The sequence below is a fragment of the Prevotella sp. tf2-5 genome (genome assembly GCF_900115435.1).
GTDB lineage: Bacteria > Bacteroidota > Bacteroidia > Bacteroidales > Bacteroidaceae > Prevotella.
The window spans coordinates 115,343-230,685 of sequence record NZ_FOWK01000003.1 but is presented as its reverse complement, the minus strand read 5'-3'; the positions used below and the strand labels follow the sequence as shown (position 1 = coordinate 230,685).

Annotated in this window: 87 protein-coding genes and 1 tRNA gene (2 of these 88 running past the window's edge); 60 read left to right on the top strand and 28 right to left on the bottom strand. The window is 46.9% G+C overall.

Annotated features, from left to right (window positions below):
- A protein-coding gene (locus tag BM257_RS04685; protein WP_092068934.1) for a 5-formyltetrahydrofolate cyclo-ligase crosses the window boundary here: on the top strand, positions 1–35 show its 3' end. Its footprint begins 502 nt before the window's first position; 35 of the gene's 537 nt are visible here — the last part of the coding sequence; its start codon lies off the left edge, out of view; its stop codon occupies positions 33–35.
- Positions 36–38: 3 nt separating this feature from the next.
- Here the strand turns inward: BM257_RS04685 and BM257_RS04680 are convergent, their stop codons facing one another.
- Both BM257_RS04680 and BM257_RS04675 read right to left on the bottom strand, forming a co-directional pair.
- Positions 39–329, bottom strand: a complete 291-nt coding sequence (locus BM257_RS04680; RefSeq protein WP_092068931.1) for a DciA family protein — start codon at positions 327–329, stop codon at positions 39–41.
- Positions 322–1,440 (bottom strand): DNA replication/repair protein RecF, encoded by a 1,119-nt coding sequence (locus BM257_RS04675; protein WP_092068928.1) that lies wholly within the window; start codon positions 1,438–1,440, stop codon positions 322–324. The genes BM257_RS04680 and BM257_RS04675 overlap by 8 nt, the downstream gene beginning before the upstream one ends.
- A 182-nt stretch (positions 1,441–1,622) precedes the next feature.
- On the opposite strand from BM257_RS04675, the gene BM257_RS04670 reads away from it, so the two are divergent.
- Genes BM257_RS04670 through BM257_RS04655 form a run of 4 tightly spaced genes read left to right on the top strand, consistent with a single transcriptional unit; the run spans position 1,623 to position 3,971 of the window.
- Entirely contained in the window at positions 1,623–2,276 is a 654-nt protein-coding gene (locus BM257_RS04670; protein ID WP_092068926.1) for a YfgM family protein, read from the top strand.
- Complete coding sequence (ribH, locus tag BM257_RS04665) at positions 2,276–2,746, top strand: 6,7-dimethyl-8-ribityllumazine synthase (RefSeq protein ID WP_092068924.1); 471 nt, start codon at positions 2,276–2,278, stop codon at positions 2,744–2,746. Before BM257_RS04670 ends, ribH begins: the two co-directional genes overlap by 1 nt.
- A gap of 26 nt (positions 2,747–2,772) precedes the next feature.
- Positions 2,773–3,189 carry a YARHG domain-containing protein gene (locus BM257_RS04660; RefSeq protein WP_255405540.1) on the top strand — a complete coding sequence of 139 codons (417 nt, stop codon included), beginning with the start codon at positions 2,773–2,775 and terminating at the stop codon, positions 3,187–3,189.
- On the top strand, positions 3,189–3,971 hold the full coding sequence (locus BM257_RS04655) for a M15 family metallopeptidase (protein ID WP_092068921.1): 783 nt from the start codon (positions 3,189–3,191) through the stop codon (positions 3,969–3,971). Before BM257_RS04660 ends, BM257_RS04655 begins: the two co-directional genes overlap by 1 nt.
- Before the next feature lie 108 nt (positions 3,972–4,079).
- On the opposite strand, the gene BM257_RS04650 is transcribed toward BM257_RS04655, so the two are convergent.
- From BM257_RS04650 to BM257_RS04640, 3 genes are all read right to left on the bottom strand, one after another.
- Entirely contained in the window at positions 4,080–8,759 is a 4,680-nt protein-coding gene (locus tag BM257_RS04650; protein ID WP_092068918.1) for a leucine-rich repeat protein, read from the bottom strand.
- Between the two features lie 216 nt (positions 8,760–8,975).
- Entirely contained in the window at positions 8,976–9,614 is a 639-nt protein-coding gene (locus BM257_RS04645) for a T9SS type A sorting domain-containing protein (protein WP_143096748.1), read from the bottom strand.
- A gap of 212 nt (positions 9,615–9,826) precedes the next feature.
- Positions 9,827–13,597 (bottom strand): C10 family peptidase, encoded by a 3,771-nt coding sequence (locus BM257_RS04640; protein WP_092068912.1) that lies wholly within the window; start codon positions 13,595–13,597, stop codon positions 9,827–9,829.
- 404 nt (positions 13,598–14,001) lie between these two features.
- Here BM257_RS04640 and BM257_RS04635 point away from each other — a divergent pair, with 404 nt between their 5' ends.
- The 8 genes from BM257_RS04635 to BM257_RS04600 all read left to right on the top strand — a co-directional run bounded on the left by BM257_RS04635 (position 14,002) and on the right by BM257_RS04600 (position 23,142).
- Positions 14,002–14,751, top strand: a complete 750-nt coding sequence (locus tag BM257_RS04635) for an exodeoxyribonuclease III (protein ID WP_092068909.1) — start codon at positions 14,002–14,004, stop codon at positions 14,749–14,751.
- 117 nt (positions 14,752–14,868) lie between these two features.
- Complete coding sequence (locus BM257_RS04630) at positions 14,869–15,450, top strand: hypothetical protein (RefSeq protein WP_143096747.1); 582 nt, start codon at positions 14,869–14,871, stop codon at positions 15,448–15,450.
- Positions 15,451–15,615: 165 nt separating this feature from the next.
- Positions 15,616–17,460 (top strand): carbohydrate-binding domain-containing protein, encoded by a 1,845-nt coding sequence (locus tag BM257_RS04625; RefSeq protein WP_177216016.1) that lies wholly within the window; start codon positions 15,616–15,618, stop codon positions 17,458–17,460.
- Positions 17,461–17,499: 39 nt separating this feature from the next.
- The gene (locus BM257_RS04620; protein WP_092068901.1) at positions 17,500–18,633 is read left to right on the top strand and encodes a sensor histidine kinase; all 1,134 of its coding nucleotides are present in this window, start codon (positions 17,500–17,502) and stop codon (positions 18,631–18,633) included.
- A complete protein-coding gene (locus BM257_RS04615) occupies positions 18,630–19,334 on the top strand; it encodes a LytR/AlgR family response regulator transcription factor (RefSeq protein WP_092068899.1) in 705 nt (234 codons plus the stop codon). The genes BM257_RS04620 and BM257_RS04615 overlap by 4 nt, the downstream gene beginning before the upstream one ends.
- 28 nt (positions 19,335–19,362) lie before the next feature.
- Positions 19,363–21,348, top strand: a complete 1,986-nt coding sequence (locus BM257_RS04610) for a protein-disulfide reductase DsbD family protein (protein ID WP_092068897.1) — start codon at positions 19,363–19,365, stop codon at positions 21,346–21,348.
- A gap of 8 nt (positions 21,349–21,356) precedes the next feature.
- Positions 21,357–21,995, top strand: a complete 639-nt coding sequence (locus BM257_RS04605) for a porin family protein (protein ID WP_092068894.1) — start codon at positions 21,357–21,359, stop codon at positions 21,993–21,995.
- Between the two features lie 28 nt (positions 21,996–22,023).
- Complete coding sequence (locus tag BM257_RS04600) at positions 22,024–23,142, top strand: Mrp/NBP35 family ATP-binding protein (protein WP_092068891.1); 1,119 nt, start codon at positions 22,024–22,026, stop codon at positions 23,140–23,142.
- A 205-nt stretch (positions 23,143–23,347) separates the two neighbouring features.
- Here BM257_RS04600 and BM257_RS04595 read toward each other — a convergent pair whose 3' ends face one another.
- From BM257_RS04595 to BM257_RS04575, 5 genes are read right to left on the bottom strand one after another with little or no spacing between them, the layout of a single operon-like run.
- Positions 23,348–24,595, bottom strand: a complete 1,248-nt coding sequence (locus BM257_RS04595) for an ABC transporter permease (RefSeq protein WP_092068888.1) — start codon at positions 24,593–24,595, stop codon at positions 23,348–23,350.
- Entirely contained in the window at positions 24,579–25,748 is a 1,170-nt protein-coding gene (locus tag BM257_RS04590) for an ABC transporter permease (RefSeq protein ID WP_255405537.1), read from the bottom strand. The genes BM257_RS04595 and BM257_RS04590 overlap by 17 nt, the downstream gene beginning before the upstream one ends.
- Positions 25,749–25,760: 12 nt before the next feature.
- Positions 25,761–26,744: an HlyD family secretion protein gene (locus tag BM257_RS04585; RefSeq protein ID WP_092068885.1), complete on the bottom strand. Its 984-nt coding sequence runs from the start codon at positions 26,742–26,744 to the stop codon at positions 25,761–25,763.
- A gap of 44 nt (positions 26,745–26,788) precedes the next feature.
- The gene (locus BM257_RS04580; RefSeq protein WP_092068883.1) at positions 26,789–28,288 is read right to left on the bottom strand and encodes a TolC family protein; all 1,500 of its coding nucleotides are present in this window, start codon (positions 28,286–28,288) and stop codon (positions 26,789–26,791) included.
- Between the two features lie 3 nt (positions 28,289–28,291).
- Positions 28,292–29,197 (bottom strand): hypothetical protein, encoded by a 906-nt coding sequence (locus BM257_RS04575; RefSeq protein WP_092068880.1) that lies wholly within the window; start codon positions 29,195–29,197, stop codon positions 28,292–28,294.
- 133 nt (positions 29,198–29,330) lie between these two features.
- Here BM257_RS04575 and BM257_RS04570 point away from each other — a divergent pair, with 133 nt between their 5' ends.
- Genes BM257_RS04570 through BM257_RS04550 form a run of 5 tightly spaced genes read left to right on the top strand, consistent with a single transcriptional unit; the run spans position 29,331 to position 34,897 of the window.
- The gene (locus BM257_RS04570) at positions 29,331–29,555 is read left to right on the top strand and encodes a DUF4492 domain-containing protein (RefSeq protein WP_092068877.1); all 225 of its coding nucleotides are present in this window, start codon (positions 29,331–29,333) and stop codon (positions 29,553–29,555) included.
- Between the two features lie 17 nt (positions 29,556–29,572).
- Complete coding sequence (locus BM257_RS04565) at positions 29,573–31,165, top strand: cytochrome ubiquinol oxidase subunit I (RefSeq protein ID WP_092068874.1); 1,593 nt, start codon at positions 29,573–29,575, stop codon at positions 31,163–31,165.
- Positions 31,166–31,197: 32 nt separating this feature from the next.
- Positions 31,198–32,346, top strand: coding sequence for a cytochrome d ubiquinol oxidase subunit II (locus BM257_RS04560; RefSeq protein ID WP_092068871.1), 1,149 nt, complete (start codon positions 31,198–31,200; stop codon positions 32,344–32,346).
- Between the two features lie 12 nt (positions 32,347–32,358).
- Complete coding sequence (locus tag BM257_RS04555) at positions 32,359–32,997, top strand: lactate utilization protein (protein ID WP_092068868.1); 639 nt, start codon at positions 32,359–32,361, stop codon at positions 32,995–32,997.
- 28 nt (positions 32,998–33,025) lie between these two features.
- Positions 33,026–34,897: a DNA topoisomerase 3 gene (locus tag BM257_RS04550; RefSeq protein WP_092068865.1), complete on the top strand. Its 1,872-nt coding sequence runs from the start codon at positions 33,026–33,028 to the stop codon at positions 34,895–34,897.
- Positions 34,898–34,924: 27 nt separating this feature from the next.
- Here the strand turns inward: BM257_RS04550 and cmk are convergent, their stop codons facing one another.
- Both cmk and porQ read right to left on the bottom strand, forming a co-directional pair.
- Positions 34,925–35,617, bottom strand: a complete 693-nt coding sequence (cmk, locus tag BM257_RS04545) for a (d)CMP kinase (protein ID WP_092068862.1) — start codon at positions 35,615–35,617, stop codon at positions 34,925–34,927.
- Positions 35,618–35,634: 17 nt separating this feature from the next.
- Positions 35,635–36,579 carry a type IX secretion system protein PorQ gene (gene porQ, locus BM257_RS04540; RefSeq protein WP_092068859.1) on the bottom strand — a complete coding sequence of 315 codons (945 nt, stop codon included), beginning with the start codon at positions 36,577–36,579 and terminating at the stop codon, positions 35,635–35,637.
- A 102-nt stretch (positions 36,580–36,681) separates the two neighbouring features.
- Here porQ and BM257_RS04535 point away from each other — a divergent pair, with 102 nt between their 5' ends.
- The 4 genes from BM257_RS04535 (at position 36,682) to BM257_RS04520 (ending at position 39,316) form a co-directional block, all read left to right on the top strand.
- Complete coding sequence (locus BM257_RS04535; protein WP_092068857.1) at positions 36,682–37,401, top strand: energy transducer TonB; 720 nt, start codon at positions 36,682–36,684, stop codon at positions 37,399–37,401.
- A 4-nt stretch (positions 37,402–37,405) separates the two neighbouring features.
- Positions 37,406–38,383 carry a polyprenyl synthetase family protein gene (locus tag BM257_RS04530; RefSeq protein WP_092068854.1) on the top strand — a complete coding sequence of 326 codons (978 nt, stop codon included), beginning with the start codon at positions 37,406–37,408 and terminating at the stop codon, positions 38,381–38,383.
- Positions 38,384–38,395: 12 nt separating this feature from the next.
- Complete coding sequence (locus BM257_RS04525) at positions 38,396–39,178, top strand: TatD family hydrolase (protein ID WP_092068851.1); 783 nt, start codon at positions 38,396–38,398, stop codon at positions 39,176–39,178.
- 50 nt (positions 39,179–39,228) lie between these two features.
- Positions 39,229–39,316: transfer RNA gene (locus BM257_RS04520), tRNA-Ser, on the top strand.
- Between the two features lie 102 nt (positions 39,317–39,418).
- Here the strand turns inward: BM257_RS04520 and BM257_RS14735 are convergent.
- Together BM257_RS14735 and BM257_RS04510 are read right to left on the bottom strand one after the other, a co-directional pair.
- Positions 39,419–39,595 carry a hypothetical protein gene (locus BM257_RS14735; RefSeq protein ID WP_177216015.1) on the bottom strand — a complete coding sequence of 59 codons (177 nt, stop codon included), beginning with the start codon at positions 39,593–39,595 and terminating at the stop codon, positions 39,419–39,421.
- Between the two features lie 14 nt (positions 39,596–39,609).
- On the bottom strand, positions 39,610–42,462 hold the full coding sequence (locus BM257_RS04510; RefSeq protein ID WP_092068845.1) for a C10 family peptidase: 2,853 nt from the start codon (positions 42,460–42,462) through the stop codon (positions 39,610–39,612).
- Positions 42,463–42,577: 115 nt separating this feature from the next.
- Between BM257_RS04510 and BM257_RS04505 the strand changes: the two genes are divergently transcribed.
- The 4 genes from BM257_RS04505 to BM257_RS04490 are packed head-to-tail and all read left to right on the top strand — an operon-like array spanning position 42,578 to position 44,840.
- A complete protein-coding gene (locus BM257_RS04505; RefSeq protein ID WP_092068842.1) occupies positions 42,578–43,408 on the top strand; it encodes a MotA/TolQ/ExbB proton channel family protein in 831 nt (276 codons plus the stop codon).
- A 1-nt stretch (position 43,409) separates the two neighbouring features.
- Complete coding sequence (locus tag BM257_RS04500; protein ID WP_092068839.1) at positions 43,410–43,784, top strand: hypothetical protein; 375 nt, start codon at positions 43,410–43,412, stop codon at positions 43,782–43,784.
- A 49-nt stretch (positions 43,785–43,833) separates the two neighbouring features.
- Complete coding sequence (locus tag BM257_RS04495; protein WP_092068836.1) at positions 43,834–44,349, top strand: biopolymer transporter ExbD; 516 nt, start codon at positions 43,834–43,836, stop codon at positions 44,347–44,349.
- 20 nt (positions 44,350–44,369) lie between these two features.
- Positions 44,370–44,840 carry an ExbD/TolR family protein gene (locus BM257_RS04490; protein WP_092068833.1) on the top strand — a complete coding sequence of 157 codons (471 nt, stop codon included), beginning with the start codon at positions 44,370–44,372 and terminating at the stop codon, positions 44,838–44,840.
- Between the two features lie 2 nt (positions 44,841–44,842).
- Here BM257_RS04490 and BM257_RS04485 read toward each other — a convergent pair whose 3' ends face one another.
- From BM257_RS04485 to BM257_RS04475, 3 genes are read right to left on the bottom strand one after another with little or no spacing between them, the layout of a single operon-like run.
- Positions 44,843–45,319, bottom strand: a complete 477-nt coding sequence (locus BM257_RS04485) for a dihydrofolate reductase (protein ID WP_092068830.1) — start codon at positions 45,317–45,319, stop codon at positions 44,843–44,845.
- Between the two features lie 30 nt (positions 45,320–45,349).
- On the bottom strand, positions 45,350–46,144 hold the full coding sequence (locus BM257_RS04480) for a thymidylate synthase (RefSeq protein WP_092068827.1): 795 nt from the start codon (positions 46,142–46,144) through the stop codon (positions 45,350–45,352).
- Positions 46,141–47,373, bottom strand: coding sequence for a methyltransferase RsmF C-terminal domain-like protein (locus tag BM257_RS04475; RefSeq protein WP_092068824.1), 1,233 nt, complete (start codon positions 47,371–47,373; stop codon positions 46,141–46,143). Before BM257_RS04475 ends, BM257_RS04480 begins: the two co-directional genes overlap by 4 nt.
- Before the next feature lie 174 nt (positions 47,374–47,547).
- Here BM257_RS04475 and BM257_RS04470 point away from each other — a divergent pair, with 174 nt between their 5' ends.
- Genes BM257_RS04470 through BM257_RS04455 form a run of 4 tightly spaced genes read left to right on the top strand, consistent with a single transcriptional unit; the run spans position 47,548 to position 49,318 of the window.
- Positions 47,548–48,213 carry a DUF6249 domain-containing protein gene (locus BM257_RS04470; protein WP_143096746.1) on the top strand — a complete coding sequence of 222 codons (666 nt, stop codon included), beginning with the start codon at positions 47,548–47,550 and terminating at the stop codon, positions 48,211–48,213.
- Positions 48,214–48,217: 4 nt separating this feature from the next.
- Positions 48,218–48,412: a PspC domain-containing protein gene (locus BM257_RS04465; protein ID WP_092068818.1), complete on the top strand. Its 195-nt coding sequence runs from the start codon at positions 48,218–48,220 to the stop codon at positions 48,410–48,412.
- Positions 48,413–48,459: 47 nt separating this feature from the next.
- Positions 48,460–48,984, top strand: coding sequence for an RNA polymerase sigma factor (locus BM257_RS04460; protein ID WP_092068816.1), 525 nt, complete (start codon positions 48,460–48,462; stop codon positions 48,982–48,984).
- The gene (locus tag BM257_RS04455; protein WP_092068813.1) at positions 48,977–49,318 is read left to right on the top strand and encodes a DUF5056 domain-containing protein; all 342 of its coding nucleotides are present in this window, start codon (positions 48,977–48,979) and stop codon (positions 49,316–49,318) included. Before BM257_RS04460 ends, BM257_RS04455 begins: the two co-directional genes overlap by 8 nt.
- Here the strand turns inward: BM257_RS04455 and BM257_RS04450 are convergent.
- From BM257_RS04450 to BM257_RS04425, 6 genes are all read right to left on the bottom strand, one after another.
- The gene (locus BM257_RS04450; RefSeq protein WP_092068810.1) at positions 49,293–51,317 is read right to left on the bottom strand and encodes a PorE family type IX secretion system protein; all 2,025 of its coding nucleotides are present in this window, start codon (positions 51,315–51,317) and stop codon (positions 49,293–49,295) included. The two genes, BM257_RS04455 and BM257_RS04450, sit on opposite strands and share 26 nt — an antisense overlap.
- Positions 51,318–51,396: 79 nt before the next feature.
- Positions 51,397–52,251, bottom strand: coding sequence for a 4-hydroxy-3-methylbut-2-enyl diphosphate reductase (locus tag BM257_RS04445; protein WP_092068807.1), 855 nt, complete (start codon positions 52,249–52,251; stop codon positions 51,397–51,399).
- A 22-nt stretch (positions 52,252–52,273) separates the two neighbouring features.
- A complete protein-coding gene (gene meaB, locus BM257_RS04440) occupies positions 52,274–53,368 on the bottom strand; it encodes a methylmalonyl Co-A mutase-associated GTPase MeaB (RefSeq protein ID WP_092068804.1) in 1,095 nt (364 codons plus the stop codon).
- A gap of 5 nt (positions 53,369–53,373) precedes the next feature.
- Positions 53,374–54,435, bottom strand: a complete 1,062-nt coding sequence (locus tag BM257_RS04435; RefSeq protein WP_177216014.1) for a DUF1573 domain-containing protein — start codon at positions 54,433–54,435, stop codon at positions 53,374–53,376.
- 2 nt (positions 54,436–54,437) lie between these two features.
- Entirely contained in the window at positions 54,438–59,963 is a 5,526-nt protein-coding gene (locus tag BM257_RS04430) for an alpha-2-macroglobulin family protein (protein ID WP_092068801.1), read from the bottom strand.
- Positions 59,964–60,110: 147 nt separating this feature from the next.
- Entirely contained in the window at positions 60,111–61,409 is a 1,299-nt protein-coding gene (locus BM257_RS04425) for an MATE family efflux transporter (RefSeq protein ID WP_092068798.1), read from the bottom strand.
- 77 nt (positions 61,410–61,486) lie between these two features.
- On the opposite strand from BM257_RS04425, the gene BM257_RS04420 reads away from it, so the two are divergent.
- Positions 61,487–62,086 carry a hypothetical protein gene (locus BM257_RS04420; RefSeq protein ID WP_143096745.1) on the top strand — a complete coding sequence of 200 codons (600 nt, stop codon included), beginning with the start codon at positions 61,487–61,489 and terminating at the stop codon, positions 62,084–62,086.
- Positions 62,083–64,143, top strand: a complete 2,061-nt coding sequence (locus BM257_RS04415; protein WP_092068792.1) for an acetate--CoA ligase family protein — start codon at positions 62,083–62,085, stop codon at positions 64,141–64,143. Before BM257_RS04420 ends, BM257_RS04415 begins: the two co-directional genes overlap by 4 nt.
- A 38-nt stretch (positions 64,144–64,181) precedes the next feature.
- On the opposite strand, the gene BM257_RS04410 is transcribed toward BM257_RS04415, so the two are convergent.
- Positions 64,182–64,454, bottom strand: coding sequence for a TIGR03905 family TSCPD domain-containing protein (locus BM257_RS04410; RefSeq protein WP_092068789.1), 273 nt, complete (start codon positions 64,452–64,454; stop codon positions 64,182–64,184).
- A 133-nt stretch (positions 64,455–64,587) separates the two neighbouring features.
- On the opposite strand from BM257_RS04410, the gene BM257_RS04405 reads away from it, so the two are divergent.
- The 3 genes from BM257_RS04405 (at position 64,588) to BM257_RS04395 (ending at position 68,895) form a co-directional block, all read left to right on the top strand.
- A complete protein-coding gene (locus tag BM257_RS04405) occupies positions 64,588–67,062 on the top strand; it encodes a TonB-dependent receptor domain-containing protein (RefSeq protein WP_092068786.1) in 2,475 nt (824 codons plus the stop codon).
- Between the two features lie 64 nt (positions 67,063–67,126).
- On the top strand, positions 67,127–68,179 hold the full coding sequence (locus tag BM257_RS04400; protein WP_092068783.1) for a sensor histidine kinase: 1,053 nt from the start codon (positions 67,127–67,129) through the stop codon (positions 68,177–68,179).
- The gene (locus BM257_RS04395) at positions 68,176–68,895 is read left to right on the top strand and encodes a LytR/AlgR family response regulator transcription factor (protein ID WP_092068780.1); all 720 of its coding nucleotides are present in this window, start codon (positions 68,176–68,178) and stop codon (positions 68,893–68,895) included. The genes BM257_RS04400 and BM257_RS04395 overlap by 4 nt, the downstream gene beginning before the upstream one ends.
- Here the strand turns inward: BM257_RS04395 and BM257_RS04390 are convergent.
- Both BM257_RS04390 and dacB read right to left on the bottom strand, forming a co-directional pair.
- Positions 68,874–69,983: a mechanosensitive ion channel family protein gene (locus BM257_RS04390; RefSeq protein ID WP_369821299.1), complete on the bottom strand. Its 1,110-nt coding sequence runs from the start codon at positions 69,981–69,983 to the stop codon at positions 68,874–68,876. The genes BM257_RS04395 and BM257_RS04390 overlap by 22 nt on opposite strands.
- 1 nt (position 69,984) lies before the next feature.
- Positions 69,985–71,202 carry a D-alanyl-D-alanine carboxypeptidase/D-alanyl-D-alanine endopeptidase gene (gene dacB, locus BM257_RS04385; RefSeq protein WP_092068777.1) on the bottom strand — a complete coding sequence of 406 codons (1,218 nt, stop codon included), beginning with the start codon at positions 71,200–71,202 and terminating at the stop codon, positions 69,985–69,987.
- A 90-nt stretch (positions 71,203–71,292) separates the two neighbouring features.
- Here dacB and nadB point away from each other — a divergent pair, with 90 nt between their 5' ends.
- The 7 genes from nadB to BM257_RS04350 all read left to right on the top strand — a co-directional run bounded on the left by nadB (position 71,293) and on the right by BM257_RS04350 (position 79,607).
- Positions 71,293–72,882 (top strand): L-aspartate oxidase, encoded by a 1,590-nt coding sequence (gene nadB / locus BM257_RS04380; protein ID WP_092068774.1) that lies wholly within the window; start codon positions 71,293–71,295, stop codon positions 72,880–72,882.
- 492 nt (positions 72,883–73,374) lie between these two features.
- Positions 73,375–74,082 carry a lipoate--protein ligase family protein gene (locus BM257_RS04375; RefSeq protein ID WP_092068771.1) on the top strand — a complete coding sequence of 236 codons (708 nt, stop codon included), beginning with the start codon at positions 73,375–73,377 and terminating at the stop codon, positions 74,080–74,082.
- Entirely contained in the window at positions 74,054–75,130 is a 1,077-nt protein-coding gene (gene gcvT, locus BM257_RS04370) for a glycine cleavage system aminomethyltransferase GcvT (protein WP_092069355.1), read from the top strand. Before BM257_RS04375 ends, gcvT begins: the two co-directional genes overlap by 29 nt.
- A gap of 24 nt (positions 75,131–75,154) precedes the next feature.
- Positions 75,155–75,535 (top strand): glycine cleavage system protein GcvH, encoded by a 381-nt coding sequence (gene gcvH / locus BM257_RS04365; RefSeq protein WP_092068768.1) that lies wholly within the window; start codon positions 75,155–75,157, stop codon positions 75,533–75,535.
- Positions 75,536–75,605: 70 nt separating this feature from the next.
- A complete protein-coding gene (gene gcvPA, locus BM257_RS04360; RefSeq protein ID WP_092068766.1) occupies positions 75,606–76,946 on the top strand; it encodes an aminomethyl-transferring glycine dehydrogenase subunit GcvPA in 1,341 nt (446 codons plus the stop codon).
- A complete protein-coding gene (gene gcvPB / locus BM257_RS04355; protein WP_092068764.1) occupies positions 76,943–78,355 on the top strand; it encodes an aminomethyl-transferring glycine dehydrogenase subunit GcvPB in 1,413 nt (470 codons plus the stop codon). The genes gcvPA and gcvPB overlap by 4 nt, the downstream gene beginning before the upstream one ends.
- Positions 78,342–79,607: a dihydrolipoyl dehydrogenase family protein gene (locus BM257_RS04350; protein ID WP_092068761.1), complete on the top strand. Its 1,266-nt coding sequence runs from the start codon at positions 78,342–78,344 to the stop codon at positions 79,605–79,607. The genes gcvPB and BM257_RS04350 overlap by 14 nt, the downstream gene beginning before the upstream one ends.
- 3 nt (positions 79,608–79,610) lie before the next feature.
- Here the strand turns inward: BM257_RS04350 and BM257_RS04345 are convergent, their stop codons facing one another.
- Together BM257_RS04345 and BM257_RS04340 are read right to left on the bottom strand one after the other, a co-directional pair.
- The gene (locus BM257_RS04345; protein WP_092068758.1) at positions 79,611–81,038 is read right to left on the bottom strand and encodes a glycoside hydrolase family 28 protein; all 1,428 of its coding nucleotides are present in this window, start codon (positions 81,036–81,038) and stop codon (positions 79,611–79,613) included.
- Positions 81,039–81,084: 46 nt separating this feature from the next.
- Positions 81,085–81,513: a transcriptional repressor gene (locus BM257_RS04340; RefSeq protein WP_092068755.1), complete on the bottom strand. Its 429-nt coding sequence runs from the start codon at positions 81,511–81,513 to the stop codon at positions 81,085–81,087.
- A gap of 222 nt (positions 81,514–81,735) precedes the next feature.
- Between BM257_RS04340 and BM257_RS04335 the strand changes: the two genes are divergently transcribed.
- The 18 genes from BM257_RS04335 to BM257_RS04260 all read left to right on the top strand — a co-directional run.
- A complete protein-coding gene (locus BM257_RS04335; RefSeq protein WP_092068752.1) occupies positions 81,736–82,413 on the top strand; it encodes an MIP family channel protein in 678 nt (225 codons plus the stop codon).
- Between the two features lie 263 nt (positions 82,414–82,676).
- Entirely contained in the window at positions 82,677–83,633 is a 957-nt protein-coding gene (locus BM257_RS04330) for a hypothetical protein (RefSeq protein WP_143096744.1), read from the top strand.
- Between the two features lie 11 nt (positions 83,634–83,644).
- Positions 83,645–86,866 (top strand): glycoside hydrolase family 16 protein, encoded by a 3,222-nt coding sequence (locus BM257_RS04325; protein ID WP_092068746.1) that lies wholly within the window; start codon positions 83,645–83,647, stop codon positions 86,864–86,866.
- A 20-nt stretch (positions 86,867–86,886) separates the two neighbouring features.
- A complete protein-coding gene (locus BM257_RS04320) occupies positions 86,887–88,422 on the top strand; it encodes a glycosyl hydrolase (protein WP_177216013.1) in 1,536 nt (511 codons plus the stop codon).
- 40 nt (positions 88,423–88,462) lie between these two features.
- Positions 88,463–91,051, top strand: coding sequence for a discoidin domain-containing protein (locus BM257_RS04315; protein WP_092068740.1), 2,589 nt, complete (start codon positions 88,463–88,465; stop codon positions 91,049–91,051).
- A 20-nt stretch (positions 91,052–91,071) separates the two neighbouring features.
- Positions 91,072–91,200: a hypothetical protein gene (locus tag BM257_RS15095; protein WP_255405528.1), complete on the top strand. Its 129-nt coding sequence runs from the start codon at positions 91,072–91,074 to the stop codon at positions 91,198–91,200.
- 952 nt (positions 91,201–92,152) lie between these two features.
- Positions 92,153–95,668, top strand: a complete 3,516-nt coding sequence (locus BM257_RS14520; RefSeq protein ID WP_143096743.1) for an Ig-like domain-containing protein — start codon at positions 92,153–92,155, stop codon at positions 95,666–95,668.
- Between the two features lie 71 nt (positions 95,669–95,739).
- Complete coding sequence (locus BM257_RS04305; RefSeq protein WP_092068737.1) at positions 95,740–95,928, top strand: hypothetical protein; 189 nt, start codon at positions 95,740–95,742, stop codon at positions 95,926–95,928.
- Between the two features lie 93 nt (positions 95,929–96,021).
- Positions 96,022–100,884 (top strand): glycosyl hydrolase, encoded by a 4,863-nt coding sequence (locus BM257_RS04300; protein ID WP_092068734.1) that lies wholly within the window; start codon positions 96,022–96,024, stop codon positions 100,882–100,884.
- A gap of 29 nt (positions 100,885–100,913) precedes the next feature.
- Positions 100,914–101,081, top strand: coding sequence for a hypothetical protein (locus tag BM257_RS14730; protein WP_177216012.1), 168 nt, complete (start codon positions 100,914–100,916; stop codon positions 101,079–101,081).
- Between the two features lie 313 nt (positions 101,082–101,394).
- Complete coding sequence (locus BM257_RS04295; protein ID WP_092068731.1) at positions 101,395–104,619, top strand: SusC/RagA family TonB-linked outer membrane protein; 3,225 nt, start codon at positions 101,395–101,397, stop codon at positions 104,617–104,619.
- A gap of 20 nt (positions 104,620–104,639) precedes the next feature.
- On the top strand, positions 104,640–106,181 hold the full coding sequence (locus BM257_RS04290) for a RagB/SusD family nutrient uptake outer membrane protein (protein WP_092068728.1): 1,542 nt from the start codon (positions 104,640–104,642) through the stop codon (positions 106,179–106,181).
- Positions 106,182–106,407: 226 nt separating this feature from the next.
- Positions 106,408–107,595 (top strand): hypothetical protein, encoded by a 1,188-nt coding sequence (locus tag BM257_RS04285; RefSeq protein WP_143096742.1) that lies wholly within the window; start codon positions 106,408–106,410, stop codon positions 107,593–107,595.
- A gap of 373 nt (positions 107,596–107,968) precedes the next feature.
- Complete coding sequence (locus BM257_RS04280) at positions 107,969–109,348, top strand: family 16 glycosylhydrolase (RefSeq protein WP_255405524.1); 1,380 nt, start codon at positions 107,969–107,971, stop codon at positions 109,346–109,348.
- Between the two features lie 8 nt (positions 109,349–109,356).
- Positions 109,357–110,589, top strand: a complete 1,233-nt coding sequence (locus BM257_RS04275; protein ID WP_092068723.1) for a glycoside hydrolase family 5 protein — start codon at positions 109,357–109,359, stop codon at positions 110,587–110,589.
- A gap of 29 nt (positions 110,590–110,618) precedes the next feature.
- Complete coding sequence (locus tag BM257_RS04270; protein ID WP_092069347.1) at positions 110,619–112,841, top strand: beta-glucosidase; 2,223 nt, start codon at positions 110,619–110,621, stop codon at positions 112,839–112,841.
- Between the two features lie 7 nt (positions 112,842–112,848).
- Complete coding sequence (locus BM257_RS04265; RefSeq protein WP_143096741.1) at positions 112,849–114,096, top strand: glycoside hydrolase family 2 TIM barrel-domain containing protein; 1,248 nt, start codon at positions 112,849–112,851, stop codon at positions 114,094–114,096.
- A 15-nt stretch (positions 114,097–114,111) separates the two neighbouring features.
- Positions 114,112–115,343 carry the 5' end (the start) of a hypothetical protein gene (locus BM257_RS04260; protein ID WP_092068720.1) on the top strand. The gene runs 1,831 nt beyond the window's last position, so only the first 1,232 of its 3,063 coding nucleotides appear in the window; it begins with the start codon at positions 114,112–114,114; its stop codon lies off the right edge, out of view.

The following is a 115,343-nucleotide window of genomic DNA, read 5'->3' as shown; positions in this document are numbered from 1 at the left end:
TCATGGATGAGATCATTACGGCGAATGCCCAATGAACATCAACTGAAACGGATATCGGTAATCACCTGCTCCCCAACTACCGCATTCAACTTCTTGACCAGTTCCCCTCGCATCATCGACAAATCAGAACGAAGGGCAGGATTTGACAGACGGACATACAACGTCTGGTTGTAGATATAGGTATTAAGCGTATAACGGGCAATCACTGGACCTACCACCCCCGGCCACGCCTCCACCAGCCGTTTCTGTTTCAACGGTGTCTCCAACCCTTGTTCACGAAGGTTACGCAACAGGATATCCTTGAGTGTTTCTGTATTCCGCTTAAACATCTTTCTTCGTGATTTCTCCGTTATCCACCTCGAATATCTGATAGTCCAAGGCACTGTTCTTGAGTATCTGGTCCAGATGATCCCTATTGGTGTCTGTGATGAAAATCTGTCCAAAGGCATCACCGGACACCAGGTGTACGATCTGCTCCACCCTTTCCGCATCCAACTTGTCAAAGATGTCATCCAACAGTAGCAAGGGAGTCGTCTGGGAGGCTGTTCGCTTGAGGAAGTCAAACTGTGCCAGTTTCAAGGCAATGGCATACGTCTTGTTCTGTCCCTGGGAACCTTCCCGCTTCATAGGATGCCCGCCTAAGGTAAATACCAAGTCGTCCCGATGGATACCATGAAGGGAGAAACCCACGGCAAGGTCTTTATGCCTGTCTCGTTGGATGACCTCCAGTAATGGACCGCGCTGACAATGAGAAATATAGTCAAGTCCCACCATCTCCCGTCCTGAGGATATCTTGTCATAGAACTGCTGGAACAAAGGTACCAGCTCCTGTACAAAGGCATCACGCCGATGGTAGATGAGCTCCCCTGACTCAGCCATCTGCTCCTCCCATATTTGAAGAAGCATCGGGTCGGGAGCCGGATCTTCCTGTTTGAGCAGGGTGTTCCGCTGCTGGAGGGCATTATTATAACGTGACAGGGCATCGATATATGACCGGTCGTATTGCGAGATGACCATATCCATCAATCGCCTGCGTTCCTCACCACCTCCTTCTATCAATAAGGTATCAGATGGGGAGACGACCACCAGAGGAATCTGTCCGATATGTTCCGACAACCGCTTATACTCTTTCTTGTTGCGTTTGAAATGCTTCTTCTGTCCCCGTTTCATACCAACGGAGATTAACTCGGAGTTCTCAGAGTTCTCAGAGTTCTCGGAGTACTCACCTTCTATCATACAGAAAGGCTCGTCATGACGGATGACCTGTGAGTCTATGGGATTAGACGCAGAGCGACAGAACGACAGATAATACACGGCATCCAGGACATTGGTCTTTCCCACTCCGTTATGTCCGATGAAACAATTCATCTTCGGCGACAACTCAAGAGTAGCCTCACGAATGTTCTTATAATTGAGTATGGAGAGTTTCCTAAGTATCATTATGGTGCAAAGGTACGATTTTTTTCGCAATCAGTTATTGATAATTCATAATTATTTTGTAACTCTGAATAAATTCAAAGGTACTCACGTTCGAAAAAACTCAAATAAATTTGGTTTTTTACTCACTTATTTGTACCTTTGCAGCCGATTTATGTACGAACATTAAAAAGAATACAATAATAATGGCAAACAAGAACCAACAAGCTGCTCCTGAGATGGAGCAGGTAAGCAAAGCAGAAGCTTTCTTCGAGAAATACAAGAAAGCTATCATGATTGGCGTATGCGCAGTGATTATCATCGTTGTAGGCGCTATCCTTTTCAATAATTACTACCTCACCCCACGTGAGAACGAGGCAAGTACAGAACTCGCTAAGAGCCAGGAGCTTTTCGATCAGGAGCAATATGACAAGGCACTCGCTGGATTCCAGAAAATTGCCAATGAGTATGGCTCTACTGATGCCGGCAACCTGGCACAGCTGTACATGGGTCTCTGTCAGGCTAATCTGGGTAAGTGGCAGGAGGCTGTCAATGCCTTGGAGAACTTCAGTGGCAAAGGTGACGCAATGATCTCTCCCGCCGCTGAAGGTGCACTGGGTAACGCTTATGCTAACCTCAACCAGCTCGACAAGGCTGTGGAGCACTTGAAGAAAGCTGCTTCTATGGCTGACAACAACTCTCTGTCTCCAACATTCCTCATCCAAGCTGGTGAGATCCTGGAGAGCCAGGGTAAGAAAGACGAGGCACTGAAACTGTATCAGGAGGTGAAGGATAAGTACTTCAACTCTATGCAGTATCAGACGATCGACGAGTATATCGAACGCGCATCTGCTAAGTAATGGCTACCAAGAACCTCTCAGAATATAATATTGAGAATGTGCCCGATGCCTCGAATATGATTTTCGGCATTGTGGTATCAGAGTGGAACCCTGAGATAACAGGTGCCTTGCTAGAAGGCTGCCGCTCTACCTTGGAGAAGCATGGCGCACTGCCTGAGAATATCCACGTAAAGACTGTACCCGGCTCTTTCGAGCTCATCTATGGTGCACGTCAGATGACACTCAACGACGGTTATGACGCCGTCATCATCTTAGGATGTGTCATCCGTGGTGAGACTCCCCATTTCGACTATATCTGTCAGGGAGTCACGCAAGGCATCGCCCGCCTGAATGCTACCAATAACATCCCTGTCGTCTATGGATTGTTGACTACTAACGACATGCAACAGGCAAAAGACCGTGCAGGTGGCAGACTCGGAAATAAAGGTGACGAATGTGCCGTGGTAGCTATCAAGATGGCAAAGTTCTAATGTCTCACTAAATAACACCAAAGACTATGAAACTAAACACAAGGAAAATGATGACTGTCATCGGACTGATGGCTGCCATGTTGTTTGCTCCTGTATTGGAGGCAAGTGCACAGGACATCCCTTCTATTCCTCGCAAGACAACCACAAAGGCTGTGAAGACGAAGAAGGTGAAAAAGAATGCTAACGTAGTATGGGGAACAGAGTACGACTATCTCTCCACCCGCTACATCAACTATGATGACATCAGCGGTTACGACCGTGGACAGATTCGTGTGTTGAAGAATTCCATCTACGCTCGTCATGGACGCATCTTCAAGGATGCCGCTCTGCGTGAGTATTTCGAGCAGCAGAGTTGGTATCGTGGAACACGAAACGAGATTCCTGCAGGAGAGTTTAATAAATATGAGAATGCAAACATTGCATTCCTATTAAAATACGAATAATGAAGAGATTCTTTAAAACAACAGCTGCACTGGCAGGTATGCTCAGTGTGGCTGTTATCTTTTTTACTGCCGTCCCCGCGTCAGCACAACCATCGATTCCCCAAGGGGCAAAGATCCTGATGAAAGCCTATCCTAATTTCATCAAGGGTTATGAGAATGGCTATTTACTGATGTCTGACGGTACGAAGATGCAGTATGACGACGGACGGAAGAAGTCGTTCGAACAGAAACTGGACGATGCCGACCCAGAGGATATGTTCGCCTTCAAATACGACAGGAAATCATGGACACCAGAGTATTTGCAAGACGCAGGACGCAGTCGTTGTGAGCAACTCTTCAAGAAGATGTATGGATCCTCGGCTGCGGAAGTCAGGAAACATCTCGTCACCGTCTCCTGGTTTGGGGAAAAAGTTCTTTTTACCCCTATCAACGGAGCTGCTGACAGTCTCCGGGCTGTCGCCAGAGAACTGGAGAAACACCCAGAGCTGCGTTCCTATCTGAAGTCCTCGGGCTCTTTCTACTGGCGTAAGGTCAGGGGTGCCAACCGTCAGAGTGCCCACAGCTATGGCATGACTATTGACATCGCCGTCGCTAAGAGCGACTACTGGTTGTGGAAAAATCCTGGCAAGAAAGAAACAGAAAAGATTGTCTATGCCAACCGGTTCCCCAAGGAACTGATACTGATCTTCGAGAAGCACGGCTTTATCTGGGGCGGTCGCTGGTATCACTATGATACCATGCACTTCGAGTTCCGACCAGAAATATTGATGGCAAATCCATAAGATTACAGCCGCGAGAATTATTATCGTGACTATAAGAAAAGTGTAAGACCATCGCATTGGGCAGGTTTCCTACCCCTTTGCGATGGTCTTACACTTTTTAAAAGATTGTTAGTTATTGCCTTTCATGATGATGTTCACCATCATCACGATATCGGTCACATTAATTTCGTCATCACCATTCAAGTCCGCTGCCTCCTTGACGAATTTCGCAGATGGCTTGTCCATGATAAAGTTGACCGTTTCAACAATATCGGTCACATTAACCGCTTTATCCCCATTGGCATCACCTTGGATAAGATCATTTGAACCAGAGGAATTATCCTTCTCGAACTTGAATTTGGCAGCATTGACGATCTTACCAGTTGTCTTGTCGATGAGGAGAGCGACAACGCTCAGCTTTTGCTTTTTCTGGATTCGGGTGTTATCTTTGATATCAAGCGTATAAGTGTGCTCCATAGCAACGTCCTTCGTGATGGTCGTGGGAACACTCCCCTCAATGCCGTTAAACGGTTCCCATACAGCCACAGGTACATTGTTATAAACGGCATCCTTAATCTTTGAAGGCTTGTTGGTTAGTTCTTCCAGATTTTCATCCTTGACAGTACTGCCAGAATAATAGTTCGACTGTTCCCATTCTGGTGTATCACCGGTCAGTTCATCTGCTAGCAACATATAACCAATTCGATAGTTAGCATTTTTGACATCATCGACAAAGGTCGTCGTGGTCTTGACTTTGATGGAATTTTGGCTTTCGTCAGCCCATTCCGCCTCAACCTCGATACCAGCAGGGACATAACTACGCTGTACAGCCTCTACCTCACGACTGATACCGAAGGACTGATCGCTACTGCCATAGTAGGGGTCCATGACTTCTCCACGGTTGATCATACAACTTGGATAACCCGACACATTCAATTGATAGTTATCCAAAATCATAGGATCGCCTGAACCTCCGCCATGAGCGGCAATAGTAATGACGTCGTTGCCATAGATCTTATTCAATAGGTTCAATGCAGGAATGCCTCGAGCACACCATCCGCACCAAGTACCTGTTGCTTCCTCCAAAACAGGAACCACCTTTGGTTTCTTCACCACGGTGACCAGTTTACCAGAGGCTTTCATATTCTCTGTAGTACTTTCATTGGCAACCTCATTGACCTTCGTCAGTGTGAACACCTTATCGCTCTCGCCCGTAGCATCATCAGCTTTGATAGGAACAAGTACCTCGACACTCTTCATGAAGGTAATCGGGTCTTGCAACTCCAGATGATAAGCCGTTGAATGACCACCTGTTGTGATGGAATAGTCGATGCTGGTGATGGGCTCAATACCTTCTCCCAACATTGTGATGGGAACAGAAACCTCTCCGTTCAGTGCAGCATAAGCCTTACCGAAGTCGGTAGAAGTCACGCTGGCAGCATGCTGTGGGTATTCACCTGCTGTAGGATCCATCTCAATGATATATGTGAAGTTATCCCATCCTGGGGTATTTGCATAAGCTTCTTTCGTTCCATAGGGTACATAGAGTTTGGCTAGCTTCATGTTGCAACCACTGAACACCATCGATGAAACAGCAAAAGGCTTCTTGATATGGCTTACCACCTTCGTCATCTGGTTACAATAGAGGAAAGCCTCGGGTTCTATCTTCTCTACACTGGCAGGAATATCAATCTCCATAAGTGTAGACAAACTGCGGAAAGCGGCAGGAGCTATCGTCTTAACACCTTCAGGTATCTTCGTAGTGGAGAAACCTTGAATAAGGGTGTTGGTAGCTGTCTCAATGATAGCATTGCAGTTGTCGCGTGAGTCATATTTAGGATTGGCCTTATCTATAACGATTGAAGTGATTCTGTCACATGCACCAAAGGGCGAATCGCCCAAATTAGTAATTCCTGCTGACATTTTCACTTCCGTCAGTTCCGTATCAGCCCAGAAGGCAGCCCATCCGATAGATGTAACAGAATTAGGAATCTCAATCTCCTTCAGACCAGGCTTACCGCTAAAGGCCATATCACCCAGAGCTGTTACAGTAGTAGGGATGACAGTATTAACACAACCTATACGAAGGGTGTTATTAGCTGTCTCAATAATCGCATTGCAATTATTTCGTGAATCGAATACAGAATTGCCTGCTTCCACACTTAATGCCTTGAGGTTACGGGCATAGTAGAAGATATCACGTCCCAGTTCTTTAACAGTTTTCGGTAGTACCAGCTCTTCCACACCACTATCCTGGAAAGCGTAAGAACCAATAGCCGTCAGGTTCTTTGGCAGCACGATATGCTCAAGGGCTGTTGTGGTCTGGAAAGCTCCTTCGGGTAGCACATTGGCAACGGTACCTTCACCAGCTACGATGGTTGCGTCCGAAAGATCGATAGCTGACAGCATACCATACTGTCCGCACATACCCTGCAAAGTCTTAATATCATCACCATTGATATTACCTGTGACTTTCAGTTCCTCGGTAACTCCCTTCTTATCAGCAACCTTCGATTCCAACGTTCCCGCTGTTTCAACATTGATTGTCAGCGCACGTTGTGTCTCATACTCTGAGACCTCAAGGATTTTCCTGTCGTAATGAGTAAATACGCTACCCCATTTATCATCGGCTAAATATTTCTCTTTCGTTCCATTTGGCACAATGAGACGAGCATACTCTTTGATATAGTTTAAATCTCCAGGACCTAATATCCAATCATCTTCAAGGGCTGGAGGCTCTGAGAATGGCAATTTATAGGTTGTTGCATCACAATATACAAAAAGACCTGATCCGAAACTATTAACACTTTGTGGAATATCGACCACTTTGGTTCTCACATAAGAGAAAGAGGAACGTCCCAATGCTGTCACACTGTTCGGAATGACAGTAGCATCTGAGGCCTGAATCAGCGTGTTGGTAGCAGTCTCAATAATTGCATTACAGTTGTCGCGTGAATCATAATATTTGTTTTTTGCATCAACGGTAATTGACACCATTCTGCATCTAAGGAAAGCCTCACGATCTATCTGCTCAATGCCCTCAGGAATATAGATGTCCTTTACCTCATTATCCATAAAGGCACGTTCGCCAATCTTCTTCAAACTCTTAGGAAGCACGATGCTCTCAAGACCAGCATCCTGAAAGGCCATATCACCAATCTCTATGACTCCCTCAGGAATACCAGATGCCTGACAACCTCTTATTAACTTGCCTGTGGCTTTCTCATAGATAACATTATTTTGTGAATAAAACTTCTTGTTTCCTTCGTCAACTATAAGTGTCTTTATTCCATGCAATGCGAACGCATTACCATATATGAAATCTACATCTCTAGGAATCGTCATCTCAGTCAAGCTAGTACCGGAAAAGGCATATTGCCCGATATAGGTTATCGTTGGAGGCAATAGAATAGAAGTAAGCGTATGGCAGTTTGAGAAAGTGTCGTCGGCTATTTTATTGTCTTCTACAGTACGAATACCTTCCATAAACGTTTCACCGCCTACAATACGGGCTTCGGACAGGTCGAGTTTCGCCAGACGTCCTTGGTTTCCTTGACCATATTTGTCCTTCGACATATCGCGGATGACATCAAAATCCTTACCGCCAATCTCACCTGTAATCTTCAAACGACTGATAAGATAGCGTTCGCTCTCAGGGAGCAGCGAAGCCAACTGTCCTTGTTTTTCCAGATGTACCTCTCGGAAGCCAATCTCAGGTTTCTCATCGTAGTTAATATCGTTGTTAGAGGCTGGCTGTACACCAACCACGGCATTCTGCTCCTCTGTAAAGTCCATGCTTCCAGGGGTCAGGGCTGTCAAAGCGAAGTAACCGTCCAGATTGCCGCCCCATCCCCAGTTAATATAGAACTTACCGTCCTTATAGCCATGCAACACGAAGGTGTGACCCGATTTATTTTTATAACCGCTATAGATCACCGGTCGTCCCTGTTCTATCTCATGATAGAGGGCCTGCTCCCACTCTTCATCAGTAAACTCATTACGATTCACTATGTCGGCACCTTTACTGAAGTTGAAAACAGAGATCAAAGCTCCTGGAATACTAGTTGCATAAGCAGACGATTCGTCTGTGTTATAATTCATCAAGACCGACTGACCGCAATAACGCATCAGCCAGGCGATATCATCATCAGACATATTGAACCAGTTGAACTTACGGGCAGGCAATGTCTCAAGTTCCAACTGAGGTTTGCTCTTGTCATCTTTGTTGGATTTGTAACCCACTGCGGAGCGCACGCTATTCAGCGGCCACTGGTAGAAATTGACTACCTGTGCCATCGCAGTAGCCACACAACCTGTAAGTGCCTTGTTTCCACCAATTTCAGGACAATGTTGTTGGTAGACACCAGTCTGATCCCATTCAGTCTTCATCAGAGGTATGAGTTCCGACAACTGAGCACTGGCTCTGCGTCTGGATGCTACACGTTCGTAGACGATTTTGTCCATTGGACTTTTTTTCATTGACTGGGCAATTCTGGCATAGTAGTCAAGGAGCCATTTCACATTGTCAGGCACCTTGGACAAGTTGAGATTACCTTGTTCGGCATATCCCAACACCTCTGGCATGAGGTCATTACCAGCAACAATGACGAAACCTCCATTGTTCTCTACATTAAATACAAAGTAGGCTTTATCGCCGGTAGAGGATGCACGACGCAGGTTTGTCTGCTTGAACTGTTTGCCTTTCATAAACTGTTGGGCTTTCTGAAAGGCTTGCTCTTCTGTCACTTCTCCTGCAAATGACATTAAAGAGAAGAAAAGACTAATCAGAACAATGTATACTTTTCTCATTTTATTATGGGTTTTTGGTTATTATTTATTTTGATTGCAAAGATACAAATAAATAAGCATATAACAAAATAACACCATCATTTTTGTTGTTCCATAGGATGGAATATCTTGTTCCATAGGATGGTAGAATACTTAGTAAGGACGGACTATACCTATTAGAAAAGGCATCTCCATTTGGTTGGAAATGCCTTTTTGTTTATGTAAATCTTTAAAAAATTACTTCACAATCACCTTTTTGCTGTTGATGATATAGACACCTGCAGCAAGACCATTTGTTGACGTTGCATTCTTGCGAACAACATTGCCCTTCAGATCGTAGATTGTAGCAGGATTCTCATTGGATAGCTCAATCTCGTTAATACCTGTTGTTGCAGTTACACTGAAAGTAACGTTACCAGGTTTGTGTTGTGTTGCATTCGGTTCAACCAAAAGTATATCCTTCATTGTACCAGTCAGCGAACCTGCAGCAAGGTCAGAGGCAGCTACTAAATTAATCGTGATAAGTGTTCCGCTAGTACCAACAATTGGCATGTTGGTGTCTGACTTATAAAGAAAACGATAGGCGCCACTTTCCAACTTACTTGAAGTAAGGGTGTGATCATCGTCCTCTTCTTCTTGACGATTTTTATTCACTTTCACATCCAGCTTACCATTGCTTTTTACAACAATGCTGATACCCGTAGGCAATTCGAGGTCAAACTGAACAGCACAAATTTCGTCTGAATTGGTCAGTTCGACATTAATAGCCTTTTTTTCACCAGCTTCAATACCGAAGTCGCTAATTGAAAGCTGATCCTGTGCCATCATGTTCATGGCGGAAAGCAGAAATACTGCAAAAAACAATAACTTTTTCATATTCTTTAATCTATAAGTAAAATTATTCCATATAATTACGTTTAAATTGTTTTCTTATGAGCTAGAGATACATACTCCGTTGCAAAGATAATAAAAAGGTATTAAACTAACAAATTTTTGATGTTTTTTTCTTAGATGCCTTAGTTTATCTTGTTATTAAATAAGGTATAGGGGAGACTTTGTCCCCCTACACCTTATTATATTTTAATAAATTACTTCACCATACCTTCTTGGTGGATGTCTGTCGCTTTTCCAATCTCAGCATTATTGCTGATTTTTTCATTATTGAGGGTGTCGAACAAAACCTTGCCATCTATTCCGAGATTCTTCAGCATGATACTCTTTCCGCTGAATGCCTGCTTGTTAACATCGGCATCCCTTCTGGAGGCAGTTTCCATGATGATATTTACCATACCCACGATGTCTGTCACGTTTACATAACCGTCCTGGTTGACATCGGCAGCCTCTTCATTGAAGTCTGCTGACGGCTTCTCCATGATGTAGTTGACCGTTGCCACGATGTCCGTCACGTTGACACTGCCGTCACCGTTGGCATCGCCAAGTATAACACTGGAGGCACGGAACTCGAAGTCAGGCGTTCCCAACAAATATTCAAAGTCTGACTCATTAGGTCCTTGATAGTATACCCAGAGACCATACAGATCGACATCATCCTGATCGAGTTTCTCCATATCAATATATACTCGTTTGGTTTCGCCAGCTGCTATGTTAATGTCCTGAGTCTCCTTAGCGGAGTACCAGCCGTTGGCATTATGGTACCACTTAGTGAGTAGTAACTGTCCTGAGAAGGTTTCAACGCCAATATTCTTGATGTCACCAAAGAAAGTGGTCTTATTGCCTTCTATATAATATACATCATTCTTATACTTCATTTCAGGATTACAGCCATAATCTCCGGCTTCAATGATGTAGGTTGTTGCAGTGCGGAACTCGAAGTCAGAATTTCGGCGTACGAAGACCTCTGTATCCGTTGCCGGGTCAATATAGAAACAGTTAATAGTGTACTGGTCATAGCCTTCGGTCTTTTCAATAGTGCCACTGGTAGCAGATGCTGTTGACTTTCCAGCCACATAGAAGTCCTCTGTGGTCGCGTCTTTAATCTGCACCCAGTTGCCTGAGGAGTTACGTCCAAAGTATTTGAATCGTATCTTTCCGTTAAAGGCACCACCGCCAATATTGGAAATGTAGACCTTTATGCTGAGTTTATCGCCATATACATAATTGATGCTTTTATCATTATCCCACTTCAATGCCGGGTCGTTTTCCAGACTCTTGAATACCAGATTAGGTGTGTTAGCATCAATAAATACGAAATTGGGCGTATATTTCAGTGTCTCATAGTCACTTTCATTGCCTCCCTTATATTTTATGCGAAGGAAATAGCCGTCAACATCTGTCTCATCACTCTTAGTAATAGTTTCGGTGATTCTTAGAGTAGCACCTGGTTCCAAGTTAACACTTTGGTATTTAGGATAGGTTGGATAGTTAATATAATTCCATGAATTTCCTTTACCAGCATAGTGCTTACACGGTTCTATCTTCAACTCACCAGAGAAGGCATCGCTACCTGTATTCGTAATGTCAGTATAGAAGGTCACCTGATTGCCTTCTATATAATAGGTATAAGCATCTGTGTTGTACTGAAGAGAGGGCATACCGACAAAATCAGTAGCCACCAGCTTATAGTCACCGCCTGATGCTCCTCCCCTAAACTCAAAGTCTGGCGTAGTGGCTAAGAAAGTTTCTTCATCATTGACCAACCAATTCATCTCAACACAATACAGCAAATAATCGCTATCGTCGACTTTGTTAATCTCCACATTAAAGTTCTTAGAGGCTCCTGCTGCAATCGATACAGAAGCGACAGCCTCTTGATAGTATTTCCATTTGTCTGCACTTTTCGAATAATACCAATAATTAAATACGATATTGTCATTATAATCCCCATCACCTGTATTTGTAACAGTAAAGCTGGCCGTTGTACTGGTTCCATTTACGTAATATACATCGGAGCTGCTGTCATATTGGATAGCAGGAGTTGCTCCATTGTATGTTCCCGTCAAATTGGGTGCACCACTTCCTCCTCCAATGACCATATTGAACTGATAACCCAGCGGATCAATATTGAAGGAATAGGTACCTGAGGACTTTGGAGTATATTGGAACTCAACAGTACTGGTAGTATTGGGCTCTGCATCGATGAATCCACCACGATACCAACTTCCACTATTAATCTGATAATAAAGGTCGCTGCGTAAAGCCTTCATACCCGTATTCTTGATGTTAATCTTGATGGTCTGTGCTGAGTTTACCGAGAGGTCTCCCACGATTTCATGACTCACTTCCAACTTGGGAACCGCCATCTCCAACGTGTTACCACTGATAGTGAAGTCAACACACATGGTTTCACTGCCAGTAAGGGCATACCATTCCGTTTCACCCTCGTTTTGAGCTATAAATATTAGTTTATATTTGCCATCCGCATAGTTCGCGCCAAAATCTGGAATGATGGACGACCATGAATAATAGTTTACGTTCAAGGATTTATTCGTCCATAGCGTCAGATCCTCTATCGTTTGTCCACTATTGTTTAAGATACGTGCAGACAAATTAAAAGTCTGTGGACCGTTTGTAGAGTTTATAACATAATAAGTAAGACAATTACTCAGGCTGAAATTATCTGTTGAAGAAGTACGCGTGACTGTTGTCTGTGAATATGTCAGGTTGTACATCGACATCTTTTCATAATAGCCAGATGATGTTCCGTCATTCTTCTGAATACCGATACCAGCACCTTGTCCCATGCCATAACCGTCACTGGTAGAGCTGCCGCCGATTCCTTGGTCGTCAGGATTCAATATACGCAGGCGGAAGAAACCATCAGACATACCGCCCCATCCCCAGTTGATATGAAAGAAGTCATCGGAGCCATAGCCGTCACAGACAAAGGCATGTCCGCCACCTGCCGACTGACCACTATAGAGTACCGGGCGGTTGGCTGCTAACTCTGCATAGATAATGTCCTGCCAGTCACTATAACTGTAGTTGACACGATCCAGCCATTTACAGGTTTCTTCTTCGTAGTCGAAATATTTCACGAGAGCAGCAATACAATTGGCTGTTACGGCACCTGATGATCCGTAATCGTCGCAATAATAGTCCATCTGTACCGCCCGACCACAAAGCTTCATCAGGTTGGCGACAGCCTGAGCTTCTGCATCGGTATAGGTGTATTGATTCCAATTGCCATTCTCATTGACCCAGCCATACTTGTCCTTGATGTTGTTCCAATCAATCGCCGTACCTGCGGGGACGGCATCAAGATTGAAACCTCTGGTACCTGAGGTATAAGCAGGAATCTCCGTAGTAGTATTGCTAGGCCACTTATGGTGGTTCATGATTTGTGCATAGGCTGTAGCCACACAACCAGTGGCAGCGTGCTCATCGTTGTAAACCGGACAGTATTGGTCAAAAGGCTCGCCCTGATTCCACCTAGCTTTGATTAACGGTTCAATGCTCGCTTTGGGCGCTCTTCTTGTGGCGCCTTTTACCTTTTCCTGAGGGGTCTTTACCTTAGGGCTTTGCATATGATGGTCATCCAGATACTGGATGCCATCCACATATTCCTGCAGGAAAGCACGCATATTGTCAGGCATCTTGTTGGCATCGTAGGTTCCTGTGGTCGAATAACCCAAGATTTCCTCGGTACGGTCGTCGCCACTAACAATGACATAGCCGCCACCGTCGATATTGAAGATATGCAAATAGTCACGTGCAGCCGAACGGTTGCTAGCCTTCTGAACGCCACTACTCGTGACCTTCATGTTTCTCCGGGCTGTTGTCTGCCCCATCTTGTTAGCGACAAAGTTCATCGCTTTCTGCTTCGCGGTCTCTTGGTCCACTGGACCTGCTATCATCATTGTGCTGATGAAGAGGCTGATAAGAAGTAGGAAGTGTTTCATAAAACTACGTTTTTAGTTATTGATTTTTACACGATTGGTAATTCACAATTACAAAGGTAAGAAAAAAATATGAATAACTAAAGACATTGGGAGATTTTTTTCTTTTTCAAAGAGAATTGTTTTTTCTGAGCGTGACTGAGATACATTCTCCGTTGCAAAGATACAAAAGAATAAACTAAACAAATTCTGTGAGAGATCTTTTCTCAACACCATTAATAACTGTCTTTTATTCAATGCAGCAGAGGAATTTATAAAAAAACACCATATCCGTTGGGTATTTCCCCGGTTTGCATTATCTTTGCAACACAAATGGCATTCATCTGACAATAACTATAATAGTTATACTATGATACATGCCAATAAAGAAAAAGAAAAAAAATGAAACAATACAAGGCTTTATAAATATGAGATTTATTTCATGGAACGTAAATGGGCTGAGGGCTTGCGAGGGCAAGGGCTTCAGTGATATTTTCAGAGAGTTGGATGCAGACTTCTTCTGTCTGCAGGAGACCAAGATGCAGGAAGGACAGCTGGACTTACAGTTTGAGGGTTACACCTCCTATTGGAACTATGCCGAGAAGAAAGGCTACTCAGGTACTGCTATCTTTACTAAGCATCAACCCCTGAATGTAGAATATGGTATCGGCATTGACCTGCACGACCATGAGGGACGTGTCATCACTCTAGAGATGCAAGATTTCTTCCTCGTCTGCTGCTATACCCCCAACTCGCAGGACGGACTGAAACGACTTGAATATCGTATGTCATGGGAAGATGCGTTCCGTACATACCTGAAGCGACTCGATGCCAAGAAGCCTGTTATCCTGTGTGGTGACCTGAATGTCGCCCATGAGAAGATAGACCTGAAGAATCCCAAAACAAACCGGATGAATGCTGGCTTTACAGACGAGGAACGAGAGAAGTTCAGTGATCTGCTTGCCTGTGGTTTCATTGATTCCTTCCGAACCCTCTATCCTGAGCAGGTCACTTACTCATGGTGGTCCTATCGCTTTCAGGCTCGTCAGAAGAATGCCGGATGGCGTATCGACTATTTCGTAACCTCTGAACGCCTGCTTCCACAAATAGCTGACGCAAAGATACACACGGAGATCTATGGCTCAGACCATTGCCCTGTGGAACTGGATTTGAGATAATCGTTGAAAAGTTTAGAGTTAAAAGAGTTAAAAGAAAAGAACCACTAAACAAAATAGTTTGTATCTTTGTCGCGGTTTTCAGAACCACTAAACATGTTTTACTAAAAAGAGAAAGTTATGAAAAAGATTTTATTTGCAGTGATGGCTATGGTTGCCATCGGATTCGCATCATGTGGTAACAAAGCCCAACAAGGTGAGGCTGTAGACAGCACTGCCGCTGCCATTAACACTGCTGACGAAGAGGCTGATGCCGCTATCGCCATGTTGTCAGCAAACCTTGAAGCCAATGATGCCAGCAAGTTCCAGCAGGCTCTTGACGCTGTCAAGGAAAAGATTGCTGAGTTCATTAAGTCTGACCCAGAGGCTGCCAAGCAGTATGTGGCAAAAGTTCAGGGATTCCTGAAGGAGAATGCCGACAAGATCAAGAGCGTTGTTGGTGAGAATGCTACTGTTGCCGCTGCTGTTGCCGCTATTACAGAGGTAGAACCAGATGCTGTGGTAAGTGGACTGCTCGAGAAAGTTGGTGACGCTGCTACAGATGCTAAGGACGCTGCTGTAGATGCTGCCAACGAGAAGATTGACGAGGCAAAGAAAGCTACAGAGGATAAGGCTAACGAAGTGAAGGATGCTGCCAAGAAAAAGGCTAATGATGCTATTGACAATGCCGCTTCTGATGTCAAAAAAGGTTTAGGACTGTAAAGTAATCGTCACAAGACATTTATACAAAGCAAAACGACAAAAAGAATTGGAGTTTTAGACTTTTCACTGAATAAAAGAGCCGGTTCGTTGAATTTATTTCACGAGCCGGCTTTCTCTTTCTATTTTTGCATCATCTAATCTAAGTAATAAATAATGAATAAGAAGATGAAAAAGAAGATGATGCCCGTCATGCTCCTGGCAGTCATGACGATGATGACAATGACAACAGCTTGCTCTTCGGATGATCCGTTGAGCAACGACAGTATTATCTATGGTGATGATAACGACAGCAGTGAAGGAAGTTCTTCTGGCAGCAGTTCCACTGGTACCTACAGTGAGATGAAAACCTTCACTGTCGCTATTGACAAGACAACGGCAGAGCCTGCTTCTGCTGCCACCGCCCAGTATCCAGAGGATGGTGACGCACTTAATACCAACAACTTTGGGACAATAGTGAATATCGACATATCGAATCCTGTAGACCCAGCCGTTGACGGTGTCTCCGTTACGATTGACGGTCATAACGTCACTGTCAATCATGGCAGTACGGAGGGAGTATGCTATGTCGTCACTGGTACCACGACAGACGGTTCACTCATCGTGAAAGGTGATGCATCCTTCGAATTAAACCTCAGTAATGCCAATATCACCAGTGCCACTACCACAGCCCTCGACTTGGAAAGCAAAGGTAATGCCTATCTTGTCGTCAGTGGTACCAACAAGTTGACAGACGGAGCTACGGAAGACCATAAAGGCACTCTTTACAGCAAAGGAAAGCTCCTGATCAGTGGTGATGGTTCTCTGGACGTTTACGGAACATATAAGAACGGAATCCATGGTAAGAGCAACATCGTCATTGACAAAGGTGTCAACCTCTATGTCAACTCCACAAAGAATAACGGTATCAAAGCAGGTGATGACATGTTCATCAATGGCGGTATCATCAATGTAGAAGTTTCCGCAGACGGTGGTAAAGCTATCAATGGAGATGCAGACATCACCATCAATGGCGGACGTACGACCGTGATTGCTACAGGTAATGGTACATGGGAAGCGGACGAGACCCTCACCTACGGCGGAGACACCAAGGCTGCCGCAGGCATTGGCAGTGACGGCATCTTTTACATGAATGGTGGAGAGCTGTATGCCAAGGCTACCGGAAGTGGAGGCAAAGGTGTCAAGGCTGACTTGGAAGGATACATCACAGGAGGTAAGATCCGTATCATCACAGAGGGTGGACTTTATTACAGCAATGGCTCTACCGAGAGTCACAACTATATGGGAAATACCGACAACCTGCCAGCAGCCTACACATCCTCACCAAAGGGTATGAAGATTGGAACAAAAGAGGAGGACGGTACCACGACAACGACCTATGGTGTCTTACAAATCTCAGGTGGTGATATCATGATACGAACCAGCGGCAATAACGCGGAAGGTATAGAGAGCAAGGGTACATTTGACGTGAATGGTGGCACGGTCATGGTTTACGCCCATGACGATGCCCTCAACTCCACAGGAGACATGACCTTCACAGGCGGCACAGTTGTTGCCGTTGGAACGAACAACGATGCCATTGATGCCAATGGGAATATGAATATCAAGGGAGGTACCATTATCGCTTGTGGAGCGAATGGCGCAGAAGCCGGTATCGACATCAATGAGCAAAAGAAACTCTATATCACCGGTGGTTACCTCTTCGCTATCGGAGGACGTGTTGACGGCAACTTAGGAAGTACCACACAGGGTATCATCACCACCACAGGTTCTGTCTCTGCCAATAGCACAGTCAGCATTAGTAATAGCAGCAAGACACTCTATACCTTCACGATGCCGCCAGTCACCTATAGCAGCAACAACACCATCATCATCAGTACCCCAGACCTGACCAGTGGTAGCAGCTACACAGTGAAAACGAGCAGCACCTCAACAACGGCGACAGCCTCCAACACCATCAGCAGCGGCGGCATGGGAGGAGGTATGCCGGGTGGTGGTCCTCGTGGCTGGTAACAAACAATAATCTTGCTATCACTACGTTATATGAGATGGATGGAAGAAAAGAAAAGACATGAGAATCTGACCTATCTGGCACTGTGGGGAATGCTCTTTGCAGTGCCAGTACTCAGTCTCTATCTGCGTTCTGTCAATAATCCCGCTTTTGATTTCGAGTGGAAAGAGGTTTTTATGATCTGGAAGCAGTTTGGTATCTACCTCGGCATCTTCCTGATCCATCATCTCTTCCTCGCTCCGCTGCTGGTTTACAAACAACGCCGTGCCCTGTATTTCAGTATCGTTGCTGTCATTATCGGAGGATTCATCGTCTACCAATGCTCTAACCGTCCCTCTGAACGGAGAGCATTTAACCATGAGCCCCCTCCCCATGAACAACGGGAACCGTCACACAGACAGCATCCTCCCCATCCTCACGACTTCAAGGAACACAGACGGCACAGACCTCCTGTGATGGTGGGGCAACATGATATCATCGCCCTCATCATCCTCATCCTGATGCTGGGTATGAATATCGGCATCAAACTCTATTTCAAGTCACGCTATGATACCAAGCAGCTGATGGCATTGGAGAAGAAGAATCTGGAGCAACAACTGGAATATCTCAAATACCAGATTAATCCGCATTTCTTCATGAACACGCTGAATAACATCCATGCTTTGGTGGATATCGACCCTGAGAAGGCGAAAGACACTATTTTGGAACTGTCGAAGATGATGCGTTTCGTTCTCTATGAGGGCGACAAGAAGGGGGTACCCCTGAGCCGCGAGTTTGATTTCATCCGCAACTATGTCACCTTGATGCGACTTCGCTATACAGACAAGGTCGATGTACAGGTCAACTTGCCTGCAGAGGTTCCCGACTACCAGTTGCCCCCTCTCATGCTCATCACGTTTATTGAGAATGCCTTCAAACATGGAATCAGTTATCAACACGACTCATTTGTACATGTCAAGATTGAGGTGAGAGATGAGAGGAAAGAGGTTAGAGGAATATGGCTATGCTTCCATTGTCGTAACTCAAAGGCAGAAAAGCCGAACGAAGAGCAAGGCGGTGTGGGACTTGCGAATGTCAGACAACGATTAAATTTACTATATGGAGAAAACTATACACTGAATATACAGGATGAACCTGACACCTATAATGTTGAACTTCAAATACCTCTCACATGATCAGATGTCTCGCCATTGACGATGAGCCGCTTGCCCTACAACAATTGGTGGCATATATCAAAAAGATACCCTTCCTCGAACTAGCTGCCCAGTGTCAGAGTGCGTTGGAAGCCAAGAAATACTTAGAGCAGGAGACGGTGGATGCCATCTTCTGCGATATCAACATGCCCGACCTCAATGGGATGGACTTCGTGAAGTCGTTGCAATACCCTCCTATGATAGTCTTCACCACCGCCTATAGCGAGTATGCCGTCGAGGGTTTTAAGGTGAATGCTGTTGATTACCTCTTGAAACCCTTCGGCTTGCAGGATTTCCAAAGGGCGGCGAATCGGATAAAAGAACGTTTGGAGCCTTCTGTTGCCAACAATCAGGACGACGGCACTATCTTCGTCAAGACCGACTACCGCATTGTGAAAGTCACTGTTGCCGACATCCGTTATATTGAGGGGATGAGCGAGTATCTGAAAATCCATATCGAAGGAGAGAAGCCCATCATCACCCTTCTCTCGATGAAGAAGATGGAAGAAAGGCTGCCAGACACTTTCATGCGTATTCACCGTTCGTATATCGTTAACCTCGACAAGATTCAGGAGGTCAATAAGAACCGTATCATCATGGATGCAGACACCTACCTGCCTATCGGGGATTTGTACAAAGAAGCCTTCCAACGTTATCTTGACACGAAATTTCTTGGTAAATAGAAAGAAAGTGTGTACCTTTGTACCTTGGATGAGAAGAATATATTCCTTATTTATATTATGGTTGTCTGTGCTGACGATAAGTGCACAGATGGCAGATCCTGTACATTTCACATCGCAACTGAAGGAACTCGGCAGTGATGAGGCAGAGATCATCTTCTCAGCGAAGATTGATGCCGGCTGGCATGTCTACTCTACCGATCTGAGCGGAGGACCGATTCCTGCCACCTTCAACAAGGTGAAGATGGAGGGAGTGGAGACCGTTGGGAAGTTGAAACCCAGAGGTAACGAGCAGAAAACCTTCGACAAGCTCTTCGGGATGGATGTACGCTATTTCGAGCATACGGCAACCTTCGTACAGAAAGTCAAGTTCACGAAGGAGAAATACGTCATCGACTGCTATTTAGAATATGGAGTCTGCAATGACGAGATGTGTATGCCTCCTTCCGAGGTAGCATTTAAAAAAGAAGGAAAGAGACCCACCCCTGACCCCTCCCTGTTAATGGAGGGGAAAGAGGATAACGTCAAGACAGATACTGTTGCTCGTGTAGTTCTTGCTGAGAACACAGACAGCATCAACAATACAGCATGTACTGACAGTACCCTTTGGGTGCCAACGCCCCTTCCTCAACAGGGAGCAGAGGAGGGAGGCTCTTTGCTTGCTATCTTCATCGCAGGACTGTTAGGTGGCTTCATCGCCTTACTCACCCCCTGTGTATGGCCGATCATCCCTATGACAGTATCATTCTTCCTAAAAAGGAACAAGGGAAGGGCAAAAGCCATTCGGGAGGCACTGACCTACGGACTGAGTATCATCATCATCTATGTGGCATTAGGACTGTTAATTACTCTACTCTTTGGAGCCAATGCCCTTAATGCCATGAGCACCAACGCCTGGTTTAATATCTTCTTCGCCCTGTTGCTTATCATCTTCGCTGCTTCCTTCTTCGGAGCCTTCGAGTTGACGCTGCCATCCTCCTGGTCGAATAAGATAGACCAGAAGAGTGACCGGACGACAGGAATACTTTCCATCTTCCTCATGGCATTCACCTTGGTACTGGTATCATTCTCCTGCACAGGTCCTATCATCGGCTTCCTCTTGGTTGCCATTTCCACCCAAGGAAACATCCTCGGACCCACTTTCGGTATGCTGGGGTTCAGCATCGGCCTGGCAATTCCCTTTGCCTTGTTTGCTCTCTTCCCCTCCCTATTGAAGTCAACACCTAAGTCGGGAAGCTGGATGAACACCATCAAGGTGGTACTTGGATTCATCGAACTCGCCTTTGCCCTGAAGTTCCTGAGTGTCGCAGACCTTGCCTATGGCTGGCGACTCCTCGACCGTGAGGTGTTCCTCGCGATATGGATAGCCCTTTTCGGACTGTTAGGAGCCTACCTGATGGGATGGCTTCGCTTCCCTCATGACGAACCAGAGCATCGCACCAACGTGCCCCAGTTCTTCCTCGGGCTCCTCTCCTTTGCTTTCACCATCTATATGATACCAGGACTATGGGGTGCACCTTTGAAGGCAATCAGTGCTTTCACACCTCCGATGTACACCCAAGACTACAAGATCATACAGACGACTGTCGTCGAGGCACCTTTCAAAGACTACGAACAAGGGATGGCTTTTGCCAAAGAGCAACACAAGCCAGTCATCATCGACTTCACAGGTTTTGGCTGTGTGAACTGTCGGAAGATGGAGGCTGCCGTATGGACGGATGAAGAGGTGGCGCGTCGTCTCACACAGGACTACGTACTTATCTCGTTGTATGTCGACGACAAGACACCTCTTGCCCAACCCGTCGAGGTGGAGATAAACGGTCAGAAGCGCACACTGCGTACTGTTGGCGACAAATGGAGCTATCTGCAGGCGACGAAGTTTGGTGCCAACACACAACCGTTCTATGTGCTGCTCGACCCACAGGGCACCCCCCTTGCTCCCTCGCGCTCTTACGACGAGGATATCCAAGAATACATCAACTGGCTGGATGCCGGATTGACAAAATACAAACCATAAAACCAAAAATGATGAGAAGAATTATCACATTTATCATGGTCATAGCATTCGCTATACCATCCTTCGCACAGTTTGAGACCAATAAAAGCAGGAGCCGCTATAACCGCGATGATACGGAACGTTATTACGGACTGCGTCTGGGTATGAATATCGCCAGTACCAGTAGCGAGTCCAACGCCTTCGACACCAATCCGCGCAGTGGTCTGGTCATCGGTTTTGCCTATGGTATGCAGCTCTCCAGGAACTATCCCCTTTGGCTGGAGACGAGCCTTTTGTATTCTGAGAAGGGAGGAAAGACCCATCTCAACGACGAGAAGGTGACTTACCGTTTAGGTTATCTGCAACTTCCCATTGTAGCGAAATATAGTATCAATCTCGACGACGACCTCTACCTGCTGCCTTTCTTTGGAGGTTATCTCTCTGTAGGTGTCACTGGTAAGGCGAAGAACTATGCCACCAGGGAGTCGGAGAGTGTCTTTGACACGATGAAGCGCTTCGATGGCGGACTGCGTGGCGGATGTGGACTCGAGTATAAGATGATGTATGTTGAGGCTGGTTATGACCTTGGACTTGCCAATATCGCCAAGGACGACTTCGACGCTGTTCATACCCGTTGTCTGTTCATTAACCTCGGCATCAATTTTTAATGTTTAATCTCATTTTTTATCTTCACAGATGACCCTTTATCCCCAAATGATCATAGAAGCCCTGCAGACTGTGACGTATGCAGGCACCAAGAAAAACATCGTGGAAAGTGGTATGGTCGCAGACCAACCTGTCGTTGCCGCACCTCAGAAAGAGGGCGAGCCTTGGCGTGTCAGCGTCATACTGGAGTTCCCTCGTGACACGGATCCCTTCCTGAAATCGACTGTCAAGGCTGCTGAGGCAGCCATCAAATACCACTGTGGCAAGGATGTTGAAGTCAATATCCAGACAGAGTTCAAGTCAAAGCCCCGTCCAGAGGTGGGTAAGATGCTGCCTGGTGTGAAGAATATCGTAGCTGTCAGCAGTGGTAAAGGTGGTGTGGGTAAGAGCACCGTCTCTGCCAACCTCGCCATCGCCTTGGCACGACTGGGTTATCAGGTGGGACTACTTGACGCCGATATCTTCGGACCATCGATGCCGAAGATGTTCAAGGTGGAGGACGCACGCCCCTATGCTGTCAATGTGGAGGGTCGTGACTTGATAGAACCCATCGAGGCTTATGGGGTAAAACTGCTCTCCATTGGTTTCTTCGTCTCTCCCGAGACAGCAACGCTATGGCGTGGCGGTATGGCATCGAATGCCCTTAAACAACTCATCGCAGATGCCGACTGGGGAGAGCTCGACTATCTCATCCTCGACACCCCTCCCGGTACCTCAGACATCCACCTCACCCTTTTGCAGACCCTAGCCATCACGGGAGCCATTATCGTCTCGACTCCTCAGCAGGTGGCCCTTGCCGATGCCCGCAAAGGAATCGATATGTATCGCAATGAGAAGGTCAACGTACCCATCCTCGGACTGGTGGAGAACATGGCGTGGTTCACACCTGCCGAACTACCCGAGAACCGTTATTACATCTTCGGGAAAGAGGGTTGTAAGCAACTGGCGGAAGAGATGAAAGTCCCCTTACTCGCACAAATTCCACTGGTACAGGGCATCTGCGACAGTGGCGACCAAGGTACGCCTGCTGCTCTTAATAGCGATACAGCTACCGGCATCGCCTTCATCAACCTCGCCCAGTCGGTCGTCACCGTTGTCAACAAGCGCAACCGTGAACTGCCAAAGACACAGATAGTAGGGGTAAAATAAGTTGTTGTGATTGTTTCATTTACCTGTTGACTGGAGTCGGCAAACCTGTTGACTGGAGTCGACAGACCTGTTGACTGGAGTCAGCAAGTCGATTGACTGGAGTCGGCAACCGATTAGGATGCTTCTAACAACTGCAAAGGCAGCCTCTTCAACATGCGAGCAACGGCTCTTCAACACACATACAACGGCACTTATCAAGCGATGCCTATTCTGTTATCTTCGACGCACGCTTATGTTTCAGGAACTTCAGACGCTCCATAGCGAATTGGCGAGCCATATAGAACTGGAAGCGATAGACACAGAGAGTCACTGCGAAATAACACAGAGCCTGTATCCATAGGATGCGCAACTCCGGCATCACATCACTGAGGTCGGCACCCATCGAGTTCAGTCGGATATATGCACGAGCCCCGAAGGTAGAGGGGAAGAGCCATGATACCCCTTGCCAATAGCCTGGGATATTCGACTGTGGCCATGAGACACCTATGAGGAACAACAATGGTACGGATACAAAGACGACGATCAGCATCACATTCTCACGATACTTCACCATACACGACACCATCATACCAAAGAAGATACAGGCAAGGATATAAGGTAACATCAGGCACCACAAAGAATACCAGGTGGCAAGTTGTGGGAAATGGAACAGTCGCGGCACCGCCATAGACAGCCAGGCAGCCATCACGAGAAAGATCATGAAATAACACATCGCCTTTCCCATCACGATAGGTACGGTGTTCTCATAACGGGAGTCACCGACAGGAATCAGGTTACGATAAGGATTCTCATCACGCGCCGTACCTGCAGAGAGTCCGATACCCAACACCAGTGTCTGTTGCAGGATGAGCATCAGAACGGCAGGAAGGACAGAGGAGCCATAACCACCCGAAGGACTGAAGATCGGCACATCGTCATAGTCGAGCGGACGTGACGCTATCGCTTCCTCACGAGCCGTATAATGTCCACCCAGCTTCGTCTTCAGCTCCGTACCCATCTCCATCGTCACCGTCTGTGCCGTCTGGAAGATCGCCTTGTAGGTAAGCATCAGACTCATATCACAATAAACACTTACAGTACCTTGTCTCAAGCCATAGACATCATCCTCAAAACCACTGGGAATCAGATAGATGCCCTTGACAAGCTGACGACTGACGAGTGACTTCGCCTCATCAAGATCCTGCGCATAGTATTTCACATGGACATCAGGGGAGGCGTCACACATACGGATGAACTGCCGTGATAACTGACTATGTGACTGGTCGACGACACAGACTGGTACTTCACGCACCACCTCATTATTATATATCCATGAGTAAAGCAGCGGATAGACCAATGGCACGACGATGAAGAAAATGAGAACACCCTCGTCCTTCACCACCTGCGTCATCTCCTTGCGCCAGATATAGCAGGCATCCTGTATACCTTTATATATATTATGGAATATAGACATAGGTCAGCATCGCGTTCTTAATCTTCTTAACAACAAGCCAAGGCAACAAGAGGAATGCAGCCAAAGCGGCAAAATGGAACCAAGACTCAATGAGTGGGAAACCGTTGAACACACAGGTCTGGTACATCATCCAGTAATGACGCAGGGGGAACAGCCATGAGAGAGACTGCAGGGCACCGTCCATTCCCATGACAGGGAAGGCGGATCCAGCCATAGAGATACTAAGTACTGCCCACAGGGAACAGATACTCATCGACATACGCAGCGAGGGCATCAAGCCGAAGGCGAAGATACCGAACCCTTGCGAGGCAAGTACCTGCATGAGTCCCAAGAGCACCAGCATCCATGGACTACCCAGATGTGGGAATCCAAGATGGTAGAACACATACCACTCATAGCCGTAAACGATAGCAAGCCAGATGATCGTCTGAGGCAGAAACTTACCCAGCAAAGCCACTGTCACATTATTATCAGCAAGCTCCATCCATCTCTTTCCTGTGGCAAACTTCAACTCCGTACCTATGGAATAAGCAGAGATCAGCAAGATAAACAGCATGATGATACCTGGTACCATCATCGTACTCAAGTAAGCATTATAACTACTCCATGGGTTGGCTATCTGGTGTAAGTCGACCTTGATAGGTTGCAGGAGCGTCTGTATCTGCGCGTCAGTAAGTCCTTTGGCTCGCATCGTCGCCTGTCCTAATCCTGCAGAGCCAAGGGACGAGACCGTTTTCAGGTCCTTCATCAGCATCGAGCCTGCTGTCATCGCGGTATAGGTATAGTAATAGGAAATCTTAGGCTGACGACTGGAGATCAGCTTCTCTGTAGTCCCTTTGGGGATATAGAGGAAGCCATAGATCTCATTACGCTGAATAGCACGACGCGCCTCCGTCACACTGGGATAGCGGGCGACAACTCTCGACATCTGGAAACCATCCAACTTACGAGTCAGCGAACGAGAGGTGGTGGTATTATCCAAGTCGACAACACCAACAGGCATGTCAGTAGGAAGCCCGTCGTCCATCAAAGAGGTAAAGAAGAAGATGACCAGTATGGGGAAAAACACCATACAGAAGCGGTAGATATGATTCTGACGCAGAATCAACAGCTCCCGCAGCATAATCTCATATATCTGCCTGAGATACTTCACCTCAACTGCAAACTACTTAATAATCAGCGACATACCAGGACGCAAACCCTCCATCGGTGCTACTGGACGAGCCTTGACCTCAAAAGTCTTCAGGTCATACTGACCATTCGTCTTTGTAGCCTTCCAGACTGCATAAGAGCCTTGATCCTTCATATAATAGACCTTCATCTGTATCGTCTTGTTGAAAGCAGGGACAAAAGCGTCAAACGTCTTTCCGACAGCGAGTCCGTTCAACTGGTCCTCACGGACGTTAAACGTGCCCCACATATCTTTCATCACAGAGATATTCATAATCGGAGAACCGGTACCTACCAGCTCACCCACCTTCGGGAACACATCACTGACCTCACCTTCCATCTGGGCTATCTGAACAGTCTCATGGATATAGGAGTTCACTTCGTTTACGGCACCCTTGGCACGACCTACCTGAGCGGCAGCAGCCAGCTTGTCCTCACGACGTGCACCATTACGAGCCATATCATACTGACTCTCAGCAGCTTTTGCCTGAGCCTCCATCGCTTTGTAGTTGGCGTAAGCCTCATCCCTCTTCTGGGCACTCATCACACCCTCGTCAAAGAGGCGCTGGACACGATGGTACGACTTCTCGGCGATCTCCAAGCCAGCCTTTGCCTGTTGCATCAGGTTATAGGCTCCACGTATCTGTTCCTCACGGGCACCATTCTGTGCCTTCAACTCCAATGCGGCAGCAGCATTCTCCGCACTGCGTGCCTGTTCCATCTTCGCCCGGACCTCCGGGGCATCGAGAATGGCGAGGGTATCACCCACTTTCACGAAGTCACCTTCTTTCACACGGATCTCCAAGATACGACCAGGTACCTTGCTAGATACACGATACTCACTCACCTCTACTTGTCCTTGTATCAGTTCCGGATCACGCCCTAAGGCAAAAAAACCGATCAGAGCTACAATGGCAACTGCTGCCGAGAATCCTAAAATGGCAAGCAGGATGTTGTTATGTTGCGTTTTTGCTGACATATATTGTATTTTTTTCGAGATTACGATATTTCTATATTACGATGTTATTGCAATGTTCCCATTGCTTTCTGCAGGTTCACCTGACTGAGTTTGACATCTATCTCTGCGTCTATTTTCTGTGACTGTGCCTGAAGCCATGCTGTCTGAGCCTCCATCACAGTGGTAGAGGAAATCACTCCCTCATGGAAACCCAGATTAGCAGTACGCAGATTCTCATCGGCTTTTTCCGTGTTCTTCTTTGCCATCTCCAATCTCTTGAAAGCCTCATTCACATGGAAACTGCTCTGGTTCACCTGCAGCTCTATCTTCTCACGAGCCTCAGCAAGTTCGAGGTTGGCAATAGCTGTGGCACCTTTTGAGGCACGTACCTTGTAAGCAACATCACCCCAGTTCCATATAGGCACACGAACCAGCACACCAACATTCCAAACACCAGCGAACTTACGCTCGAAACCATTGAACACATTGGGATTTGAGACAGCATAGCCACCCGTCAGCGCTACCATAGGCAGATTACCTGCTTTGAGGATATTAGTAAACTGACGACTCATATCCACCATATTTTGCAATTGGCGTAGTTCCGGACGCATCACTGCCACCTGGTCCATATCAACCTTGGTTGTCAGGTTAGAAGTAGACAGGTCGTCTGCATCCTCATCCGCCAAGGTCACCTGATTACTCATCGGCATCCCACAGAGCTGACATAGTAACATCTTCGAGAGCGTCAATCCGTCATCCACCTTCATCAGCGTCATCTCTGCCTCATTGACTTTCACGCTGACACTCAGTCCTTCGGAACGGGTGGCAACACCCTCTCTGATCATCTTCTGAACATCCTCATCAAGTTTTCTCACAAGATCCAAGTAACCCTGTGCCAGCTTTTGCTTGTGTTTCAACGAGACCACCTGCCAATAAGCCTGGTCTATCTGATAAAGTGTAAGCTGACGCTTAGCCTCCGTGGAGTTGGCAGCCAGCTCCACACCGATGTCAGCCATCTTGTTCATCGCAATAATAGCGCCACCCATGAAGACGGGCTGTGTCACCATGATAGCACCTGCGAACACATTACGGGTATCTGTACGGAATGCGTCTACGACCCTTTGACCGGCACCATTTCCCAAGGCGCCCATTGAACCCATCACAGAATTTAACTGCTGTTGGAGTCCTTCGGGGGTAATTCCCTTCATCTCCAAGATCTCCCAGATACCTTGGGGTATCTTACCTATTACCTGTTCAGCCTTTTCTGATGCTGAAGTGGCAAACGTCGTACCGATATTCGACAAAGCGTTTTTCTGCTCATCATTCAACAAGGACATCTCCTTACTGGTCCACTCGTAGCCACCCAACGCACTGACATGTGGCAAGTATTTCGTCCGCGCCGACTTACGCAGGTTGGCTGCTACCTCTTGCTTAACCCGTGAGACACTTAACTGCTTATTGTTGCGCAATGCCATCGCACGACAACTGTCCAGTGTCAATGTCTGCTGCGCAAGAGCTGGTGTCGTCAAACAAGCAAACAGAGAAAAAAATAAGGTCTTATTCATTTTCTATTTCTCAAGTTCTATAGAGCGGGAACCTATCTCATGACCATCGGCAATGACCTGGACACGATAAGTTCCTGGTATTAATGTCTCTTTCTTAGCAACATAGAACTCCATTGGAGTCTCCTCACCAGTATACTCGATGTTTTTGGCTGCCGTGAAGTCTACTTGCTTATCCTCAAAAGCGCATTTCCCTGTCGCATTCAGTACACTGCCTGTTGGCGTAAGGACACGTACATAAATCGAACGCATACCATTTGATGCCGTCACATTACGAGACAGGACGAAACGCACCTTCATCTCATTGGTGGAACCGCCAATCTTATGAGGATGCTTCACACGATCCTTGGTCTTTGACGACAATGCCCCTTTGGTAATCATCATGATATCGATATTCACAGCGTTTAACTGGGCGGCAATAGCCACTTTCTCCGAGAGCGTTGCATTATCGGAGGACAATGCCTGATTCTGCAGGTTACTCTCCTCCAGTTCACTGCGCACCCTGCTATTCTCATCCTGTAACGCTTGATTCAGGCGGTTCAGGGAGTCAATTTCCAAAACATAGCTACGCAAGACGGCACGTACCGAAGCTAACTCTTTCTTCAAACGAGTTATCTCCGCTGCATCCGTAGCTTTAGTATTCTTCAATTCCTGCAGTAACTGTTCCGTACGTTCTTGCTCACGGGTCAGCTGGGCGATGATGGAGTCATTGTTGATTCGTGTCTTCATCTCACTATACTGATCAGCAAACTGCCGATACTCGCCTTCCATCTCCTGTTTGTCGAGCACGGCAAGTTCCTCCATATCCCGATTCGCCTGGGTCTGCTGACTAAGACTATAGGCAAGATACGCCACACCAGCTACCAGTAAAACGATAACCGCCGTGAGAACAGATATGATTCTTTTATTCATCTTAGTTATATTAAAAACTGTGCAAAGATAGGACTTTTCGACAAAACAACAAAGTTTTTTTGTTTATATCTATTGGAAGTTTAAGATTTATTTCATATATTTGCAAAATAATAGAACTAGGAAACGACAGCCTATGGATAAACAAAGTTTCTGGTATAGGGCTTTCGACCTCTACTATGACGGATTTCGGAACATGCGACTAGGGAAAACGCTTTGGACGATTATCCTTATTAAATTGTTTGTTATATTTATCATCCTGAAGATCTTCTTCTTTCCCAATTTCCTAAAGACTCACACTGAGAAAGGCGAAGAGTCCGATTTCGTGGCTACGGAGATGATAGAACGGGCGGATCAATAAATTAAAATCATACAGATATGAATGACTTATTATTAAACATTGACACAGGTGCCATCAACTGGGCGAGAGCACAATTTGCCCTGACAGCTATCTATCACTGGCTGTTCGTACCCCTGACATTGGGACTTGCCGTCATCATGGGTATTGCAGAAACCTGCTACTACCGTACAAAAGAAACGTTCTGGAAGGACACGGCTAAGTTCTGGCAGAGACTCTTCGGTATCAATTTCGCCATGGGAGTTGCCACAGGTATCATCCTCGAGTTTGAGTTTGGTACCAACTGGAGCAACTACTCCTGGTTTGTGGGTGATATTTTTGGTGCCCCCCTCGCCATTGAGGGGATCCTCGCCTTTTTCATGGAATCCACCTTCGTTGCCGTCATGTATTTCGGATGGAATAAGGTTTCAAAAGGATTCCACCTCGCCTCCACCTGGCTCACAGGTTTGGGAGCCACGATCTCTGCATGGTGGATTCTCGTTGCCAATGCCTGGATGCAACATCCTGTGGGCTGCGAGTTCAACCCCGATACAATGCGTAATGAGATGGTCGACTTCCTTGCTGTAGCCTTCTCCCCCTTCGCTGTAGGAAAGTTCTGTCATACCGTCATCTCCGCATGGATTATCGGTGCCGTATTTGTCGTTGCCGTATCCTGCTGGTATCTGATGAAGAAACGTGAACTTCGTCTTGCCAAAGAGAGTATTAAAATCGCTGCTGTCGTAGGACTCATCGCCTCACTAGGGGCAGCCTTTACCGGTCATATCAGCGGACAGCAGGTCGCCGAATACCAGCCTATGAAAATGGCTGCCATTGAAGGACTGCATGATGGAGGCACAGAACAGGGACTTGCCATCATTCCAGGTATAGAGGTCCCCTATGCCCTCAGTATGATGGCGACAAACGACCCCAAGGGGTATGTTCCTGGTATCAATGACATTCTGAATGGCTATACGACACCAGATGGAAAGGAAGAGCCCTCCGTCGACGAGAAAATCGAACGAGGTAAAAAAGCCATCACCGCACTCGCCGCTTACCGCAAAGCGAAGAAAGAGGGTGCTAGCCAAGAGCTTGCCAATTCACAATTGTCAATCATCAATTCCAATATGCAGTATATGGGCTATGGCTATGTGAAGGACAAGAAAAACATCGTACCTCCAGTACTCATTAATTTCTGGGCTTTCCGTATCATGGTGGGAATGGGATGCCTCTTCATTCTCTTCTTCGGTGTCCTGACACTGATCACCTACAAGATCCCATATATCACCATCATCACCAGACGCTTGCTTGCCACTTTTGGAATCATCCCTGAGACGGGAGCCGACAACAACGATATTGCCGGACTTCCCGCATGGCACTATTGGTTTGCCATCTTTCTTGTTCCACTGGCATATATCGCCTCGGAGAGCGGTTGGCTGGTTGCCGAGTTCGGACGTCAGCCATGGACTATTCAGGATATGTTGCCTACCTGGGTCGCAGTCAGTGACATCAATGGCAATGCCGTTGCTCTCACCTTCTTCCTGTTCCTCTTTCTCTTTACACTCATGCTTGCTGTAGAAATCAGCATCCTCTTGAAGCAGATCAAAAAAGGACCAGAGTATTCGGATGAGGTTTAGGGTTTTATTTTATGGTTTAAAGTTTAGAGAATATGACATACGAATTCTTACAGCATTACTGGTGCTTTGTTGTAGCACTGCTAGGCGCCCTGCTAGTTTTCCTGCTTTTTGTTCAAGGAGCCAACTCTTTGGCAGGCAGTCTTGGATATACAGAAGAAGGTCGTCGACTTGTCTATAACTCCACGGGACGTAAATGGGAGTTTACGTTTACCACCCTTGTCACTTTTGGTGGAGCGTTTTTCGCTTCTTTCCCCCTATTCTACTCTACCTCTTTCGGAGGAGCCTATTGGCTATGGATGCTTATTCTGTTCACCTTTGTGCTACAAGCTGTCAGCTATGAGTTCCAGAATAAGATAGGCAATTTCCTCGGTCCCAAGGTATTCCAGTTCTTTCTGACCCTAAATGGTATCATGGGACCATTACTCTTAGGCGGAGCCGTTGCCACTTTCTTTGAGGGTTCCAACTTCATTATCGCCAAGGACAATCTAATAGACACAGGTTCGTTTACACCTATTATCAGCCGCTGGGCAAATGCTTCTCACGGACTGGACGCCTTGCTCAACCCATGGGTACTTGTCTTCGGCTTTTCCGTGGTCTTCCTTGCCCGCATTCTGGGCATTCTATACATAATGAATAATATCAACGATGAGGACATTCGTAGCCGAGGCAGTGTACGCCTCCTTGGAGCTGCTATACCATTTCTCATCTTTTTCGTTGCCTACCTCGTTCATCTCTTGTTGAAAGACGGTTATGCATGGAATCCAGAGACGGGAGCCATCTTCATGGAACCTTATAAATATTTCCACAATCTCATGGACATGTGGTACCTCCTCATCCTGTTACTGATCGGTGTGATCCTCGTGCTCTTTGGTATTGGAAAGACGATTGTATCGAAGGACTATATTGGAGGCATCTGGCCTTCTGGAATCGGCACTGTTCTCACCGTATTAGCACTTTTACTCTGCTCGGCATGGAACCATACCGCATATTATCCGTCAACAGCAGACCTTCAGTCGTCACTAACACTTGCTAATTCATGCAGCAGTGAATTTACGCTGCGTACCATGTTCTATGTATCCCTACTTGTCCCATTTGTTCTTGCTTATATCGTCTACGCATGGTATGCCATCGACAAGAAGAAGCTCGACAAGCAGGAGATCATTGACGACCATGCATATTAAAACAGAACAATTATGACACCAACAGAACAACGTAACCAACGGTTAGGCACTAAGATGATCCGTCATCTGGAGCGCCGCCATTTTGAAGCATATTATTGCGCCACTGGCAAAGAAGCCGCAAAAAAAGTCTGCGAACTGATTCCCGATGGTAGCAGTGTCACATGGGGTGGCACCATGACCGTCCGCGACCTGGGTATTCCTCAGTTGTTGAAAGAACGCGACACACTAGATATTTGGGATCGAGACATGGTGGAGACTGCGGAGGAGAAGCAAGAGATGTACTATCGCGCTTTTCATGCAGACTATTACCTTTCATCAGCGAATGCGATCTCTGAGAATGGCATTATCGTAAATATTGACGGTAATGGCAACCGCGTCGCTGCCATCACATGGGGACCGAAACATGTTATCTTTGTAGTGGGCATGAACAAAGTGACGCAGGACGTGGAGGCTGCACTCAAACGAGCGAGGAGTACGGCAAGCCCCATCAATGCTTCTCGTTTTGACATCAACACCCCGTGCCAAATAGATGGTGTATGCCATAACTGCAACTCTCCACAGAGTATCTGTAACTACGTCCATTTCCTTCGAAATAGCAGTAAACCGGGACGCATTATTGTCATTTTGGTAGGTGAAAATTTAGGTTATTAGCCTATTTATTTGTACCTTTGTCGTCCAAATGATAGTTTGTATTGCAGAAAAGCCCAGTGTGGCGAAGGATATAGCCCGTATTATCGGAGCCACCAGCAGCCACGACGGCTATATGGAAGGTAATGGTTATCAGGTGACATGGACGTTCGGTCATCTGTGTACACTGAAAGAGCCTCATGACTATACACCAATGTGGAAGTCATGGAGTCTGACATCACTGCCTATGATACCAGAACGCTTTGGTATCAAACTCATCGACCAACCGAGTATCAAGAAACAGTTTGCTATTATCGAGAGTCTCATGCAGAAGGCTGACCGTATCGTCAACTGCGGTGATGCCGGTCAGGAAGGAGAACTCATCCAACGTTGGGTTATGCAGAAGGCTGGTGCCAAGTGTCCAGTCAGCCGTCTATGGATATCATCGATGACGGACGAGGCTATCAGCGAGGGATTCACTCAACTGAAAGACCAGGCAGACTATCAACCACTTTATATGGCTGGGCTCTCCCGTGCCATAGGTGACTGGCTCTTAGGCATGAACGCCACCCGTCTCTACACCTTGAAATACGGACAGAACAGACAAGTGCTGAGTATCGGACGAGTACAGACCCCAACCCTTGCCTTGATTGTCAATCGCCAAAAAGAGATTGAGAACTTCAAGCCGGAGCCTTATTGGGTGCTTGCCACCGTTTATCGCGATACAACATTTACGGCAACCAAAGGGAAATTTACCTCTAAGGAGGAGGGAGAACAGGCCTTCGCCACCATTGAGGGAAAGCCTTTCGTAGTGACAAAAATAGAAAAGAAAGAGGGTAAAGAACAACCTCCACAGCTTTACGACCTTACCTCGCTTCAGGTTGACTGCAACCGCAAGTTCGGGTTCTCCGCAGAGATGACCCTCAACCTCATTCAGTCGCTCTACGAGAAGAAATACACCACCTATCCCCGTGTAGACACACAATATCTCTCTGATGATATTTACCCCAAATGTCCACAGACACTCAACGGTCTCTACCAAACGAAGTTTGCTGGTGTTGCACCCTATGCTGAGTTCATCAAACCCATTGGCGGTAAGGCATTAAAGAAGTCGAAGCGTGTCTTCGACACCTCGAAGGTAACCGACCACCATGCTATTATCCCTACTGGAGTCATACCGCAAGGGCTATCAGATGCCGAACAGAAGGTGTTCGACCTTGTGGCAAGACGCTTCATCGGTGTCTTCTTGCCCGATTGTAAGTTTTCCACTACTACCGTTCTCGGAGAAGTGGATAATATCGAATTCAAAGTAACAGGGAAGGAAATCCTTGAACCGGGCTGGAGGGTCGTCAGGGACAAATTCTCTGAGAACTCTGAGAGCTCCGAGAACTCTGAGAACTCTGAGAAAGAAGAAAAGACCCTCCCCACCTTTATCAAAGGTGAGACAGGCAACCACCAGCCAACTCTTACGGAGAAATGGACGACACCTCCTCCTTATTATAATGAGGCTTCTCTACTCCGTGCCATGGAGACTGCGGGTAAGTTTGTGGAGGATGAGACTCTCCGTGCAGCCATGAAGGAGAATGGTATTGGACGACCTTCCAGTCGTGCCAGTATCATCGAGACCCTCTTCAAACGCCATTATATTAGACGAGAGCGCAAACGCTTGGTAGCAACACCCACAGGTATCGAGCTCATCGAACTGATTCGCGAGGAACTGCTTAAGAGTTGTGAACTCACAGGTATCTGGGAGAAAAAACTGCGTGACATCGAACACCAGAAATACGATGCAGGACAGTTTATCCAGGAACTGAAAGACCAGGTTACCGCCATCGTCAGTAATGTGATGCACGATCCAACCAACCGTCGCATCACCGTCATGTCACCTGAGGAGGAGAAGAAGAAAAAGAAGAAAAAGGATTGATAGCTAAATCTTAACAAGAAATATTATCTAATCCTTATTTACAGTTTCATTAAAGCGATCAAGGAGCCATTGCTTCTGTTCGGCAATGGTCATATGACTATTGTCGAGTTCGATGGCATCATCGGCTTTACGCAGAGGAGATACCTCACGATGGGAATCGATATAGTCGCGTTCCTGTACGTTCTTGAGGATCTCGTCGTAGTCAGCATCCATCCCTTTCGCCTTCAGTTCGTCATAACGACGTTGGGCACGAACCTCGGCAGAGGCTGTGACATATATCTTCAATTCTGCATGAGGGAACACAGTAGTTCCGATGTCACGACCATCCATCACAACACCTTTGTCCTTACCCATCTGTTGTTGCTGTGCCACCATTGCCTCACGAACAAAACCAAGAGTGGCAATAGGACTGACACGACTACTGACCTCCATCGTACGGATGTCGTTCTCTACAAGTTCGCCATTCAGATAAGTGTCGGGCCGACCTGTCTCTGGATTGAACTTAAAGGAGATGTTAATCTCTGGCATACGGTGACGCAACTCCTCTTCGTTGATTCCATCTCCTGTAAACAATCCGTTACGGAGAGCAAAGAGTGTAACACTACGGTACATCGCACCAGTATCTACATAAACATAACCCACCTCACGGGCAAGGTCTTTTGCCATAGTACTCTTGCCACAGGAAGAGTGACCATCAATAGCTATAGTAATCTTTTTCATCTATTATCGATTTTTCATTATAACGAATAGGTCGCATTAATCAATATCGATGATGCGGAGACATGGTATTTCGCATATGCCACATTAAGTTTGAAACGCTTTAGTGACAATCCAGCTCCGACAGAGAGTCCTGCTCCATGACTGCTACTGCCGTCTCCGTCACTGACTTTCATCTCATCACGACGACGGAAGTTATAACCACCCGCAATATATATGCTTTCACCTATAAACACATCAACACCGAGTGCCACATGCTGGATAAAACTGGTATCCCAGCGATTGAGACGGGAGAAGGTGGCTGAGAAGCGTATCGGTGCGGCATTCAGTCGCTTGGAGACACCTATCAACAAATCCAGGGGGATCTTCTCGTACTCATCTTGATAAGCTTTCACCTGTCCTCCAAGGTTCTTTGCCACAGCAGATATCGACCATCCTCGTTCCTCGTCAAAGTAATTCAGTCCTAAGTCGGAAGCGATACCGATAGAGTTATAACCTGCTATTGATGAGGACACAAAACGCAAGGTAACACCACCACTCCAACGGTTACTGAGCAGATAGGCGAATGTGCCTGCCACCGCAATATCCTTGGCAGAGAAGTCTCCTAACTCGATATTGTCAGGTGTCATCTCTTTCATACTGCCATAGTTCATATATTGTGCACTGACGCCCCATGTAGCACGCTCGCCCCAAGCCTTGATAAAGGAGGCTGATGCCGTTTTGGCGCCTTCCATATAAGTCATGAAGTTGAGGTTGATACTCTTGTCTGCGGTATTACAGATCAAGGCAGGATTATGAAAGATCAAGGTAGGATCGTCATCGTCAATCGTGACATTGTCACCGCCCAGAGCCGCCACATGAGCACTGACAGGCAGTCGCAGGAAGGTGAAGACCTCCTGACTCTCTTGCGCCTTCATCATGAGCGTGAAAAGGATACCGAAAAGGGCAAAAACGACTTTTTTCATCTAATAATTCCTAAATTCAGCGCAAAGATACTGCTTTTTTCAAAATCTCTGGCTAACTTTGCAAAATAATAACGCACAATATTTGTATTTATTGCCAACGACATGGAACAAAAGAAGACGCCACAGGCTGATATGGAACAGCAACGCACCACAGGATTCCTTCTGGGATTGGTATTGGTGCTTGCCATGCTCTTTGTCGCTTTGGAATGGAATAGTGTGGAATCGTATAAAGACGAGGCGACACTTGACCTAGACGAATTAGTGCATGAGGACGAGATGATTCCTATGTCGATAGAGGAACAACTTTCCCAGTTGGAGCCGGACAAATCACAACCTAAAGAGGCAGAGCAACTACGTATCGTGGATGATCATGTGGAGCTACAACCTCAAGAGGAACAGGTGGCTGAGGCAGAGGGTGAAGGAGAGGATGAGATGCTATTGAAGGAACTACAAGGCGAGGAGGAGCCTAAGGCGATAGCCCCAATGGGTATCGACCCGGAGGATAATCCTTTGAAATTCCGCTTGGTGGAGGATCTTCCTCAATATCCTGGCGGTGCTGTGGAATTCATGAAATGGTTAACAAAGAATCTGCAATACCCCAAACTTGCCCAAGTAAAGAAAACGCAAGGGAAAGTTATCGCCCATTTCTATGTAGAGAAAGATGGTTCTATTACAGGGCTCAGAATCGTACAGTCCCTCTCTAGGGAGTGTGACAAAGAGGCTTTACGAGTCTTGGGCATGATGCCAAACTGGCAACCAGGTGTGCAGAACGGTCAACCTTGTCGCACGAAAGTCAGTATTCCTATTGTATTTAAATTATAAAACTATGATAAAGACATCCCATGACATTCTGAAGTCTGTCAATGACTTCCTAGACCAACTTCCCTATGAGCGGAAGCCCCAGTCCCTGTACGACCCCATCCGTTATGTACTGTCAATCGGCGGCAAGCGTATCCGTCCCGTGCTGATGCTAATGGCTTACAACCTTTATCATGAGGATCCAGAGGCAATCCTAATGCCCGCTTGTGGACTGGAGACCTACCACAACTATACGCTACTGCATGATGACCTCATGGACAATGCAGACCTCCGTCGTGGTCATGAGACGGTACATAAGCATTGGAATGCCAATAAGGCAATCCTCTCTGGTGATTCCATGCTGGTACTTGCCTATCAGCGTATCGCACAAGTACCCTCAGACAAACTAGAGGCTGTCCTCGAATGCTTTACAGAGACAGCATTGGAAATCGGCGAGGGGCAGGAGTACGATATGACATTTGAGACTCGCAATGATGTTTGTGAAGAAGAGTATATTGAAATGATTCGTTTGAAGACATCTGTGTTACTTGCCTGTGCCACGAAGATTGGTGCCATCCTTGCTGATGCCCCGGAAGAGGATATCGTCAACCTATATAAGTTTGGCGAGCAGCTAGGACTTGCCTTCCAATTGCAGGACGACCTTCTGGATGTCTATGGCGACTCCAAGGTATTTGGCAAAGCGATAGGTGGCGATATCGCCTCCAACAAAAAAACCTATATGCTTATCAATGCCTATAATCGTGCAGATACTAAGCAGCGTGCGGAACTGACTCGCTGGATAGAGGCGAAGACCTTCAATCGTGAAGTCAAGGTGGCTTCTGTCACACGTCTTTATGATGAAATTGGTATCCGTCAACTCTGTGAGGAGAAGATTAATGATTATTTCCTACAGGCAGCCCTGTGTCTGGAGAAAGTGAATGTTCCCGAGGAGCGTAAACAGGCTCTCCGCCAGTATATGGACGAGTTATTGCATCGCAACAAATAAGCTCATCGACAAATGCCAACAGTTTATTATATTGATACTCACTGTCACCTGGATGGCGAGGAGTTCCACGATGATCTGGACGCTGTCGTTCAGCGAGCTCGTGAGGCTGGTTGTACAAAGATTCTCGTACCTGCCATCGACCTCCCATCGTGCCAGACGGTCATGGAGGTCTGTCGCAGATTCCCTGGCTATGCTTACCCGATGCTTGGATTACACCCTGAGGAAGTGAAGAGCAATTGGCAGGAAGTCCTTTCCAGCATCAACTGTCAATTGTCAACTGTCAACAGTCTCGCCATTGGCGAGGTCGGTCTGGACTTCTATTGGAGTCGTGAGTTTGAGAAAGAACAGTTGGAGGCTTTCGAGGAACAGGTACGCTGGTCTGTGGAGACTCGTCTCCCACTGATGATACATTGTCGAAAGGCACAGAATGAGATGGTTAATATATTAAAAAGGTACGCACGAAATCTTCCAGGTGGAGTGTTCCATTGTTTTACAGGAAATGAGATAGAGGCACGCCAACTTTTGGAATTTGAGAACTTCGTGTTGGGAATAGGTGGTGTACTGACCTTTAAGAAAAGTCATCTGCCTGAGGTGCTGCCTGCTTGTGTTCCCTTAGACCGTATTGTCTTGGAGACAGACGCTCCATACATGGCACCCGTTCCGATGCGAGGACAACGTAACGAACCAGCCTTCATTCCTCATGTCATTACGAGGATGGCAGAAGCTTATGGGGTTACAGAGGAAGAGATTTGCAGACAGACGAATGAAAACGTAGCACGCATTTTCTTCCCATAAAATTTGGCTAATTGCTTATTTTTATCTACCTTTGCATCCGCTTACGACAAGGAGAGGTGCTCGAGTGGTTGAAGAGGCACGCCTGGAAAGCGTGTAACCGGCAAAACCGGTTCGCAGGTTCGAATCCTGTTCTCTCCGCAGGATGAATAGATTCAAAGCTCCGAGGAAAAACTCGGGGCTTTGTTGTTCTTTCCGCAAAGGAAAGGGGATGTGTCTTTGTTAGACACATCCCCTTTCTCTTTACAATTTCAGGATTTCATTGATTTGCTCATCTCCCATATCTTCGAAGTCGAACAATTCTCTTGAACCTATTCCCGGGTTGGGCATGTCACCAGCAGCAGGACCGCTGCCTGCTAAAAGTTGTACAGGCTGCATGAGGATAAGCTCACTTTCTGGTTTGAAATATGTCTTTTTCATTGTAGTGTCCTCCATTATTTAATAATTACCTTATTACCATTCAGGATATAGACACCCTTCTTCGGATAGAGTACACAACGACCATTGAGATCATAGTACACATCATCCTTCTTACCATTGATGTCTTTGATGATATGGATACCTGTGGTACCACCATCCGTTCCAATAGCAAGTAGAGAAACAGGAGGAAGACTGCTTACAACACGATCTGCGATACCTGGTTTGAAGAATGGGCGGAAGGCAGGACTACCACCAGAGACTTTCAACTTAAAGCTACTACCTTCATCATTGATGCAATAGATATTCTCTGTGCTGACAGCCTGGGTATTTCCAACAAAGCGATAGTAACTTGCTGTTACGACAGATGGAGCACTCTTACTTACCATAGCATCAGTACCGATAAACTTGATCGTCTTACCACTAAGGTCATAAGCTGTTCCCCAATGGTTACCCGGCAATGCGATAATATAAGGAGTATTCGCCTTCATCGCTGTCGTATAACCGAAGTTCACAGAACTCTCATCATCGCTAGTAAACTCCTTCAACCAGAACTGCTTATCGGTATCGCTGTCGCTATGGAACCAATCGATGGCAGTCCCATTGGCAGTCACTGTCTTAACATCGAAAGGCAACATGATGGTGTTCCATCCTTTGGTACCATCAGCCCATCTGTCTTTGTCGTTGCTAAAAGTAAATTCGATGTTCTTTGCTATGAAGTTGACAGGAGAATAGAAATCGTGACCATCTGACAGCATGATATCTTCTGCTGTATAATCACCATCATATTTAATGACATTTTTACCATCGAGCCCACTAGGCTTCGACCCTTTGTAAATATAGATACAGTTAGGTTGTGAGTTAGGTGTTACAGATGTCACACTTGCTGCCGACAAGTCTACGGCTAAGGCACCTGCAGGTGCACTAAAACTGGACGTTGCCTTTACGGTCGTCTTTGTGCCATCAGCAGCAAAAGTAGATATTCCCTCGTATGGACTGAATGTAGTACCAAAATTTTGCTCTGCCGTTTGCGTCCCCGCTTTCTGCTGAGTGAAGGTGAAATGGTAAGAGCTTCCTTGCACGAGTTCATCCAATGTATAATTCCAGTCAATGCTGCCACCTGCCGGAATATTAACAGGACCAGATTGCCATCTTTTATATCCACCTCCATTGAGATAGAGACAGAACGTTCCAGAATAATTAGCAGACAATGATGAATTAGAAATAGTAATGGTAGCGTTTAATACCTTATCGTAAAACTCCGTCATTCCTACGTTAGCGTTTTCTATAGAAGTCAGAGTTACCGCCAGATCAATATTATCTGTTGTAGGATAACTTCCACCGCCACCACCTGCTGTCACTTCCAGATTAACAGTTTTATATTTGTCTATCGTTGAATAGCCACCAGTATTTAACGGTTTGTAGGCTGTGATATTGACTGTCCCGATAAATCCGCTGGGAGTATAATTGATGATGCAATTCTTAGACCCACCATGTGGTATGAAGAAATCACCGCCAGTGAGCAGACCCATCTCCTCGTCTCCCAGCCAAATATCACCATCATAATCGTCTTCTCCTGTATTGGACACATTGACTGTAATTTTAACAGGATTGCCCATAGCGACCGATGTCTTATCTATACTGATACTATTCAATTGTAAGGTATATTTGTTTTCCGAAGGCTCCAAGACTGTCCCTGCATCAGATGGTTTCTGTATACCAACGATAGCATCATGTCCATAATGATAACCATCTTTTGAACCACTTCCACCAATACCTTGTTCATCAGGATTCAGTACTGACAATTTGAAGAAGCCGTCGCTGTCACCACCCCATCCCCAGTTGATATGGAAATAGTCTTCACCTTGGTATCCATCACAGACAAACTCATGACCTCCACCAGAAGACTGTCCTCCATAAAGGACTGGTCGATTCTGTGACAACTCATTATAAAGGATCTCAATCCAGTTGGTGTAACTATATGAGCTGCGTGACAAAAACTTGGCAGTTGTATTATAGTTGAAATAGGTTTTGAGCGCATAGGCTACTATACTTGAGCTGGCAGAAGACTCAGGTCCATAGTCCATTTGCACAGATTGTCCGCAATAGTGCATGAGATTGGCAATCGCCTCTGCCTCTTCTGAAGTATATCCACTACTATAATTATTCTTCATATGTGCCCAGTCGAAACTGAAAGAAGGCAACCCTGAAAGTGTAACATTCGCCCTTTCCCATTTATAAGATGGTATGTCCGTAGTAGTAGTAGTAGGCCACTGATGGTAGTTCATCACCTGAGCCATCGCTGTGGCGACACAACCTGTGACGCAACGAAACCATTCCACGCCTGCTTCTGATCCTGTCGTACTATATACATAGTTGTATTCTTTGACACCATAATAAGGAGCTAGTGCATTCTGTGGATTGTCTTGATTCCATCTCGTCTGTACCAACGGTAAAATAGGTGTCTTAACAGCAGAAGCGACACGTCTTGACGCCTTTGCAATGACGGGATGACTCTTTGCCCATGCTATCTCATCCGCATAACCCTGTAGCCATGCCTTCATGTTTTCAGGGATATTGTCAGGGGCGAAGTTTCCACTATCAGCATAGCCGAGGATAGGGGTCGTGGTATCATCGTTGCTAACGATGACAAAACCGCCATTGTTGGCAACATTGAAAACATAAAGGTCACTGATTCGAGAGGCCATTGTCAGTTGCTGAGATGTCACAGAGGCTCTTCTACTACCAGTGGCTGCCCTCTGGTTCAGAAAGTCTGCTGCCTGTTGTAAGGCCTTTTCCGGCATTACATCTCCTGCTGTCAATAATATTGACCAGCAGCATGCGAACATAAGAAGTACAACTTTCTTCATAGTTAAATTGTTTTTGGTTTAATAGTTATGCTGCAAATTTAAGCAAAATAATTAAAATAGCCGAACTTTTTCCGATTTTTATGCTTATCTTTGCCGTCAAATTGTGATAAACGATATGAAAAAACTATTTGCGCTTCTTGCCATGATGGGTGTGTTTGTTTTCGCTCAACCTATGATGGCACAAGACAACCAACCAACAGACTCCGCAGGACTGGTGGTGAGTGACACCCTTGCCGCGGACTCTGCAATGGCTTTGATTGATGCTGACCTCAATGGGATGGACGCTTCTGAGGGTGGTGGACTGCATAAGCTGCTGAAGTCGAAGTTCATTGAGGGCTCCGCTGGTTTTATGTCATTAGTGGCACTCGCCTTGGTGATCGGTCTTGCCTTCTGCATTGAGCGAATCATCTACCTGACGCTGTCAGAGGTCAATGCCAAGAAACTGATGCAGGACATCGATGCTAAGTTGGAAGCGAATGATGTGGAGGGTGCCAAAGACCTCTGTCGTCAGACCCGCGGACCTGTGGCAAGCATCTGTTACCAAGGGTTGCTGCATATCAAAGAACCCTTAGACCAGATAGACCGTCAGTTGACGAATTATGGTACTGTACAGATCTCCAACATGGAGAAAGGCTGCTCATGGATTAAATTATTCATTGCCGTTGCACCTTCCCTTGGATTCTTAGGAACAGTAATCGGTATGGTGATGGCGTTCGACCAGATACAGACGGCAGGAGACATCAGTCCTACTATCGTCGCCTCTGGCATGAAGGTGGCACTCATCACCACCATCTTTGGTATTATCGTCGCCTTAATCTTGCAGCTCTTTTATAATTATATCCTCTCGAAGATAGAGCATCTGACCTCCCAGATGGAGGAAAGTGCGATTACCTTGCTTGACAGCATCTGTAAGATGAAAGAAGAGAAATTAAAGACGAACGATTGAGATGGGGAATATTGGTGGATATCTATTGGCGGAGGTGATGCTGTGGCTGATGTATGCCACCCTCGTGACCGCATTGGTGACAGCCATTATCTCAGCAGTACATTCTTTCCGTCATCGTTACGACAGTATTGCCTCCAGCAACAAAGTACCTTGTAAGCGTATTGCCTGGGGGGTGACAGGATGCACCATCCTGTTGTTGCTCATCACCTGTTTTGCAGGTTCCTCACAACCTTTGATGATCAATGGTATCAGTTACACAGACCGTTTCTGGTTGAAGACCACAGATGGACTGATTATCTCGTCTGCCATCCTCATGATTATTGCCGGATGCTTTGTCATCTATGGTATGTCGGGAGTAAACAGGAAATTAAAGTAATCGTCGCGAGACGCTTTTACAAAGCGAAGCGACTAAAAGAATTGAAGTTATGTTCTTGCGCAGTAAACAGAGGGACGTTCCCTTATTGAACACCACGTCAACAGCTGACATCTCGTTCATGCTATTGGTGTTCTTCTTGGTGACCTCCTCGATGGACACGGACAAAGGACTGTCGCGCCAACTGCCTCCTGTGGACGACCAACCCCAGAAGGAGATAGATATCAGTCGCAGTAACGTAATGCAGATCCGTCTCGACAGTCACGATTCCTTGTGGATTGATGACAAAGCGATATCATTTGCGACTTTGCAGCAACAGGTGGAGTCATTTGTGGCAAGCCGACAGACTGAGCAGTATGTGGTGGGAGTACAGACAGACCGGACAACCAGTTATGCTGCATATTTCGAGATGCAGAACACGATTGTCGCCGCCTTCCATGCCCTGCGAGAGAAGATGGCACAACAGCGTTATGGACATCATTTCTCGCAATGTACCCCAGAGGAACGGGAACAAATCATCCAACGTTATCCGTTACGTATCAGTGAAGCACAACCTAGGGAGAATTGAAAAATTGAAGAATTGAAACAATGAGTCGTTTCCGTCGTCATCATAGTCACGAAATACCAGGGTTGAATCTCGCATCGATGCCAGATTTAATCTTCACCGTCCTCTTCTTCTTTATGATTGTGACCCACATGCGACAGACAGAGTTGAAGGTGCGCTATGTCGTCCCACAAGGTACGGAACTGGAGAAGACAGGATATAAGGGCAGTGTGGTGTATCTGTATATCGGACATCCTGTGGACGAACAAGGAAAGGTCATCTCCGACGAGACCCGTATCCAGGTGAACGACCATTATGTGTCTGTCTATGAGATACCCGGTGCTATCGCAGAGGCACGTGACCAGATGTCGAATGAGGACAAGATGCGAATGACTGTCAGCGTCCATGCCGACCGTGATACGGACATGGGGGTTATCAATGATGTCAAACAAGCATTACGACAAGCTGGAGCCCTTCGTATCAACTACTCCGCTACAGAGAGAAACAAAGAGTAAAACTAGCGGACATAATCCACGAAGGCATATTCGAAGGCGTGCTTCTCATCCTTCTGATGCACCTCTTTGGTTTCTACTTTCCAATCGCTATAGTCTGGGAAGAAAGCATCAGCATCCTGCGGGATGTCATCAATCTCCGTCAGGCAAAGACGATCGGCAAACGAGATTGCCTGCTCATAGACGCGGGCTCCACCTATTATATATATATCCTCGTCAGGCTGACAACTCCTCAAGGCATCCTCGAGGGTAGGGAACACATCACAACCCGGCAGTTCTTTGGTGGTGCGACTCAGCACGACATTCCTGCGGTTGGGCAGTGCTCCCTTGGGAAGACTTTCAAAGGTGTTACGCCCCATGATAATGGTATGCCCGGTAGTCAGTGCCTTGAAACGTTTCAAGTCGTTGGGCAACCAATACAATAACTTATTCTGAAAACCGATAGCGCGATTCCTCGCTACTGCTGCAATAATACTGATCATAACTATCAATTGTCAATTATCAACTGTCAACTACACACTCACCTCCGCCTTGATATGTGGCCATGGGTCATAACCCTCCAGTTTGAAATCCTCATACTGGAAGTCAAAGATGCTCTTCACGTCCGGATTGATCGTCATCGTCGGCAGGGGACGAGGGGCACGGGTCAGTTGCAGCCTCGCCTGTTCGAGATGGTTCAGGTAGAGATGCGTGTCACCTGTCGTATGGATGAAGTCGCCAGCCTTGAATCCCGTTACCTGCGCCATCATCTGTAACAGCAGGGCATATGAGGCGATGTTAAAGGGAACACCCAAGAAGGTGTCTGCTGAACGCTGGTAGAGTTGGAGCGACAAGCGATCGCCTGCGACATAAAACTGGAAGATGGTATGACAAGGAGGCAATGCCATCTTATTGACCTCTGCGACATTCCATGCCGATACGATCATACGACGGGAGTTAGGATTGTTCTTGAGCTGATCGACCACATACTGTATCTGGTCGATGACGCCACCGTTATAGTCAGGCCATGAGCGCCACTGGTGCCCATAGACTGGACCTAACTCACCATTCTCGTCTGCCCACTCGTCCCAGATGTGCACGTTGTTCTCTTGCAGGTACTTGATGTTTGTACTGCCTTTCAGGAACCATAGCAGCTCGTAGATGATACCTTTCAGGTAAAGTTTCTTGGTCGTCAGCAAAGGGAAGCCGTCATCAAGGTTGTAACGTGACTGTGTTCCGAAGATGCTGATCGTACCTGTTCCTGTGCGGTCCCCCTTCTGGGTACCATCTGTCAGGATACGGTTCAGTATGTCTAAATATTGTTTCATATCTTTTTAAGTATAGGTTCGTATTCGTTGGGGATATGTGTCGTTTTTATTTTCCACTCCTTAGGGTAGAGGTTGTTGGCGCGATTACCGATGTTCTTGGCAAGTCCGAGGGGGTGACCGAGGAAGCATACCTCCACGATGCCGCGGGGTGTATCGGCTGGAAGAACGAGGGCTTCATGCCTTAGATACGCCATAGCCTGAGGGTAGGATAGCGCTATCTGTGCGACAGGTGCCGGTTCCTCATTTGTTCCATGGGGTGGAACACTTTGTCCCATGGGGTGGAACATTTTGTTCCATGGGGTGGAACACTTTGTTCCATGGGGTGGAACAATTGGTTTCTTTCCTTTTCTTAATGCGCAAATAAAGAGCCCCTCACTCTTCGTGATGCCTGGGATGAAGCGATAGACGGGTTCATCGAAGCCATTGAGCAGTGAACCGGTGATGTTCCAAGCCGGTTTTGTCTCCACTTTCAGCACCTCCGCCTCGTAGTTGTCGAGTATCCAGCGGATGTTCTCCTCATTCTCTTTAGTATTAAAGGTACACGTACTATATATCAACAGTCCACCCTCGTTAAGACATTCCCATGCGTCAACGACGATGTCGCGTTGCAGTTTCCAGCATTTCTCCACGTTCTGCGGACTCCATTCACGGATCGTCGCCTCGTCCTTGCGGAACATGCCCTCACCAGAACAAGGGACATCACAGAGGATGAGGTCAAACTTCATCTTTGACTTACGATAGTCTTTAGGATAGGCATTCGTGACGATATGGTTACCCCAACCCCATTTCTGGACGTTCTCCGAGAGGATATTCGCCCTGACACGAATGGGCTCGTTACTGTAAAGGACACAGTCTTCCGGCAGTGCCGAGCGTAACAGTGTCGACTTCCCACCAGGAGCCGCACACAGGTCTAAAGCGGACCATTGACCGTTGACCGTTGACAGTTGGCGTATAACCTCGTCCAAGAACATCGAGGCTGCCTCCTGCACATAATAACAACCGGCATGGAAGAGAGGGTCAAACGTGAAGTTCGGACGACTTTTCAGATAGTAAGCGTGGCGGCACCAAGGCACTTCCTCCCCGTCAACAGGTTGTCCTGCGGGCTTCCTAGGATTGAGACGGATGCTCACAGGAGCCTCTTCCTCGAACGATCGCAGGTATCGCTCGAAGCGCTCATCGCCCATCAGTTGACGGGTATAAGTAGTGAACTCAACAGGTAAAGTCGTCATTTGCTTGCAAAGGTAGTGCAAATTGAGAAAAATACCAAATTTATTTGGGGATTTCCGAAATGCCTCCTACTTTCAACCTTTTAAGGTCAAAATAAAAAAAATTTAGTACCTTTGCAACTAATTTACATACTGTAACGTCAAACAAGTGAACAAAACAATAAAAAACAAATGGACATGAAACAAAGACTGATCATTTTAACGATGTTGCTCACACTGGGAATGAGTGTTCCGACAATAGCACAAAAGCACCGTCACACCCCACAGGGCACAGAGTTGGTGGATACTACCAAAAACAATTCCGCAGTGGACGCTTTCTCTGACACCACCGCAGTAGACAGCAGTTCCAACAGTCATTATTCTTTTGAATGGGATAGTGACAATGACGAGGATGTCGATAAGGCTTTCGAGGCAATAGGTCAAGCTTTCGACAAGATGAACAACTCCAGCTTTGCCTGGCTTGCCTGGGTTTTCGCCGTGATTGTTATCATCTTCGTTTTCCTGCTGTTATTCTCCCCTATCCTCTTCCTTTTCCTTCTCTTTTATCTGGTTAACAGGAACCGTAAGCAGAAGATGCAGATGGCACAGATGGCAATGCAGAACGGACAACCGATTCCCGACCAGTTGTTGGAATCGCCCAAGGAAGAGATCAGTGATGAGTATCAGAAAGGACTCCGTCAGTGTTTCGTGGGTATCGGACTTGCCATCTTCCTTGGATTCGCCGCTCACGAGATAGGCTTTGGCATTGGCGCCTTGGTATTCTGTATCGGTTTGGGTAAAGTAATCGCCGCAAAGACAGCAAGTAAGAATAACAATTTGAATAATAATAACTTAACACAATAAGACAATGACTAAAAGATTGTATCGATCTAACGATCGCGTGATTGCTGGTGTATGCTCCGGCATCGCAGAGTATTTGGACTTCGACCCTGTTGCCGTACGCTTAGGATATGCTTTCCTGACAGTGGCAACATGCTTCTCTGGAGTATTGTTCTATATCGTGGCATGGATCGTGATGCCAGATAAAAGTAAGGTAATTTAGTCGGGATCCTGGAATACCGGAATCTCGAAATACCGAAATATCACAAAATGACAACTGACATCTCCCTAGTAGCACAGGTGGCGGTATTAGGCAAACGACGAGCCTTCGATGAGCTCGTGCGCCGTTACCAGTCACCCGTGCGACGTTTCTTCCTGCATCAGACCTTGGGAGATGAGCAGTTGAGTGACGACCTGGCACAAGACACCTTCATCAAGGCATATACCAACATCGGGAAGTTCCGCGGACTCGCCTCCTTCCAGACATGGCTGATGCGTATCGCCTATAATGTATTTTACGACTATACACGGTCGCATAAGCAACTTGCTGACATGGACAACGTACCAGAGCGGCAGAACTCACAAGAAATTCCTACTTTGAAGATGGACCTTTACCATGCGCTTGCGTTGCTAAAGCCTGATGAACGTACCTGTATCACCTTGCAACTCATCGATGGCTACGACATCGCTGGTATCGCAAAGATCACGCAGATGAAGGAGGGAACGGTGAAGTCACACCTCTCCAGGGGAAAGGAAAAACTAGCAAACTATTTAAAACAGAACGGTTATGGATAGACACGACGAACAACTGCTGCAACAGTTTTTCAATGAGGCAGCACAACAGACAATAGCTGACAATGGCTTCACAGAACAGGTGATGAGTCAGTTGCCGAGACGTAGCATGAAATGGTTCACACGCATCTGGACAACTTGCTGTATCCTCATCGCTGCCATTTTCTTCTATCTCTTCCATGGCTTCGAGCTATTACTGGTGCAGATGGAGGTATTCCTGCGTACCACAATGGCTGAGCCACCACAGGTTCATCCCGCAATGGTGGTCCTGGCACTCTTCAGTCTTTTGATGGTTGGTGTGTACGAGATTATCAGTTACGAGCGGGTGATTCGATAAGACGACCCTCTTTGTCGAACATGCCATAGGTAGTACTGGTCACCCTGAACTCCGTACGACGGTTGAGCTGGTTACAGATTTCCTGCTCTTCGGGTGTGAACGTTCTGACATATTCCTCTGTCAGAACGTCGTTTTCTTTCAGGAACGGATATTTCTCCGTAAGTTTTCTACGTATCTTTTTAGGACTACCTTTGCCATAACCCTTTGCCTGCAGGCGTGTTTTGGCAATTCCCTTTTGTATCAGATAGTTGATCACTGACTCTGCTCTACGCTGGGAGAGTCGGATATTATATTCCTCACTACCTTTATAGTCACAATGAGCGGCAAGCTCAATAGCGACATGCGGGTTCTCATTCAGCAACACCACCAGCTTATCGAGTGCCTCCGTGGATTCAGGACGGAGGGTGGCACGGTCGAAATCATAGAAGATATTGTCAATGAGGACAGGTGCCGTGATACTGGCAAGTGGAAACTGCAATACATATTCTTCCGAGTCTTCTACTGGTTCTACACGCAACTCCTCTTTATGATTAAGGTAACCAACGCATGTTCCCAACAGGACATAGTCGACATTCGGTTTAATCTGTTGTGTAAACGAGCCATCACCCTTGACGCTGAGTTTCAGGTTGGTACCATCGTTGCCAACGAGATAGACAATAGCTTGTGGCAATTCATAACCTTCTTGCTCATAGACCCAGCCCTTGACTGTCTGGATAATCTCTGGGTTCTCAAACGAGTAAATATGATCCCAGCCATGAGCATCCCCACGATTCGAGGAGAAGAAGCCTTTGTTGAGCATCCCCTCAAAGGTCATTCCAAAATCATCTGCGTTAGAGTTCAGAGGAGACCCCGGATGCTCTATCTGCCATCCAAAAGCGTTAGGCTTGGCTACGAAGATATCAAGTCCCCCCATTCCCTCATGTCCATTACTAGAGAAATAGAGGTCGCCATTGGGTCGGAAGGTTGGAAAGAGCTCATCACCAGGTGTATTGATGGGAGCCCCAAGGTTCTCCACACCACCCATATTGGTTTCCGACAGGCGTACTCGCCAGATATCCTTTCCTCCCTCACCACCAGGCATGTCGCTGACGAAGTAGAGCCATCTGCCATCAGGACTGACAGCAGGATGGGCGAAAAGCGAAAGGGTATCACGTGTCAATTCCACCTCCTGCGCCTTTGTCCATGCGGCATCAGAGCGTCGTGAACTGGCTATTTTCGCATAACGTGGATAATTATTGTCTGTCTTGCAAATGGTCAGGTACATGGTATGTCCGTCAGGAGTCAGGCAACAAGCTCCCTCATCTTCCGCAGAGTTCAGTTCAGAATCAATCACCTGTGGACGCTGCCACTTACCCTGCTCGTCTTTCTGCGACATAAAGATATCACCATTCTTTGTTCCAGTGATACCACTTAACTCATCACCAGTCGCCTCATTACGGGTAGAGGTGAAGTAAAGACGGTCATAGGCGTCGCCTCCCAGACAGGGAGAATACTCCGCACGACGGGAGTTAAAGATATTCTCACGCTTTACAGTATAACGTGAACCCTCTTGCTTCCAGACAGGAGCCTGCTGGGCAGAGCGTCTTCCAACCTGAGCGAGTATCTTGGCGACGGCAGGACTCTGAGCGGCAACAGAGTCAACAAGCATATCATCAAAAACTTTTGCAGCCTCTTTATAACTGGCGTTCTTCAGCAGTTGCTGCCCAAGATACAATTGTGTCATGGAGTCTTGCTGCCCATAGCGCAAAGCATTACGATAGGCGGCAATGGCACGTTGCGTATAGTTAATGCGTCGATAACAGTCTGCCATTTTCAAGGCACGTTCTCCTCGGAGCTTCCTTTCCTTGACAGGGGTCTGGGCATATGCTCTCTTGTATTGTGCCGCGGCATCGTAATACTCGCCTAAGGCATAATACTTATCTCCTTTTTTCATTGCCTGATCAGCACCACAACCCACAAGGAGTAGGCTCACCAGCATCATGAACAGAACTTTGCGCATATATCAAATAAACGGAGGACAGACCTTTTTATTGTCTGCCCTCTGGATATCAAGGATACTACTCATTTCTTCCATCATGTCAATGCTCTGCTAATATGGCATCTCGACACTGTTCCATCAGCCATTTAGGAGTACTGGTGGCGCCACAGACACCTACTGTTTGGATACCTTCCAGCCATGACGAGTCTATCTCTTCAGGTCCTTCGATGAGATGAGTGTTGGGGTTGACACGCAGACACTCATTAAAGAGCACTTTCCCGTTACTACTCTTCCGACCACAGACAAAGAGGATGAGGTCGTGTTTGGTTGCAAACGAAGAGATATTGGGCATACGGTTCGCTACACTTCGACATATCGTATCGAAGCTCTTGAAAGTCGCCCCATGAGAGATATTTTGCTGGATATACTCAATGATACGATGGAACTCATCCAGTGACTTGGTAGTCTGGGAATAGAGGTAGATATCACGGGTGAAATCAAGCATTCTCACCTCCTCGAAACTCTCAATGACAATCGCTGAGGATTCCGTCTGACCTACCAATCCCAAAACCTCCGCATGACCATTCTTTCCAAAGATGACTATCTGTGCGGCACCTAACTCATATTGCTTCTTGATGCGTTTCTGCAGCTGTAGAACAACAGGACAAGTGGCGTCAATAATCTCGATATTGTTACGTCGTGCCAGCTCATAAGTAGCCGGAGGCTCCCCATGGGCACGCAACAATACTTTCACGTCATGCAATCGGCGCATTTCTTCATGATTGATGGTAACCAGTCCCATCTGTCGCAAGCGATCACACTCCATTCCATTATGCACGATATCACCAAGGCAATAAAGTGTATTGCCCTTTGCCAGTTCCTCCTCAGCTTTCTGTATCGCTGTTGTCACTCCGAAACAGAATCCGCTACCGTTATCAATCTCAACCTTGAGCATATTTTTATAGTTACTATAGATACTATAGATTTTTATAATAAATATCCAAAAGCTCCTGCGCTGCCATAAAGGAAGTCTGCTGACCAGCCAAGACCTTCGCCTCAGCCTCTTTCAGACGCTGACGAATGAGCGGATTATGGTAGAAGTTCATGCGTAAGTGTTCATTGATACTTTCGAACATCCAGTATTTCGATTGTTCGTTACGACGATAGTCGAAATATCCATTCGCTTTTACGAAATCAATATACTCATAGATCATGTCCCATATTTCCTTGACACCCGTACCATAGAATCCACTATAGCATAGCACCTTCGGTAACCAGCCACTCTCAGACATTGGGAAGAAATGGAGGGCATTGCGGAAATTCGTAGCTGCCATATGGCATTTGTCGACATTCTCGCCATCACACTTATTGATGACTATACCGTCACAGATCTCCATAATACCACGCTTGATACCTTGCAACTCATCACCTGTTCCTGCCAGTTGGATAAGTAAGAAGAAATCTACCATCGAATGACATGCCGTCTCACTCTGCCCTACTCCCACTGTCTCCACGAAAATCTTGTCAAAACCTGCCGCTTCACAGAGGATAATCGTCTCACGTGTCTTACGTGCCACACCTCCTAAAGAACCAGCCGTAGGACTAGGACGGATAAATGAATCAGGGTGGATGGAGAGTTTCTCCATACGTGTCTTATCCCCCAATATACTACCTTTGGAACGTTCCGAGCTGGGGTCAATAGCAAGGACGGCAAGTTTTCCACCTTTCTCTTTCAAAACATGGACGCCAAACTCGTCAATGGAGGTAGATTTACCAGCCCCTGGCACACCACTGATACCCACACGGATAGAATGTCCACTATACGGCAGACACTTATTGATAACCTCTTGTGCCTTCGCCTGATGGTCAGGGTTAACACTCTCTACCAACGTAACAGCCTGAGAGAGAATGGTCACATCACCCTTGATGATCCCTTCTACCATCTCTGCGGCGGTCATCTCATGACGTTTGAAACGCTTACGTTGAAGATAAGGATTGATAATAGAAGGCTGCTCTACTCCACTATTGACTTGCAGCCCTGCATATTCTGAGCTATTTTCCGGATGTTCCATGGTATTTATTTTGCATTAATCGTTATGACGACTTTCGACTGGTCGGGGTCATTTGTTATCATCAAGATACGAGGTTTGGTACGTGCTTTCCGCAACTCGTCACGCTGAGCCGTAATCTTTAACTTCGTCGACTCACCAGTCTGGAGCGTACTCTTTCCCAATGAGATTTGCAAACCTTGTGTAAACATCTGCAATGAAGATATAGTCAAAGGAGTACGACCAATATTGGATATCTGTATCTCCGTTTTTTTCTTTGACTTTCCGTCGAAGACAATATCCACCTGATCAGAAGAAAGGTACATCTTTGGCGCATACTGCTTCTGCACATTTGTCATCTTTGCGAAGGAAGGCAGTAAGACGGTAGAGACCCCGATAAGATTCTCCTTCGTCGCTTTATCACCAGGATTAGCAGCTAGATAGATAGATGCCTGTGTCAGTCCGTAGTCACTGATTTTGGCAGAGTTCAGTGTCACACTAATCGTAGCAGTACGACCCGGTCGTATCTCCTCTGGTGATACTGTTGCCGAGAGCCAAGTAGGCAGATGCATGAGATTGGGACGCATCAGACTGGTACCATTGTTAAGAACATGTATCTGAGCAATAGGCGTCTCCCCCTTATTGACGTTATCAAACTCCAGTTCATTCTGGTCAATGCGCATAGCCCCCATCTCTATCGGATAGTCACCCGAGAAATCCTGATAGTTTTCCAACACCACGCCTTTCATTCGGATATACACTGGTTTCTTCGTGCCATTCGAGATAATAGCTGCCTGCTTATCGAAATGTCCGAGTTGTTTAGCATCATAGGTCATCTTAACTTGGAATTTCTCACCCTTACCTATCACGGTCTTCGGATACTCAATGATGGTACAGTTACAGTCAGGTAGTACCGACTCTATCATCAGGCGGTGAACACCTTTGTTCTGGAATTCAAACACGGCTGTGACAGGTTGCTGAAACCCCGTCTTACCCACATCAATCGTTGTCTTTGTTGCAATCAGTTTCTGTGCTGATACTGGCAACACCATCAGCATCAACAGGAATGTAATTATCGTTTTTCTATTCATAGTCATTTTTCTATTTTCAACGTCTCGGACTTCGCTGTAGCCCGGTACTCTGGTGAGTAAGCACATTGCACAGTACATGTTCCAGTCTCATAGACACCTGCACGGTCAATATAGTATTCTGTCTCCAAAACATGCTTACCCTTGGCAATACCATAATAATAGTAATTGGTAGAGAAATCTTTCGGAGAGCAATAAGCACCATTATAATACCCAGAGAGCTGTCGTACTGGTTCCATGCAGGCAGCACGACGGTCGAGTACCTGAACGAAGTCCAGATCACGTGTAGATGTTATCGTAATGCGCACCTTGATACGGTCTCCCACTTTGAGTGGAGAGTTTTGAGTGGAGAGTTTTGAGTTTCCTACAAATATCTCACGTTTCACTGTAATACCACTTTGGGCATCTTCCACTTCTGAGGTTTTCTGCATAAACTGTGCATAGACAGCACCCCATGAAGTACCAGTGGAAGTCTTCGTAGCAGTAAACTCACTGCCCTTCGGATCTTGAATAGCCGTTTTCACATAACCAACACCAGCAGTAGCCTTAGGTAGTTCTACTTGTTTTTGGTCGATGGCAAGGACCGTAGGCTCTTGCGATGCCAACAAATCGGTATGGTCAAAGAGGAACGCATAGATGGCATTGACACTATTGATAGGTGTGTCCCATAACTGGGTGCGTTTCTCCTGTAACAACCAGCGGCGCATCTCATCGATGGTCTTCGTATCGTTCGGTGTCACATATTTTATCGCTTCGATGGCAGCAACCTCTGTAGGAATCTTATAACTAAACCAAGAATATCCGGCACGACGGGTGTCATAATAGCGTCCCATCTCCTCTGTATACACGGTATACTCTTTCAGGCTCTTCACATAATTTTGAGCTTTCTGGACATCACCTTGTCGCAAGAGGATAACAGCAGTCATCGCCTTCTCATAAATAGTCTGGTTTTTGATATCTTTCTTCAGCAATGGCATCAAATAGTCATTCGCCTCTTTGACCTTGGCGGACAGTTTACGCTGATCAAGGGCATTGACATAAAGCCAACTAAGTGCCATGTGAGACGGGAAGGATGGCTTGTAACCTTTCTTTTCCCATTTCTTCATCTCATTTACCATCTTGACAATCTCATCATCCATGAAATCCATCGCACGAGTCTGAAGACGCTCAGCCTGTCCGTAGGTTCCTGTCATGACATGTAGACGTGCCAACATCTCCGCAACAGCCATCGTAATATAATTGCTGGAGGGCATGCCAGGATACCATGAGAAGCCTCCGTCTCTTTGCTGTAACGTCTGTAACTTCTCCATTGCAGATGACAAACGATTGGCAATACGATTGGCATCAAAGAAGTCGGCAAGACGTTGTTTCTGTTCAGCTTCCCTATCAGCATCATTCACCCAAGGTGTCTCTGCGAGGATGATATCCTTCAGTTCCTGATTTTTCTCTAATTGGCTTTGTAGAGATGTTTCATTACCTTCTTCCCTACGCCATTGTTCAAAGACACTCTTAGCCTTTGGGGTTTGATCAAGAATTGTCTTAGCTAGCATATTAGAATAATAAGCAGCGACCTGGTCTATCGCACTCTTCTCATATGGCTGACTCAACGCTGACAACGACTGAACCATCAGCCATGCAGGATTATTGGTATACTCGATGGTGAGTTTCTGTTGGGTAGTCCCTTTAGGGAAGAGTTTGGTCAGATCAACAGCCTTTACACCTGGTTCGTGCTGGGTAAACGGTACTGACTTCGTCACTCGTTCCTTGTCTGGCAGGATGGGAAGATAATGCTGTTCACCATCTGAGAAACTATCACCTTTCACTGTCATACGACAAATCAAAAGCGAATATTGTTCCGTGGGCTGATAAGAGAAAGTCGCATGTCCTGTTTTTCCTGCCTCCACCACAAAGGACTGCTGGTCAGAATAAACGACCTGTTCTGTCTCCGGGTCAAGCAATTCAATACGAGTCACGCCCTGTTGTGTCTGTTCGCTGATATTAAAGATCCGGGCGGAGAACTGTGCCATGTCACCCATGCGGACAAAGCGAGGCATGTTCGGTTGTATCATCACATCCTTTTGAGCAATGGTCTCTCCGCTCAGTTTTCCATATTGAATATCCGGAGTGATTGCAAGTCCCATAAATTTCCATGTCGTCAGACTCTCTGGTAACGTGAATTTCAAACACACATGTCCCTCTGCGTCTGCTATCATGGAGGGGTAGAAGAATGCTGTCTCCTCCATATTCTCACGGAGTTGAACGGACTCGTCTTTCGTTTCTTCCATCTTTTCCTCTCCTTCCTTTTCCACAGAATCAGCTTTGTCTTGTACCACCTGTTTGGCAACAGCATTTTCACCAGGTGCCACTGATGCTGCCATCAATACGGGTGCCTCTTCAAGAACCATTTCATCTGATGATGCTTTCCTGAGTACTTTACCTCCAAGCATCGCTCTTCCATAAGCGGTATAACGAGAAGGGAACACATCATGATCAAGAAGACTGAAGTCCAGGTCAGGAACACGCACCGTAGTCGGAGCCTTCTCACCAGATGCAGACCTACTTCCAAACGACATGACATTCCATGAGGATGAGGGAAGCGGGGTATAGGTATTAGGATAGAATCCCCAATAATGATGGACAAGTTGATCGAGGCTCTTGTCATATAGAACTGCCATTAACTGAGCGTCGGCAGCTTTACCGTCCTTGTCCTTTATGGACAAACGCCACTCCTCCTGTTGACCAGGCTTCAATCTGTCACGGAAAGTTTCCCATTTCAGCGTCAGGTGCTTATCGGGCAAGGGGCGTCCAATAGTCGTTGAATGTTGATAACTCTTTCCATCCTTTACCCAAGCATAAGTAATGAACAAGCCATTGCCATACTCCTCCTGATAGGTAAACTTACGATTCAACAAAGAACAGTTCTCACGGATGAAGCCTTGCTCTATCACCTTATTACCAGACATGATCTCATAGGCAATATACAAATCGGGGTCGGAAGAGCCCACCTGTAGAGTAACCGGTTTTCCATCATTTGGGAAACGAGAGTCACTCACATAGAACCAGTCTTTAGTCTCTGTAGCAGGTTTCTTATCATCCAAGCCGAAAATGATGAATTTGATTTTCACTGAATCTCTTTCGCAGGCAGCCTCCAAGCGATGCTCTCCACTCTTTAATTGAGCGTTGAGAATAGAAAGAGGAGTATTGGCTGCACCATTTTTCCAAACGCCATCGTCAATACGATAGCGAACCGTTCCCTCTATCTCACTGCCAGCCGCATTCCTTCGATAGAATGTCACTGGCTTCATCTGGTCGCGGCGGATGCGCTGAGGCACATCACATGTCAAGGCAGTAGGTCGGGTTCCTAATGACAAGCTCTTTGTTCCACCATGTGTCTCCCCTGCCTGATCTGTCACGTCTGCCTCAACCTCAAAAGTATAGAACATCGGAGTATTTCCATCGTCCTTCGGAAGTACCATTGGCATCCTCACGTCAAAAGTACCGTCATCCTTTGTCGTCGTCTCCTCCGTCAGCAATGTCTCAGTATCTGTTCCATGTCCCATATACCCGACATTCCAATACCATGAGTAAGTCATCCACCAATAGGCGACTCGACGCCGGACCGTATATTTCACTTTGGCATCCTGGACAGGAACACCAGCATAGCTCATCGCCTTGCCCTGAACGGTTATGGTATCGCCAGCTTTGTAAGACTCTTTATATTCCGAGAAAGAGACCTCATAAGTTGGACGTTTATATTCCTCCACCCGGAAACTATGACTCGTCCCATTCAAATTAATTCTGAAACTACCGTTCCTGGAGCCTGTAGGCAATGTGAAATCTGCAAAACACTTACCAAAGCGGTCTGTCACGACACGTTTCTCTGCCACCGTCTTATAATTAGCATCCCGCAATGTCATCGTCATGGTCTTATCTGCCACGGCATCTGTTTTCACATGGTCCGTCAAAGCATAGACAATAGCCGCCACATGGACAGTCTGCCCCGGGCGATAAATAGCACGGTCGGTATAGAGATGAGTATACTCCCTACGGTTGTTATCCTCATAGAAATGGAAATTGTCCGAGGCACCCGTCTCAGGGCATGCTTGGTCCTTAAGGGTATAGGCAAATACCTCATGTCTTCTCTCCTTTGCAAACCGGTACGTAACCTCGCCCTCAGCATTCGTCTCCAGAATTACTGGCTCCTTATTCTTTTCATCATCATAATAGTAATTAGGTGTGATCCTAATTTTCGCGCCTTTCACAGGTTGCCCCGTCTGAGTATTCACTACAATATAACGCATAACGGACTCCGGGTTACCGATAGCTAATAACCTAAGTCCTGTCACATAGTACAACAGCCGATAGACTTCCGTACCAGGAGTCGTTGCAAACTCCAAAAGATAGACACCTGCAGGCAGTCCTTTTAGCTGGAGAGAATCCTTGAACTCCTCATAATCGGGTCTGACAGGGAACGCCAGACTCTGGGTTGCATCCTTCACCTCAATCAATTGTCCTTTGATCTTCTCATAGTCTTCCGAATAATTAGGATTGAGGTCTGTATCACCTTTTAAGTCTGTACGGAAAACACGCATCGTCAACGCGTTCAGATGGCGCAACCCGTAAAGGCTCACTGTTTGAGCGAGATTGGGTGCCTGAACATAGTTGGGAATATTAGCAAAGAACTTTGATGTTATAAGTCTCGCCTTGTTATTGCGTAACTCGCCTATTCGTTTCCATTGGCTCCATCGCTCGACAGCCATATCCAGATATGCTACCTTTTCCGCTGCTGTGACACCATTGAGTTTCCACATCTGATGATAGCGGGCAATGGCAACCTCACCAGCTACGGGAAGATCCTGGTATTGGTTGATAAGAGAATCCAATCGATCAATATAGTTTTTCGTATCTGTCGATTGGTTCTCCTCCATCATAAGGAGAGCCGTCAGACAGGCCGCACGACGGTTACCAGTCTTCTCATAATAGGTATGCATCCATTCCCATGCACCTAACTCATAACCGACGACGCTAAGCATGTCGTGATCATAGATGTCGGCGTCTTTTCCTATCTCCACAAAGGGCTCATAGCTTTTGTCTTTTACTTGCCCTAGAGCATCGGGATGTGCCAATGCCTTCTCACGGTAAGTACGAACTTTCTTTTCCAAATCGTCCTTACTCAAAGAAGGGTTATCTCGATAGATCCTATAGAGGACTACATCATATACTGACCGCAACACAACGTCACTGACAGCCGCCTCCTTTTTCTCCAGACGCTTTACGGCAGGAGCCAATGAGTCCGGGGCTATCTCGTTCTGCATACGCACATGATATAGGGAAGCTTTTAACAATTGTCCGTAAGCTTTCTCCTCTATGGCCTTTTCCTCTATGGCAGTCAGGTGTTTGATAGCAGTTTGGGGTAAATCTTCATTCTCTGCTTTTTGCACCTGTTTCCATAGGTCACGATAGTTTTGACCGAAAATCCACATAGGCATGAACATTAAAACAGCTATAAGGGTTAAAACTTTCTGTTTCATTTCTCATTCGTTTTAAGTATATTGATATGCAAAGATAGGAGAAATATACTGAACAACCAATTCCTTTAACGAGATTTAGGGATTCTTCGCAAGCGAAGCGTACTAAAGAAACGATTTCTTCGCAAGCGAAGCGTACTAAAGAAACGGTTACATAGAATATCTTCGATGATAAAGGATAGTCTGAACGACCCCTCTCATCGCGATATAGATAACCATCGACAGCCACAGCCCATGATTACCCATTTGTCCCATCAATCCTGTTACACCAAGAAAGAACACTATTGCCGCAATGCATGATGACACCAGCATGTCACGAGTGGCAGTGATACCGATGAAGATACCATCCCAGATAAAAGGAGCAACACCTACGATGGGAATCAGATAAGCCCACCACACATACTCCCGGGAGGCTTCCACCACATTAGGCTCATCTGTCAACACTCGCAAGAAAGGCATCCCGCCAAAGACATATACTGCTGTAAAAAAGACAACCATAGCACCACCCCAAACAAACAAGTGACTGACAATTTCCTGGAATGCTTTTGTATTATGTGCTCCCCAATATCTGCCCCCTAATGCCTCTCCTGCATAGGCAAAGCCATCCATAAAATATGAGAAGAAGAGATATAGTTGCATCAACAAGGTATTTACCGCAAGGATAACAGCCCCCTGCCGCGCTCCTGCCGAAGTGAAATAAAGATTGACAGCAACCAGGAAAAGGGTGCGTAGGAAAATGTCACGATTAACTCGGAAGAAGGCAAGCCAGTCGACAAATTTCTCTTTCATCAACGACCCTTGCCAATGTGACAGACGGCGATAATACCGCCACCATAGTCCGATAGCGGCAAACAACCCCGCATATTGCGCTATGACGGTTCCCAAGGCAACACCCTCGACTTTCATTCCCAAGCCATAAACCAGCGACAGGGAGGCGAGGATATTCACCACATTCTGCATGATGGAAATGAGCATCGGTATTCTGGAGTTCTGCATCCCGATAAACCAACCACTAAGAGAATAGAGGCCTAAGACAGCAGGAGCCCCCCACACTACAATATTAAAATAGGTAATAGCAAGTAAACGGACATCTGCCGTAGGACTGATAAACCACAGCATGACCTCCCGCAGCGGATACTGGAAGATGATAACGGTAAGAGATATCACCAACGATACAACGACAGAACGCAACAAAAGTCGCATCACTTCCTGCAAATCCCTTCTACCACGAGCCTGTGCCGTCATCCCACTGGTTCCCATCCTTAGAAATGCAAACACCCAATATACCAGACTGAAAATCATAGAGCCCACTGCAATGGCACCTATATAGGCAGCATTACCCATATGTCCCACAATAGCAGTATCGACCAGTCCCAACAGGGGAACTGTGATATTCGTCACGATAGCAGGAAGGGCTATCCGCAGGATTTGTTGGTCTCTCTGATTCATTTTTTGTGCAAATATAGCATTTTTTCAATAAAAAACACTATCTTTGCGACAAAATACAAACGAGCAACGCTATGGAAATGAAAAACAAGAAATCTACATGGGCTGCCCTTGCCACCATAGGAGTTACTGCAATAGCAGCAGGAACGACAGCTGTTGTGAAGATCCGTCAGAAGAGAGAAGAAGCAAGGAAACGTGCAGAACAAAAAAGACAAAAAGAGAAAGAAGCCCAATCACTAAAATTGACCCCAGAGCAGATGATGGTGTACAACGAAGCTATCAGGAAGTTTATCACACTCAACAACCGTATCTTCGACTTGCGCCATTACCAGAAAGAGGTACAACCATTAATCCAGATGCTTGCCACTGGGAAGGCTGTCGACGAGGACTCGCTGACAGGTATTGAGGAGGTGGACCTGCTTTGCCACGATATCCGGATGTTTGTCAACCGTCAGTTGCCGTTTATCAGCACCTGTATAGGAGTCATCAGTGAGGGAGATTCTTATGTGGACTTTGTCCATGGTCCTATCAACGGGAAGTTTGACAAAGAACTGGATCGTGAAGAAGACGGTCACGATGTAGCTGACGGCACACCTATCAAACACGTATTGAAATTAGGCTATTACTTCCCTGAGTCTACGATTGCAGCTTATCCTGTCAAATCCATTGTCACCGTATGATTAACCGAGAGCTGTTAGCACCGAAATCCATTGCAGTCATAGGTGGGTCAAACAATATCCACAAACCAGGTGGAGCGATTGTCCGCAATATCCTACAAGGAGGATATGAGGGTACCTTGCGTATCGTCAACCCCAAGGAGGACGAGGTACAGGGCATCAAAGTATTCCACGATGTCCGTGAGTTGCCACCCACAGAACTTGCCATCCTTGTGATTCCCGCCAAGTTCTGTCCTGATACGGTAGAAATACTTACCAAGGAGAAGGACACCAAGGCGTTCATCATCATCTCCGCCGGTTTTGGTGAAGAGACAAAGGCTGGTGCGGAAATGGAGCAGCGTATCCTTGACACTTGCGAACAATATGGTGCGGCACTGATTGGGCCGAACTGTATCGGGCTGCTGAACCGCAATCATCACAGTGTGTTCACACAACCTATCCCGAAACTCCATCCCAAAGGTGTAGACTTCGTCAGTGGTTCTGGTGCTACTGCGGTATTCATTTTGGAGAGTGCTGTCATCAAGGGTTTGCAGTTCAACAGTGTATGGTCGATTGGGAATGGTAAGCAGATTGGTATTGAGGATGTGCTTCAATATATGGACGAGCACTTCAATGCTGAGACAGACTCACTTGTCAAGTTGCTTTATATCGAGAATATTTCCAATCCTGACAAACTGCTGTTCCATGCCTGCAGTCTTATCCGTAAGGGATGTCGCATTGCCGCCATCAAGGCAGGTAGCAGTGAGAGTGGCAGTCGTGCCGCATCAAGTCATACAGGTGCCATCGCATCCAGTGACTCTGCAGTAGAGGCGCTGTTCCGAAAGGCAGGTATTGTGCGCTGTCATAGTCGGGAGGAACTGACCACCGTAGGATGTATCTTCACGCTACCACCACTGACTGGTAAGCGTTTCGCCATCGTCACCCATGCCGGAGGTCCTGGCGTGATGCTAACAGACGCCTTGTCGAAGGGAGGGTTAATTGTTCCCAAGCTCGAAGGCGAGGCTGCCGAGGAATTGAAGGAGAAGCTCTTTCCTGGCTCCAGCGTGGCAAATCCTATTGATATTCTCGCCACAGGCACACCAGAGCAATTGGGACTGACCATCGATTATTGTGAGACACGTTTTGATGACATTGACGCTATCGCTGTTATCTATGGTACTCCCGGACTGACGACACTCTATCAAGCCTATGAGATGCTTCACCAGAAAATTCAGGAATGCAAAAAGCCAATCTTTCCTATCCTACCCAGCCTGCATACGGCAGGACCGGAGGTTGCCGAGTTCTTGGCGAAGGGACATGTCAACTTCTCTGACGAGGTGACCCTTGCAACAGCACTCTCGCAGATTATGCAGACACCGCCACCGGCTCCACCTGAGGTACAACTCTATGGTATTGACATTCCCCGTCTCGCCAAGATCATCATGGGTATTGACAGCAACGGCTATGTCCCGCCACAGACTGTCCGCGAAATACTTAGCTGTGCAGGTATACCTCTTGTACCAGAAATGGTTTCCTCTTCAAAAGAAGAACTCATCGCCTTTGCCCAAAAGGTTGGTTACCCTGTCGTAGCGAAAGTGGTGGGTCCAGTCCACAAAAGTGACGTAGGCGGTGTAACATTAAACATCCGTACGCCAGAACATCTCGCTTTGGAGTTCAATCGCATGATACAGATAAAAGATGCCACCGCCGTCATGGTGCAGAAAATGATAAAAGGTACCGAACTCTTTATCGGCGCGAAGTACGAGGAGCGTTTCGGGCATGTCGTACTATGTGGCTTAGGTGGTATTTTCGTTGAAGTACTAAAAGACGTGCAGTCTGGTCTTGCTCCACTTTCCTATGCGGAGGCATACTCCATGATACATTCCCTCCGTGGCTATAAAATAATAAAAGGTACGCGTGGGCAACGGGGAGTCAATGAACAGAAATTCGCGGAGATTGTCGTCCGCCTCTCTACACTTTTACGCTTCGCCACAGAAATCAAGGAGATTGACATCAACCCCCTTCTTGCCGACGAGAATGATGTCATTGCTGTGGATGCGCGTATTCTCATTGAGAAATAGACGCACTCACAACTGTCGCACGACTCCTGTCCGAGATATTAGTCTTCTAATGGTGCGTTCCTCAATTGCTCCAAAGCGCGACAAAGCTGATCGGGGCAAGATGTGCCTTTGGCTCCACAACGAATGCCGTTGATTTTAGGAATCACATCTTCAATGCGTTGTCCTTTTACCAGTTGACTGATTCCCTGAAGGTTACCATTACAGCCTCCAAGGAAGAATACTTGTTGGATAACGTTGTTCTCGTCGGCAGTCACGTCAATCATCTTTGAACAGGTGCCGTGTGTCTCGTATTGTACGTGTTTTGTTTTCATATCGCAGGCAAAGATACAACTTTTTTCCTGAATTTGGTCGAAAGACAGGGGTTATTTCGTCGAAAGCGGTTTGGTACATGTAGTTATTATGCCTACCTTTGCGTCAGAAATAAGAACAAAAAAGAAATAGAACATGAAAAAAGTAATCTTCACCATCATGATGAGTCTCTTCGCCACACTGGTAATGGCTCAGAAAACTGTTATCACGGGAATACTCGTTGACTCTACCCTCCAAGAAGCAGAGCCTTATGCCACTGTTCGTATCTTCAAGGCTGGCAAGCAACAGAAGCCTGCCGCTATGGGACTGACAGACCTGGAAGGACGTTTCCGCCAGGAGGTCAGTGGCAGCGGGAAGTATATAGTACAGTTAAGCAGCGTTGGCAAACGTGATGCTGTACGACAGATCACTTTAGGTAAAGAGCAGAAGATAGACCTTGGCACCATCCTTATCAGTGAGGATGCCCAGATGCTGCAAGGCGTAGAGATTGTCGCCCAGAAGCCTTTGGTTAAAATGGAAGTCGATAAGATGTCATATAATGTACAGGAGGATGCCGACTCCAAGGCATCCACCGTGCTGGACATGTTACGCAAAGTACCTATGGTGACTGTTGACGGCGAGGATAATATCTCCGTCAACGGCTCCACCTCCTTCAAGGTATATGTGGACGGAAAGCCTAATATGATGATGTCGTCAGCACCTAGTCAGGTCTTCAAGGCAATGCCTGCCTCAATGGTAAAGAACATTGAGGTAGTCACCAACCCTGGTGCCAAGTATGATGCAGAGGGTGGTGCCGGAGTCCTGAATATCGTCATGAACAAAGAGGCAGCAACTGCGATGGGTGGTGGCAGCATGGATGGTTACAATGGTAATATCCGTGCCCAAGTTGGTAATAAAAGCTGGGGCGGCAGTGCCTTTGTCAGTGGACAGAAGGGCAAGCTGTCGTTTAGTGCCAACGCTATGTATAATCACTCGAATCCTGGTGAGACCGTAACAACGATGGAACGGGAGCAGATTGGTGCTGTGTCATCCACGATGACTACATCATCCACCTCCAAACCCAAAACACCCTTTACGATGGGTAACCTGACGATGAGCTATGAGGTAGACTCGATGAGTACCTTAGGACTGACTGCGGGTATCACCTCCTTCCATGTGAAGAACAATGGTTATAGCACGACCAATATGGGCGGTGGTATTTATGGCAACGGCTATTTTTACGGCACCACTACCGACATGAAGATGAGCCGTACCTCCTTCAATGGGAGTATTGACTACCAGCGTTTCCTTAACAAAGCGCGCACCAGCAGTCTGACACTGACTTACCAATTGACATATGCGCCCACCAATAATAAGATGGATAATAAGTTCGACCTGACCGATACACAAAACACTTGGATAGATCTTACTGACCGTTATTCTGATAATGAGGAGCGCACCACAGACCATATTTTCCAAGCAGACTACACCACTCCATTAGGCAAAAACAATACATTGAATGCCGGTTTGAAGTTCAGCCATCGTAAGGCAACTTCTGAGGCTTTGTATTATCTCGCTGATGTCTATGCTGAGGAACTTAGCTCGGAATACGACTACAAAAACAGCATCCTCGCCGGCTATGCCGAGTTCGTCAGTAAATTTGGGAAATGGGGAACTAAAGCTGGACTGCGCTATGAGCAGACATGGCAGAACGTCGCTTACCGTCTGGGTAACGGAGCTGATTTTAAAACGAACTATGGCAATCTGGTTCCATCCGCCAGTCTGACCTATAACTTCGCTCCCACCACAAACATCGGACTGACTTACAACATGCGTATCTCACGTCCTGGTATCAGCTACCTGAACCCTTACGTAGACCGCTCTAATCCTACGGCACTGACCTATGGTAATCCTAATTTGGACACAGAGAAGTTGCACAACATCGGACTGGTATTCAATACCTTCTCTTCCAAACTGATGCTCAACGTCAACCTACGTCATAGTTTTACGGATAACGCCATCGAACAATTCTCCTTCTATGACGACAACAACCTGTTAAACACCACCTATGACAATACTGCAAAAAATCATGTGACCAGCCTCAACGTATATGCCAACTGGTTGTTGCATAAGAACATGCGTATCTTCCTCAATGGTGGCATAGACTATAGCGACATGCGCTCAAAAGCTCTTGACCTGAAGAATAACGGATGGCATGCCAATGCTATGGTTGGACTCCAGCAGACACTACCAGCCAACTTCAAACTCGGTGCCTACCTGATTACCTCCACCAAGAGATACAACCTACAGGGATGGAGTACCGGTTTCAACATCCTGACTGCAAATATCTCCAAGAACTTCTTCGACGACAAGCTGACCCTCACTTTGTCTGGAATGACAGGTATTGGCAATGGCAGTAAACTGAATATCGAGAACTACTCACACGGCAAAGATTTCACCAACCATATGCAGATCAAAGTGCCTATGCAGAGTTTTTCCTTCAGCATCGCCTATAACTTCGGTAATACCAAGAAACAGTTCCGCCAGCACCAGAGCCGTGTAGAGAATGACTATATCGAGCACCAGAGCCAGAGTGAGACTATCAATAGTGCCCAGATGGGACAACAATAACGCATAGAGCTAATAGTTGAGAGTTTTGAGTGATTATTAAAATCTTTTTCGTACTTTTGCAGCAATGAAAATACATTTCACAAGACGCGACCTTGAATTGCTGGGAATACAAATCGTAGTGTGGCTGGTACTGATGCTGGTACCCGCCATCACTACGTTTTTCAGTACACATAACTGGCAGGATTCCTACCATGCTATGATGTACTCAATAAGGATTATCGCCATGCCCGCCGGCGTCTACTTCGCGAATTTCTGTATACTGATACCTCTTTGTTACTATCGTAACAGACGATGGTTGTTCTTCCTTGTCAATTTTCTATTCCTTTGTGGTACCGCATGGCACTATTTCTCTGTGGACCCACAAACCATCATGGACATGCAGCCCAATGAGCAATTTAAGAAAGCAACGCTTATAGGCTACTATGCCTCCACCGTTTTCTTCCTATTCGTATATGTTGCCTTGGCAGGACTTGCCCTACTGGTTCATCACTTAGTCAGGACCAAGGAAATCAAACGACAACTGGCAGAGGAGAAACAAAAACATACGGAGGCAGAATTGGAATGGTTGAAGAATCAGCTGAACCCCCATTTCCTCTTCAACACCCTGAATAATATCTCATCACTCGTACAGATTGACGCTGATCAGGCACAGGACTCCATCGCCCAACTAAGCGACCTGTTGCGCTATGCGATGTACGAGACCCGTCATGAGACTGTTCCACTAAAGGGGGAAGTGGAATTCATGCAGAACTATATCGACCTGATGCGGCTACGCTGCAACGAGCGGACAGAAGTTCTCGCTCAACTCTCAACATTCAACGCTCAACTAGAGGTAGCTCCCCTCCTCTTTATCTCACTGATTGAGAATGCCTTCAAACACGGAGTCAGCAGTGGACGGGACTCCCGTATCAATATCACTTTGACAACTGATGACCACCTTCTGACCTTTATCTGTGAGAACACCAACTACCCGAAGGACGAGCAGAACCGCAGCGGATCAGGGATTGGTATAGAGAACACCAAGCGTCGCTTGGAACTCATTTACAAAGACAAATACACATGGGAGCAATCCCTGCAAGATAACATCTATCACGTTAAAGTCACCATCCAGCTATGAGTCCTATCACCTGCATCATCGTCGATGACGAGCCCCTTGCCGTCAAGTTGTTGGAATCGTTCGTTACAAGAACACCCCAACTCCAGTTGGAGCATTCCTTTACCGATTCCGTAGAGGCACTGACCTGGCTGAAAGAGCATCCTGTCAACCTTGCCTTCATGGACATCCAGATGCCCGACTTGAATGGTATGGAACTGTCACACATGCTGCCAGAAGGTACCAAGATCATCTTCACGACCGCTTTCAAGGAATATGCCTTTGAGAGTTATGAGGTGAACGCTGTCGACTTCCTGTTGAAACCCATTCGCTATAACAAATTCATCGCTGCTGTGGAGAAAGCAGAGCGACTGATTAGCTTAGAGTCAAAAGTTGAGAACGTAGAGGGTTCACCCAAGAAGACCATGTTCATTCGCGTGGACGGAGAACTGCGACAGGTGAACTTTGAACATATCTTATATGTAGAAGGGATGAAAGACTATGTGCGTTTCCATGTGGAGGGTGAGTCACATCCGCTGACCACCCACATGACGATGAAAGCGGTAGAGGACACATTACCCACCGATACATTTATGCGTATCAACCGCTCGTATATCGTCCGACTGGATAAGATACGAACGGTCGACCGTAACCTCTGTGTCTATATCGGTGATGAGATTATCCGTGTCACCGATGCCTACCGGGAGGCTTTTGAGAATTATTGCTCAGGAAACTGCTGATAGATACGAAGACCGAAAGCCGCTGCCTCCGCATAGGCATATTCCATGATCTCAGAGATAGCATGCTCATAAGGAAGGGCATCCTGTACTTTCAACCAGAACAAGAACTCTACAGGTAAGCCTGTGGGAGTAGCATCCAACTGGTGGACCAGGATAGGTTTGTCCGCAAGAACCTTTTCCTGTTGGGAGAGCCATTGTTCCATGTGTTCACGATAGCGTGTCAGATTAGGGACACCCTCCTCGTCAAGTGTCAGGGAACGGAAGTCGATAAACACCTTTCTGACAGCCCTGCGCCCCATATTCTCCGTCATACCCTTCCAGTTCTGGAAAGAACCGTCTACCAAGGTCTGTGGTGTAACCGTGATGATAGTATTATCGAAGTTACGCACTTTGACCGTGGTCAGCGTAATCTCCTCCACCATACCGTCAGCTCCTGCCGATGGCACAGTGATGCGGTCGCCGACACGGACCATATCATTAGAAGTAAGGCGGATACCTGCCACCAGTCCTTTGATCGTATCCTGGAATGCCAACATCATTATGGCGGACGCAGCACCAAGTCCTGCCAACAAGGTTGACGGGTCTTTATCGATGACAATAGCAATCACGATAATGGTAGCGACGAAATACATAATGACCTTCAATACCCCACAAAGAGTATACATATATTGTTGCTTGGCTGTCCGCTTTTCACTATCCAATAGTTTCAGCGAGTCAATCATCTTACCCACCAACCGGACACTCATCACTGTGATATAGATAGCCGTCAGACGTGCCAGCACCTCATGAGTAGTGGCATACTCATCAAAGACAGAAGGCAGCAACATCCAGACGACGATAGCAGGAACGATCTGACAGGCAGCCCGGAGCACCTGCTCATTAAACACCACGTCATCCCACTTCGTCTCTGTCCGCCGTGTCAGTTTGATGACCCATGGAATCAACAACTTAAATAGCCATCCCACAAACCAAGCCAACAAGATGGCACCAACAACCAGAACGACATGACGAGCCAGAGATACCAACTCCAAGGGCAGTCCTGTCTGTATGAGCAACAGCTCTACGAAATTCTTTATCTCATTCATCATCTCAGGGAGCACAGAGGGCATTACAAACCTTATCCTGGAAGTTACGTCCAGGGTCAGACTTCATAATACCTTGGTTAATAATGGAGAAACACAACTGGTGACCGTTTGCTGCCGTACAATAGCCGGCAAGTGCCGAAACACCCGTCACTGTCCCAGTCTTCGCCTTCACATTCTCCTCGGCAAAGGTTCCTTTCATACGAGTCTTCAGTGTGCCGTCACGTCCTGCTATGGGCAGTGAGGGCAACAGGTGCTGATAGATCTGTGAGTTACGATAGGCATAACGGAGCAGACGCATCTCCAGTTCCGGGGTCACATAATTATAAAGCGATAATCCACTGCCGTCAGCCACACGGTAAGGATTCTTGCCGTTCCCCACCTTCTGGATGAGCTGTTTGACCACACTAGCGGCATCCTTCGCCTTAGCAGGACGACGACCAATGGCGGCACCGAGTTGGTAGAACATCGCCTCGGCATAGAAGTTGTCACTGACCTTCATCATCCGTTGCAAAATCTGATCCATCGTATGAGTACGAGTACAAAGGATACGGGCATCGTTCGGCAGACTGCTGTTGGAGAGTCTTATGCCAGCAAAGACAATACTATCCTCCGACAGCTTCTTCACAAAACGGTCAAGGAACTCAATGTCACGTCCGATAGACAAGGGAGAGAGTTTCGGGTTATCATCATCCCAGCACCATCCCTCTCCCAACAGGTCAGCATCCTTCATCGAGAGATCGGCAACGACACGTCCGCAAATGGTATCGATACCCATCTGATGCACACTCTCCACGAAGGCACGCAGGTCGTCACCATTAAAAGCAGGATCGAAGCCTCCCACACAGTAGAGGTCACCTTTAAGGGTATTCTCCTCTATGCTGCCTGTATGGTAAAGCTGGGTACGGAACTGATAGGAGCCGCCCAGACGGTCGAGTGCCGTGATGGCAGTGACGAGTTTCATGGTGGAGGCAGGACGCAATGCCTGTCGCTCGTTCACCTTATATAATATAGAGTCTGCCGTCAAGTCGTAGACGATCATGCCAACCATAGAGGTCTCTAACAATTTCGACTGCATCAGCGAGTCAAGTCTGTACTGGATATTCTGAGGCCACGGCAATGCCACATCCACACTATCCACACCAAGGGTATCCACCTCTTCCGTTTGTGCCATCACACTGACGGAAGCCATTAATAATAGAAATATAATCTTGAGTCTGCTCATAATCAATGCGCAAAAATACAAAATAATTATCAATTATCAATTGCCAATTATCAATTATTTCGTATCTTTGCAACATAATTTACTACTACAATGGTTTACAAGTACGATTTTCTGATTATAGGCGCCGGGGTGGCTGGTATGAGCTACGCCCTGAAGATTGCCCGTGCCAACAAAGGTAAGGTGTGTTTAATCTGCAAGACTTCCTTGGACGAGGCGAACACCTCGTTTGCACAAGGTGGTGTGGCAAGTGTCACCAATCTGAAGGTAGATACCTTCGACAAGCATATCGCCGACACGATTATCGCTGGTGACTATATCTCCGACCGCAAGGCGGTGGAGCAGGTGGTACGCAATGCTCCTGAGCAGATCCAGGAACTCGTCAATTGGGGTGTAAACTTCGACAAGAACGAGAAAGGCGACTTCGACTTGCATCGTGAGGGCGGACACTCTGAGTTCCGCATTCTCCACCATGCTGACGACACTGGTGCGGAGATTCAGCGTGGACTGATGGAGGCTGTGCGTAGTCATCCCAACATCGAGGTGAAAGAAAACCATTTCGCTGTGGAGATCATCACCCAGCACCATCTGGGTGTCCGTGTGACCCGCCGCTCTCCACATATCCAGTGCTATGGCGCTTATGTCCTCAACCCCAACAAACCCAAGGTGGACACCTATCTCGCCAAGGTCACTGTGATGTGCACAGGTGGTTGTGGTGCCGTTTATCTTACCACCTCGAACCCTGTTATTGCCACAGGTGATGGTATCGCGATGGTCTATCGTGCCAAGGGAACGGTGGCAGACATGGAGTTCGTACAGTTCCATCCTACTGTCTTGCACAACCCTAATGAGACGCACCCTGCTTACCTCATCACAGAGGCGATGCGTGGCTATGGCGGTATTCTGAAACTACCCAATGGCGAGACCTTTATGGAGAAATATGATGAGCGTCTGTCGCTGGCCCCCCGTGATATCGTGGCTCGTGCTATCGACAAGGAGATGAAGATACATGGTATCGACCATGTCTGTCTCGACGTGACCCACAAGCCTGCCGAGGAGACACGTCATCACTTCCCCAATATCTACCAGAAATGTCTTAGTATGGGTATTGACATCACCACCGACTATATCCCAGTTCGTCCTGCTGCCCACTATATGTGTGGTGGTATCAAGGTAGACCTCAACGGACAGTCGTCTATCGAACGACTCTATGCCCTTGGTGAGTGCTCCTGCACAGGTCTGCATGGTGGCAACCGTCTTGCCTCTAACTCTCTCATCGAGGCTGTGGTCTATGCCGATGCTGCTGCCAAGCACTCTTTGCAGCATATTGACGAGTATGACTTCAATACGGAGGTGCCTGAGTGGAATGACGAGGGAACGATGACCAACGAGGAGAAGGTGCTGATCACACAGTCGGTCAAGGAGGTGGCACAGATTATGTCCAACTATGTAGGTATCGTACGCAGCGACCTACGCCTGCATCGTGCCTGGGACCGTCTCGACATGCTCTATGAGGAGACAGAGCGTCTCTTCAAACGTGTGAAGGCAAGTCGTGACATCTGTGAGCTCCGTAACATGATCAATGTCGGCTATCTCATCACCCGCTGGGCATTGGAGCGTAAGGAGTGCCGTGGTCTGCACTTTACGACTGACTATCCCCTGCATGCCTACGACAAGAAGTAGCTAACATGAAACATTTTAACAAAACAACTCTGTAGTTTTGCGTAAAATCCATCAAGTCCCAACTCGGACTCAAATACGCAAAACTACGAGGGTTATCATAAACCGTTGACTATCAAACGCTTAATGATTCTGCGGTTGTTTTTAGTCTTCGAAAACGTGATTATAATGCCTGAAAAGAGGTGTTCCAAGGCTTGTTTTACCTGTTAGTAGGCGGCACTAAACGAGTAAGAAGGCGGCACCTAAAGGGTAAGAAGGTACCGACAAACCACCTCGAAGGCGGCACCTTCCTCCAAATCCACCCCTTCCACCCCTGTTTTTTGCCTTTTCCAATCCTAGAAGGAGCAAAATTCCATACACGTTTTTCGATAAGTTTTCTTTACACACAAAATTTAAGATACATCTGGGTATAAAAAATAAATCATTTTATTTTGTTCTGCACTCGATTTTCATTATCTTTGCAAAAAATATGCATAAAACCTAAAACTATTATCTATGCTATACATCGCACTACCTGACAAACAAGTGAGGAGGCTGTCTTTCTACCTTGCCATGGAGGAATACGTGGCAAGACAGGTAGAGGCGGACGATTGTTTCTTCATGTGGCAGGTAGAGCCGACTGTCATTTTCGGACGCAACCAACAGATGGAGAACGAAGTCAACATAGCTTACTGTCAACAACATGGTATTCAAGTTGTACAACGGAAGAGTGGTGGCGGTTGTGTATATGCTGACATGGATAATATCATGCTTTCGTATATCTCCTCTGAGACGCATGTGGGACAGGCCTTCAACCGTTTCGTCAACATGTTATTGCTCCTTTTCAGGAAGATGGGTATTGAGGCTGTCGGAACCACTCATAACGACATCATGATCGGAGACAGGAAAGTCTGTGGGACTGCCTGTTATCACCTCAGTGGACGAAATATCATACACAGCACGTTACTCTATGACACAAACATGGAGAATATGTTGAACGCCATCACACCAGGCGTTGAGAAGCTTGAAGCAAAAGGTATCAAGAGTGTACGACAACGCATCACATTACTTAAAGACCATGTCAATCTCTCCTGCGAAGAAGTAAAGGCACTGATTCGACAGACACTCTGTAACGGAGAACTACTATTGACAAGCGATGACATTACAGCAATAGAACATTTAGAAACAGAATATGATGGAAAACAAAAGAACCTGTCTATATGACAAACACGTAGCTCTTGGAGCACTCATCTCACCCTTTGGAGGCTTCGACATGCCTATCCAATATTCGAATATCATAGACGAGCACCAGGCTGTCCGTCAGCATTGTGGTGTCTTTGATGTCTCCCACATGGGAGAGGTCCTCGTCACTGGCAAGGATGCCGAACGTTATGTCAACCACATCTTCACCAATGACGTACGAGGAATTCCTCTTGGGAAAATCCTTTATGGGATGATGTGCTACGAGGACGGCGGGGTCGTAGACGACCTGCTGGTGTATAAAGTAGCTGACGACCGTTTCTTCCTCGTCATCAATGCCTCGAATATCGACAAGGACTGGGCATGGATCCAGCAACAGGCTGACGGTTTTGAGGTGACATTGGAGCACCAGAGCGACCAATATGGAGAACTTGCCATCCAAGGTCCTGAGGCAGAACAGGTGATGGAACAGATACTGGGTATCGCCTGCAAGGAGCTTGCTTTCTATACCTTCAAGACCATCGGGGATGTGATCGTATCCCGAACAGGCTATACCGGGGAGGACGGCTTTGAGGTCTATGCCTCAGCAGACAATATCAACGAGTACTGGGACAAGCTGATGGCTGCAGGTATCAAACCTTGTGGACTGGGGTGCCGTGACACCTTACGCTTCGAGGTGGGACTACCTCTCTATGGCGACGAGCTTTCAGAGACCATCACCCCCATCATGGCGGGACTGGGTATCTTCGTCAAACTCGACAAGGAGGAGTTCATCGGCAAGGAGGCTCTTGCCAAGCAGAAGGTGGAGGGTGCGCCCAAGAAACTGGTAGGCATCGAGTTACACGACAAGGCGATACCCCGTCATGGGTATAGCGTTCTGAAAGACGGCAACGTGATTGGCGAGGTCACAACAGGTTACCATACCATCTCCACCGACAAGAGTGTCTGCATGGCACTGATAGACAGTCAGTATGCTGCCCTCGACACTCCTGTGGAGATACAGATCCGCAAAAAGACTTTCCCAGGAACTGTCTGCAAGAAGCGTTTCTATGACAAGCACTATAAGAAGTAATCTCTAATAAACCTATTTAATATTATGGCAAAAGTTATTGAAGGACTCTATTACAGCGAGTCACACGAGTTTGTAAAAGTAGAAGGAAACATTGGTTTCATTGGTATCACCGACTATGCACAGAACGCATTGGGTAATGTCGTCTATGTTGACATGCCGGATGTGGATGACGAGGTAAAGGCTGGTGAGGAGTTTGGTGCCGTGGAGAGTGTCAAGGCGGCAAGCGACCTGATCTCTCCGGTCAGTGGCATTGTGTTAGAGGTGAATGAGGCATTGGACGACCAACCTGAGTTGGTCAACCAGGATGCTTTCGCCAACTGGATCATCAAGGTGGAGATCAGTGACAAGAGTGAGCTCGACAACCTGATGGACGCCAAGGCATACGCTGCCTTCTGCGAGAAGTGATTAATTTTTCGAGATAACGACATTTCGGAATTTCGATATCTCGATATGACGACATTACGATATGACGACTATGTTTAAATATTTCCCTCATACCGAGGAGGATTTACAGGTAATGATGGAGAAAGTCGGGGTGAAGAACCTCGACGACCTCTATGCGGAGGTACCTGACGAGATCCGCTTCAAAGGTGACTACCAGTTGCCTGAGCAGATGAGCGAGGTAGAGGTGCGCCAGTTGTTCGAGCAACTCGGAAGTCAGAACGAGCAACTCCGATGTTTTGCTGGTGCTGGTGTCTATGACCATTACACCCCTGCCGCCATCCCCAACCTGCTCAGCCGCTCGGAGTTCCTGACAAGCTACACTCCCTATCAGGCGGAGATCTCTCAAGGTACACTGCACTATATCTTCGAATACCAGTCGATGATGGCTGAGCTGACAGGCATGGATATCTCCAATGCGTCGATGTATGATGGGACGACGGCTGCCGCAGAGGCGGTAATGATGGCTGTCGCCGCTGGAAAGAAACAGGATACTGTACTCATCAGTGAGACGATAGACCCGAAGACACTGAAGGTGATAGAGACCTATGCCCACTTCCATGGTATCAAAATTGAGATGATCCGTCAAAAGGATGGTACCACTGATCAGACACACCTCAACGACCTGTTGTCCCAATACCAGGGGAAGGTCGCAGGTGTCCTCGTACAACAACCAAACTACTATGGTGTCGTCGAGGACTATAGTGATTATGCTGACACTATCCATGAGCAGAAAGGACTCTTCATCATGGACTGTGTCGCCGCTGACCTTGCCGTCCTCAAGACACCAGGAGAGTGGGGAGCAGATATTGCTGTGGGCGACGGACAGTCATTAGGTATTCCCATGCAGTGGGGAGGTCCGTACGTCGGTTATATGTGCTGCACGGAGAAACTGATAAGAAAGATGCCGGGACGCATCGTCGGCATGACGAAGGACAATCGTGGACAACGTGCCTTCGTACTGACACTGCAGGCTCGTGAACAGCATATCCGTCGTCAGAAGGCAACCTCGAACATCTGCTCCAACCAGAGTCTCATGGCATTATGGGTGACCGTATACCTGTCGTTGATGGGTAAGGAGGGACTCAGAGATGCTGCGAAGCTGTCGTATGCCGGGGCTCATTATCTCTGCGACGAGTTACAGAGGACAGGATCTTTCCGACTTACCTACGAACAACCGTTCTTCAATGAGTTCTGTATCACCTGCGACAAGGAGGTGGACATACTCTTGAAAGCCTGTGTGGAAGAAGGATTCCTCGCCGGTGTGAAGATCAACGACCATACCCTGATGCTCGCTGTCACGGAACAGCGTACGAAGGAAGAGATTGACGAACTGGTGGATACCATCAGACAAATTATGGAGGAGATGCCATGAACAACAGACTATATGGAAACCTGATCTTCGAACTCTCGAAGGAAGGACGTAAGGGATATTCCCTGCCTAAGAACCGCTTTGGCAATTATGAGATACCTGCAAGCATGCAACGCCAGGAGCCTGCTGAGTTGCCGGAATGTGACGAGATGACGGTGGTGCGTCATTACACCAACCTCTCAGCCAACAATTTCGGTGTAGATAACGGCTTCTACCCTTTGGGCTCTTGCACGATGAAGTATAATCCTAAGATTAATGAGGAGATGGCGGCATTGCCACAATTCACTAACCTGCATCCTATGCAGCCTGCAGAGACGACACGGGGTGCCCAGGCGGTATGCACCTTGGTAAAGAAAGCACTCTGTGAACTGACAGGTCTGGCAGCTTTCACCCTCAAGCCCTTTGCTGGTGCTCATGGAGAACTGACGGGTTTGATGGTCATCCGTGGCTATCATGAGTCAAGGGGTGACGAGACCCGTACGAAAGTCATTGTCCCTGACTCGGCACACGGCACTAACCCTGCCTCCGCTGCTGTCTGCGGACTGGAGATCTTAGAGGTGAAGTCAACAAAAGATGGTCTGGTAGACCTAGAGGACCTGGAGAAACTAGTTGCTATAGAGGGACCCAACATCGCCGCCATGATGATGACGAATCCCAACACCCTTGGTCTCTTCGAACGGGACATTCCACGTATCGCCAAAATGATTCACGACTGTGGCGGACTGATGTATTACGATGGGGCTAACCTTAACCCGATGCTCGGTGCCTGTCGTCCAGGTGACATGGGCTTCGACGTGATGCACATCAACCTGCACAAGACATTCTCCACCCCTCATGGTGGTGGCGGACCTGGCAGCGGACCGGTAGGTGTCCGCAAGGGACTGGAGTCTTTCCTGCCCTTCGTCAGTCCTTATGAGAGTGGTAACTTCGCCGTGGTGATGCGTGCCTATGCCTACATCCTCAGTCTTGGCAAGGAGAATGTCAAGATGGTGGGACCACTTGCCACCCTCAATGCCAATTATATCAAGGAGTGTCTGAAGGATGTCTATGAACTGCCCATCGACGGACTATGTAAACATGAGTTCGTCTTCGACGGACTGAAGGACAAGTCGACAGGGGTCACCACAATGGATGTCGCGAAACGGCTTCTTGACTATGGCTATCATGCGCCAACCATCTACTTCCCTCTGCTCTTCCATGAGAGTCTCATGGTAGAGCCGACAGAGAACGAGTCGAAAGACACCATCGATGGTTTCATTGCCGTGATGCGGAAGATCGCTGAAGAGGCGAAGAATGATCCGGACCAGGTGAAGTCAGCACCTCATAACACACCTATAGGAAGGGTGGATGACGTGCTTGCCGCCAAGCATCCGATTGTCACATATAAACAAATGATCCATGACAACAACTGACCTGATTATCATCGGCGCGGGACCTGGTGGTTACCGCGCCGCTGAATATGCAGCCAAGCAAGGACTGCATGTGGTGATTATCGAGAAAGATGAGGTAGGAGGCACCTGTCTGAATCGTGGGTGTATCCCCACCAAGACCTATGTGCATAGTACAACCTTTGCGGAGGCTGTCGGGCGACAGCAACAGGTGGTCAGTCAACTACGCAGTGGTGTGGAACAGATTCTCAGTGCTCCAGGTATCACCCTTGTACGTGGCACCGCCTCCTTCGTCGATGCACAGACCATTCAAGTATGTAACGATGGCATCGTTACAAACGAAACAATCACCGCCCCGCATATCATCATTGCCACAGGCAGCAGCGCCAGACTCCTGCCACTGCCCGACATCCATGACCCGAGAGTTATGACCAGCACGGAACTGCTACAGCTCCAGACACTGCCCAAGCGGTTATGTATCATCGGTGCCGGAGTCATCGGCATGGAGTTCGCCAGTGTCTTCAACCGTTTCGGCTCTGAGGTCACTGTCATCGAATACCTCAAGGAATGTCTGCCGATGGTTGACTGTGACATCGCCAAACGACTACGTAAGCTTCTGGAGAAACGGGGGATTACGTTTAAGATGAAGACTGCCGTACAATCGCTCAAAGACATTGATGCGGACGTGATCCTTATGGCAACAGGGCGAAAGGCGAATACAGAGGGACTGAACGTGGAGGCGGCAGGTATCACCCTCGCCCCCAATGGCACTATCCCCGTCGATGACAACTTCCGTTGCATAGGCTGCGATTCCATTGCGACAAGAATCTTCGCCATCGGTGATGTCAATGGCAGACAGATGCTTGCCCATGCCGCAGAGATGCAGGCGATACATGTCGTCAACCAGATTATCGGGAAGAAGGACGGCATCCGTTTCGACATCATGCCTGCCGCTATCTTCACAGAGCCAGAGGCAGCATGTGTAGGACCTACTGAAGACCAGTTAAAGGAACAGGGTATAGAATATATCTGTAAGAAGTCTTTCTGGCGTGCCAACGGCAAGGCGCTGGCGATGAACGAGACGGAGGGGATGCTCAAGCTCTTTGCTGACAAAGACGACCGCATCATCGGTTGTCATGCCTATGGAGCCCATGCTGCTGACCTGATACAAGAATGCAGCGTCCTCATGTGTAAGGACACTGCATGCTCTGAATTACGTGATATGGTGCATATCCACCCCACCCTCAGTGAGATTCTGAAAGCGGCAGTGGAGTAAACGCTATGGCATCTTCACCAGATTGACATTCTTCAGACGGAGCTTCGCTGTCTGCTCGTCAATCTTTTTGTCAGTATTGGTATAGACAATCGTCGTGTTCTCGATATCTATATCACGGACATTGTCAAGACCGAGGATGCCACTGGCACTGATTCCTGTAGAGGCTCCATGACAGACGACATTCGAGATATGGATGTCCTGGAAATAGGGAGCCTTCTTTTTCTGTTCCTCCGTGAAGGTAGGCACCTTGTGAGGGTCTGACCCTGCAGGGCGGTCGACATAGTCACACTGGAAGATGATCGCCTCATCCTTGATGTCCGTCATCATGATATCGGAGATATACATCTTCTCCGTCTTACCACCCCGGCTCATACCACTCTTGAAGCGCAGTCCTGTGTCAGTACCGCTGAAACGGTTATGACGCACGACGATACGACGCATACCGCTGATGGTCTCACTACCCAGCACGAAACCGCCATGAGCATGGAACACGGTATTGTCCTGGATAACGATGTCCTCACAACCATTAGCTGGTGATGCTGGTTTGACAGTGCCTCCCTTCATACAGATTCCGTCGTCGCCGGCATCTACAGTACAGTTGACGATCAGTCCGATATTGACATCACTGAAGTCGATGGCATCACCATTCTGGGCATTCCAGGGACAACGGACAGTGACACCGTCGACAATGACGTTCTTGGAATAGCAGGGATGCACATGGAAACGAGGAGCGTTCTGTACGGTGACACCCTGGATGAGCACGTTCTCACAATCCGTAAAACGAATCAAGTCGTTACGCATCTTCTCCTGGTTTTCAGGCGTGTCGGCGATATTGGCAGCGGTATTCTCGGAGTTCCAAGGATAGAACAAGGTACCATTGGACATCTCCACGCCCCCTATTTCCTTTTTGAAGATATTCCATTCCACATCACTCACCTTGTTGCGTTTCACCGGACGCCAATACTCCCCGTTACCGTCAAGGATACCCTCACCTGTAATAGCGATGTTCTTACGCTTCGAGGCACGGACACAGGCATTGACACGACTGCCAGGTTTAGCATTAGCGTCAACATAGAGCGACTTATCAGAAGAGAACAGTACCAAGGCGTTCTTATCCAGATGCAACTCGATGTTGTCTTTCAGGGAGATAGGACCCGTGAGCCAGACACCCTCTGGGACAACAAGACGACCACCGCCCTGCTTGTTAAGTTTGCTGATGCCCTTGCTGAAAGCGTCCGTGTTAAGTGTCACGCCATCACCGACACCCCCCACATCCTTGAGGTTAACCTCATTGGCAGGAATGACTGGACAACTGACCTGCTTAACCTCCACGGGCAGATTCTGATAATACTTTGAGTAGTCTTGTGCTTCCATAGAGACTGGAAACAACAGGCATAAAGCCATTAAGTTAAGTAATTTGTTTACTTTCATCTTATTTTGATTTGTTAATACTTAAAACCTTTCTTACATCCTGCCGTCATTTACGACGCTCAGCACATACAGGACAGATGCCCTTGACAATATACTCCGTTTCCTCCTGAACGAAACCAGCAGGCAACGGGACAGAGGGGATGCGTACATTCGTCAGACAGTAGGTGCGATGACACTGCCGACAGGTCAGATGGACATGTCCCTCACACTGACGGGTGTCATCTAAATGACAGACACAGTATTTCTGAGAGCCGGAGCCGTCGTCGATGTCATGCAACAGATGTGCCTCCGTGAGCAGGGTGAGTGTACGAAACAAAGTAGAACGGTCGACAGTGGGCATTTTCGCCTCCAGGTCGCCCAGGCTAAAGGCATCATGAAAACCATGACGGATCTGCCGCCATATCAACAGGCGAACCGCTGTGACACGGATGCCAGCATTATCCAATACTTGCTCGTCAGAAATATCCAGATGCATCTTTGTTTCAATTCTGGGGACAAAGTTACGAAAAAACGAGAGAAGGACAAAAAGAATTTATTCTTTTTTCTTCCGAGTGCAAAGTAAGTTCGGCGAAGCCAAAGTTACGAAAAAAATCAGGAAAAGACACATTAATTATAAAGAATGCTTGCAAGTGTGAAATAAAATAACTACTTTTGCGTTTAGTTAACAGACAATTTAATCACTTAAACTAAAAACATTATGAAAAAGTATTTAGCTGAAATGGTAGGTACATTTGTACTGACATTCTTAGGCTGCGGTGCCGCTGTCAGCCTGAACTGTGGTGTTGACACAGCATCTGTAGTAGGAACGGCTATTGCCTTCGGTCTCTCTGTAGTGGCAATGGCTTATGCTATTGGTGGAATCTCTGGTTGCCACATCAACCCAGCCATCACACTCGGTGTGTTCCTCAGTGGTCGTATGAACTCCAAGGACTGTGGTATGTACATGGTCTTCCAGGTGATCGGTGCTATCATCGCAGCAGCCCTGCTCGCTTTCCTCGTTTCCACAGACCCAGGTCTTGCTCGTGGTACGGCAACAGGTGCCAATGCCTGTGCTTCTGAGAATGTGATGAACGGTCTGATCGCGGAGATCGTATTGACCTTTATCTTCGTGCTTGTAGTATTAGGTGCTACCTCCAAGACAAATGGTGCCACCAACAACTTCGCTGGTCTTGCCATCGGTCTCGCCCTGATTCTGATTCACTTGGTAGGTATCAACTACACAGGTACTTCTGTGAACCCGGCACGCTCTATCGGTCCTGCTCTCTTTGAGGGAGGCAAGGCACTGGCTCAGCTCTGGGTATTCATCGTTGGTCCTTTCGTCGGTGGTGCACTTGCCGCTCTTGTATGGAAGGTCATCGAGCCAACAGAGAAATAAGCAAGAACCTGTTATACAACATATTTATCCCGGTAAACTCCCCTGTTTACCGGGATAATTGTTTTATTTACACCTCTATATAACATCCACTTTTCTTAAGACACTCCCATTCGTTATCCTGTTGGATAACAAACACTTACGTATCGACTTCCTTTCCATTCGTCCACCTTTTGAGTTATATGACCTTTTTTCACCTTATATTATTATATACCTTTGCCACCGAAAAATAGAACAAACATTAATAACTACAACTTGAAAAGATTATGAAGAAGAATTACTTGTTTTCTATGATGATCGGTGCCATGATGATGACCACCGTTTCAGCAAGTGCGCAGTACATTACAGAGGCTCCGGCAGGAGGCTTTGACTTTTCGAAGGGCACAGACTATGTGGTCATCTATGCCCCTGATGCACAGGTGACGGCAATGGGCAGCAATATCCTGTCTAACCAGAACCTCGATCCCACAAGAACGAAGAACCAGTTCTATTACTGGACTGCTGACTGGGATCCAACACTCTTCACATTATATGATATAGAGGATACACATACCAACTCCTGGGGTGGTGACGCCAAACTGGACATGACTCCTCTTTATGCCTGGGGTGCAGGTCACTTCGGTGCCAAGAGCCAGCCATACAACCTTTCTTGTATCACAGAGGACCATATCCTGCATATCGGTTTCATGAACATTGGTGCGGAGACAGCCACCAATAACTTCAAGTTCACCTTCGGTCCTACGGGTGGTGAGATCAAACTGGTTGTCAACAAGGAAGTTGGTCAGGCTGCAGGTGATTTAATTGGTGTCGGCAATGCCCCCACTATCAACAAGTGGTATTATCTGGATATCCCCATCAAGGACCTTCTTGACCCGGACGGAGACTATGGTTTTGAGTGTGACTTCAGCAAGCCTACAGGAACTATTATCTTTAACGTAGGGTTCAATGAGGGTACCGTTTCCGCATTCACTGCTGGAGCTGTTGACCCAGATACCGGTATGAAGAAGATCACCATTACCCAGAAAGGCTCTGCTTTGGCACTGGACGGTGTATACCTTTATAAAAAGAACTCGACAGGTATTCAGCAGACTGTCGCAACAGGTGCGGCAGCCAACGACGTAAAAGAGATCTATGACCTGACAGGTCGTCGTGTCAAAGACTACCGTCCCGGTGTGAACCTCGTGAAGACCGCCAATGGTGTGAAAAAGGTTATTATGAAATAAATACGTGCTTTATGAAACTATCTAATATATTATTAGGTGTAGTATTAGCGACAGTCTCTCCGACTGTCGCTTCTGCCCAGGCAATAGAAGGTGCTCCCGAGGGCTATAAGCTTGTGTGGAGCGACGAGTTCAATGGTACCAGCCTTGACGAGAAGGCTTGGAACATTGAGGTGTCAGGCACTGGTGGTGGTAACCAGGAGCTGCAGTTCTATCGCAAGGAGAACGTCAGTGTGGCTGACGGTAACCTGGTGCTGACCGCCAAGCGTGAGGAATATCAAGGTAAGAGCTTTACCTCCGGACGTATCAACTCCAACCAGAAGACAGCCTTCAAGCATGGTATCATGCAGGCTAAGATCAAGTTCCCAAAGACCGCTAACGGTCTGTGGCCCGCCTATTGGATGATGGGTAACGACATCAACAAGTACGGATGGCCCCGTTGTGGTGAGATAGATATTGTCGAAATGGGACACTTTAACGCCATCACAGGTAAATATGCCGGTTGGCAGGACCGCTATTTCTCTGGTACCCTGCACTATGGTCCTGATGCCAGCAACGAGCATCACCAGCAGAACAGCCAGGAGTTCTCTCAGGAAAAGTTTGAGGCTATTGGTGCCGTAGAGGGTGACTACCATATTTTCACCATTGAGTGGGATGGTCAATACCTTTATATGTATTATGACCTGGAAGGTTACAAGAATGGTCCCAAGAACCGTGCCCGTTATTACACACTGAATATTACGCCCTCTGACGATGCGATGACACCAGGTCATTACTTCCAGAAGCCATTCTATTTCCTCTTCAACCTTGCCGTAGGTGGTACGTTTACCAATATCTACAACCCCTCAGATATCACGGCATTACCCAATGCCGGTGATGAGGCTAAGATGTATGTGGACTGGGTGCGTGTCTATCAGAAAGAGGATGACGCTGACGCACAGTATCTCTATACCGATGAGAGTGGTAACAAGCAGACCAATATTCCCGAGGAGCCTGACAAACCCAGTCAGGACGACGATGTCACAGAACTGAGCGGTTTCGCCACAGAGGCTCTTGACGAGAATGGGGAGACCACTTTCGACTTCAACGACGTGTCTGATGCCGTACTGATCTCCACTAGTGAGGGTGTCACAGGACACCTGTATTCTGCTGGTGCTACGGTGAAAGACTGCAATGTCAACAACACCAATCGTAACCTCTATATCTGGGAGAACACCTATGTGCCAGTGAATCGTGACGGAAAGACCAACTCCTTCGGATGGGCTGAGGGTTACAACATGTTCACGGTGGCAAGTGCGGGATGGTCAGGACTCGGTTTTAATATCAAGAACGAGGACCTCTCTCAGATTGACGACACCTATTGGTTGCACTTCGCTATGAAGGGCGACGACCAAGAGTTACATACCTCTCATCAGATTACTGTCAGCAATGCTAACTTCATCGTCGGCAACAGCGACGGCAAGTTTGCGAGCGTCGGCGACTTCAAGCGTGACGGCAAATGGTATTACTTCGATATCCCCGTCAAGGTGCTCAAGCAGTTTGCCAATCCCTTGATGAAGGGTGATGCCGCTGCCTTCGACGACAATATCATTGCCTTTATCAGTGGTGGTAAGACGGACGCGGAGTTGTCCTTTGACAATATCTTCTTCTACAAGAGCAAGACCAAGGAGATTCCCAGCTATGCGGATACCAAGTCAGACCTCGGCAAATACGGCTATAAGAGTGTCAAAGAAGACGGCACATGGGCTTTCGACTTGACACAGGTGGGTGAGATAATTCCCCTCCAGCTCTCTGAGGACGTATGGAAAGGGGTCACCAGTGACGGAACCTATCAGGAGACCGACCTTGTGAAGCAGGATCGTGACTATACACAAAGTAACAACTATTACACCTGGGAGGGCACGATGGTCGGTGGTCATGAAGATGGTGTCGCCAACTCATCAGGTGTCTATACCGGTGGTATCTCTACATGGACATCTACCACAAAACTAGACTGGAACGGTATGGGTATTGCCTCCGCTACGGAGAAAGACCTCTCGATGATTGACGACTCCTACTATCTGCATATCGCCCTGCGCTCTGACGCAGCAGTAGGTCACATCCCCGTCCGAGTACGCTTCGGTGCGGAGAACAGCGATGCTGTCCTGACCTTCGGTGCTTATAGCAAGTATCCTATTTTCGCTGATTTCAACCGCGATGGTGAGTGGTATGCCTTTGACATCCCTGTCGCTGAGCTGAAGAAATATGGTAAGCTGTGGGGTAAGAATGGTAACGGTAAAGTGAAAGTGGGTGAGAACCTGCTCTGCTTCTACACCATGGATACCCAATATACAGGCAGCTCGTTCTCCTTCGATAATATCTTCTTCTGGAACAAGAAAGACGGTACGAAACCTGAGGTCAATGAACTGGGTGAGTTCACCACCAAGAGTCTTGATGCCGATGGCAAGAGCTATTTCAGTATGGAGAACAAGGAGTTCATCAACTTCAATGTCTCTGAGGCAACGATCCAGATGCAGACAGAGGGTGGCACAAAGGATGAGAATATCCTTGCCGGCTACTATACCCTTAACAACTGGAACGGCAACACCTATACCAATGGCAGCAAGAGCGGCACCGTTGTCAACTCGTTCGGTATCGAGGGACAGGGCTGGATCGACTGGGTGGTAGGTACCCAGGGCTGGTCTGGTGGCGGTTTCCTTGCTGAAGACGGTGCTGACCTCCGAATTTTGGAGGATGGCGACTGGTATCTGCATTTCGCTATGCGTGGCACTGACAACTGCAACCACCTGGTAGGTTTTGCTGAGTCACGCTTTACCATCGGCTCTACAGTGTTTGACGATAAGACTCCCGTTGTAGGAGACTTCAAGCGTGATGGTGAGTGGTACTCCTTCGACATCCCTTATAGCTATATCAAGAAGTCATTCCCCAGCCTCTATCCTCAGAATAATGGTGGACAGGCTGCTTGGAAGGGTAATCTGGTATGGTTTATGAGTGGTGCCCATACTGGTGACGAGCTCCAGATGGATAACGTGTTCTTCTGGCGTGAGAAGAAGGACGATACCGATGGTATCCAGACCGTCCGTCAGGAGACTGTCGAGGTAGCCGCTCCTTTTGCTGATGCTGTCTACGACCTGCAGGGCCGTCAGGTAGCCCGTCTCTCCGATGTGAAAGCTCATCTGGTAACACTCCCCCGAGGATTATATATTATAAATGGTAAGAAGGTAGTTGTTAGGTAATGAGAAACGTTTTTAGGTTTTTGTTAGTAGTATTAGTGTTTGTAAATGTCCCCGTCTTGGCACAGCAACGCAGTGCCAAGCGAGGCATTTGCTGGGATGAGAAGAACCAGCAGTTCACCGGTGCTCCTATCGCCAAGATGGCGCCAGGTGTCGCATGGGTCTACAACTGGGGTGTCGCTCCCACAGGAAGCTCTACTGTCTTCACTCCCACTACCATGACCTTCATCCCCATGTGCTGGAATGGTGACTTTAATGACACCAGTCTGCGTCAGTATCTGACAGCACACCAGGGAGAGGTGAAATACTTACTTGCCTTTAACGAACCTAATCTACAATATAGTGCTGGCGGATCGGCAATGACTCCCCAGCAGGCAGCCAACGCCTGGTCGAAGGTGGAGCAGGTTGCCGCCGACTTCGGACTACAGATCGTAGCCCCCGCCCTTAACTTCACAGGTGATTATGTGGGTGGAAAGATATGGGAGCCCTTCGCCTGGTATGACGAGTTCTTCCGTCTGGTACCTGATGCGAAGGTGGACTACCTGTGCTTCCACTCCTATATGAACTATTACTCGGCTGTCGACTGGCTGGTCAATGAGTATTTCTATACCGACAAGGAGGAGAATGACCTCATGACCACTGCCAACCGTGCGAAATATCCGAACCTCGTGGCGTTCATGGACAACTATAAGACGGCACATGGACATTATCCGAAGATGTTCCTGACGGAGTTCTGCTCTTGGGAGACGAACTCCTATCCCTATTCGGCAGGTATCACCCTTGACTTCCAGATCGACCAGATGGTGCAGAAACTGCTGAAACTGGAACTCAGCGATATGGTGGAGGGTTATGCGTGGTTCATGGCGAATCCCACTGGAGGTGCCGCATCCTTCCCCTATATGAGCATCTTCAAGACCAACACGTCAAGCAGTGACTTGTCTGATCTGGGTAAGGTTTACGTCTATATGTCCTCCTTCGACAAGGAGAAATACTATATGACTGGCGAGAGCATCCTTGCCAAAGACTTTATCAATGCCAGCATGGACAATGAGGTACCTCGTGTCCGTCCCAACACAGAGACATCCAGCGATATCCCCTTGCAGATAGAATGGCGTTCCGGTTCCTGGACAGCCTATCAGATCAACCTCCCCTCTGATGGAGAGTACACCCTGACCCTGCACATGAGTTCGACTGCCGCCAATGACTTCCGCATCTACGACGGTGCCTTCGGGTCAGCCAACAAACGACTTGACACCACCCTACCCTCCACCAATGGTGTATGGCAGGATGTGACGACGAAAGTGACACTGACGGCTGGACAGCACACCTTATTATTATATAATATGGGAACGTCGTCCATCCTTATCAACCAACTGCGTTTCGATGCCACCACTGGTATCTATGATGTAAGAAGTAAGAAGGAAGATGTAAGAGCCAATGGAGTATATTATGACCTCAACGGTCGTCGTGTCACTCATCCGACGAAGGGCATCTACATCGTGCGCTCGGCCGAAGGACGCTTGCAAGGCAAGAATGGCAACAAAGTCGTGATTAAGTGAGAACAATCTAAAATTATAATAAACTAAAAACAAAAGACTTATGAAAAAATTACTTTTACTTTTGTGTGCCTTCATGGCATCCATTAGTGGGGCTTGGGCACAAGACACGAACTTAGCTGGTGCGGTTGGTGTTACTGCAAAAATTGGAGATACGGATGTCTCTAATGTTCTAACTGCTACGGGAGCACAACCCAATAATTATGATGGTAGTGGCGAGATGAACATAGTCGTGGATTTATTAGGATCAAAGACGATTCAAGGTTTTGCACTTACATTCTCTGGTGATCGTTGGGTGAGTTCTTTTACACTTTCGTATAGCTCTGATGGTATCGAGTATACAAAGATAGCAGACTATGAAACAGGTAGAACTGCTCAGCATCCAGAAACAAATATAGCACAAGCCTTTGCAACATCTATAACAGCACGTTATATTAAATATACCTCTAAAAAGAGTGATAAGAATGTGACTGACCAATATAGTGAAACTATTAAAAATTTCAAGCTCCTTCAATATGGCACTCTTCCCGCAATACCTTCAATTGTGTCTGACAGTCATAAGCTAGGCATACTATCATTTGACCTTTCAAACGCAACAGGTTATGGGTGGGATGCTTGGGGTAGCTCTACAACTCTTGAAGCAATTAGTATTCAAGGTAAAAGTGCTACTAGATTCAATGATTTCACTTATTATGGTTCTCAATTCACCAAAATTGATGCCACAGGCTATACAACACTTCATCTAGATGTCTATCCTGATTTCACAGGAACGTTGGCTATTTTCCCCATTACAGGAACAGATGAAAAGGGATTACAGTTTAATGTAACCGCAGATCAATGGAATTCTGTGGATTTGGATATTGATGATTTAGAAGATTTGGGTCTCAATGTGGGAAATATTTACCAAATGAAATATGTCGACCATGTTGATGCAAACAATCATCCCGTAAATGGTGATGGAAGCAAATCGTTCATCCTTGGAAATGTCTATCTCTATGGTACACCAGTGGTTGATACCGAGAAACCCGAAATGTCAAGTATTGTCGTTGCTTCCACCACTCATAGGTCTGCCACGCTGACTGTCAATGCCACTGATAATATCACTACTGGCAAATTGACCTATACAGTAAAAAACAGCAGTGACGTGGAAGTAGGTACAGGTAAAGGTGTTCAAGGTGAGGATGTTACTATCACTATCAATGGATTGACTGCATCTACCAATTATTCTGCAGGCGACTTCAAGGTAACAGCCACCGACCATGCTGGTAATGTCTCTGACCCTATGAATGTTCCTGCATTTACTACGGAAGCTGCCCCTACAGGAAAGAATTATTCTGATATTGGGGGAACTGGTTATGAAATTCTTGTGCAGGCTCGTCATTACACGAACACATATGATTATGAGCTGATTATAACTTCAGAAAATGTTATGACCGGATTTGGTAACTGTTATTGGTTCTTAAATGGAGGACCTGGAGGAACTCTTATGAATAACGCTGACAAGTCTTTTACTGATGGTGGTAAGACCATGACCGTTAGAGTGAGATCTACTACTGCTCCCAGCATGGATACTCCATTGTATATCATATTTGAACCTGGAGGAGAAAAGACCTTCAAAGAGAGTGCAGATAAAAATCCTGTATTTGATTGGGTTGAGATAGCTGGTGCAAAGGTGTATGATGTAATGGTAAACGGAGACAATGCATCTGTTATTGGTACTATTTCTGCTACCAATCTTGCAGAGTTTAAGACCGCAGTAGGTAACGGAAAACTTATTGATCTAAGAAATGCTAATATTGCTGGTGATATCGATGAACTCACCACGGATAACCCAAATGCACTCTTCCTGTATGATGACCAGGCTACCGCCGCAGCAGCAACAAAGACAAAAAATAGTGTTTATACCGCTGATGTTCGATATTATGGTGCTCCCAACGGTCTCACTTTCGTAGATGACCCTGTCTATGTTCCCCTTTGGTTTAATAACCATGCTTATGCTAATTTTGAGGCAGGAAAATCTGTATTTATTAATCGTACAATACCAGCAGGCAGTTATGCAACGACATATATGGCAGCTGGTGCTGGGTTCTCTTCCGCAACGTTGGAAACAGGACTAAAGGCTTATGAACTTACTGATGCTACTACTGGACAGTTAACCTTCACTTTAGTAGAAGGGGATATATCTGCAGGCAAGGGGTACGTGATTTATAACCCAACAGGTAGTGATCTCACTTTAACATGGCAATCCGGCAATACTAATGCATTACTGGATGGAGCTAACCAAGGAGAAGTAACTCCTATTAATAATGTACAAATTCGCGGAACAATGCAAACTATCACAACTGATGGTACCCAATGGATTCTTTATCCGACAGGAAGCGATACGGAAATCAGACCAGCAAACGGACCAAAGATTAGTCCATTACGTGCTTACTTTACTGGTGTAACCGTTGGTGGCGGTGGTGAATCACGTGGTATCTTTATTGACGGTGATGTTACCAAAATAGGTATTATTAAGGCTAATGGAACAATAGATATGAATACAGAAATATATGACCTCAATGGACGCCGTGTGCAGAATCCTACCAAGGGAATCTATATCGTAAATGGTAAGAAGGTTGTTATAAAGTAACTTGTAATTGCTAGAAAAATATGAAAAAGAAATATATAACTCCAGTGTTGGATGTAGTGAAGATGAATGCGCATGTCAGTATTTTGGCAGGAAGTACAATAAATGCGAGATCAGAGGAGATAACCGATGAAAATTACTACGCTCCATAATTTGTCGTCGACTTAATTGAACATTCATACTTTTGTTGTGGAGGCTGCGTCTCGCCCATAGGGCTGACGCAGCCTTTTTTAAATGAAAAATCCTGCTATCGTGCTACCGATGTGGCTCAAATGCAGATGTACAAAGGGCGCAAGTCGGTAGCACGATTGAAAATTTCGTGCTACAATCCTGCTACCATGCTGCTACCATGTAGTGACTCTGAATGTCGAAGAAACTACCAAGAGATTGAACAGATGCCTTCGATCGATGATGGAGATGCCTTGCGCGGGGGTAACAAGTTACTGGTGATGGGGTGTTAGTGCCTACCTTCGAGGGAGTTAGGTACGCTCTTTCAACCGTTCGGCTATAGCCAAACGACCGTGCGGCTCCAGCCAAACAACTGAATGCCTATAGCCGAAAGCAAACCGCTCAAAAAACAGTCGCTGTCTAAAATGAGTAAAGACTGGTTGTCACATCTAGACCAAGATGTTCACCACTTGGTGTACAACTCTTTTCGAACTATGGTTTAAGCGGGAAATGATATAAGGTCACTAATTCCCTCTTCGACAATCAGAGTCACTGCATGGTAGCAGGATGGTAGCACGATATTCTCAATCGTGCTACCGGCTTGCGCCCTTTATACATCGGCATTTGAGCCACATTGGTAGCACGATAGCGGGATTTTACATTTTTTCAGTTAATATGAGGGGTAATTAGCGATAAATGTCAAGTTTACACCTCTATATTCCATCCACTCTTTTCCAAATCGACGACGAGCGTAAACGTCTCATATCGAATTGGTTACATATCAAGTGTAACCAACTTTATCCACTTCTTTAGTCTCGTCAATTTTTCACCTTATATATTTATATACCTTTGCAAACGTAAACGCCTAGATGGCAACGTCCATATGGCATAATCCTTTTGACGAATATTTATTAACAATAACTAAATAGTAACATTATGAGAAAAACTTTATTACTTTTAAGTTTCCTGCTGACGTCGCTAATGACGTTTGCAGCGACGAACTTGACGTCAGGTAAGACAGTCTATCCATTAGGAGGTCTGAAGGCTTTCCTGCCAGAAGGTTCAGTGACAACGGAGAATCTTCAGAAAATCACCGTTGACGACAACACTTCCAATGTCTTCCTCTTCCCCGAGAACGGTGACAACCTGGAGTACAACAAGACGTTAGGCATTCAGGGTTTCTACATCGACTTAGGTGAGGCAAAGTCTATCGGTGCCATCCAGAGTACATGGGAAGGTGCCGACTGTGGTGCTAACATCTATGTGACCAATACAGCACCTGCTGCTGACGGCTCACTGACTGGTGAGACACTCATTGCCACCTTTACCAATGCACAGGAGTCAAAGAAAGACGCTGCTGTGGCAGTTACCAACAGTGGTCGTTACATCGTCTTTGTACCTACAGAGGCTACGAACTATGCATGGGGTGTGAAGATCCGCACTTTTGTCGCTTTAGAGAAAGAGGCTTCTGTACTGACCTCCCTCGATGTCACCCCAACAATGGTGAAAGTCGGTGAGGCAACAGCAATGACCTTTACCGCGAAAGATCAGCTTGGAGTTACGCTGACAGAGGGTGTCACCTATACTGCCACAAACGCCACACTCGTAGGTACCACACTGACTGCTACCGCCGTCGGAGACGTGAAGATTACCGCTACTTATAATGCTGTATCTGTTGATAAGATCATTCAAGCCATCGATGTTTCGGCTCCTACAACTAATCCTACAGAGCCTACAGACCTCGCGGCAAATGTCATTGCTGTCTATAGTGCGAAGTACGGCAAGGGTATCAACGAGAGCAATCCCACATGGGGTGTTGGCGGTGGTGCTCCCAATCCTCTCTACAACTCTATTGAGGAAGTCGAGATTGCCGATGCTCATAAGGTGGTTCATGTGAATGGTACTGGTTTCAACAGCCGTACCGCTGGTGGTGCAGGTGTTACCAGCGACTACACCCAGATTCATGTCGCTGTTTATCCTTTCACAGCCACAGAGGCTAAGTTCTTTGGTGATAACGCCTACGGCAAAGCTATCTCTAAGACAGGACTGGTTCCTGGTCAGTGGAATTATCTTGTGTTTGACAACACCAGCAACCAGCCCAACTATGCATTGATCGAACTCGTCGGTGAGTCTGAGTTCTACCTCGACCACTTCTATTTCGCAAAACCAGCCGTTGACGACGATGAGGCTCCCGTGCTGAATACAGCAGCCGTGAAGAGTGCTGGTATCGGCAGTGTCACCTTCACCTTGAAGGCTACTGATAACATATCTGAAAAGGTGACTTATGTCATCAATGACGGTACAAAAGACTATACGACCAAGGGTGACAATGGTGTGGAGATCACCTACACCGTTGGTGGACTTGACTTCAACAAGGCTTATACCTTTTCTATTATAGCAAAGGATGATAACGAGAATGCATCTGACGCACAGAATGTCAACGCCACAACTTTGGCTCTGACTGCCGCTCCTGCTCCTTCTCAGGACGCTGACGATGTCATCAGTCTCTACAGCAATGCTTATACAGCTGCCTCCACCTATACTTATGGTAACTGGGGACAGTCAACCACCGTTGAGGCAGAAACAGTTGGCGAAGACAACATACTAAAGCTGAGCAACTTCAACTATCTTGGTTTTGAGCTTGCCACACAACTCGACCTGAAGGATATGGAGTATGTTCATATTGACGTACTGCCCATGCAGGATATGACTGTCGGTATCACTCCTATTATGACAGGTGGTACTCCTACTGAGAAGCCAACCAGCGTCGGTGAGCTGACCCCAGGTGAGTGGAACAGCAAGGATATCAAGCTCTCTGAGTTCGGTCTTGACTTTGCCAACTCCAAGGCATTCCAACTGAAGCTTGACAAGGGTACCGGCAAAGAAATCGTTTATGTGGACAACATCTACTTCTGGAAAGAGGCAAGTGCTCCTGTAGTGGTTACCGCTATCACTGTTGAGGCTGCAAAGAAAGAGGTTGCTGTAGGCAAGACCTTGCAACTGACGGTGAAGGATCAGACAGAGGCTGTCGTTGCTGCCAGCGAGTTAGACTTCACAAGCGGTACTCCTGCTGTAGCTACTGTTGACGCTGATGGTAAGGTGACTGGTGTCGCTGAGGGTAATGTGAGGATCACCGCTTCCCTGAAGAGTGATGCTACTATCAAGAACACCATTGACCTGACAGTTGTCGCAGCTCCTGTCGGACTGGAACTGACTGCTGACGGACATACCATCCTGGTACAAGGTATCCACTATCTTGATCGCTCAGAGAACAACTGGAAACTGGTCATCACCTCTGACGACGACATGAATGGTCTGGGTGGCTCATATTGGGGTCTGAGTGGTGGAAACGAAGCCATGAACGGAAGTAATTGTACGGTCAGCGATGACAAGAAGATGATAACCGTTCTTGCCACCTCAACTACCAAACCTACAATCTATACTCCATTGTATGTGATGATACCAGGTGAGGTGAACTTTGGCAATATCGGTGCTGACGATATCACTTGGGTAGAGGAAGGTGAAGAGACTGTGAATGTCATCGTGACAGGTGATGTCGCAACAGTAACTGGTCCTGTGACCGCCACCGACGTAGCAACGATTGTTACTGACGCTGGTGCTGTCGCTACCATCGACTTCTCTGGCGCTACCATCACAGAGGCTATCACGATTACCCCAGCCAACAAGAATGCAGTAGTTGTGGTAGGTGGTACAGGACGTACTCCCGATGCAAACGGTGCGAAAGTCACTGCTTCCAACCTCGTTGTCTTCGATGGTATATACCGTCGTGCCGCTGATGGTGTTGTGATCAACCTCGTTGATGACAATGACTCACAGCCTGCTTACGACTTCGTGATCGACGCACAGCAGGATGGAATTACCTATACCCGTACTGTTGCCGCTGGTGCCTGGGCAAGCTTCAACGCTCCCGCTTCTGTGACTGTACCTGATGGTGTGGATGTTTATAAAGCAACAGACGCTGCTGCCGACGAGGTGACCTTCACCAAGCAGGCAAGTCAGGCTGTTGGTGCTAATGATCCTGTGATCCTCCACAACACGACTGGTGCTGATGTTGTCATCACAACAGAGACTGCGAAGATCGACCTGAACCTGACAGCTAATGGTGCCGGTACTACTATCGGAACTGCTGGTGTTACACAGTTCGGTACTTCTCGCGCTATCGACACCGACGGTACACAGTATGCCCTGAAGGATGGTAATCTCCATCCGTTCAACGGTGCTAAGATCGGTGCCTTCCGTGTTTACTTCACCGGTCTCTCTGGTGCTTCCGCTCGTGCAATCTTCGATGACGGTGATGTTACAGGCATCAAGGGCATCAAGAATATGGATGAGCTGATGAACGGCAAGTTCTACAACCTGCAAGGTCAGGAAGTGAAGAATCCTACCAAGGGTATCTTCATCGTGAACGGCAAGAAGGTTATTTTGAAGTAAGAAGACCCCTCCTTCCCTCCCCTGTCCAGGGGAGGAAAGAGGACTTTGTAATAAATTATAAGGATAGATTTATGAAAAAGATATATATAAAACCAGCTATTGAGGTGGTTGAGCTGAATAATCAGGCTGCGTTACTGGCAGGTAGTGGTCCCGGTGTATCTACAGATCCTATTACTGGAGGTTGGGCAGACGGCCGTGAACTCGACGATTTCAATTTCTTGCTGAACGGTGATGATCCAATGAAAATGTTGCTTCCGTAACATGTAAAGATTATAACAAAGTTGGAGGCTGTGTCGCGCTAAAGGCAGGCACAGCCTTTTTAGACTAATATTAACAAGAAACAAAAGGATTAAATGAGGAATTATTTATTAACGATCTTAACGACACTGCTCATCATCCCTTCTACGACTTATGCGCAATCGTCCATAACAGTGGGAAAGGGCAGCTATGCGGCTTACTCACCCCTGTCGAAGTCGAGGACTGCGGAGCATGGTGGTGACCAGAGTCAGTATATGCAATATCGTCAGTTGTATATCCGTGAGCAGGCAGGACAGCCTATTCCCACTAACGACTGGTGGACAGACCTGATCAATGCTGACCGTGGACGGTCTGGTAAGGAGGTGACAGGACATCTGTGGTCTTATCCGCAGTATGTACAGGGCATGAAATATGGTGTGGACATCCATTATCCGAAATACTGGGTGGATAACGGCACGGAGATGAAGGCACAGTCGAGACTAACCATCAGTGGCGGTGAGGATTTCTATGCTACCACACCGATGGCGGAGCAGTGGAGCGACTGGACAGTGTCTTTCTCGGAGGAGAGTGGTAGCCAGCAGATGCTGACGACACTTGCACACGGTGTACCCTTCACCTGGATAGAGATGGAGAACATCAGTCCTGTCATTACCGCTGTGAAGACGGATAATGATGGTGCCGACAACAAACTGACAGGTCCCGTGTCCGTCGATATCATCGACGGAACAGGTGCGGCACTCACCTCTGGCAGTCACACGCAGTTTGTGGTGCGCATCAGCAATGCCGCCACACAAGACCTCTATGGTATCTACCTGCCTGACGGTAGTACGGTGGCGATAGACGGTGGAAAGGCTACCGTCACCTTTGGTGGTGCCAAACAGTTTGTGGTGGTGGCTCTGTTACAACAGACCAGTGACCTGACGACCTACGGCACCTATGCTTATAGCAAACCGACGGACACGAAGGTGTCGTGGGACTATGTCCAGGCAAGCGGTACACTGACCACCCGCTGGCAGGTGACAGCGACAGACCTGCGTACTGGTTCGGAGACTAATAAAGTGTTGCAGGGATTCATCCCGCACCACTGGCGTAGTCCTTATGCGACATACAGTCATTCTTTCTTAGGGAATAGTTATGCCACCCCACGTGGTAAACTGAAACTTGCCGCAGGTAATGACCTGAGCATCAGCTATCAGTTCTCGGGGATGCTGCCTTGGTATGGGGTGCCCAACGACCTAACAGGTGACCATGCCTATGATGTCGCCAAGATGAGGAAGATGCTGGAGGAGTATGCCCAGAAGGGAACCTTCGGTGGTGACACCTACTGGGGTGGTAAGGGACTGACACAGATGGCTCTGTATATGTCGTTTGCCCGTGAGATGGGTGAGGAGGAACTCTTCAAACTATGTCATGACAGACTGAAAGAGGCGCTCGTCAACTGGTTGACGTATACCCCTGGGGAGGATAACTTCTTCTTTGCCTACGACCAGCGGTTCCATGGACTGATCGGCTATAACACCAGCTATGACAGTGATACCTATAACGACCATCATTTCCATTATGGGTACTATACCCTTGCCGCCGCTATGCTGGCACTGGTGGACGATGACTTCAAACAGCACTATGGGGAGATGATCAAGCTGGTGGCTCGTGACTATAATAACTACAAACGTGACGACTGGGCTTGTTTCCTGCGTATGATGGACCCATGGGCTGGTCATTGCTATGCTGGTGGTATGGGTGACGGAGCAGGTAATGGTCAGGAGTCCACCTCCGAGTCGATGCAAGGATGGGGTGGTATGTACCTGCTGGGGGTCGCCTTGGGTGACAACGAGTTACGTGACGCCGGTATCTTCGGCTGGATCTGTGAGAGCCGCGCCACTGCCGAATACTGGTTTGACCGTCACGGGGAGTCTGTTGGCGCTGACTTCCATACGACCAACAATCCCGACTATAACATCGACTATACGAAATTCAAACATAAGAAGGATGGTGTGGTGGACTATATCCAACCGTGGAGCTCTAACCTCACCAGTCATGGTATCGGATGGTGGACATGGTTCGGTGGCGATCCTGTCTTTATGCAGGGTATCCAGTGGATGCCTATCTCTCCTGCCCTCGATTACTTAAGCGAGGACAAGGCGTTTGCCGCATGGGACTATGAGCGACTGATGGCTATCAAGGAGCATAAAGGCTGGGATGGCACAGGTGGTATCGGTGACGCTGACCTGCGTGACTCTGACTGGGGTAATGTGGTACTGAGCTACCGCCAGTGGAGTGATCCTGACGATGCCGCCGCTATCTTCGACGAGGGTTGGACGAAAGGCTGGGGTACGATGACGACCAGTTTGACCAATGGTATCACCTACTTCGTCACCCATTCACACCGTACCTATGGGGATATCGTGTGGAACGTGACAGCCGACTATCCTACGGCTCGTGTATATGACAAAGGCGGGGTGAAGACGCATATCGCCTATAATCCCACTGATGCGGAGATTACCGTGAACTATAGTGACGGTACTCACCTTGTGGTGCCTGCCCGACAGATGAAAGTGGAGGGTGTCACCTCTACTGCCTATAATTATGTGTATCCTGTAGATGACACAGAGCCAGACCTGCGGGAAAGACTGGTGATGAAGAACCTTGCCTTGGGTAAGACCTGTACGGAGAGTAGTCATGAGAATGCGGGAACCCTAAAGGAAAATGCTACTGACGGTAAACTTGACACCCGTTGGAGCAGTGTGTTTCAAGACGATGAGTGGTTGCAAGTAGACCTCGGGGAAAATGCATATATATATAAGGTTCGCGTGCGATGGGAGGCAAGCTATGCCTCGGAGTATCGCATTGAACTACGTGACACGGAGAATGGTGATGCCACTTACAGTAAGACGGGTGCTGGAAAGGCGGAAGACTGGACGGAACTCGCCTTGGATGACCATGTGGGACGTTACATTCGTCTGATTGGTGTGAAACGTGGTTCTTCGTATGGCACCTCGCTCTATGAGTTGGAAGTGTATGGAAAACCTGTCTCCGCTGATGCCAATGACCTGATGGGTGTGGAGATTATCAGTGCCGATGAGGTGCTGAAACAAGGAAAGCCCACGACATTATCTATTCAGGGCTATGACTATGCGAAGAACACCAAGAGTGTCTCTGCCGTATGGAGTAGTGAGGACGGTACGTTCAGTGGTAGCAATTTCACACCATCGAAATATGGTAATGTCATGGTGAAGGCAACGGTAGAGGGCATGACTGCCAATAAGACCTTACCTGTGGAGGAGAGCCTGAAACTCACATCGATGGCTTTCGAGGTTCCTGGAATTCTTGTGAAAGGTATTCCGACAACATTCACGATTGAGGGAAAGGACCAGTTTGGCGCTCCTTATGATATGACACCCAGTTACGAGACTGGCGCCGGACTGACGATTGACGCCGAGGCGAAGACCATTACAGCGACAACGGCTGGTACGTATACTGTAAAGGCAACAGTTGGCTCAATAATGAGCGAGGCAGAGGTGATGGTTATCAACGATGCCGTGGATGCTCCTGCCAGTGTCAGCGACAAGGTGGTGATATTCGTAGGACAAGAGGAGTCGTCGATGAACTTCGACTACAACGGAGGCTCTAAGCGCACAGGTCCTTCGTTCGACCTCACTCCGACCTGCCGTGCTATCTTTGTGAAACAGTTGGGAACATGTGGATTCGGTGCCTTGGGTAATATCGACCTGGAAGGTGCTAATATGCTGCATGCCGATGTCTACCCCTTAGCGGATGCTCCTGATTTCAGTATCCATATCGAGGGTGCTCCTGGTAACAAAGAGTATGCCAAGGCATTGAAAGGAGGACAGTGGAATAGCGTCGACTTACCTATTACGAACACGACGGCTAACTGGCTGTTCTTCTCCTTCAACAATTATCAGGCTGGTACGAATGCTGCCCTGATTGCCAATGTGTATTTCTATACAGAGACAGGTGATAAGGTGTTTGTAGGTGATCCTGACTCTAAGGGTATCTCTACGGTAACCTCCTTCGGTACGGGGCTGACGGATGCTAATGTAGCACAGTTCCTGAGCGATATCGCCGCACTACCGAAGACGGTGACGGCTATCGACCTGAGTGGCATCACCCTGGGCAACACCACACCGATGACGATAGTGACAACTAATAACCCCAATGTCATCATCCTGCTGAATGGTGATGGTGGCGACGACCATGCGGCATCGGCGCAGCAGGCGAAGCTGACTAACAATAAGAACCTTGCCTATAACGCTGGCGGGTGGATACTACCATTGGAGGCAACAGGCTTCAAGGTAGAGTTTGAGGACGGCTATGCCGTACTGCCGATGAACTTTGGACGTAATACCACGTTGACCTACAATCGCACCATCTTGGCAGGAGAATATGCCTCCTGCTGTCTGCCTCGTGACATCACTGTTCCTACAGGATTGGATGTCTACGAATTGAATGAGGCAACCGATGAGGCAATCAATTTCACAAAGGTGACAACGGGTATCAAGGCTTACAAGCCTTACCTGCTGCATAATGCCACTTCATCTGCCATAGTGCTGTCCATCAATGGCACAAAAGGCAACGTGGAACTGGCTCGCGGAACAGGAGAACTGTCAACGACAGTTGGCGGGGTACGCTTTATCGGTAATTTCAAACGCTTTACCGTCAATGGCACGGAGGGATATGCCGCTTTCAAGAATACAGGCAAACTGGCATGGCTGGACAATGAGGGAGCTATCGTCGGCAGCTTCCGGGCATACCTTGCCGATGCTCCGACAGGGGCACGACTGTTGTTCGACGATGTCACCGCCATAGAACAGGTAAAGGTCGCCTCACCATGGACAGACAATTGTTATTACGACCTGAAGGGTCACCGCCTGAGTACTAACCGACCACAGCAGAAAGGTATCTACATCTATCGTGGAAAGACCGTTGTAGTAAAATAAGAATTCAAACATCTCATATAGTAATCACTATGATGAAAAGAAAAGTATATACTACACCCACAACGGAGTTGATAGAAGTTCATACCGTTCAACCATTATTGCTGATGAGTGGTACTGGTAATCCGCTATTGGGTACTGACACCATCGACTATGATGGTGTCGATGGTTCCTTTGGCGATGGTGAGGAAGTCGGCTGACGTACATTTGATGACTTCTGATAGAGAAGTGACAGTTGTTGACTGATTATTATCCCGATAAACAACCCGTTTATCGGGATAATTGTTTAGTTTACACCTCTATATTTAGTCCACTCTTTTTGATTCTCGCAAATTTCGTAAAACACTGCAAATAAACGCTTTACGTTTTTAAAGTGGTTCATATCGTCCACTTTTTCAGCCATTCCCAAATTTTCACCTTATTATTTTAAATACCTTTGCAACGGAAATCGTCCAAGGGGCGTAAAGCTATTGGATAAATCACTAACCAAATAAACAATTTATAATTAACAGTATGAAAAAAAGCAAGTTTTTATTCTTGTTGCTGTCATTTGTGATGATGTCGGCAACTGCTCTTGCCCAGAAGCATACCTATACGGGTACGGTCGTTGACGACCAGAACGAACCCGTCATCGGTGCTTCTGTCGTTCAGAAAGGTACCTCAGTTGGTACAGTGACTGACTTCGACGGTAACTTCTCTGTGACCGTCGATGAGGGTGCGACCTTAGTCGTCTCTTACATTGGTTACATTTCTCAGGAAGTGAAAGCAGCCAACAACCTGCAAATCGTCCTGAAGGCTGACAACCAGATGTTGGATGAGGTGGTAGTCGTAGGTTATGGTGTTCAGAAGAAGAGCGTCGTAACAGCCGCTATCGCTAAAGTGACCTCCGACGACTTGGGAAGTACAGCTCCAGTTCGCATGGATAATGCCTTGAAAGGTCTTGCCGCTGGTGTGAACGTTACTTCTGCCTCTGGTCAGCCTGGTGATGCTGCCCGCATTCGTGTACGTGGAACAGGTACCATTAATAACAGTGATCCTCTATACATCGTAGACGGTATGCCTATCGAGGGTGGTTTGGATTATGTCAATCCTTCCGATATCGAGTCTATCGAAGTTCTGAAGGATGCTGCTTCTGGTGCCATCTATGGTGCCCGTGCTGCTAATGGTGTCATCCTCGTTACTACCAAGAAAGGTAAGATTGGTAAGGCACAGATCAACTACAATTTCTCGTATGGTTGGCAAAGTAAATGGCGTAAGCGTGATGTGTTGGATGCCACAAACTATGCTATTCTGCAGAATGAGCAGCGTCTGAATGGCGGACAGGCTCCATTGTATGCAGATCCCTATAGCTTAGGTAAGGGAACTGATTGGCAAGATCTGGTATTCAACGATAATGCCCCTGTGCAAAATCATGAGCTCTCCGTTAGCGGTGCATCAGAAAAAGTGAACTATTATCTGTCATTGGGCTACTATGCACAAGATGGTATTGTAGGTGGTAATTTTGGACAGTCTAACTATGAACGTATGACACTTCGTAGTAACACCAATTACAATCTGTTTGACGCAAGTAAAGAGCGTAAGTTCCTCAATAAACTTGATTTGTCTGTCAATGTTTCGTATGCACGTGTAAAAAGTACTGGTATTGGTACTAACTCACAGTGGGGTTCTGTCTTGGGTTCTGCTTTAGCACTTTCACCAATTCTTACTCCGACACTGGATGATGCCGCTGCTGCCGCACAGACTGCTTCTTATACTTATAAAGACAAGAATGGTGACACACAGATGTACGATCCTCTTTATTGGAATGGTCAAGTACTGATGATTCCTGGAACCAGCTATAACGAAATCAACAACCCCATTTCATTGATGGTTCTCCCTGCAGCCAAGAACTGGAGCCATAAGTTTGTTGCAAACTTTGCAGCAGAATTGCAGTTGTTCGATGCCTTGAAATATCGTTTCTCTTATAGTGCGGATATGAGTTTCTGGGGTCAGGACAGTTCTCGTCCTCAGACCTATTATCGTTCAGGTAACAACAACGCATCTACTACTCAGGCATATTCTGATTCTGAGCGTGGTGTAGTATGGCAAATAGAGAATGTGTTATCTTACGACAAGACCATTGACAATCACCATTTCAACATCGTTCTTGGTCAAAGCGCATTTAAGAACAAAGGATATGGTCTCAATGGTTCTCGTGAATATTTGGTTAATCCTAACAAACCCTCCATTAGTTATGCACAGGGTGACTATCACCTAACATATGGTGATGATAAAATATATGATGCCGATGGAAATGAGATTGGCAGAAAAATAACAGGTGCTGTTGTAGAGCATGGTGTTGCAGGCTGGATAAATGCACCTCACACGATGTCATCCCTTTTCTTCCGTGGCAGCTATGACTACGATGAGCGATATATGGCACAGTTTACCATCCGACGTGACGGTAGCTCCCGCTTCGGTTCCAATCATAAATACGGTACTTTCCCATCATTCTCTTTGGGTTGGAATATTACCAATGAACCTTACTTAAAGAATGTTCGTCCCTCATGGTTAACCAAAGCCAAAGTACGCTTCTCATGGGGTAAGAATGGTAACGATAACATTGGTGATTTCCGCTACACGGTAGGTACGGCAGGTGGTAACAACGCTTATTTTGGCAATCCTGTAACCTTGGCACAAGGAACAAAAGCCAACGGACTGCCTAATCCTGACCTGAAGTGGGAGGAGAGTGAGCAGACTGACTTGGGTATTGACTTAGGTTTCTTCAATAATGCATTGACTCTCTCTGTCGACTATTTCGTAAAGAAGACCAATGGCATGCTGATGACAATGAATATTCCTTCATACGTTGGTGAGGCAAAGCCTATTGGTAACGTAGGTGACATGAAGAACTCGGGTGTTGAGTTTGAGCTTGGTTATAAGTTCAATATTGCCGATGCACATTTTGCGATTAAGGGTAATGCATCTTACCTGAAGAACGAGCTGGTAGAATATGGTAATGAGACAGGTTTCGCTGACTTAGATTCTTTTCAGGGTGTCGGTACTATCACACGTGCCATGAATGGTAAGCCATTCCCTTACTTCTATGGTTACAAAACAGCTGGTATCTTCCAGACATGGAATGATGTCAATTCTTATATCAATGCTGACGGTGGTCTTATCCAGCCCAATGCAAAACCTGGTGACGTTCGCTTTGTAGATGTTGACGGAAATGGTTCTATCACAGCTGATGACCGTACCGATATCGGTAATGGTACTCCTGACTGGACCTTTGGTTTTAAATTTGACGCTGAATGGCGTGGTATTGACTTCAGTATGTTCTGGCAAGGTGTTAGCGGTGCAGACGTATTTGACGCAACCCATCGTGTAGATATCTCTTCTGTCAACTATCCCACATGGATGCTGGAACGTTGGACAGGTGCTGAGACCAGCAACCGCGTTCCCCGTCTTGATGCAACAGCTACACAGAACTGGGAGTCTTCTGACTTATATGTCTTTGACGGTAGCTATTTCCGATTGAAGAATATCCAATTGGGCTATACACTTCCTCGCCATCTGACAAAACGTATTGCTATCGAGCGTCTCCGTTTCTATGTGGCAGCAGAGAATCTTTTAACATTTACCAAGTATCATGGTTTCGATCCTGAAATTTCTTCTGGTGGTACTTCTCTTGGTGTTGACTATGGTGTCTATCCACAGGCTCGTACATGGACTATCGGTTTCAATGTTTCATTCTAATAAATAAAAACGTAATCAATATGAAACTTAAAAATATTTTAATCATTGGGGTTGCAGGTATTTTATCAGTATCCCTCTCTGGTTGCTCTGATAGCTTCCTTGAGGTTGAGAATCCTAGCTCTGACGACCTGAAAGAGTATTTCTCCAACGATGCCCATATCAAAGAGGCATTAGTGGCTGTTTATGATCCTTTGCATTGGCCAGATTGGAATGGTGCATACAATCCTCTGAATATTGTTTCGGATATTCTTGCCGACCAAATTAATGTGGGTGGCGGTAGTTCCTCAGATATGATGAACTGGCAGTTGCTTTCCAACTATAATGGTAATTCCAACCAGACACTGAGTGGTCTCTGGACAGCAGAGTATAGTGGTGTGAAGCGCGCCAACGACCTGATTTCTTATATAGATGCTCTGAATCTTGAGAATACGGATATTACCGAAGCAAATGCCATATACTATAAGACACAGGCTCGTGTGCTTCGTGCTTATTACTACCTGAATCTTTGGAAATTCTGGGGATATATCGTATATTATACAGAGAATCTGACAGGTAACTACCTCGGCGAGCAATATGAGCCATCAGAGATTTATGAAAAAGTGATCACAGACCTGGAAGATGCCATTAATTTGAATGTGTTACCGATGCGTGAGTTGGAGGCTCGTGCCGGCTATGTCACTAAGGCTTTCGCAGAGATGATCTATGCTGATTTTGTGTTGTATCAGAAAGATTCAAGCCGCTATTCAAAAGCACTTAACTATATGAAAGATATTATAAATTCTGGAAAATACGATTTGAATCCTAATTATGCTGCAATTTGGACTGAGTCTGGTGAATGGGGAGTTGAGAGTATCTACGAAGTTAACTATAATGATGACAACCACCAGCGCGGTTGGAGCAACACAATGGCTGTAGGTGGTACGGTACTTCCTCGTCTGATTGGACCTCGTGGCTGGACTTCTGGTGTGGATGGCGTTGACAATGGATGGAGTTTTGCCCCTGTTCGTCAAGAAACTTATGACATGTACAGTGCTGTCGACACACGCCGTGATGCGACTTGCTATAATGCAGATGCAGTAGCAGCAGCCAATGGTATTGAGTATGAACATGCTTGGCAGCATACAGGTTTCTTCCTGAACAAATATCTACCTCGTGTCGAGAACGTGAAAGACGCTGGTTGGGATCAAGACCTTAACTTCAATAACAATCTGCGTGTCTATCGCTTTGCGGAAACACTGTTGAATGCAGCGGAATTATTAGTTCTCACTGGAGGTGATAATGGCGAGGCTGCACGCTATGTATCTCGTGTCCGTCTGCGTGCCGGACTAGGTGATGTGTCTACTACCACACAAGACAATATCCTTGAGGAGCGTCGCCTGGAATTCGTGGGCGAGGGTAAACGTTACTTTGACCTTGTACGTACAGGGAAAGCGGCTTCTGTATTAGTTGCAGGCTCTGTTGCGAATCGCACAAACAACTGGTCTGAGAACCGTAAGTATGTGCCCATTGAGCAAGGCGAGTTGAGTGCCGACCCCAATTTGAAACAAGTTCCTGGATATTAATAGTATAAACATTAAATAAGAATTCGTTATGAACAAAATATTCAAGTATATCAGTTCTTCACTGATGGTTCTTGGTGTACTGGCTTTTACAGCTTGCTCGCCAGACGATTATAGTGGCGCTAACTCAAATGGTATACCTAATGTAACAGATTATTCTGATAATTTCACGATATCTGTTAATCAGGAGACTAATGTAGCGACCTTTAGCTTCACTGGGGCTGCTGGTGTGCAGCCAGTATGGATTGTCAACGGTGATACCTATTCAACAGATTTCACAACCTCAAAGTATTATCGTAAAGCTGGTGAATATACTGTAGAGTGTAAGATTATGAATGCTAATGGAATCAGTGATGGTTCTATTATCAAATCGTTCACGGTTGATCACACCATTATGAATGGTTTTGCCGGCTTTAAGGTTGATTTCGAGCATAATATAATGAAGGATGCTTCTTTCTCTCTTAACCGTTTCTGGTATGCACCAGGTTGGAGTCAGATTGCCGACCCTGGATACTCTATTGGCTCTGGTGAGATTACTATTAACACACCAGTTGCCACAACAGACCAGTGGCAAGCACAGTGTTTCTTCAATGTTGATGGTATTGAACCTATTAAAGCTGGTACAAATTATGATGGTTCTGTAATCTTTACCTCAACAGCGGATCATCCTCACGTGACTTTGAAGATCTGCTCTGCTGCTGATGAGAATAATACTCTGTTCTATAAGGATGGTATTGCTTTACAGGCAGATGAGCCCCTGTGTGTATGGTTCAGCGATGTTCCGGCAAATCAGGACATATCCGATCTAATGTATATCTTCGACCTTGGTGGCAACGCGGACAATTCTAGTATTGTGATTGAGAGCTTCGTGATTAAAGATCACGCCTACGATGATGGAACGGTACTTCCAAAACCTGCCGAGGCTGTATTTGAGTACAACAATCCCGCAAACATTTGGCTGACAATTGATAACGAACAGGCTTATACGATGTCGTACTACTATGCACCAGGTTGGGCTCAAATAGCAGATCCTGAGCTGATTTATCAAGGGGATGGCAACTATAGCGTAACCCTTCCTTCTGCAACATGGGAACGTTGGCAGGCTCAAGTTACGATGGTAACTAATGGATTGGCAGTTAAGGCGGGTGTTGATTATGACTTTAGTGTAACCATTGAGTCTAATAATGCTGTCACAGCTACGGCTAAATTTACTCAGTCGGATAATGACAACAACTTCCTACCAGGAACTGATGGCACATTTAACATTGACGCTGATGGGTCTTATACATTCCAAGTAGCAAAAGCGCAGTTCGCATCTGACGCTGATGCCGTAAAACTGGTATTTGACTTTGGCGGTAATCCTGACAACACACAGATCAAGATTAGTCAAATCATTTTCCAACAGCATAGAGAATAATATTTATTTTATATTAGGGGAAGTCTGCTAAATTATATAGCAGACTCCCCCTATATTCTAACATATGATTGTGATGAGGAACTCTTTATATATTGTATGTTGTATCTGTATGCGCTTACTATTATTAATTATTGAATGCAAAGTTTTATAAAATTTTAATTTATGTATAGGGTTAATAAATTGCTATTTGGAGGGTTGGCTTTTCTTGCATTCTTTACTTGTTCATGTGAAGATGATAGATTCTTGATTTGTCATCAGGCTCATATCAACTGAGAAGCAGTTATTCTCAGTGTGGTGAGCAAGGAGGGTCTACTGGGTTGCATGGCAGTATAATAACTTATGTGGAATATGAAGAATAGAAGATTGTAAAACAATGAATGAAAGAATAAAGTACTGTTTGTACAGCATGATGCTGCTGATGGCTACCATGCTGGTAGCCTGTGGCGGTGACGATGCATCAGATGGAGGAGGAGGCTCAGGTAGTTCAACGACAATTACCGTCTCCCAAAGTGATATTGCTGTCACTGCAACAGGGGGAACTTTCACCGTCAATGTAACGTGTACAGGACGGGAATGGTCAGCCTATTCTGATAACGAATGGCTGAAAGTCACTGTCGAAGGCTCCACCTCACAGACTGGCAGTATCACACTGACGGCCTCAGCCAATAAAGGAGCCGCTCGCACAGCAATCGTCACAGTCAAATCGGGTACTGCCCGCAAGATGATAACTGTGACGCAGAGTGAGAGTCTGCAAGTGTCAGCCCAGGAAGTGTATTCTGCATCTGTTGGTGAGTCCATCACTGTGGAGATTTCCTGTGGAGGAAACTGGACGGCAACGACTGATGTTGACTGGCTGAGCACACAGCAGAACGGGAAGATACTCACGATTACAACAGCTGCCAATGACGCCAAGGCATCACGCACTGGTAAGGTGACGGTGACTGCCGATGGTGAGACAGCCGTGATCACCGTTACTCAAGAGTCTGCTGAAGACCGTGACATCGTAACCCCTGATGGCTATCGCCTGGTATGGCATGATGAGTTCAATGAGGGTGACCAATTGAACAGCAGTTACTGGGAATGGGAGAACTGGGAACGTGGTAATGTAAATAATGAACAGCAATACTATCGTCCCGGTACGCAGACCATCGATGGCAAGCATACAACAGAGTTGGTTGACGGACGTCTCGTCATCAACTGCTTCAAGGCAAATGACGGTAAGATATACTCTGGTCGTGTCAATGCTAAGAATGGTGGCAACGGCTGGCAGTATGGCTATTTCGAGGCACGTATCCTGTTACCGAAAGGTAAGGGTACATGGCCTGCTTACTGGATGATGCCTATCTCCGTAGACTGGGCTACCGAAGGATGGCCTAAGTGTGGTGAGATTGACATCATGGAGGAAGTGGGCGTAGACGCTAATGTCGTATCATCAAGTCTGCATTCCGAGGGGCATAACCATACCAACAACACTCAGATAACTGCGGCTCGTAATATCGGTACCGCAGAGAGTGAATATCATGTCTATGCCCTGGAGTGGACAACTGACTATATCAAGACATACGTGGATGGTCAGTTACTCCTCTCCTATAATAGTGACCATACCATACGCAACTTCCCTTATGACAAGCCCTTCCACCTGATTCTCAATCTTGCATGGGGTGGCGACTGGGGTGGTTATGCAGGTACCGACGAGTCGGCACTGCCTGTACAGATGAAAATAGATTATGTTCGTGTATTTCAAAAGAAATAGATAATAAGATGCGAATCAACCGATTCCTTATATCCGTCGCCTTTATGCTTGCGGTCACCGGACTGCAAGCTAAGGGCGATTTCGTACAAATAGATGGCAAAAATTTGGTGAAGCCCAATGGTGAGAGATTGTATATTCAGGGTACGAATTTGGGTAACTGGCTGAATCCAGAAGGGTATATGTTCGGGTTCAGCCGTACTAACTCGGCATGGATGATTGACCTGATGATGAAGGAGATGGTAGGACCTGACGCCACTGCCTCTTTCTGGCAGTCGTTCCGTCAGAACTATATCACGAAAAAAGATATTGAATTCATTGCCAGACAGGGTGCCAATACTATCCGACTGCCTTTTAACTATAAATTATTTACCGATGAGTACTACATGGGCGAGACAACAGGAAAGGACGCTTTCGGATTGATCGACCATGTAGTGGACTGGTGTCGCGAGACAGGATTATACCTTATTCTCGACATGCATGACTGTCCAGGAGGACAGACAGGAGACAATATCGACGACGGCTACGGCTATCCCTGGCTCTTCGAAAGTGAGAAAGCACAACAGCTCTTTTGTCAGATATGGCAACAGATAGCCTTTCATTACAAGGATGAGCCCGTCGTTCTCGGCTATGAGCTGATGAACGAGCCCATTGCCCACTTCTTTGAAAACAAAGATTCGCTGAACCTATTACTGGAACCGCTCTATAAACGTGCTGTCAATGCCATCCGGCAGGTGGACACCCACCATATTATATTATTAGGGGGAGCCCGTTGGAACTCTGATTTCTTCATGTTTACCGACTGGACCTTTGATGACAAGATCATGTACACCTGTCATCGCTATGGTGGTCCCGCTACCGCTGAAGCCATCAAAGACTATATCGATTTCCGTGACAAAACAGGGCTGCCGATGTATATGGGTGAGATAGGACATAACACGGACGAATGGCAGTCGCAGTTCGTCCAGGTGATGAAAGACAACAATATAGGCTATACCTTCTGGCCTTACAAGAAGGTGGACAGCTCCTGCATGATGGGCTTCGATCGCCCAGAAGGATGGGACAGTGTCGTTGTGAAATACAGTGAGACATCCCGTAATACATATAAAGAATGGCGCGAGGCACGTCCCAATCAACAGCAAGCTCATCGCCTACTGATGCAATATGCGGAGAATGCTAAATTCGAGAACTGTAAACCGCAGAAAGGCTATATTAAGTCGATGGGGTTGAAAAGTGGAAATTGAATAGTGATGACTATAAACTATAAATGATTATGAAGAATAGAACCTTGATATTATCGATGATCGTTCTGAGTATAGTTGGTACGGTAAGAGCGCAAGTCTTGCCAACTTATTTAGATGAGACAAAAGATATAGAGGAAAGGATTGAGGATGCCCTGAGCAGGATGACCCTTGACGAGAAGATTGCCGTCATTCATGCACAATCAAAATTCTCCTCACCGGGTGTGAAACGACTGGGATTTCCTGATTTCTGGACAGACGACGGACCTCATGGAGTACGCCCCGACGTGTTATGGGATGAGTGGGAGCAGGCTGGACAGACGAACGACTCATGTGTCGCCTTCCCCGCATTGACATGTCTTGCCGCAACATGGAATCCACAAATGTCAAGACTCTATGGTGAGAGTCTTGCCGAGGAAGCACTCTACCGTGGAAAGAACATGATACTTGGACCTGGGGTAAATATCTACCGCACTCCGCTGAACGGTCGTAACTTTGAATATATGGGTGAGGATCCGTTCCTGGCGTCCCGCATGGTGGTACCTTATATTCAGGGCATGCAGTCAAAGGGTGTTGCAGCCTGTGTGAAACACTATGCCCTGAACAACGACGAGGAGTACCGCTTCAACGTGAATGTCAAAGTGAGTGACCGTGCTTTGCATGAAATATACCTTCCTGCCTTCAAGGCTGCGGTAAAGGAAGGTGGCACATGGGGTATCATGGGTGCCTATAATCTCTATAAGAACCAACACAATTGCCATAATCATATTCTCCTGAACAAGATTCTAAAAGAAGACTGGAGCTACAACGGTGTCGTCGTCAGTGACTGGGGAGGTACACACGATACCGAACAGGCTATCAAAAACGGACTGGACATGGAGTTCGGTTCATGGACCAACGGACTGACGGATGGGGCTTCGAATGCTTACGACAGCTACTTCCTGGCTCAACCTTACAAGAAACTGATTCAGGAAGGACGATACACGACCAAGGAACTGGATGAGAAGGTACGCAGAGTGCTCCGACTTTTCTATCGCACTACGATGAACCGTCAGAAGCCTATAGGGTTCCTCTGTTCTGAATCACACTACAATGCAGCACTGAAAATAGCCGAAGAGGGTATCGTGCTACTGAAAAACGACCATAACATCTTGCCGATTCCCGCAGATGCCCGTATCTTGGTGGTAGGTGAGAATGCTATTAAGATGATGACGGTAGGAGGCGGTTCCTCTTCACTGAAGGTTCAACGTGAGATACTGCCCCTAGATGGTATGCGTAAGCGTTTCCCAATTGTTGACTATGCCCGTGGTTATGTCGGTGATACCATTCAGAGCTATAATGGGGTGAAGGTGGGGCGTTCTCTCTATGACCTGCGTTCTCGGGAAACACTGATTGCCGAGGCTGTAGAGAAAGCCAAAGAGGTTGACTATGTAGTGATTTTCGGTGGACTGAACAAATCGGACTATCAGGACTGTGAGGGACATGACCGTAAAGACTATGCATTACCTTACGGTCAAAACGAGCTCATTGAGGCTGTTGCGAAGGTGAATCCTCGTCTGATCTATGTGAATATCTCTGGTAATGGCGTGGAAATGCCCTGGCTGAAAAAGGTTCCTGCCGTCGTGCAGGGCTGGTTTATCGGATCGGAAAGTGGTGAGGCACTCGCCCGTATTCTGAGCGGTGATGTGAACCCCAGTGGAAGACTGCCCTTCACTTGGTATCAGCAGTTGAATGACTGTGGTGCCCATGCACTGAACACTTATCCCGGTACATGGCGAGAGAATGAACATATCATTGATGAGGAATACAAGGAGGGCATCTACGTAGGCTATCGATGGACAGACAAACAGAAAATAAAACCTCTCTTTGCCTTCGGACATGGATTAAGCTACACCTCTTTTAATATAGGGAGACCCGTAGCATCAGCAAATGAAATCACAAAAGACGAACAATGGTCTGTTGTGATTCCTGTTACCAATACGGGACGGACAGCGGGTGCCGAGGTCATACAACTCTATATCAATGATACGAAATGCTCTGTTGACCGACCCGTGAAAGAGCTGAAGGCTTTCCAGAAAGTGTTCCTCCAGCCAGGCGAGACCCGTGAGGTAACATTGACCATCGGCATCGACGCACTATCGTTTTATGATGAGACGACCCGACTATGGAAGGCTGAGGCTGGTGAGTTTAACGCCCTCATCGGCACGGCATCGGATAAAATAACACAGCAACTTACATTAAAACTGAAAGACTAAGGAAATCATGAAGAAAGTAATGCTGGTTCTGTCCGTTTTATTCTTGACGCTCTCAGGCTTTGCCCAAGGGAAGATAGAAGTTGTCTGCGACTCTCTGGGAAGCCGGTTGACGATTGACGGCAAGCCTTTTTTTCTGAAAGGAATGAACTGGGATTACTATCCAATAGGCACCAACTATACCTATAGTCTGTGGGAGAAGCCTGACGACATCATCAAAGCCGCCCTGAATAGCGAGATGACACTTCTGAAAAAAATGGGTGTGAATGTCATCAGACAATATAACACTATCCCACCCCGCTGGATACAATATATCTACGAGACGTATGGCATCTATACGATGATTAACCATTCTTTCGGACGCTACGGGATGACTATCCATGGAACGTGGTATGGCAATACGGACTATTGCAAGGAAGATGTGAAGGAACAGCTGCTACAAGAGGTAGATAACTTTGTAAAAACCTATCAGGGGACCCCTGGTGTGCTGATGTATCTGTTAGGCAACGAGAACAATTACGGGTTGTTTTGGTCTGGTGCAGAATCAGAGGACCTTCCTATAGGGGAGAATATTCATGATAGAAGGGCAAGGTGTTTGTATGAGCTGTTGAATGAGGCAACGTTGAGAATCAAGGCTGTCGACACCTCCATTCCTGTAGCTATCTGTAATGGCGACTTACAGTTCATCGATATTATTGCTGATGTGTGCAAAGACATTGATGTACTGGGAGTAAACAGTTATCGTGGTGATTCCTTTGATATATTGTTCAATGACGTGAAAGAAAAACTCAAGAAGCCAGTGCTCCTCACGGAGTTTGGAGCTGATGCCTATAACGCCGTCACCCTTCAGGAAGCTCAGCAGGAACAGGCAGAGATTCTTCTGAACAACTGGCAGGAAATATACCTCAATGCCTCCGGCATGGGTGAGAATGATAATTGTATAGGAGGTTTTACATTCCAGTTCAGTGACGGCTGGTGGAAGTATGGGCAGACCACCCATCTGGATATCCACGACAACCATGCCTCATGGAAGAACGGAGGGTATAAGTTTGACTATGTTCCCAACGAGAATAACATGAACGAGGAGTGGTTTGGCATCTGTGCCAAGGGACAGCCTGACGACAAAGGGCTCTATGAACTGATTCCCCGCAAGGCATACGAGGCTCTTCACAGCATTCATGGTATCGACCCTTACCAATCGACTCCGACAGCCATCGTACAGTATTTTGACATCGTTAGAGATCAAATCAAGGAATAAATAAAAATATAGAAGATGATGAAAAATGAAAAGAAAGCATTAGAGGAGTTCTTCCAGATTCAGCATGTGGATGAGATGGAACCATTCTTTATGAATATAGTGAGTGGTACCGATCTGTGGACTTTTATGTCAAGTAACGGTGGTATCACAGCAGGCCGTCGCAGTGCTGACTGGGCTCTCTTCCCTTATGAGACCGATGACAGAGTGACAGCATCTGCTGAGAATACAGGTAGTAAAACCCTTATTCGCCGCAATGGGTATCATCATTGCTGGGAACCTTTTTCCATCCGGAGCGAAGCACAGTTCAATATTGTCAGAAACCTGTATAAGAACCGTATCGGTAATAGCGTCATCTTCGAGGAAATCAATAATGACTGGCAACTCGCTTTCCGCTGGCAATGGACACCAGGTGATCGCTTCGGTTTCCAGCGTAAGGCAACCCTGACAAACCTAGGGACAGAGACTGTTAGTCTAGAGGTATTGGACGGACTACAGAATATCATGCCCTGTGGAGTACCCAGTGGATTACAGCAAGCCTCCAGTAATCTGGTAAATGCCTATAAGGAAACACAATTAGAGCCACAGACAGGTATGGGTATGTTTAGCTTGAGCGCTATCATCATTGACAGAGCAGAACCCAGTGAGGCATTGCGTTGTAATGTGGCTTGGCAGGTGGGACTGGACAATCCCACACACTTGCTCTCTTCAGCACAGGTACCTGCCTTCCGAAAAGGACTTCCCTTGAAAGAAGAGACCTTAGTGAAAGGTGAATGTGGCGCCTATCTGCTAGGAACCTCCATGACCCTGCAGGCAGAGGAGAAAAAAACATGGACGATTATAGCTGATGTGATGAAAGACCAGACTGAGGTAGTAGCCCTCAGGGAAATGCAGAAACATATATCGATGCAAACTGCTTTAGACGAAGACTTGAAGAATGCTACAGCACTGTTGGTACAATTAGTGGCACAGGCAGATGGTATACAAACTACTTCCGACAAGGCTCGTACAGCACGCCATTTCTCCAATACAATGTTCAATATCATGCGTGGTGGAATACCTATGGACACTCCTACCCCGGAGAATCCTCTGCCATTAGGCTTTAGTCGTAGACATGGTGACCCTACTCGTCCTTGGAATAAGTTTAATATCAACACAACTGATCCAGTGACGGGAAAACCTGTATTGGACTACGAAGGAAACTGGCGTGATCTCTTCCAGAACTGGGAAGCGCTTGCCGTATCATATCC

Bases quoted from the DNA above. Each gene is read 5' to 3' on its own strand.
- BM257_RS04530 (WP_092068854.1), top strand. From the start codon at position 37,406: ATGATAAAGACATCCCATGACATTCTGAAGTCTGTCAATGACTTCCTA.
- BM257_RS04400 (WP_092068783.1), top strand. From the start codon at position 67,127: ATGAAAATACATTTCACAAGACGCGACCTTGAATTGCTGGGAATACAA.
- ribH (WP_092068924.1), top strand. From the start codon at position 2,276: ATGGCTACCAAGAACCTCTCAGAATATAATATTGAGAATGTGCCCGAT.
- BM257_RS04305 (WP_092068737.1), top strand. From the start codon at position 95,740: ATGAAAAAGATATATATAAAACCAGCTATTGAGGTGGTTGAGCTGAAT.
- BM257_RS04375 (WP_092068771.1), top strand. From the start codon at position 73,375: ATGCTATACATCGCACTACCTGACAAACAAGTGAGGAGGCTGTCTTTC.
- BM257_RS04550 (WP_092068865.1), top strand. From the start codon at position 33,026: ATGATAGTTTGTATTGCAGAAAAGCCCAGTGTGGCGAAGGATATAGCC.
- BM257_RS04505 (WP_092068842.1), top strand. From the start codon at position 42,578: ATGAAAAAACTATTTGCGCTTCTTGCCATGATGGGTGTGTTTGTTTTC.
- BM257_RS04330 (WP_143096744.1), top strand. From the start codon at position 82,677: ATGAAGAAGAATTACTTGTTTTCTATGATGATCGGTGCCATGATGATG.
- BM257_RS04675 (WP_092068928.1), bottom strand. From the start codon at position 1,440: ATGATACTTAGGAAACTCTCCATACTCAATTATAAGAACATTCGTGAG.
- gcvH (WP_092068768.1), top strand. From the start codon at position 75,155: ATGGCAAAAGTTATTGAAGGACTCTATTACAGCGAGTCACACGAGTTT.
- BM257_RS04420 (WP_143096745.1), top strand. From the start codon at position 61,487: ATGAAAAACAAGAAATCTACATGGGCTGCCCTTGCCACCATAGGAGTT.
- BM257_RS04275 (WP_092068723.1), top strand. From the start codon at position 109,357: ATGCGAATCAACCGATTCCTTATATCCGTCGCCTTTATGCTTGCGGTC.
- BM257_RS04655 (WP_092068921.1), top strand. From the start codon at position 3,189: ATGAAGAGATTCTTTAAAACAACAGCTGCACTGGCAGGTATGCTCAGT.
- BM257_RS04555 (WP_092068868.1), top strand. From the start codon at position 32,359: ATGACACCAACAGAACAACGTAACCAACGGTTAGGCACTAAGATGATC.
- nadB (WP_092068774.1), top strand. From the start codon at position 71,293: ATGGTTTACAAGTACGATTTTCTGATTATAGGCGCCGGGGTGGCTGGT.
- BM257_RS04625 (WP_177216016.1), top strand. From the start codon at position 15,616: ATGAAAAAGAAGATGATGCCCGTCATGCTCCTGGCAGTCATGACGATG.
- cmk (WP_092068862.1), bottom strand. From the start codon at position 35,617: ATGAAAAAGATTACTATAGCTATTGATGGTCACTCTTCCTGTGGCAAG.
- BM257_RS04620 (WP_092068901.1), top strand. From the start codon at position 17,500: ATGGAAGAAAAGAAAAGACATGAGAATCTGACCTATCTGGCACTGTGG.
- BM257_RS14735 (WP_177216015.1), bottom strand. From the start codon at position 39,595: ATGAAAAAGACATATTTCAAACCAGAAAGTGAGCTTATCCTCATGCAG.
- BM257_RS04485 (WP_092068830.1), bottom strand. From the start codon at position 45,319: ATGATCAGTATTATTGCAGCAGTAGCGAGGAATCGCGCTATCGGTTTT.
- BM257_RS04265 (WP_143096741.1), top strand. From the start codon at position 112,849: ATGAAGAAAGTAATGCTGGTTCTGTCCGTTTTATTCTTGACGCTCTCA.
- porQ (WP_092068859.1), bottom strand. From the start codon at position 36,579: ATGAAAAAAGTCGTTTTTGCCCTTTTCGGTATCCTTTTCACGCTCATG.
- BM257_RS04340 (WP_092068755.1), bottom strand. From the start codon at position 81,513: ATGCATCTGGATATTTCTGACGAGCAAGTATTGGATAATGCTGGCATC.
- BM257_RS04630 (WP_143096747.1), top strand. From the start codon at position 14,869: ATGAAAAAGATTTTATTTGCAGTGATGGCTATGGTTGCCATCGGATTC.
- BM257_RS04615 (WP_092068899.1), top strand. From the start codon at position 18,630: ATGATCAGATGTCTCGCCATTGACGATGAGCCGCTTGCCCTACAACAA.
- BM257_RS04650 (WP_092068918.1), bottom strand. From the start codon at position 8,759: ATGAGAAAAGTATACATTGTTCTGATTAGTCTTTTCTTCTCTTTAATG.
- BM257_RS04425 (WP_092068798.1), bottom strand. From the start codon at position 61,409: ATGAATCAGAGAGACCAACAAATCCTGCGGATAGCCCTTCCTGCTATC.
- BM257_RS04465 (WP_092068818.1), top strand. From the start codon at position 48,218: ATGACTAAAAGATTGTATCGATCTAACGATCGCGTGATTGCTGGTGTA.
- BM257_RS04430 (WP_092068801.1), bottom strand. From the start codon at position 59,963: ATGAAACAGAAAGTTTTAACCCTTATAGCTGTTTTAATGTTCATGCCT.
- BM257_RS04595 (WP_092068888.1), bottom strand. From the start codon at position 24,595: ATGTCTATATTCCATAATATATATAAAGGTATACAGGATGCCTGCTAT.
- BM257_RS04325 (WP_092068746.1), top strand. From the start codon at position 83,645: ATGAAACTATCTAATATATTATTAGGTGTAGTATTAGCGACAGTCTCT.
- BM257_RS04405 (WP_092068786.1), top strand. From the start codon at position 64,588: ATGAAAAAAGTAATCTTCACCATCATGATGAGTCTCTTCGCCACACTG.
- BM257_RS04445 (WP_092068807.1), bottom strand. From the start codon at position 52,251: ATGCTCAAGGTTGAGATTGATAACGGTAGCGGATTCTGTTTCGGAGTG.
- BM257_RS04640 (WP_092068912.1), bottom strand. From the start codon at position 13,597: ATGAAACACTTCCTACTTCTTATCAGCCTCTTCATCAGCACAATGATG.
- BM257_RS04470 (WP_143096746.1), top strand. From the start codon at position 47,548: ATGAAACAAAGACTGATCATTTTAACGATGTTGCTCACACTGGGAATG.
- meaB (WP_092068804.1), bottom strand. From the start codon at position 53,368: ATGGAACATCCGGAAAATAGCTCAGAATATGCAGGGCTGCAAGTCAAT.
- BM257_RS04290 (WP_092068728.1), top strand. From the start codon at position 104,640: ATGAAACTTAAAAATATTTTAATCATTGGGGTTGCAGGTATTTTATCA.
- BM257_RS04480 (WP_092068827.1), bottom strand. From the start codon at position 46,144: ATGAAACAATATTTAGACATACTGAACCGTATCCTGACAGATGGTACC.
- BM257_RS04585 (WP_092068885.1), bottom strand. From the start codon at position 26,744: ATGTCAGCAAAAACGCAACATAACAACATCCTGCTTGCCATTTTAGGA.
- BM257_RS04565 (WP_092068874.1), top strand. From the start codon at position 29,573: ATGAATGACTTATTATTAAACATTGACACAGGTGCCATCAACTGGGCG.
- BM257_RS04490 (WP_092068833.1), top strand. From the start codon at position 44,370: ATGAGTCGTTTCCGTCGTCATCATAGTCACGAAATACCAGGGTTGAAT.
- BM257_RS04395 (WP_092068780.1), top strand. From the start codon at position 68,176: ATGAGTCCTATCACCTGCATCATCGTCGATGACGAGCCCCTTGCCGTC.
- BM257_RS04610 (WP_092068897.1), top strand. From the start codon at position 19,363: ATGAGAAGAATATATTCCTTATTTATATTATGGTTGTCTGTGCTGACG.
- BM257_RS04295 (WP_092068731.1), top strand. From the start codon at position 101,395: ATGAAAAAAAGCAAGTTTTTATTCTTGTTGCTGTCATTTGTGATGATG.
- BM257_RS04670 (WP_092068926.1), top strand. From the start codon at position 1,623: ATGGCAAACAAGAACCAACAAGCTGCTCCTGAGATGGAGCAGGTAAGC.
- BM257_RS04435 (WP_177216014.1), bottom strand. From the start codon at position 54,435: ATGAATAGAAAAACGATAATTACATTCCTGTTGATGCTGATGGTGTTG.
- BM257_RS04600 (WP_092068891.1), top strand. From the start codon at position 22,024: ATGACCCTTTATCCCCAAATGATCATAGAAGCCCTGCAGACTGTGACG.
- BM257_RS04450 (WP_092068810.1), bottom strand. From the start codon at position 51,317: ATGCGCAAAGTTCTGTTCATGATGCTGGTGAGCCTACTCCTTGTGGGT.
- BM257_RS04605 (WP_092068894.1), top strand. From the start codon at position 21,357: ATGATGAGAAGAATTATCACATTTATCATGGTCATAGCATTCGCTATA.
- BM257_RS04560 (WP_092068871.1), top strand. From the start codon at position 31,198: ATGACATACGAATTCTTACAGCATTACTGGTGCTTTGTTGTAGCACTG.
- BM257_RS04270 (WP_092069347.1), top strand. From the start codon at position 110,619: ATGAAGAATAGAACCTTGATATTATCGATGATCGTTCTGAGTATAGTT.
- BM257_RS04500 (WP_092068839.1), top strand. From the start codon at position 43,410: ATGGGGAATATTGGTGGATATCTATTGGCGGAGGTGATGCTGTGGCTG.
- BM257_RS14520 (WP_143096743.1), top strand. From the start codon at position 92,153: ATGAGAAAAACTTTATTACTTTTAAGTTTCCTGCTGACGTCGCTAATG.
- BM257_RS04580 (WP_092068883.1), bottom strand. From the start codon at position 28,288: ATGAATAAGACCTTATTTTTTTCTCTGTTTGCTTGTTTGACGACACCA.
- BM257_RS04280 (WP_255405524.1), top strand. From the start codon at position 107,969: ATGAATGAAAGAATAAAGTACTGTTTGTACAGCATGATGCTGCTGATG.
- BM257_RS04645 (WP_143096748.1), bottom strand. From the start codon at position 9,614: ATGAAAAAGTTATTGTTTTTTGCAGTATTTCTGCTTTCCGCCATGAAC.
- BM257_RS04300 (WP_092068734.1), top strand. From the start codon at position 96,022: ATGAGGAATTATTTATTAACGATCTTAACGACACTGCTCATCATCCCT.
- BM257_RS04635 (WP_092068909.1), top strand. From the start codon at position 14,002: ATGAGATTTATTTCATGGAACGTAAATGGGCTGAGGGCTTGCGAGGGC.
- BM257_RS04570 (WP_092068877.1), top strand. From the start codon at position 29,331: ATGGATAAACAAAGTTTCTGGTATAGGGCTTTCGACCTCTACTATGAC.
- BM257_RS04415 (WP_092068792.1), top strand. From the start codon at position 62,083: ATGATTAACCGAGAGCTGTTAGCACCGAAATCCATTGCAGTCATAGGT.
- gcvPA (WP_092068766.1), top strand. From the start codon at position 75,606: ATGTTTAAATATTTCCCTCATACCGAGGAGGATTTACAGGTAATGATG.
- BM257_RS04535 (WP_092068857.1), top strand. From the start codon at position 36,682: ATGGAACAAAAGAAGACGCCACAGGCTGATATGGAACAGCAACGCACC.
- dacB (WP_092068777.1), bottom strand. From the start codon at position 71,202: ATGAGCAGACTCAAGATTATATTTCTATTATTAATGGCTTCCGTCAGT.
- BM257_RS04680 (WP_092068931.1), bottom strand. From the start codon at position 329: ATGTTTAAGCGGAATACAGAAACACTCAAGGATATCCTGTTGCGTAAC.
- BM257_RS04460 (WP_092068816.1), top strand. From the start codon at position 48,460: ATGACAACTGACATCTCCCTAGTAGCACAGGTGGCGGTATTAGGCAAA.
- BM257_RS04495 (WP_092068836.1), top strand. From the start codon at position 43,834: ATGTTCTTGCGCAGTAAACAGAGGGACGTTCCCTTATTGAACACCACG.
- BM257_RS04345 (WP_092068758.1), bottom strand. From the start codon at position 81,038: ATGAAAGTAAACAAATTACTTAACTTAATGGCTTTATGCCTGTTGTTT.
- gcvT (WP_092069355.1), top strand. From the start codon at position 74,054: ATGGAAAACAAAAGAACCTGTCTATATGACAAACACGTAGCTCTTGGA.
- BM257_RS04350 (WP_092068761.1), top strand. From the start codon at position 78,342: ATGACAACAACTGACCTGATTATCATCGGCGCGGGACCTGGTGGTTAC.
- BM257_RS04455 (WP_092068813.1), top strand. From the start codon at position 48,977: ATGGATAGACACGACGAACAACTGCTGCAACAGTTTTTCAATGAGGCA.
- BM257_RS04525 (WP_092068851.1), top strand. From the start codon at position 38,396: ATGCCAACAGTTTATTATATTGATACTCACTGTCACCTGGATGGCGAG.
- BM257_RS04575 (WP_092068880.1), bottom strand. From the start codon at position 29,197: ATGAATAAAAGAATCATATCTGTTCTCACGGCGGTTATCGTTTTACTG.
- BM257_RS04335 (WP_092068752.1), top strand. From the start codon at position 81,736: ATGAAAAAGTATTTAGCTGAAATGGTAGGTACATTTGTACTGACATTC.
- BM257_RS14730 (WP_177216012.1), top strand. From the start codon at position 100,914: ATGATGAAAAGAAAAGTATATACTACACCCACAACGGAGTTGATAGAA.
- BM257_RS04390 (WP_369821299.1), bottom strand. From the start codon at position 69,983: ATGATGAATGAGATAAAGAATTTCGTAGAGCTGTTGCTCATACAGACA.
- BM257_RS04510 (WP_092068845.1), bottom strand. From the start codon at position 42,462: ATGAAGAAAGTTGTACTTCTTATGTTCGCATGCTGCTGGTCAATATTA.
- BM257_RS15095 (WP_255405528.1), top strand. From the start codon at position 91,072: ATGAAAAAGAAATATATAACTCCAGTGTTGGATGTAGTGAAGATGAAT.
- BM257_RS04475 (WP_092068824.1), bottom strand. From the start codon at position 47,373: ATGACGACTTTACCTGTTGAGTTCACTACTTATACCCGTCAACTGATG.
- BM257_RS04410 (WP_092068789.1), bottom strand. From the start codon at position 64,454: ATGAAAACAAAACACGTACAATACGAGACACACGGCACCTGTTCAAAG.
- BM257_RS04660 (WP_255405540.1), top strand. From the start codon at position 2,773: ATGAAACTAAACACAAGGAAAATGATGACTGTCATCGGACTGATGGCT.
- BM257_RS04315 (WP_092068740.1), top strand. From the start codon at position 88,463: ATGAAAAAATTACTTTTACTTTTGTGTGCCTTCATGGCATCCATTAGT.
- gcvPB (WP_092068764.1), top strand. From the start codon at position 76,943: ATGAACAACAGACTATATGGAAACCTGATCTTCGAACTCTCGAAGGAA.